Origin of the sequence: Mucilaginibacter oryzae (assembly GCF_003148845.1) — a bacterium.
In the GTDB taxonomy this organism is placed as follows: Bacteria; Bacteroidota; Bacteroidia; order Sphingobacteriales; family Sphingobacteriaceae; genus Mucilaginibacter; species Mucilaginibacter oryzae.
This window is the reverse complement of the sequence record NZ_QGHA01000004.1, coordinates 173,015-288,357: the sequence shown is the minus strand read 5'-3', so window position 1 is coordinate 288,357 and position 115,343 is coordinate 173,015. Positions and strand designations below refer to the sequence as shown.

Sequence of the window (115,343 nt, the reverse complement as noted above, 5' to 3'; positions counted from 1 at the left end):
TATTGAGCTTTCGGAAGATAATGTCAGGCGGGGAATGGGCGGTCCGTTTGGTGCCGTTATTGTGAAAGATGGTATGATTGTGGCCCGGAGCGCCAACCGGGTAGTACCCACTAACGACCCTACGGCCCATGCCGAGGTATCGGTAATCCGCCTGGCTTGCCAGGAATTAGGCACCTACAACCTGGCCGGCTGCGAAATTTATACCAGCTGCGAACCCTGCCCCATGTGCCTCGGCGCCATTTACTGGGCACGCATCGATAAAATTTATTACGCCAATACCAAGGCCGACGCTGCAGCCATAGGTTTTGACGACCATTTTATTTATGATGAACTGGAGCGCGATATGGAAAGCCGCAAACTGCCTTTCTCCCAATTACTGCGCGATGAGGCTATACAGGCTTTTAAACTTTGGGAAAGTACGGAGCATAAGGAGCATTATTGAGCCCCCCAGCCCCCTAAAGGGGGAGCTCAAACCCGAGTTGATTCTAAGTCTCCCCCTTTAGGGGGCTGGGGGGTTACTCCTCTTCCTCCGTTTCAAAAAAATTATCCTTCAAATCATCAATTTCGCGTCTGTCGGCTTTTGTTGGCCTGCCCGTTCCCCTGTCGCGTTTAAGTATGGGTGCATGAAACATGGATTTGAAGGCCTGGGTTTGTTCAACCGGGGTGATATCTTCGTAAAAACCAACGGCAGTTTTGGCATCAACCCGGTTTTCGAGCAGGCCCACAACCCTCACCACTTTGCGTTCAATCCCTTTGGCTACCTGGTACACATCGCCTAATTTAACCTCGTACGATGGTTTGATGTTTTTACCATCCAGCTTTACCCGCCCGGCCTTACAGGCATCGGCAGCCAACGTACGGGTTTTAAACAGGCGAATGGCCCACAGGTATTTATCTATTCTGAGTTTTTCTTTTTCGGGCATTTTTAATTGTTCCTTTCATACTTATTGGCCAACCTGTCGGCTAAAGCTTCAATATCCTTATTGCGGGCCAGCATCAGCTTCCAATGCTCTGGGATAGTCTCGTGGCTATAACACAAAGCAGCCAATCCGCCGGTTACCGCGCCGGTTGTATCAGTATCAAGCCCCAAATTTACGGCTTTTAATACAGCTTCTGCATAATTTGAGGTGTTGAGTAAACACCATATGCTGGCTTCAAGGGTATGCAGCACGTAGCCGCTGCTTTGTATTTCGGCTTCGGGCAATTCATAAATATTCTCCTTCAGCAAACGGTTAAATAACAAAATTTCGTCGGGGCTGATAGTTGTCGAATTTAAAAATGAACTTACTTCATTCTTTAACTCATGGTACGTAATAAAACGATCATTACCCGTTAGTAATTTACCTGCAAATTCGAGGTAATAAAAGCAGGCAATAACCGAACGTACATGAGCATGAGTTATTGAAGAAACAGCTTTAGTAATAGCAAAACGTTCGTTTATGGGCTTATCTTTGATATAAAACAGCAGCGGCAAAATCCGCATCAATGATCCGTTTCCGTTTGACGACACTTCAAAACCACCTGCCAAATCGGGGCGCACTTTTCGCAAAACCCGTTCGATGGCATTTCGGGTAGCAAATCCAACATCAAACACTTCACCATGTGCAGTCCACTGTTCGTCATATAACCAACCAACAAAGCTATCGGCAATTTTTTGCAGATCATAATTATCGGCTAAAACATCGGCAAGGCAAAAAGTCAGCGAGCTATCGTCAGACCATGTACCGGGCGGCTGATCATGCGTACCAAAGCCAGCCATATCATTAACCGGCATTTGAGCTATACTTTCGCGCGATTTAAATTCAACCGGAACACCAAGCGCATCGCCCACGGCTACGCCTAATAATACATCCTTATAAAAATTACGTTGCTTATCCATCACACTATATTTACAAAAAGCAGCCGGGAGGTAAAATTAGATAACTGCTTTTACATTTTAAACCGGCAAATTCCTTTTTGTAATCTCACAGCGCAGGCATATAACGGATTCCATATTAACGAAACCAGGCTTACATCGCATTCTCTTTAAAATCAACCATAATTCCCTAAAAATCCTTTAATTTGCCAAAAGTTTAATTTTACCAATGCAAGATCTCAAAAAACTGATTGAAGAGGCCTGGGAAGACAGGAACCTGCTTAATTTTAATGAATACACTAACGCTATTGAAACCGTTATTGAGCGGTTAGATAAAGGCGAAATCCGTGTAGCCGAACCACTTGGTTCGCGCTGGCATGTTAATGAGTGGGTTAAGAAAGCGGTTGTTTTGTATTTCCCTACCAGGCAGATGGAAGAAATTAAAACCGGTCCGTTTGTGTTTCATGATAAAATGAAGCTTAAAACTGATTATAAACAAACCGGTGTACGCGTAGTACCCCACGGCATTGCCCGTTATGGCGCATACCTGGCCAAAGGCGTTATCATGATGCCATCGTACGTAAACATTGGCGCTTATGTTGATGAAGGCACCATGGTTGATACCTGGGCTACCGTAGGTTCATGCGCACAAATTGGCAAACACGTTCACTTAAGCGGCGGTGTTGGCATCGGCGGCGTTTTGGAGCCATTACAGGCTGCACCGGTAATTATTGAAGATAACTGCTTTTTAGGCTCGCGCGCTATTGTGGTTGAAGGCGTACATGTTGAACACGAAGCCGTGTTAGGCGCTAACGTGGTTTTAACTGCATCAACCAAAATTATCGACGTAACCCACAGCACCCCGGTTGAATATAAAGGCCGTGTTCCTGCCCGTTCGGTAGTGATCCCCGGCTCATACACCAAAAAATTCGCGGCAGGTGAATACCAGGTGCCTTGCGCCCTGATTATCGGCACCCGCAAAGAATCGACAGATAAAAAAACATCCCTAAACGACGCCCTGCGTGAAAACAACGTAGCGGTATAATATAGTCTGAAGTCGTAAGTTTAAAGTCATAAGTGATGGCATGGATAATTTTCCGAGCCTTCGCTTATGGCTTTAAATTTTAAAAGCGACTTAGAACTTTAAACTTCCGACTCAAGACTTAAACATGAAGATAGGATACGATGCCAAACGCGCTTTTTACAATAACACCGGCCTGGGCAATTACAGTCGCTGGTTAATTAAAGGCTTCGCATCCGTCAATCCGGCCAATACGCTCTATCTTTACACGCCGAAAGCCAAAGCCAATCCGCGGCTCAGTTTCATTGGCAATTTTCCAAACATCCGTACTGTAACGCCCAAAAGCAAATGGTTTACCTCGTGGTGGCGGAGCAGAGGTATTGTTAAAGATTTGCTGCGAGATGACATTGATCTGTATCATGGACTGAGCCACGAATTGCCATCGGGCATCGAAAAAACAGGTATCAGATCGGTAGTTACCATACACGATCTGATTTTTATGCGGTACCCCAAACAGTTTGGTCCGGTTAATTACCGCATTTACCTGGCTAAGGTTAAACATGCCTGTAAATTTGCGGATAAGATCATCGCCATCAGCCAAAAAACAAAAGATGACCTGATTGAGTTGCTTGGCATCGGTTCCGGAAAAATCGAAGTGGTTTACCAGGGATGTGATCCTGTTTTCGCTCTTGAGCAAACCGTCGCGCAAAAGTCTGCAGTAAAAGATAAATACAACCTGCCCGAAACATTTATATTAAGTGTAGGCACTATCGAGGAGCGCAAAAACCTGCTGCTAACGGTTAAGGCTTTGCAAAATGTAAATAACGGCACACCACTGGTTGTTGTAGGTAAAGAAACTAAATATGCAGAAGAGGTTAAGAATTACCTTACTGCAAACAACTTAAGCAACAGGGTAATATTTTTAAAAGATGTTACCTTTACCGAGTTACCTGCCGTTTATCAGCTGGCAACCATATTTGTTTATCCGTCGAGGTATGAAGGGTTCGGCATACCGGTATTGGAAGCCCTGAATTCAGGCTTACCGGTAATTGCCGCCACAGGTTCATGCCTTGAGGAGGCAGGCGGACCGGACAGCCTGTACGTTAACCCGGATGATGATACAAACCTTGCTGCAAAAATAAACCAGGTACTTGAAGATAGCCGGTTAAGGCAAACCATGATAACCAAAGGCCGCGCTTATGCAGCCAATTTTACTGATGATAAACTGAGCCTGCAGCTAACGCGGCTTTACCAAAATATATTGAACCATGCTTAAAGACGAAGTAGCCAAAGCGCTGAAAGTTGTTCAGGAAGGCGGCATTATCCTTTACCCTACCGATACCATTTGGGGTATTGGCTGCGATGCCACCAACACCGAAGCCATCCAGAAGATCTACCGCCTGAAACAGCGCGACGAAGCCAAAAGCATGATCATTTTGCTGGATACCGAAAATAAACTGGAAAGCTATATCGCGGAAGTTAATCCGTTAGCCTACGACCTGATTGAATACGCCGAGAACCCTTTAACGCTGGTAATGCCCGGCGCTAAAAATATTTCGTCCGCTGTTATCGCTGCCGATGGAAGCGTAGGCATCAGGATAGTAAAAAATATGCCTTTTTGCCAGCAATTGATTCAGCGTTTGCGTAAACCATTGGTTTCTACATCCGCCAATATCAGCGGTAAAGCATCACCGCAATATTTTTCGCAGGTTGACCAGGAGATTATTGACGGGGTTGATTACGTGGTTGACCTGGAGCAGCATAGCAAGGAGATCAAAACGCCATCCACTATCATGAGATTGGCTCCGGATGGGAAGTTTGAGTTTTTGAGGCGATAGGAGATTAGAGACTGGAGATTAGAGGTTAGGCAAAAGTATTTCAATATAACATTCTTGCGCTCGTTTGCAACGAGCGCTTAATATGGGTTTGCAACGAGCGCTTAATATGGGTTTGCAACGAGCGCTTAATATGGGTTTGCGTTTAAAACGCAAACCGCGCGATGCAATCGCGAAACCACGTTAAGCGCTCGTTGCAAACGAGCGCAAGGACAATAAAACATTATCGTCTCCGCTATCCGAAGTTTTAAACTTCAAACACACTATATCTGTAGTTTGCAACTACAGGATGCACAATCCCTAATTAATCTTACCTTTGTACCCTTATTAGCGTTTTCAAGCATCAAACCATGCAGCAACACCTCAGGCATCCCGTATTTTCTGTTATTTCCCGGTTGGCGGGCCAGCAAAATGTACAGGCTTATGCTATAGGTGGTTTTGTGCGCGATATTTTTTTAAACCGCCCATCAAAGGATATCGATATCGTGGTAATTGGCAACGGCATCGACTTTGCCGAAGCGGTAGCCAAAACGCTGAAAGTTAAATTGGCGGTGTATAAAAACTTCGGCACGGCATCGCTCAAATACCAGGACCTGGAAATTGAGTTTGTAGGCGCCCGCAAAGAATCGTACCGCCGCGATTCGCGCAAACCCATTGTTGAAAACGGCACGCTGGAAGACGACCAGAAACGGCGCGATTTCACCATCAACGCGCTGGCCATTTCCCTGCACCCCGATACCTACGGCGAATTGCTCGATCCTTTCAATGGCATCCAGGACCTTCATGATAAACTGATCCGCACCCCACTCAATCCTAACGAGACATTTTCGGATGATCCGCTGCGTATGATGCGGGCCATCAGGTTTGCTACCCAGCTCAATTTTAAAATTGATGATATCGCGGTTGAGGCTATTAAAAACACTGCCGACAGGATCAGCATTATCTCGCAGGAGCGCATTACCGACGAGTTGAACAAGATCATCCTGTCGCCGGTACCATCAATCGGGTTTAATTACCTGTTTGACACTAAACTGCTGCACAAAATTTTTCCGCAGATGGTTGCCCTTTATGGGGTTGATTATATTGATGGCAAAGGCCATAAAGATAACTTTTACCATACCCTGCAGGTGTTGGATAACATTTGCGAAACCACGCCCGACCTTTGGCTACGCTGGGCCGCCATATTGCATGATATTGCCAAGCCTGCAACCAAGCGTTTTGAGCCGGGCCACGGCTGGACATTTCATGGCCACGAGGATAAAGGCGCGCGCATGGTGCCCAAAATATTCACCCAGTTAAAACTGCCGCTCAACGAAAAAATGAAACAGGTGCAAAAGCTGGTGCAGCTGCACCTGAGGCCTATTGTGCTGGCTCAGTCTATCGTTACCGATTCGGCGGTTAGACGTTTGCTTTTTGAGGCAGGCGATGATATTGAGGGATTGATGCTGTTGTGTAAAGCGGACATCACCACCAAAAACGAGTATAAGATCAAAAAGTATCGTAACAATTTTGAGCTTGTTCAACAAAAATTAAAAGATGTTGAAGAGCGCGACAGCATCCGTAACTGGCAGCCGCCGGTTACCGGTAACGATATCATGCAGTTATTTGGCTTAAAGGAAGGCCGCGAAGTTGGCATTATCAAAAACCAGATCCGCGAAGCTATCCTGGAAGGCGAAATACCTAACACCCGCGAAGCCGCTTTAAGCTTTACCATAGCCAAAGGTTTGGAAATTGGCTTAAAAGTTGTGGCTGACACAAATTAAATTAAAACATTATTTTTGTCCAAAATTCCACTATAAACAATGGCACTATACAGGTTCAGGGTTACTTTTGAAGACTATGATGACGTTACGAGAGAGATTGACGTTAAATCGAACCAAACTTTCGAAGATCTTCACCGCGCAATTCATCAGTCAACCGGTTATAATCCGGAATATTCTTCATCATTCTATATCAGTAATGATCAATGGACCAAAGGTGAGGAAATAACTTTTATGCCAAACCAAAGACGCATTGACCGTGGCGTGGCCTTAATGGGCAAAGTGAAATTATCAAGTTATATTGATGATCCGCACCAGAAATTTTATTACACCTTTAATTTTGATCGCCCTTTTGATTTTCATGTTGAACTACTGAAGATCATTTTAGATGAAAAACCAGGTACTACCTATCCTTTGGTTGTAAAATCAGTTGGCGAGGCGCCTAAACAATTCGGCAATGTATTTAACCCAACCGTGTTACCGCCAACAACAGAAGATTTTGACTTTTTGAACGAAATGGCCTTCAACCCTGAGGATGCCGAAGATTTTTCGGAAGTTACTGATACCGAAGAACTGCCGGAAGAAAAAGGAGTTTCCGGCCACGACGAGGAAGAAGAGGAAGACGAGTTCAGCAACGAGTTTAGCGACGATGAAAACTTTGATGACGACGACAGATCGCACCGTGGTGGCAGTAGTGATGACTATTAGTACCCCACCCACCCCTCCCCGGAAGGGAGGGCCTTTAAATGAATAGTTTAACTAAAACACCAAATCAATTATTAAAAGTTTCCCCTTCCATAGAAGATTTAGAGGGGGCTTCCCTTATTGTAGTTGCCGGCCCAACCGCTGTTGGTAAAACTGCGGTTGCCATTAAGTTGGCGCAGCATTTCAATACGGTTGTTGTATCTGCCGATTCAAGGCAGTTTTTCAGGGAGATGAGTATCGGCACAGCCAAGCCTGATACTGATGAGCTTGCCGCCGCCAAACACTATTTTATTGATTCGCATTCGATAACGGAAAATTTCTCAGTAGGTGATTTTGAGCGACAGGGCTTACCACTTTTGAATGAGCTTTTTAAAACGCATGATAAAGTAATCATGGCTGGTGGATCAGGACTATACATCAAAGCCATCTGCGAAGGCTTTGACGATTTGCCTACAGCCGATCCTGAAATACGCGACAAGTTAAATCTCGAATTACAGCAGAAAGGCATAAGTTACCTACAGCAACGCCTTAAAGAAGTTGACCCGGATTATTACGCCGAAGTTGATTTGAACAACCCGCAACGCATTATCAGGGCATTGGATGTTTTTGAAACCTCAGGCAAACCTTTTTCATCTTTCCGTAATGCCAATTTCAATAAACGACCTTTTAATATTGTGAAGCTTGCACTTGATATGCCGCGCGAAAAGCTCTACGGGCGCATCAACCTCCGGGTAGATTTAATGGTACAACAAGGACTGATTGAAGAAGTGCGATCGCTCCTGCCTTACCGGCATCTGAATGCTTTAAATACCGTAGGTTATTCGGAAGTGTTTGATTATTTTGACGGGAAGGCCACGCTTGATGAAGCCATCGCCCTCATCAAACAAAACACCAGGCGCTTTGCTAAAAGGCAGCTTACCTGGTTTAGGCGAGACCAGGACTTTACCTGGTTTGATGCCGGCGCCCCGGATGTTATTAACCAAATGATCAAAACAATCCAGACGCGGGCCTAACTGTTTTTGCCCGATGGCTTTGTACCTATTTGTTCTGCCGGCTTTGCTAAATTCCAATTACATAGCACTATAATTGTGCATAATTATGTATAATTGCAGTTCAATAGCTAAAATCTACTATTTAGGTGGAATTAGCAGGGTATTCATAGCTAACAATGCATAAATATTATCTTACTCATCTGCAGGAACTGGAGTCGGAAGCCATTTACGTGATCAGGGAAGTGGTTGCACAGTTTGATCGTCCTGCCATATTATTTTCCGGTGGTAAAGACTCGATAGTGGTTACTCACCTGGCCAAAAAAGCTTTCTGGCCTGCCAAAATACCAATGCCGCTTATCCATATCGATACCGGCCATAATTTTCCCGAAACTATGGATTTCAGGGACAAACTGGTTGAAAACCTGGGCGTACAATTAATTGTTGGTTCGGTGCAGGAATCGATAAACAAAGGCCGTGCGGTTGAAGAAAGCGGCATCAACGCCAGCCGTAACGAGTTGCAGATAGTTACCCTGCTTGATACCATCGAAAGCCATAAAATTGACGCGGCTATCGGCGGTGCCCGGCGCGACGAAGAAAAGGCGCGTGCTAAAGAACGTTTCTTCAGTCACCGCGACGAGTTTGGCCAGTGGGATCCCAAAAACCAACGCCCCGAGTTATGGAATATTTTTAACGGCCGCAAGCGTATGGGCGAACACTTCCGTGTATTCCCGATCAGTAACTGGACCGAAATGGATATCTGGAACTATATCCTCCAGGAAAATATTGCTATCCCTTCATTGTACTTCGCGCATCAGCGCAATGCTGTTTATCGCGATAATACCTGGTTACCGGCATCCGAGTTTTTACAGTTGCGCGAAGGCGAAACCATTGAAAACAAACTGATGCGTTTCCGTACCCTCGGAGATATCACAATTACCGGCGGTATCGAATCTGAAGCGGATACATTGGAAAAAATTGTTGCAGAGGTATCAGCAACCCGTAGTACCGAGCGCGGCAACCGCAGCGATGACAAACGCTCGGATACATCGATGGAAGACCGGAAAAAACAAGGTTATTTTTAAAATTTGATCAGTAAACCTTCGGTTAATTAACCGGAGTACAATATACCACCACATGGAATTATTACGTTTTACTACGGCAGGCAGTGTCGACGACGGGAAGAGTACCCTGATCGGGCGTTTGCTGTACGATTCAAAATCCATTTTTGAAGACCAAATAGAGGCCGTAAAGAAATCGAGCGAACGCAAAGGCCTGCAACACGTTGATCTTTCGTTGTTAACAGATGGCCTGCGCTCTGAGCGCGAACAGGGTATTACTATTGATGTAGCCTATCGTTACTTCGCTACGCCGAAACGAAAATTTATTATAGCCGATACGCCCGGTCACATCCAGTATACGCGTAACATGGTTACAGGCGCGTCGACCGCTAATGTTGCCTTGGTATTGATAGATGCCCGCAAAGGCGTAGTTGAACAAACCTGCCGCCACTCGTTCATCGCATCGCTATTGCGAATTCCGCACATTGTAGTTTGCGTAAACAAAATGGATTTGGTTGATTACAGCGAAAAAGCTTTTAATAAGGTTGTTGAGCAATACACCGATTTTGCGGGCAAGCTTGATGTAAAGGATATTCGCTTTATACCGATCAGTGCACTCGCGGGCGATAACGTGGTTAATGAATCCGCATCGATGCCCTGGTATACCGGTACCAGCCTTTTACATACCCTCGAAACCATCCACATCGCAGGCGATGAAAACCATGCCGATGCGCGGTTTCCGGTACAAACCGTGATACGCCCGCATGCTGAGGAATACCATGATTACCGTGGCTACGCCGGCCGCATAGCAGGCGGTATATTTAAACCCGGCGATAAAGTTACTGTACTGCCATCAGGTTTAACTTCGGTCATCAAATCCATAGATACCTATTCGGGGCCGGTTGAAGAAGCTTTTGCACCGATGTCGGTATCAATTACCCTGGAAGATGACATCGATGTAAGCCGCGGCGATATGATCGTAAAAAACGAAAGCGAACCGGAGGTAAGCCAGGATCTGGATGCTATGATTTGCTGGATGGCAACCCGCGCACCCCGCCCCGGCGCCAAATATTATTTGAAAACCACCACCCGCGAGGTGATGGCGATTATTAAAGAAGTTTATTATAAACTGGATATCAACACACTCGAAAAAAACGAGGAAAATGCCGATATCAAAATGAACGACATGGTAAAAATACGTTTGCGTACCACGCAACCTGTTGTTTTTGATGGATACCGGAAAAACCGAATCACAGGGTCAATGATATTGGTTGACGAATCGACCAATGAAACTGTAGCGGCAGGAACGTTCCTGTAACGCTCATGAGCACGGTGAACTAAAACTAAAAATCCTCAACTTCCCTGGAGGATATTGAGGATTTTTAGTTTTAAACAGATATTGTAATTGATTGCTTAACGTTGTGCTACCATTTCCCCTTTACTCAAAAAATCATTATAAGCAAGCGTAATACCTTGTTCAAGTGTGGTGTGGTATTTCCAGCCTGCTTCGTTTAGTTTAGTAACATCCATTAGCTTACGCGGTGTACCGTCAGGCTTAGAGGTATCAAAATTAATTTCGCCCTCGTAACCAATTATCTTTTTAATAAGCAATGCCAGATCCTTTATGGAGATATCTTGGCCTGTACCTACGTTTACCTGTCCAGGCTCGTTATAATTCTGCATCAGGTAATAACAAGCTTCCGCAAGGTCATCGGCAAATAAAAATTCGCGTTTGGGCGATCCCGTGCCCCAGATAGTAACAGATGGTACTTGATTCTCTTTAGCCTCGTGAAAGCGGCGGATCAACGCCGGCAAAACGTGCGAATTTTGAGGATGGTAGTTATCGTTGTAACCATACAAATTAGTTGGCATTGCCGAAATATAATTACAGCCGTATTGAGCACGATAAGCATCACACATTTTTATACCGGCTATTTTTGCAATAGCGTATGGTTCGTTTGTATCTTCGAGCGGGCCGGTTAACAGGTAGTCTTCCCTTAGCGGTTGTGGCGCCATTTTAGGATAGATGCAGCTTGAGCCAAGAAACATCAGCTTTTTTACGCCGTTTAAATACGAGTTATGAATGATATTATTCTGGATCTGCAGGTTATCATACAAAAATTCGGCCCGATAAGTATTATTAGCTATAATGCCGCCTACTTTAGCCGCTGCAAGAAAAACGTAATCGGGCTTTTCTGATGAAAAAAAATCAGCTACCTGCTGCTGGTTACGCAAATCAAGCGTTGCCGATGTACGTGTAATAAAGTTGGTGAAACCTTCATTTTCCAGCTTGCGCAAAATTGCCGAACCGACCATACCCCTATGACCGGCTATGTATATTTTTGCATCCTTTTCCATTAAAGTCTTATTCAAACTGTTGTTTAATGCTATAGCCCGAATCTTCAAGCAGCTTTTCACGCCTAAATAAGTCAACATCCGCGGCTACCATTTCCTTAACCAAACCCTGCAAATCATACTTTGGCTCCCAGCCTAATTTTGTTTTTGATTTCGTGGGATCACCGATCAGGAGATCTACCTCCGTAGGGCGAAAATATTTCTCATCAACAGCAACTATCTCCTTACCAATAGCCACCTGAAAATCGGAATTACTGCAGCTAACTACATATCCCTTTTCATCAGCACCTTCGCCTTTAAATTCAACCTCAATACCAAGTTCTTTAAAGGCAAGGCGTACAAACTCGCGTACACGGGTTGTTACTCCGGTAGCTATTACATAATCTTCTGCAACTTCCTGCTGCAATATCAAGTACATTGCTTCAACATAGTCTTTAGCGTGCCCCCAATCGCGCTGTGCGTCAAGATTACCCAGATATAATTTATCCTGCAGGCCCATGGCAATCTTAGCAACTGCACGCGTAATTTTACGGGTAACAAAGGTTTCGCCGCGCAGCGGACTTTCATGGTTAAACAAAATCCCGTTGCAGGCATAAATACCATACGCTTCGCGATAGTTCACAGTAATCCAGTAAGCATATAATTTGGCCACGGCATAGGGCGACCGAGGATAAAATGGCGTGGTTTCTGACTGTGGTACAGCTTGTACCAAACCATAAAGTTCGGAAGTTGAAGCCTGGTAAATCTTGGTTTTCTTTTCGAGACCCAGAATACGGATTGCTTCAAGTAAGCGTAACGTACCTATGCCATCGGCATTGGCAGTATACTCCGGGGTATCAAAACTTACTTTAACATGCGACATTGCCCCGAGATTATAAATTTCATCGGGCTGCACCTGCTGAATAATACGAATGAGATTAGTACTGTCGCTAAGATCTCCGTAATGCAATATCAGGTTTTTATTAGCATCATGCGGATCCTGGTATAAATGATCAATCCTATCGGTATTAAACAACGAACTCCGTCTTTTAATACCATGAACTATGTAATCTTTGCAAAGTAATAACTCGGTCAGATATGCGCCATCCTGGCCTGTAATACCTGTAATTAGCGCGATTTTTACCATTTAACCAAATTTATTATGACTTTAGTTTAGTATAACGTTAATGCAGTATGATATAGACAACTTTACTGCCGGACAATGCTTTGAATATACTTACCATATCCGCTTTTGATATATTTTACCGCTATGGCCTGAAGCTCATCATAACTGATATATCCCATGCGGTAGGCAACCTCTTCAATGCAACCTATTTTTGTAGCCTGGCGCTTTTCAATCACCCTAACAAATTCAGTAGCATCACTCAATGAATCAAATGTACCAGTATCAAGCCATGCCGTACCCCTATCCATTACACCTACAAAAAGCTGCTGTTTTTCGAGGTATACCTTGTTAACATCGGTAATTTCAAATTCGCCTCTTGGCGAAGCTGGAATATTTTTTGCTATTTCAACAACCTGGTTATCATAGAAATATAAACCCGGAACAGCATAGTTCGATTTTGGTTTTAAAGGCTTCTCTTCGATAGAAAGCGCCTTAAAATTTTTATCAAACTCAACAACGCCATAGCGTTCAGGATCGGCAACGGGGTAGGCAAAGATAGCTGCTCCGTTTACATCATTAAAGCTTTGAATAAGCGTGCTGAAACCAGATCCGTAAAAAATATTATCACCCAGCACTAAGGCTACTTTATCATTGCCAATAAAGTCGGCACCGATAACAAATGCCTGTGCAAGCCCATTCGGAACCTCCTGCACAGCAAACTCAAAGCGGCAACCGAGTTCGCTGCCATCGCCCAATAAACGTTTAAATCCGGGCTGATCGTCAGGTGTTGTGATAATTAGTATCTCATTGATCCCGGCCAGCATCAATACCGACAGGGGATAATAAATCATTGGCTTATCATAAATAGGCATTAGTTGTTTACTGATGGCCTTTGTTATAGGATAAAGACGGGTACCTGAGCCGCCTGCCAGGATAATTCCTTTCATATTTTAGATCTGATTATGTTATTGTGCCGATTTTAGCTCGTTGATACAAACAATAAGACTATCCCGCCAGTAGGGAATCTGTAAACCAAAAGTGTGCTTGATCTTAGCCTTATCCATCACTGAATAAGCTGGTCTTGTTGCCTTTGTAGGATACTCGCTGGTGCGGATAGGATACACTTTTACTTTGGTGCATGATATGTCAAAAATACCTTTTGCAAAATCATACCACGAGGTTAGTCCCTCATTACTATAATGATAAATGCCATAGCTTTCTGATCCTGAAGTTATGATATCCAATACAGCACCGGCAAGGTCAATAGCGTAAGTAGGCGTTCCAACCTGATCGGCAATGATCTTCAACTCATCTCTTTCGGAACCAAGCTTTAACATTGTTTTGACAAAATTATTGGCAAATTCAGAATACAGCCAACTGGTGCGGATAATAAAATGCGCGGGCAAAATATCCCCTACCTCCTGTTCGCCTTCAAGTTTGGTAAGCCCATAAACACTTATTGGGCTTGCAATATCATCCTCCACAAGCGGATTAGGACTGTTACCTTCAAAAACAAAATCTGTCGAAATTTGTACCAATACTGCTCCGCATGCTTTACATTGAGTAGCGAGGTTAGCAGCACCTGTTTTGTTAATTCTACGGGCAAGTTCAACCTCATCTTCAGCTTTATCAACCGCTGTGTATGCAGCGCAATTGATAACATAGGCCGGTTTATATTGTTCAAATACCTGACTAAGCAAATCGGTATTCAAAATATTGCCTTCTGATTGGGGAAGAAAAAAAATTTCGGTTATACCTTTAATTGTTGCAATTTTTCTTAAGCATTGACCAAGTTGCCCGGAAGCCCCGAATACTAAAATGTTTTTCATGTTAAGATTTACAGGTATTTTTCAAAAGGTAAAATTAAACTTTAAAAGCCAAAATCACCCGCATCTTTCAAAAATGGTAGCTGCAGATCTTTTTCTGACACCAGGATTTCGGTCGCCGGTCTACCCCAATTAATATTCAGATCAGGATCTGCAAAGTGTAATCCTCCTTCAGCAGCTTTGTTATAATAATTATCGCATTTATATTGAAAAATGGCTAAGTCACTTAACACCATAAAGCCGTGAGCAAAGCCACGCGGAATGAAAAACTGTTGGTGATTTTCTTCAGATAATAATACGGCGTGATATTGTCCATAAGTAGCCGACTTTTGTCTTAAATCAACGGCAACGTCCAAAACTTCGCCTTTTGTTACCCTTACAAGTTTTGCCTGTGAGTATTCACCTTTTTGAAGATGAAGCCCCCTGAATACACCTTTTGTTGAGAATGACTGATTATCCTGAACAAAGTTAACTTCGTATCCAACAGCATTATTAAAAGATTGCGTGTTGTATGATTCAAAAAAGTATCCACGATCATCGTTAAAAATACGTGGTGTAATAACGATACATCCTTCAAGAGGTGTGGTTGTAACGGTCATAAAATCTATACCAATTTTTTATTAATTTTTTGCATATTGATTATCGTAGTAATGGGCGTAGGCACCACTGGTTACGTTATCCAGCCATGCTTTATTTGCTAAAAACCAATCAATAGTTTCTGAAAGCCCTTGTTCAAAAGTTACCGATGGTTTCCAGCCAAGCTCTTTGTTAATTTTGCCTGCATCAATAGCGTAGCGGCGATCATGGCCAGGGCGGTCTTTCACAAAAGTAATCAACTTCTTACTGGTACCTTCTTCGCGCCCAAGCTTTTCGTCCATCTGCGCGCAAAGTAAATGCACAAGATCAATATTTTTCCATTCGTTAAATCCACCGATATTGTAGGTACCTCCTATTGTTCCTTCGTGAAATATCAGATCGATAGCAATAGCGTGATCCTTAACAAACAACCAGTCGCGGGTGTATTTTCCATCGCCATAAACCGGCAATGGCTTGTTGTTAATGATGTTGTTTATCATCAACGGTATCAGTTTTTCAGGGAAGTGGTACGGTCCGTAATTGTTAGAGCAATTGGAAACTACAACCTTAACACCGTATGTATCGTGATATGCACGCACAAAGTGGTCAGATGACGCTTTGCTTGCGCTATATGGCGAGTGCGGGTCATATCTGGTTTCCTCGGTAAACAGACCTTCGTTGCCTAAGGCCCCATACACCTCGTCGGTTGATACATGGTAAAACAGGTGTGCACTATAGTCATCCTTCCACTTGTTTTTCGCCACTTCTAATAAATTTACCGTGCCAATAACATTGGTATAAACAAAATCCATCGGACTCAAAATTGACCTGTCAACGTGCGATTCGGCAGCAAGGTGGATGACGTCGGTAACCTGGTATTTATCAAATATGTTACTAATGGTTTCCCTGTCGGTAATATCGGCCTTCTCAAATTTATAATTTGCGGCATGCTGAATATCTTCAAGATTTTCAAGATTACCAGCATAGGTTAACGCATCAAGGTTAACAATGGTATATTGAGGGTATTTGGTGACAAAACGACGAACTACGTGCGAACCGATAAAACCGGCTCCACCGGTGATAAGAATTGTTTTCATGATTTAATAAACTGATATCTGCAGTAAGGTAATTGTGTAGGTGCAACAAAACCATCAATGCTTAATTTTAAAACTGATGAGTTTAGACATTTTTTTATTTAAAAATATCCTCGTTACCAACTATAGGCCTTCGCCCCCATCCATTTTCCTTGTGATTTTAAAACTTTCTCAATTACATCTCGCACACAACCTTTGCCGCCTGCCAAAGGCGATATGTAATTACAACAATCTTTTATTTCCTCTGCGGCATCACTGGGGCATGCCGGTAAACCTACCAATTGTATAACCTCCAGATCGGGAATATCATCACCCATGTAAAGCATCTGCTCAAAGTTCAAACCTTTCTCAGTAGCATAAGTATTTAGCACATCTGTTTTAGATTCCACTCCTATAAAAACGTCAAAAACCCCAAGTGAATTTAGCCGGTACTGAGCAATTTTAGATTTTGCACCGGTAATGATTGCTATATTATAACCACACTTTACAGCTAATTGTATGGCATAACCATCCTTGATATTAAAGCCTCTCAATTGCTCACCCGATTCGCCTACATAAACTGTACCATCTGTCAATACACCGTCAACATCCAATATAAATGTATTGATCGAATTAAATTTATCGGACATGTTTAAGAATAAAAGTGTTTGTTGTTTTCTAATTATGTTTAAGCAGAATATTATAAGGTAGACAACCGCTATTCTAACTATTTATAAGGCTTTAAAAGTCACCATGCCTTTCCCTTAGGGTTAAAACGTCTACCCCATTGGCAACTTCTGCTACAATTTTGCGTTCCTTTTTAATTACTTCCTTGCTTAGTTCCAATATCTGAGCTTCGTATTTTTGAGGTATAACAATAACGCCCTCCCCGTCTCCAAATATCAGGTCCTGGTGATCAATTGTTACATTTTCAATCTGTACCTGTTTATTATAATGGGCTACGGTTCCTTTATGTTTTATATCCTGGCAGTTATAACCTTTTGAAAATACCGGAAACTGCAGCGCGTTTACTTCAGAGTGATCGCGTGTCATGCCGCCGATAATTGCGCCCGACGCCCCGGCTCTCAATGCTAAGTTGGCATTTAACTCACCAAAATAAGCATACTGAGGTAATTCATTTTCCACAACGATTATATCATTTGGCACTATAGTTTTATAAGTGAGCAAAGCGTCGTAAATCGAATTAGTGTCGGTTGGAGTACGTTCTTTAATCTTCAATGTTTTAGCCCGCCCAAGTACCTTTTTACCATCGATATTAAGTTTCATTCCTTTGATAACTTTATTTTCGATGCCTAAGTCATCCATAATATCAGAAAGCATTGGTGATGTAAGCAACTGCGCAAGATTACGGAGTAGTTTTCTTTCATCTTCGCGTTTACCTGCAGCAATGTACGATGCAAGTTCAAAATCATCGGGATAGTTAACATCTATTGCTTCAAGACTACTGGCATCAAGCATATAGGGTTTATCACCGATGCGTCGTTGGGTACTGTAAGCTGTATCCTTCCTCACGATATACAAACCCATGGTTTCAATTATTGTATCGGGAAGAGTGAAACTGTTCGGAATATTATTAAGATCATAGTTAGTAAGCAATGTATCAGGATTCCAGGTATATTGTTTTTCCCTTTTTACCAAAACCACCGAATCATACTCAGATGAATTGGTCAGTACATCGATGCCTTTTTGTATAGTTTCGGGCTTGATAAACGGACTTGTACCTAATATCTGGATGTAAATATCAGCATCAACCTGTTTAACCTCATTAAAAAACAGTTGATGACCGTCTGTTTTGTTAGTTGCAAGTTTAGGGTCTCTCATCAGCACTTTGCACTTAACCTCACTCGCCAGGTCAACAATTATTTCAGATTCTGTATCCAGATATACTTCATCAATAAAGCTACACTGCACCAGTTTTTCGAGGGTGTGTAAAAAAAGAGGTTTACCGTCAAGGATGCGGGTGTTTTTATTTTCGATTCTTTCGCTGGTTCCTTTTACCGGCAAAAATGCTACAACTTTCATCTTTGATATATTAATTATTTGATTTATTTAGGTCAATAAATTTATGCGTATCACGTATAATTTTTTCAAAGTCAGCCAGATAAACAGAATTTGGCCCATCAGATAAAGCTTCTTCGGGATTAGGGTGGGTTTCAAAAAAGAAGCCTTTAACACCAATAGCCGCGGCAGCATGGGCTAAGAATGGCACATAATCACGATTACCGCCGGTTTTTCCTTCAAGTGATCCTGGCCTTTGAACAGAATGCGTAGCATCTAAAACTACAGGAACCCCAAACTTCATCATATCTATGATACCTGTAAAATCAACAACAATGCGCTCAAAACCATACATGCTTCCTCTTTCGGTTAACATAACTTGTTTATTGCCTGTTGAGATAACCTTGTTGATAGGGTACTTCATTTGCGCGGCCGATAAAAACTGAGCTTTTTTAATATTTACAATTTTACCTGTTTCTCCAGCCGCCAAAAGCAGATCTGTTTGACGACACAAAAAAGCCGGGATCTGAAGTATATCTACAACTTCGGCGGCCATAGCTGCATGGGCCGGTTCATGAATATCTGTAGTTACCGGTAAATCAAATTCTTTTTTTACCCTTTCAAGAGCCTTTAAACCTTCCTGAATACCGGTTCCTCTGAATGAGCTCAGCGAAGTACGGTTTGCTTTATCAAAAGAAGCCTTGAAAATGTAAGTAAAATTTTCCTTTTCGGCTATTTTCTTAACTGTTTCAGCTATTTTAAATAAAATGCTTTCAGATTCAATTACGCAAGGACCGGCAATAACAAAGTTATTGCTCACTATTTGTTCATAAAGTGCCATATTTTAGTTTTCTTTGATAAAGTATACCTACAAGTTTATTATTATCTTCTACAATCAATGAATTGATTTTATTTTCATTCATCATACTTTCCGCTTCGGCTATAAGTGCGCCAGGCCGGATCCGTTTTGGGTTTTTTGACATGATATCACTCGCTGTCAAATTAAAAAAGCCGTTGTCGTATTCAAATTTACTCATGGCCCTCCTCAAATCTCCGTCGGTTATGATGCCTATTATCGAATCGGCCTCATCAATAACCACGGTAACGCCAAGCTGTCCTGAGCCAATTGACATGATGACTTCCTTTATTTTGTCGTCGGGACGTATTACCGGCAAAGGATCAATTACCATTTCGTCTGATACTTTGCACAACAATTGACGGCCTAAACTTCCTCCCGGATGAAATTGAGCAAAATCATGCTCCTTAAAATTTTTAAGTTTCATCAACGCGACCGCCAAAGCATCGCCTATAACCAAAGTTGCGGTAGTTGAGGAGGTAGGCGCTAATTGTAATGCGCATGCTTCACGGGCAACGTGAACATTTAAAGAGCAATCTGAGTTTTTTGCAAGCGTTGAATTAGGATTACCGGTTATTGAAATATGTGGAATGCCCAGTTTTTTGATAATTGGTACGAGTTTCAACACCTCATCTGTTTCACCTGAATAAGATATGGTAATGATGGCATCGTTACTCATAATCATTCCTAAGTCTCCGTGGATTGCTTCGGCCGGATGAAGAAAAAAACTTGGGGTACCTGTGCTGGCAAGTGTTGCAGAAATCTTTTTTCCGATAAGCCCGGATTTGCCAAGCCCACAAATAATAACTCTGCCGCTTGCGTTGATCAGGTAACCGATTGCTGTGCAAAAGCTATCATTATTGAGACTTTTAAGATTTAATATTGCTGACGCTTCAATATCGATTACCTCATTTGCAATAGCGTTAATTCCTTCTACATCAAAATGATAATTACGAGGCGCAGATGAATTGGATCCGAACATAAAATTCACAATAAATTCAACAAAAGGTAGAAATAATTAACATAATTCAAATAAAAAATTTATTTTTTTACATAAATCATGTTTTTTGACTGTCAAAGATAATAATTTTAATAATGAACCCAAGAGTTTATTTTTATACTCCAGGCAACAAACACATATCAGGTTCACGTTAGCTGTACAACAAGGAAAAACTCCGATTCTGGAGTCGCTTTTTAAGTTGATTTATATCGTTATTCTTATTATGGAGTTTACTAATTATCTAACCGTAGGTAGCGTATCAAATTTTCATTAACCTATTTTTAACAATCGGTTTACATATCCAATTAAAAGGCTGAAATAACTGTTAAGTTTCTATTTTCTTTCGATATCCATTATAACGAGCGGAATAAAAATGCAATATTTGTTGAGATAAATGTTCGACAATCATGTACCACACAATTCATTAGTTAAAAATTAAATTTATTACTATTATGCCCCTATTAAACTTGATCCAGAATAAAAATTTACAATCCCCCCCTTTTTAGAGCTTTTTAATTGTACAAGTTTTGTTAAAAACACATCTTGAAAATGCGGCATCCGCATAGTACAATTTCACGAACTGATTTATTTGTTTTTCAACACAAAATAAAGCATTTCAAAAAAGCCACACTAAAAATATTGCTATTGCCATTAGTTTGAATTTAGATGACAAAGCATCAGTTCATTGACGTAACAATATTGAATTTTAAAATCTTTAGTAAATTATCAACAATGAAAAAAGAAAATACCCCTATTTTATTCTTTGTCATATTTATTACTTTAACTGCCTCTTCCTGCAAAAAAAATACTGTTAACTCAGCAATTATCGATCCACCGCCCGTTACACACGGAGTATCACCAGACAGTTTCTCTTCGCTCACATCAGATTCATCAACCAACACCTATTTCCTTTACAATGTGCCGGTAACCAACAAATATATTGCCGAACGTGGGTGGGAAGGTGTTTCAACTATCGGAATTAAAGATAGCGTATTGTATGCCGCCTGGTATTGCGGCAAAAAAGGTGAAGAGATTGGAAATTATATAACTATTTCCAAGAGTATGGATTGGGGGAAAACATGGATTAACAATGATGTGATAATAGCTTCACAAAACGATTTTGACCGACAAATTGACCCATCACTCTGGAACGACAAATTTGGCAACCTGCACATTTCCTGGACATCCATTAGCGGTGGCTGGGATGGCGGTAAAAGAGGAATGTGGAACATGATGATTAAACAGGAGAACAATCATACAGTGATGACTAAACCAGTACGGATGTTTAGCGGCGAAATGAGTGTTAAACCTACTCCTATCGGCCCCGATAGTTCAACCATGATATTCCCTGCCTTTGGACCGAGCCTGCTTACCAATACATGGAACGGCTATCCCGCTACGCCAACGCCGAGAGATTTAGACGGCCCTATATTATACCGATCAACTTATTTAGGTGACAAATCTGCCGTTTATAGTTTCTACTCAAAAATACCTGTTGATTTAACAAAACGAGATTATGACGAAGAAATGGTGGTAGCAAATAATGATACAGCATATACCGCATTGTCACGCGAAAAAGACGGTATTTATATTTCATATAGTCAAGATAAAGGACTTACCTGGACATCTCCTGTTAGCTTTACAGGTGTGAAACCTATGCCGGCAAGCAGGTTTTATTTTGGGAAACTTAAATCAGGAAACATTTTATTAGTAGGCGATCATAGCACATGGAGAAACAACCTTACAGCCTTTATATCTAAAGACAATGGAAAAACATGGCCATACAAGCTGGTATTAGATACCGATACACAATATGGTGCCGCTTACCCGGATGTAACGCAGGATAAAAACGGGAAAATTTATATAATATATGAACAAGGCAGGATTAAAGTAGGCAGAATCATTTTAGCCAAGTTTTCTGAGAATGACGTTTTAACAAAAAATCAGTCCGCCATTGAAAAGAATATGATATATCATTTTTAATTAAAGCATAGTGAACCCCTTTTAACGAAAATTACCTGAAATAATAACACTTCACTCATTTACCCGACAAAACAGGTCACTTTGCACACACTATTCTTTTAAAAGAGCTCACGCCGCCTAAACATTGGTTGAATCGGCCAGATAGCCGATCAACCAATGTTTAAGATAAGAATAAAGCGTAAGGCTGGAATTAATAAACGTTTCAAAGTTTATAAGAAAGCAATACACAACTAAATTAGTCAAGCGAGGCGATACTTCCACACCCCTTCCAAACTACAAGTTAATAAAAAGGTTTTATTGCGCTATCGCCATCAGATTTTCAAAAAGGAGGTATGGATTATGCATATGACATTACAAGCATTTCTGACCTCTTTTGCTTTTAACTAAATTACAAATAATTCATTCTCTAAGACACATTTCTTCAATTATCAACAAAAATTGAAGAAATATTTAGTTTTTTTTTACGATTTATGGCATTTCTTTTATACTTTCGTATTCAGTTAATCGAGAAAAACATTGTTTTTAATTAACAAATACATTCATACCTAAAACAACTCTTTAAAATGGTTATCAGATCTAAAGCTCCGCTGAGATTAGGGCTTGCAGGTGGCGGAAGCGACGTGTCTCCATACAGTGATATTTATGGTGGTTTTATATTAAACGCTACCATCGACCTGTACGCCTATTGCACAATTAATGTCAATGAAACAAAAAAGATAGAAATTGTAGCAGCTGATTTAAATCAAAAACTAAGCTATGATGTTCTGGAGGCATTGCCGATAGATGGAAACCTTGATATTATTAAGGGTGTTTATAACAGGCTTGTGAAGGATTATCACATAAATAATTTAACAGGTTTCCGTATTACAACTCATTCAGATGCGCCTCCGGGAAGCGGTTTGGGTTCATCCTCTACAATGGTTGTTGCAATTGTAAAAGCTTTTACAGAATGGTGGAACTTACCTTTAGGTGAGTATGACATAGCTCACCTGGCTTATGAAATTGAACGCATTGATTTGGCCCTTACCGGTGGCAAACAGGACCAATATGCTGCAACTTTTGGAGGGTTCAATTTTATGGAGTTTTTGAAAGAAGACAAAGTTATTGTAAATCCGCTGCGCATCAAACGTTGGATTATAGATGAACTTGAATCATCAATGGTGCTTTTTTTTACAGGCGCATCCCGTTCATCAGCGAAAATCATAGAAGAACAACAAAAAAACACTTCTCAAGGAAATGTTACTGCTATTGAGGCTATGCATAACATCAAACAGAGTGCAATAGATATGAAAGAGGCCTTATTAAAAGGCGATATTAGCAGTTATGCTAAAATATTAGGTAGCGCCTGGGTTGACAAAAAGAAAATGGCTACCTCAATAAGCAATGAATCTATCGATATAATATATGATACTGCTATAGCGGCCGGCGCATTGTCAGGCAAAGTATCAGGAGCAGGAGGCGGCGGTTTTATGATGTTTGTAGTGGACCCTGAAAAAAGAATAAATGTAATCAACGCATTAAAAACCTTTGACGGACGAGTAATGCCGTTTCATTTTAGTGAAGGCGGATGCCACGGCTGGAAGATTTATAATTAAAAAATACACATATGTTATCTATCGTTGAATCTCAAATAAAATCATCGATTGCGGTTAAAACCGCTTTTTTAGAAAGTCCGGAATTGTTAGCACAAGTTGCCGAAGTATCAGCAATTGTGACCAACGCATACAAACAAAATAAAAAAACACTACTTGCCGGAAATGGCGGGAGCGCTGCCGATGCGCAGCACATCGCCGGCGAATTTGTTAGCCGCTTTTATTTTGACAGGCCCGGATTACCTTCAATTGCCTTAACAACTGATACATCTGTATTAACAGCAATTGGCAACGATTATGGTTACGAAAAACTATTTGGACGCCAGGTGCAGGCTTTGGGTAACGAAGGAGATATATTTATCGGGATATCAACTTCAGGAAATTCACCCAATATCATAAAAGCACTTGAGGTTTGTAAAGAAAAAAATATCATCTCCATCGGGCTTACCGGCATGAGCGGCGGAAAAATGGCCGAGTTGTGCGATTATTGCATAAAAGTGCCGTCAAATGAAACTCCCAGAATTCAGGAGGTTCACATTTTAATAGGTCACATCATTTGCTGCATTGTTGAGGCGGAAATATTTTCTGATTATAAACCCGCAAAATAATGGAAGCTGTAGTGTTGGCTGGCGGACTTGGCACCCGGCTAAGGTCTGTAATTTCGGAGGTGCCTAAACCGATGGCGCCAGTAGCGAACAGACCTTTTTTGGATTACATTTTACATTATTTAAAAAAGCAGGGCATAACAAGGGTCATCCTGGCTGTAGGTTATAAGTGGGAGATTATTCGTGATCATTATAATGGCGTTGATGCGTCTTTCGGAATAGACATTGATTACAGTATTGAGGATGAGCCGTTAGGAACTGGAGGTGCTATCTTTAAGGCTGCCGACAAAATCATTGCCAATGATTTTTTTATTATTAACGGGGATACCTCATTTGATATCCCTTTAAATGAACTTAAAACATTTGCAACAGAAAAATCGGCAGAGATAACGATAGCCTTAAAAAAAATATCAAACTCCGACAGATACGGGTCAGTTGAATGTTCGCCCGATGGCCGGGTAATATCGTTTAAAGAAAAAAGCCCTGGCAACATCGTAACGCAGGCTGAAATTAATGGCGGAATTTATTTTATGCAAAAACATTTGATAAATAAATTTAATTTCCCGGGAAAATTTTCGTTTGAAACAGACTTTCTACAAGAAAATCTGCCTGGAATAGCTGCTTTCGCAAAAGCTTTTGATTCAACATTCATAGATATAGGTATACCTGAAGATTATTACCGGGCGCAAAAAATTTTTGAAAATGTTATCCCAATATAATAAAAAAGACACATTATTTCTTGACCGCGACGGTGTTATAAATAAAAAAATAGATCATAGTTACGTTTTGGAACTTGATCAGATTGAGATTATTCCGGGTATAAAAGATCTTTTGCTATTATCAAAAAAACATTTCCAACATATAGTCGTGGTAACTAACCAAAGATGTGTTGGAAGAGGTTTACTTTCAATGCAAAAGCTGGAAATAATTAACAATCAGATTAACCTTCTAACAGGCTCAATGATTGATCATTTTTTTGTTTGCCCACATCTTGATGAAGATAATTGTGATTGCCGTAAGCCCAAAAATGGCTTGTTTCTGCAGGCAAAAAATAATTATAACATAGATTTCGAAAACTCGTGGATGATTGGTGATTCGGAAACAGATATAATACCGGCTAAGAACTTAGGGATCAAAACGTTTTACTTTTCAAAGCAGAAGAGCCTTTTAGCAGATAAAAACATCAGCGATTACAATGAAGTTATAAGTCTTTTGGAATAAACTATCTTCCAAAACCTTTTTTATCAAGGGTAAAAAACAAACATTACCAAAATAAAATAAGCCAATTGAAAGTAATTCCAATTGGCTTATTTTATTTGCCAGACCTGTAATTTAAATCTATTTTACAAAGTACTTCAGGTTTAGTAAATCTAAATTTTATTAGGCGACCGAAGTTTAAAAAATAAAAATTTAATAAAAAATCTGGGGTATTGAATAAAATATCTCCTAAAAAGTTTAGGTTCATCAATTATCCTGTATATCCACCTTATATTCAATTTATCAAAAATGGCTGGGTAATAATTCTCCTTTCGTGCTATTTGATGCAAATAACCTCCGCAGGTAAAAGCATAACCGCTCCATCCAATTTTTTTTAGATCAATCAGGAAAAGCTCCTGGAGCGGAGTTCCCATACCGCAAATAAATATGTCTATTTGGCTGTCAATAATCTGCTTTAAACAATCCGCCCTATCCTGATCGGTGCTGAAATAGCCATCTCGATAGTAGCTTATTTTAATGTTATACTTAGATTCTATAACCTTAACGGCGCTTGTTAGATACTCGTGTTTAGTTCCAACAATACCAACTTTTAACTTATTCTCTAAAGCATAATTAAACACCACAGGAGCAACCGATGTATCATCAAAACTAAAACGACCAAACTTGGCCCCTTTATACCTATTAATTTCATTAACCAGGGAAATACCATCAATTTGCCAGTAATCTATGCCATTTGCGATATCTGGAAAATCTTTTAAAACCAACATTGAATATGGATTAACAAATGATGTTAACCCTTTCCTTATCGAAAAGTTATCTACTTTCTGAATAATTGCTTTCCAGGCTTCGTTTTTCAAGATAGTTTTGTTTTATTGATAAATTCGTACATAATCAATTTGATACTGTTGAGGGAAAATTGTGTCATCAACCATGCCCCCAAAAGCCCCCCCCAAAGACATGTTAAGTAATAAATAAAATGGCTTATTATACGGATTGGTTTCGGCTGGGCCGGCTTCACTCACCATAAAAGTATAATACAGTTTATCATCACAAAAAAAACTTATTGTTTTGCTGTTCCACTCAACAGCATAAACATGCCACTGACTACCCGATAACGGCAACTTATAAGCGCTTCCGTAATGTACATGCCTATTTGTTGCAGGATCCTTGTAATGCACATGCCCGTATATCTGACCAGGTACCCGCCCTACAAATTCCATGATATCAATTTCCCCGCATTGTGGCCACGGAGTTTCTTTTGAGAAAGAGGTTCCGAGCATCCATGCAGCCGGGACAACTCCCTTCCCTCTCGGAAGTTTAGCCCTTATCTCCACCCTTCCATACTTCCAGCTTGCTTTGCCCCTGGTTACTAAAGATGCAGACGTATAATGAGCTAATGAATCATATCTATTCCGAACCCAGGCCGGTATGCTATCGGCTGCTTTACCCCGGAATTGTTTTGGGTATTTAATTAACTCTGAAAAATACCTTTCCTTTGACATTAAGCCTTTGTAGTAAGCATAATTATAATTAACAAATTCTTCCTTTCTGGCTGTAATAGTTAAAAGGCCATTTCCAACTTTGGCATTTTCTACCCTATTCTTCGTATAGAATTCCTTTTCACCGTCCCTTATGAAGCCATCCTCGTAGGTCCACTTATTGCTATCAGGTAGTCCGTTATAATCAAACTCATCGTGCCAAACCAATTTCATACCTCGCTTTGTTTGGGCACTGGCAATGTTTAACCACGGCAAAAAAACAACAATAAAGATGAGTTTAGCTAAAACAAATACTCGATTTTTCATAATTTAAAGTTATTATATTATCAATCATATTATCATTCCCATTTAGGGTTACAATGATTTATAAAAGTCAATATAATTACTCAACATGATGTTTTTATGAAATTGCCTAAAGTAACTACTGTCAACAAAGGCTACGGCATTTTCTTTGTATTGAGGATAGTTTTGTATCATTAGTTTTATAGCATCGCTGATACCATCAGAACTATGTGGATCAACCAATATACCATTCTCCCTTACAATTGATTTCGATGATCCCACATCTGTGGAGATGATTGGCAAACCTACCGAAGCTGCTTCTATAAATACGTTGGGAAAGCCTTCAAAAATTGAAGTTTGCACCAATACATCGGCTATATTAACCAAATTTTCAACATCTGTACGGTGCCCTAAAAATATAACTTTTTCAACGAGACCGTTTTCAAGAACCAACTGTTCAAGCTCACTTCTCAAAGGGCCGCTGCCGGCAATCAGGCAAATAAAATTGGTGTCTTTTAACGCGGTTAATGAATAAATTAATTTTTTATGATTCTTTTGCTCGGATAACCGTCCTAAGCTTAGAATAACAAACTTATTATCATCTATTCCCAACTCATTTCTCAACGCCAAAATCTTCTCCTTATCAAACCGCTGATAAAAATCTCCCCCTATATTAATTGTTTTGTTTTTAAATCCTTTATATAATGACTTATAGTAATCTTCAACAATGCTTGAAAGATATATGATATAGCTGGGGGAGAGCAACTTACAAGCATAGTTAAACTTGAGATAAATGTTGTCAAAATTAAAAACGCTCGTAACTTTCAATACCTTCTCAGCGAGCAGCAGATAAGGCATCGTAAATCTTTTGTGCCCCTGAAGAATCGTCACCTGGTTATCTTTAATAATTTTAAGAATTTTAGGTAAATTCTTAATACTCTTAACATCAATTTTTACATGCTCTACCCTATTATCCAATAAAGCAGAACTTGTACCATCCGGTGCAAAAAGTATCACCTTTTCAAAATACCTGACATAGTTATTCGCAAAAAAAACAGCACGTTTTTCTTCACCACCGGCATCAAAATCAGGTATAATGATAGCTATTTTTGTTAAATTCATAAGGGTACTACAAATGTATTTTAAGCTTTATTCTTAACCTTTTTTATCAAATGCTTATAAAGAATATGCCCGCTTTGGTATGGATCACCTATTTTGATGCTCTTTTTAAATGCCTCTATAAATACCCCTGATTTAGTGTTATAATCATCTCTGGTAAAAAATATTTTTTTTTCAAAATCCAACTGATCAAAAGCCTTAATATCATTTTCGGTACATAAATCAAGCTGGGTGCCCAACACAATCAAATTATTCAGGTTAACCCGTTCAAGTCGTCTCTTCCACTTTTCCAGAGCTTCCTCCCTGCTGCTATAATGCAAAAAATGAATTTCCATAGAATTGTTCAGAAGCCCAATGGGATATTTATGCTTTGCTTTCTTAATTCTTTCATTTCCAAGCTCATATTTGGAAACATCGGTAAATGTTAAATCGGCATATAAGTTAGTACGCAGATCGGACAAAAATTCGATATAATCAGGAAAGAAAAAGTACATCCCTATGGTTGGACTGGTATAAGGAGTTCCGGTATCCTGATAAACAAAACCAGCAAGACAATTATTCGAAATTATAGTTGGATTATCAGAAAAATACGCCTTTAAATCTTCACTATACTTGCTTCGGAGAGACTTTAAATACCTTCCTTTATATCTTGATAAAAACTTCCTTATATTCATATCTGTATTAGTTATGGGTTACCTGGTTCAGTACATTGTTAAACATATTTACGAACTTTGAAGAGATCACCTCATCACTATATTTAGCTGCTACATAGTTCTTCTGTTCTATTTTCAGCTGTTGATAAGCCGTATCATGATTGTTCAATATCTTTAGTAACACGCTTTCGAGACTCTCTACATTACCTACTTTAAAAAGATAGCCATTAACATTATCAACTACATCTTCCGAAAAACTGTCGATATCGGATGCGATAATCGGAAGATTATAATTAAACGCAATTTTTAATGGTCCGCTTTGAGTTGCATCTTTGTATGGCAATATAAGGTAGTCAGCATTGGTAAACAGTGTTGCTATTTTCTCATTATCAATGAAGCCAATCATCCGTTCAATCTTTATATTATTTTTGATCAACGGCTCATACTCGGTATCCCAATCATTACACCGGCCTGCCAAAATTAGCTTGATATTACGCTCCTCCTTTTCATTAATATTGGAAAGTGCCTGCAACAACAAACCTAATCCTTTATAAGGTAAAATGTTACCAAAAAAAAGAAGCCTAATATTCCCGTCCGTTGGTAATACACGATCTGCAGTACCGAAATTTTTCAGTGGTGAAGGAATTAACGTAACTTTTTTACCGGGCGAAAGTTTCTTAAACAATCTAAATTGTGAATCAGAAAACACTTGAAAATTAACAAAATGCATTAATGTTATTTTTCGTGCTATTATTAGTATCTTTTTAAATTCAGCGTTGCTATGAAATTCGACATCGTGCAAAGCTATAACTGTCTTCCGCGGATCAAGCAGTAAACTTAATGCACTAAAAAAAACGTGGTCAAATGTTGGTATATATATAACATCTGATTTAGCTGCCTTAATTTTTTTTATAATTTTAAAAAATGTCAGGAATGTACGCGGATCCTTTTGCTGATATTTAAACCTGAAAGGCTCAAAATTTATATTACGCTCTTTACAAAATTTGCTTACTTCACTTTCGGTAAAATTGGCGTTTGTTTTTTGCAGCACAAGCCCGTAAGTAACATTATATACTTTTGATAGATACTCCAAAACCCCAAGGTCAGTATCTGTAAAGGAAGTAACTGATAGATAATATATATTCATTTAATAAATTTTAATCAAAAAACTTATCTCTTCACATTTACTTTAATCTTATTACCGCCGTAATAATTTTTTGATTCCTTTTACAGCTCTCGCCGTTATAACACGGAAATAACTGTAGCTGATTATCTTTAAATTTTTCGAATAATTTTTGCCAAGCCCCTTCAATAAAACAGGAACAAGTTTTAGTCTTACAGCAAGTTTAAATACAGACGCATTGTCTATACTTCCGAGGGCAAATCTGACCATCTTAGTTTGACTAACATTTACCGCAATATTATTCTTCTCGAAAAAGGCGGTTGCCCAATTGATGTAGCTTATTGTGGCATTAAGTTTCCTAGTGATGATTGAGATATCACTGGTTAATGATGAAACATTTGAACCGCTGTAACGCCATTTAACCAGGGGGCCGTTTATTGTATGAATTCCGTTAACTTTTGCAAACTTTATCCAAGTGGCATCATCAGCACCCCAGGCAAGATCAAAGTTTTGAAGTTTTCCTTCCCTGAAATACACATCCCTGGTAAATATATATTCAACCACAAAACTACTAAGTTTATAGTCTATCCGCTTTTCAAAAAAATCAGCTGCGGTCATTACATCCGGGAAAGGCGGGCAATAGGCTAAATGCTCGCTCTTATTATCAATCATTTCTATATTAAAATGAAGCAACTCTGCTGACCTATTATCGTTTATATAACGATAAAAAGAAGATACACACTCTGGCGACGCTATATCATCATCCGAGAAAAGCCACAACCATTTTTCATCCTGAGTCATGTCGAAACAACGCTCCCAATGAGCAACCAGGTCTTTACCCCCTAAATTATGCTCAAATCGTTTATAAAAAATGGTCAAGCGATCTTCGTAATGTTTTACTATTTCATACAAATTATCAGGGCTTGCGTCGTCACCTATGTAAAGGTTGAAGTTTAAGTTTGACTGATGCGCCAAAGAATCAAGAGCTTCTTTTAAATAAAGAGATTTATATGCGGGTATTATTATAGCTAACTCTTTAATCATGATAAATATTCTTAAGCAAAAAACCAATACTCAACACCTTCATATGTTTTTAAAAATCAGCTTACATTAACCATATCATCTTTAATTACGGCTTTTTTATAGGTAAGCATCTTTTGCTGGATAGATATTGAAACGCCAATCATAATAAAAAAGAATGGCATTGAGTTTAAAGTACCTGTTGTTAGTATAAACGCAAGATATCCCAAGATGGTCAACAGATTAACAAAAACAAATCGTCTGTCCAAACCACTAACCCTGAAAATGTTCCGAACATGGTATATTATCAAGCCAATAAATAAAATTAAATTGCCAATTATTCCTATTGTACCCTGTTCGATTAAAAGTACAAAGAAGTAACTTTCAAAGCCAAAAGCATCTGCGTCACTCTCGCGCTTTGATATATCGGCATTGAAACCCAGGTTTTCAATGATGTAATCAAATCCATTTCCAAATATAGGGCTATCATTAAAATACTTTGCCGAAATCAAAAGCTGTTGCTGTCTCATATCAACATTACTACCTTCGGTTGTATTTCCACCGTTAAAAACCACGTCGGTTAGCTGATCGATGGTTTTACTCACCTTAGGGATTTGAAAGGCTACCAAAAGTACAATTGGAAATATTAAAAGGTAAATAAGAAACCTGTCTGCAGTGATGGAAAACAGAGAATATAAACCATAAGCCAAAATAAAAATCAATAATATGGATCGTGAATTTGACAAAAAGATATTAACAACAAACAACGCTAAAAGCGCCAAAGCGATATTTTTAGGAATCTTTAAAAGCCCGCGTGGATGTTGATAATAATATATAAAAAAAAGCGTGGCTATTGTTAAAATGATCCCATATAAATATGGGTGAAAACTAAATGAATTAACCCTCGTTCTGCCGTCGGCATTTAAAAGATACGTTTTCATATAGTCCTGGATGTTATAAGCTTCAGCAAGTGCAGTAGCATAAGGATTTGCTTTGGTTACAAAACACACTACTCCATATACTGTGAAAACTCCAAGAATCAAAAAAATCTTACGATATAAATTAGAATAACTGTATGTTTTGTTTAATGCTATATAAGTAAATAAACAAAATAAAATATTTGATGTTAAAAATGATACCGCTTTCGCTATCTTCTGTACCGATGTCAACGTTCCCCTATGATCAAACAGTGCTATAGTTATCATGCAAATTGCAAATAATATAAACGTTCGTTTCAGTGGGAATGATCTTAGTGCTTCTAACCAGTCTTTGTTAAAAACAATACCCGCCAGTAAGATTAAGATCAAAAACTGGTTATAAGGAATAAAGAATAAAATAACAATATTGGGTGGAACAAATAAAATAAAAAGCAACACCCAATATACCTGATCAATACCGGTATTTACGCTCACCTTCCAAAGCAAAATCAAACAAAATACTGATACTAAAATGCTAATCATATGGTATCGTCAATAAATGACTGTTAATATTCTTTTACTTTTGCTTAATTTTAAGCAACTGCTTTATAAAAATTCTGTCACCTTCATCCATTACCAGGAAAAATATCACCGGTAGTAAAATAAACATATATATAGCCCCGCTTAAAAACACTTTATTGTAACCATGGTTGTGAAAAACATGCGGATATACATAAAATACCAAGCATGCTATAGCTGCCACAAAAACCGAAGGGATAAAAAATGATTTTATAAATATCTTAAGCGAATTTAATTGCATAACTCGTGGGTAATAGTAAATGTAATAAAAACCCATCTGGAAAATATTATAAAATAAATAACCGAATACTACTCCACCAACACGGTAAGAGGGTGTTAAAAACCAGGCTATTGTTAGCGAAGAAATTGATGAGAAAGACGACATTATAACTATCGGGCGCAAATTTGTTTCAGACAACACCAAACTTGATATCGCAGACGTATGAGCGGCTAATAACGTAATAATCCAAACTACTAACCAAACCCACAAATAATCGTAAGTATTACCAACGTATAAATTAAGTACATCCCTTGACACTAAAACAAACCCGAAAACGATTATTGACAAAAAAACACTCACATACTTGGTACCGTTGTAAGCGATTTTATCCATTTTAACTCTGTCATTCATTGCTTTAGCTTTTGAAGCTGAGGGTAAAATTACCGTTGTAAAACTCGATCCCAATAAAAGAACCATATTTGCAAAACCTTCCAATATCCGGTACTCGGCCACCGCGCCAACGTTTGACCGCATACTTAAAATAATAGGCCGCAGATATATTGCAGAAAACTGGAAAATGCCAAATGAAAATAAACTCAAACAATAGGGCAGTATTTTCTTAAATATCTCAGAGTGATATTTGGGGAAATAGGTGATTTTAAATTTTAATGTATTAATTTTCCAAACGCTGAATGGAATAATTATTAACGACGAAAAGGTAGTCAACGCAAAAAACAATTTCACGCTGAAATCAAACTTAACGGTCAGATATAACGCTAACACCTGAAGTAATCTGGAGAAGATCATTAATCGTTGTTCCCAGCCTATAATTTCGTTAGCCCTTAAAAATTGATCAAGTAACGCTGATAACCATCCAAAAAAGGCACTAATCATTAACACATAGAACATACTATGTAAAATATCGGCATCAGAATCTGATAATGAAAATATGGATTTGGCATAAAAAGACACCACACTTAAAATTATAGCATTTACAATACCAATTGTTCCATAAAAGGCCAAACTGGATTGAAACAGCTTATTTAAATTCACATATTCTTTCTTGACGATCCACTCAGAAAAGAACTTCACATTACCGGATGAAAACCCCATATCCATTAACTTCAGATAAACGTTTACAGACAAGGCCAACCCAATTAAGCCGTAATGTTGTTTCCCGAAATGAAATAAAAGTATCGGAACTGAAAAAAAGCTGTATAAAGCGCTTATAACATTGCCAAGAGAACTCCAAATAACTCCCGAAAGTATTCGCTTCGAACTACTCATCGTTTAAAATCATTTTATAATTATCAATACCCATTCCTAAAACAGTCACTAACAAATTGTCTATTTTGACATTTAAATCTTCATTTTCCATGTTTTTAAACTTATTGATCTGTTTCATTAAAGATTCTTCATCTCTAAATTTATCCTCAATGCCTTCGTAATCTTCATTCTCATCCTGGTCATATCTCAAGCAAACCAAACTATAATACATAGCCTCATAATATACCGTTGTGTTATAAGCAATGGCAAAATCATAACTACCTGTTTTGAGTATATCATTGATGGTATATTTTGTATCAACAACATCTATATCATAGTTCTTTGCCACAAGTCTTATTCTGTTTAAATCCGACCTGGGGTGAGGTTTTATTACAAATTTTATCTGCCACAATTTTGAAACTTCACCTACTATTTCAACTATCCTGACATTTTGATCATCATAAATATTCCTCCCTAAAAAAACAATCCCGGTTTTGAAGCTCTGCTTAACGTTTATCTTCCTTTTCGGGTATTTAGGATTCCCGGCAACTAAAATCTTCTCCGGGAAAATACTGTAGTTGTTGATTAAATCTCTTTTACTTGATTCGCCCCAAACCAATATGTTATCTGCAGTAATATTTTCGCCGTTGACCCTATCAAGCGGCATAGTCTTTTTATATTTTATATAGCTTACGCCGTGGGAAAGATGATAGGTAGTAACACCCTTACTTTTAAAAAAAAGGGTAATCAGGGTTTCTATATCATAAGCGCTATTAAACGCAACATACTTTTTTCCCTGCAAATTTATGCCGGCGAAACTATTTTCAAGATCATCCAATATACGCCTGTAATAAACTATAGCACCGGCAATGCAAAGTTTCTCTTTAAAACTATTGATACAACGTCTTTTCTTAAAAAAAACGTAATTAACAGCACTGAAAAAGCTTTTCAGGCTCAACTTTACCGTATATTCATTAGGTAAGCCAGTTAACGAATAATATGAGTAATCACTTAGGTCTTTTGTGAAGCCTTCTATAAGTTCTGTATAATCATTTCTGTCAATACCGTTAGTAACCAAAATATTCTTCGAAAACACATCTCTTAGTTTTCCCAGTTTTCTTACTTTAAAAAACAAAGAAATAATCTGGTAATATCTTAGCTTTTCAAATTCCGAACTTCGAAAAGTAATGAGTAAAAATTCATGTGCAAGAATCCTATTGAAATCAATGCCTTTATACTTTAAATCATATTCACTTTTCAGCAAAGAATATTCATTGAACAGGGCAGAATCCATTAAGACGTTGAATTATGATAAAAAATTTATATCTATTTACGAGACAAGAGTCTTCTGAAAAAGGAAGGCTTCGATTTATTATCAATATAACCGCCATAGTTTCCATAGCCATAACCATAGCCATAACCGTAGCCGTAGCCGTAGCCATAACCGTAGCCACCCCGACGCGATTTTATATCATTAACAACCAAGTAACAACGCTTAAACTTACCCGTTTTAACAAGGTCATTAATGATCATTAACTGCGACTTAAATGTATATTCCTGTCTTACTATATATAGATTGATGTCAACATATTTTTCAATTAATTGCGCGTCAGATACCAAACCAATAGGTGCGCTATCAATAATTATAAAATCAAATTTTTCTTTGAGTTGCTCAATCATAGTACCAACCTTTTCATTTAGCAAAAGCTCAGAAGGGTTTGGAGGAACAGGCCCCGCGGATATGATGAAAAGGTTTTCAGAAATAAATGTAGGTTTTATTATTGAGTCAAGATCCATATTGTTAGAAACAATATAATTTGTAAACCCAAAATCACTTTCCATACCCAAATTAAGAGACAATTTAGGCTTTCTTAAGTCCAACTCTAACAACAATACTTTTTTGCCACTCAACTGCAAAACGCTCCCAAGATTCATTGAGATGAATGATTTACCTTCACCACTCATACTGGATGTAACCATAATAACGTTTGATTTATTTTTTGAGTTTAAAACAAACTGTAGATTGGTTCGCAGGGCTCTAAATTGTTCTGATAAAATTGTTCTTGAATTTGGAGAAACGACAACCGATACATTTTCTTCATTGTTACCTATTTCTCCAACAACCGATACTTTGGTATGAGATTCAATATCTTCACGGTTAAGGATTCGCGAATTAAGCATTTCCTTTATATAGAAAAAAGCCCAGGGTATAATGCAACCCAAAAACAACCCTATTATATAAACAAGTGGCTTATTAGGCTTAAATGGTAAATAATCACTTTTAGCCGGATCAATAATTCGTGCTGTTGATAATGTAGAAGTTCTGGATATTGCAGTTTCTTCTTTTTTCTGCAACAAATACAAATATAATTGCTGTTTTAAGTCTTGCTGGCGGGAATAGTCGAGATAAATCCGCTCCTTCCTGGGTACACTTTTAACGGCGGACGTCAATGAAGCATTTTGCGCCTTTAAATTATTTATAACTATTACAAGATTCCTTTTATATGTTTCAAAACTTTTTACCAGGCTTAGCCTCACGTTAGCAAGTTGCTGATCAATATTTTGAACTACAGGATTATCTTCTTTATAAGATAAAATCAGGTTATCTCTATTAATTAATAACATGTTGTATTTCCCGATGGCTTCAGCAAAAACGGGATCCTGAACGGCAAGGGTGTTTGGAATTATTCTCTTGTTAGATGGGTCATTTATATATTTCTCAACATCTTTAACCACAGACAATTGAGTTTCTTGTTCGTTCAACTTAACATAATAATCTGATACGTTACCAGCTAAAGCCTTTCCTTGTGCTGTTACGTCGGCTATACCATTTTCCTGTTTAAATTGTTCAAACTTGGTTTCAACTCCTGATAGCTCCCTACTTACTATGTTTAATCTTCCTTCAATAAAATTCAAGGTACTATCGGCCACTTCTATTTTACTTTGCCGATTAGTTTGGAGATACAGAGCCATTAATTTTTGTAGAATAGCTTCTCCCTTTTTTGAATTGGAATAATTCAATGTCAATTGTAGAGTGGTACTTTTCTTATCCGTCAACTCAACCGCCAGATTATTAGCAAATGCCTCAACCTGGTCATCAATTGAATGGACTACTACCTTATACCCGTTACTTTCAATAGGATGTCCAGGAACACTTTTGAAAATCAGATTAAATTGCGGTAAACTAATAACTTGTCCGTACTTAAAAGTCCCGTCAATGTTGTCTTTTCCGTTGGAAATATGGAAATTATTATTGTTAACCTCAACGTCGTAAACCCGCGCCTTAATAGAATCGACTTTTGATATTACCTGAACACTAAACGGAGACTCATCAAATAACTCTACGCTATTTAACCTGCCTTTTCTATAAACAACTACATCAAGACCTAAATCTTTAACAACGTTAACCATCAAAAGCCTTGACTTTAAAATACTGATTTCGTTGTAAACGTTATTCGAAATATCTAAAAGGTCAGAAAAATCCATCATAGATCCATTACCACCTTTACCGCCAAGTAGCCCCCCAGATGCATCGTCCTGGATGATTAATTCGCTTGTAATTTTATATTGTGGTGTGCCATACCGTGCATAAGCAAACGCGCCTGCCAAACAAACAACAATACTTATTGCAAAAAGATACCAGTAATTAAGAACCCTCCCTATAAACTTTTTAATATCAAAAGATTCTCCCTTATTTAAGATTTGATCAACTTCCTGATCGCGAAATTCCATATACTTGATTATTTTCGTGTAATATAAATAGCAATAATAGATAAGATAGAGCCTATTATCGTATAGTTACGTGCCTGCGCAGCATCGGTTGCGGCTGCTTTTGCCCTGTTCGGTTCAACATAAATCATATCATTTTGCCTTAAGTAATAGTAAGGCTCGGACATGATATTACTGTTCTTCAAATTGATCCTGTATGGGGTCTTTGTCCCATCTGGATTTCCTCTTATTAACAAAACATTATTTCTGGTTCCGAAAATTGTCAAATCTCCAGCCATTGACAAAGCATCTAAAACGCTGACTTTCTCGTTTGGCATAATATATACTCCAGGCTTAGCTACTTCGCCCAAAATACTAACCTTAAAATTGGCAAAACGTACTATAACGGTTGGGTTATTATAGTATTTGGCAGCAAGATCACGTATAATTGCCGTCAGCTCAGTTGTTGAATATCCTAATACATTTATTTTACCAAGTACCGGAACATCAATAGTGCCCTGCTTATTAACCAGGTAACCACTTGTAATTTGAGATTGATTACCTGATCCCATCAATTGGTTTAATGTCGAATTACCATTACCCGAAGGCACCGCCCCCGAAATAGGCACATTACCGGCATTGATCATTTGAGAAGCCGAAGGGTCAATAGTTTGCACTATTACCGATATAATATCATCAACTTGAACCTTGGGCTCAATATATTCAGCAGCGGCAATCTTTTTCAGCATCCCCGAATCCGGAATATCCTGAAAATATTTAGTCTTCTTAGTTGATGAACAGGAAAACAGCCCTCCGGAAATGAATAAAATGAAAAGAATTAAATATGCATTTAGGATGTAGGATTTTCTCATAAAATTAGGACTCCCATGTCTTTGTAGGTATAAGTTTTAAATCGTTGCAATATATACACTTTTTTCTCAAAAACAACAATCAATTATTAAATTTTTCATAAAGAGGACTTTAACATAACTTTTTATTAAACAAAAGTGCGTTTTAATATAATATTGAAAATTAAGCCTGACCCATTGTGCCGCCAAAATTCATCGGAAAGCCCGGATGTTCCGGTTGAACTTTAATGCGACCGTTATTGGCCTCAAATTTATCAATGTTATCTTCCAGGGCTGTGAGCAGGCGTTTGGCATGTTCCGGCGTTAATATAATCCTCGACTTTACCCTGGCCTTGGGCGTGCCGGGCATCACTCGGATAAAATCCAATACAAATTCTGAACTTGAGTGGGTAATAATAGCGAGGTTTGAATAGGTGCCTTCTGCAATTTCTTCTGAAAGCTCGATAGCGAGCTGAGTTTCGTTTTGTTCTTCCATGCCACTAAAATAACAAAAAGACGTTCCTATTTAAGGAGCCTTTTTTAAAGGGATCGCTTGGCTTGCACAACTTTTAAGAATAGCAGAACAATCTGTACTCCACTGCGCAAGGTCTCGGGTATAACAAAGGTACAATTATATTGTTTTAGGTTTTTGTAAAAAACTTAAAACATAAAAAAAGCCTCCCGTTACCCGGGAGGCTTCATATTATCAGGAATGTTATATCATGCTTCCTGCTCTTCTGCTTTCGAAGCCATCAGTCGGTCAAATTCTTCCTGTGAGCCTACGCGGATATTTTCGTATTCGCGCAAACCGGTACCTGAAGGGATTAAGTGACCTACGATCACATTTTCTTTCAGACCAAGCATGTTGTCCTTTTTACCTGCTATAGCTGCTTCGTTCAGTACTTTGGTAGTTTCCTGGAACGATGCTGCCGAGATAAATGATTTGGTGCCCAACGATGCCCTGGTGATCCCTTGCAGTATCGGGCTTGAAGTAGCCGGGATAGCGTCACGCACTTCAACCAGTTTAAGGTCGCGGCGCTTCAATATCGAGTTTTCATCGCGTAAACGACGTAAAGATACGATCTGACCTGCTTTCAGCGTAGTTGAATCACCCGGATCAACCACTACTTTTTTGTCATAGATCTCGTCGTTCTCGTTCATGAAATCCCATCCGTCTACAGCTTCGCGCTCTAAGAAACGGGTATCGCCCGCGTCTTCAATCTGCACTTTCTGCATCATCTGGTGAACGATAACCTCAAAGTGCTTATCGTTAATTTTCACACCCTGTAAGCGGTAAACTTCCTGGATACCGTTAACAAGATACTCCTGTACAGCGGCAGGGCCTTTAATAGCGAGGATATCCGACGGTGATATCGAACCATCCGACAGTGGCATACCGGCTTTGATAAAGTCGTTATCCTGTACAAGGATGTGTTTTGAAAGCGGTACGAGGTATTTTTTAACCTGTCCGTCTTTCGATTCGATAGTGATCTCGCGGTTACCACGTTTCACGCCACCTAAAGTTACCACACCGTCAATCTCGGTTACTACCGCAGGGTTTGATGGGTTACGCGCTTCAAATAACTCGGTTACACGTGGTAAACCACCTGTAATATCCCGCGTTTTACCGGTTGAACGAGGGATTTTAGCGATAACCTGTCCTGTTTGTAGTTTGTCGCCTTCATCAACAGCGATGTGGGCGCCTACCGGAATGTTATATCCTTTAATTACGTTGCCTTTGTTATCGGTGATCTGGATAGACGGGTTTTTAGATTTGTCCCTGGTATCGATGATCACTTTTTCGCGGTGACCGGTTTGCTCGTCTGACTCTTCGCGGAAGGTTACGCCTTCAACTACAGCATCGAACTGGGCAATACCTGCAAACTCAGATATAATTACCGCGTTGTACGGATCCCATGAACAGATGCGATCGCCTTTGGTGATAGTAGCGCCATCTTTTACATACAGGTATGAACCGTATGGGATGTTGTTTGTAACAATCACTTTGTTGCTGCCCGGCTCAATGATGCGGAACTCGCCCGAACGGCCTAACACTACGTCAACAGCGCCATCTTCAGGGGTTTCGTAAGTTACGGTACGTACGTTTTCAAACTCGATGATACCATCAAACTTAGCGTTGATCTGCGATTCAGCCGCGATGTTTGATGCGGTACCACCCACGTGGAATGTACGAAGTGTTAACTGTGTACCCGGCTCACCGATTGACTGTGCCGCGATTACACCCACAGCCTCGCCTTTTTGCACGCGTTTACCGCTTGCAAGGTTACGGCCATAGCAAAGGGCACAAACGCCGCGTTTGCTCTCGCAGGTTAATACCGAGCGGATCTCGATACCTTCCAGCGGTGAGTTCTCGATCTTTTTAGCTACCTCTTCGGTAATATCCTGACCCGCAGAAGCTAAAAGTTCATTAGTTATAGGATCATGAACATCGTGCAGCGCTGTACGACCTAAAATACGATCATATAATGGCTCAACAATATCTTCATTATCTTTCAGCGCAGTTGTATAAATACCGCGTAAGGTACCGCAATCAACTTCACCAACAATCATATCTTGGGCAACGTCATGCAGCCTACGGGTTAAGTAACCGGCATCGGCCGTTTTTAACGCCGTATCCGCCAAACCTTTACGGGCACCGTGTGTAGAGATGAAGTACTCTAATACCGACAAACCTTCTTTAAAGTTTGAAAGGATCGGGTTTTCGATGATCTCACCGCCTGAACCTGATTTTTGAGGTTTCGCCATCAAACCACGCATACCTGCAAGCTGACGGATCTGCTCCTTAGAACCACGGGCACCTGAGTCAAGCATCATGTAAACAGAGTTAAAGCCCTGGTTATCGTTGCTCAGGATGTCCATAACGTTTGCTGTAAGGCGGTTGTTGATACGTGTCCAGATATCGATGATCTGGTTGTAACGCTCGTTGTTGGTAATGAAACCCATGTTATAGTTATTCATTACCTCGTCAACCTGCTTAGAAGCGGTTTCGATCAGGTTTACCTTCTCTGCAGGGATATTGATATCCTTCAGGTTAAACGATAAGCCACCACGGAACGCCATCTGGAAACCTAATTCCTTAATATCATCAAGGAACTGGGCTGCACGGGCCATACCGGTAATCTTAACAACCTCACCAATGATATCACGTAGTGATTTTTTGGTAAGCAATTCGTTAATGTAACCTACTTCGGCCGGTACGTGCTGGTTAAACAACACCCTGCCTACGGTAGTATCGATAATTTTATTAACGATTTTGCCATCGCGCTCTTTAACCCTGGTTTTAACCTTGATAAAGGCATGCAGGTCGAGTTTCTTCTCGTTATAAGCGATGATAACTTCTTCTGCAGAGTAGAAGGTTAAACCTTCACCTTTTACTACCCGGGTTTCATCCGTTTTACGGCCTTTGGTGATGTAGTACAAACCAAGCACCATGTCCTGCGAAGGTACAGTGATTGGCGTACCGTTGGCAGGGTTAAGGATGTTGTGCGAAGCAAGCATCAAGATCTGGGCTTCCAAAATTGCCGCGTTACCAAGTGGTACGTGAACGGCCATCTGGTCACCGTCAAAGTCGGCGTTGAACGCGGTACAGGTTAATGGGTGCAATTGGATCGCTTTACCTTCAACCAGTTTTGGCTGGAACGACTGGATACCCAACCTGTGCAGCGTAGGCGCACGGTTTAGTAACACAGGGTGACCTTTCAGTACGTTTTCCAGGATATCCCAAACTAAGGGGTCTTTACGGTCGACAATTTTTTTGGCAGATTTTACTGTTTTAACCACACCACGCTCAATCATTTTGCGGATGATAAACGGTTTAAACAACTCGGCAGCCATATCTTTTGGTAAACCGCACTCGTGTAATTTGAGGTTAGGGCCTACAACAATTACCGAACGGGCAGAGTAATCCACACGTTTACCTAATAAGTTTTGACGGAAACGGCCTTGTTTACCTTTCAGGATATCTGAAAGCGATTTCAATGCACGGTTACCTTCAGTTTTTACCGCGTTAACTTTACGTGAGTTATCGAACAACGAATCCACAGCTTCCTGTAACATACGTTTTTCGTTACGTAAAATTACCTCAGGCGCTTTAATCTCGATCAAACGTTTTAAACGGTTATTACGGATAATTACACGGCGGTAAAGATCATTCAAATCTGAAGTTGCGAAACGGCCGCCTTCCAGTGGCACTAACGGGCGCAGCTCAGGCGGGATCACCGGAACAATCTTAACGATCATCCACTCGGGGTTATTCTCAATCCTGGTTTTTGCATCGCGGAAAGCTTCAACAACCTGTAAGCGTTTTAAGGCTTCGTTTTTACGTTGCTGAGAAGTTTCGTTAGCGGCCTGGTGACGCAGGCTGAATGATAATTCATCCAGGTCAAGGCGTTTCAATAATTCTTCCAAAGCCTCAGCACCCATTTTGGCAACAAATTTCTGAGGATCTTTGTCGTCAAGGTACTGGTTCTCTTTTGGAAGGGTATCTAACACATCAAGGTATTCTTCTTCAGTCAGGAAATCCATTTTATTGATTCCGTCTGCTTCTTTGATACCCGGCTGTATAACTACATAACGCTCATAGTATATAATAAGGTCAAGCCTTTTTGTAGGCAGGCCTAATAAATAACCAATTTTGTTTGGCAATGAGCGGAAGTACCAGATATGCGCAACAGGCACCACCAGGTTGATGTGGCCCATACGCTCACGGCGTACTTTCTTTTCGGTTACTTCAACACCGCAACGGTCGCACACGATCCCTTTGTAACGGATGCGTTTGTATTTACCGCAATGGCACTCGTAATCCTTTACCGGACCAAAAATACGCTCGCAAAACAAACCATCACGCTCAGGTTTGTAAGTACGGTAGTTAATGGTTTCCGGCTTTAAAACTTCACCGCTCGAACGCTCGAGGATAGACTCAGGAGAGGCTAAACTGATGGTAATGGTGGTAAAGTTACTTTTGATTTTATTATCCTTTTTGTAAGACATAGCTCTTTTTTAGTAGGTTAAAGGTGAAAGGTGAAGGGCGAAAGGTTTTCCTTTTTGCCGATTCCTTCTCCTGTTATTTAATCACTTTTAAAGGGTGAAAGGTAAGGGACTTGACCTTTTACCTTTCACCTTTATCCTTTTACCTTATTCTAAGGTGATATCCAAACCTAAGCCGCGTAACTCATGAACCAATACGTTGAATGATTCAGGAACTGACGGCGTTGGCAGGTTTTCACCTTTAACAATAGCCTCATATGTTTTGGCACGGCCGATAACATCATCCGATTTAACGGTGAGGATCTCCTGCAGAATGTTTGATGCACCAAATGCTTCCAGTGCCCAAACCTCCATCTCACCAAAACGCTGACCACCGAACTGTGCTTTACCACCCAATGGCTGTTGTGTAATAAGCGAGTACGGTCCGATTGAACGGGCGTGCATCTTATCATCAACCATGTGACCTAATTTCAGCATGTAGATAATACCTACGGTAGTTTGCTGATCAAAACGATCACCTGTTAAACCATTGTACAGGTAAGTACGGCCTGATTCAGGCAGATTGGCTTTTTTGATCCATTCTTCCACCTCTTCGTGGCTTGCACCATCAAAGATAGGGGTAGCGAATTTCACACCAAGCTCTTTACCGGCCCAGCCTAATACAGTTTCGTAAATCTGGCCAAGGTTCATACGTGAAGGTACACCCAGCGGGTTCAACACGATATCAACCGGTGTTCCGTCTTCAAGGAAAGGCATGTCTTCGTCACGTACAATACGTGCCACAATACCTTTGTTACCGTGACGGCCCGCCATTTTATCACCCACTTTAAGCTTACGCTTTTTAGCGATGTAAACTTTAGCCATCTGCACTATACCTGACGGAAGCTCGTCGCCCACGCTGATAGCGAACTTATCTCTGCGGTAAGCACCTAACTCCTCATTGAACTTGATGTTATAGTTGTGAAGAAGGATCTTGATCTGATCATTCTTATCATCATCAGTAGTCCATTTAGTTGGGTTGATGTTATCGTAGTTAAGCTCAACCAAAATCTTCTGGGTGAATTTAACGCCTTTTGGTACCTGCAGCTCTTTATAAATATTATAAACGCCTTGCGAAGTTTTGCCGTTAACAATCTCAAATAACTTTTCAATCAAAGTGTTTTTCAGATCTTTTACAGCTTTTTCATGCCTTACGTCCAATTTCTCCAATTGTGCCTTTTCTTCAGCTTTTGAAGTCTTTTTAGCACGGGAGAATAATTTGGTATCGATAACCACACCGGCAATAGACGGCGGAGTTTTCAATGAAGCATCTTTAACGTCGCCGGCTTTATCACCGAAGATAGCACGTAACAGTTTTTCTTCCGGTGAAGGATCTGACTCGCCTTTAGGGGTGATCTTACCAATCAGGATGTCGCCTTCTTTAACCTCGGCGCCTACACGGATGATACCGTCTTCGTCGAGGTCTTTAGTAGCTTCTTCCGATACGTTAGGGATATCCGGTGTAAGTTCTTCCTCGCCACGTTTAGTGTCACGAACTTCAAGCTCGAACTCTTCTACGTGGATTGAAGTGAATATATCCTGTGATACCACACGCTCAGAAATCACGATCGCATCCTCAAAGTTATATCCCTGCCAAGGCATGAACGCAACTTTAAGGTTACGGCCTAATGCAAGCTCGCCGTTTTGGGTAGCGTAACCTTCGCAAAGTACCTCTCCTTTTTCAACCCGCTGGCCTTTTTTAACAATCGGCTTCAGGTTCATGGTGGTGCTTTGGTTGGTTTTCTTGAACTTGGTTAAGCGATAGCTCTTGATATCACCTTCAAACGAGATCAAACGATCCAGTTCGCTGCGGTCATATTTAATGCGGATCTCATTAGCGTCTACATATTCCACCACACCATCGCCTTCGGCGTTGATAAGTGTACGCGAGTCTTTGGCTACACGGCCTTCCAAACCTGTACCTACAATTGGCGCTTCAGGGCGCAATAATGGTACAGCCTGGCGTTGCATGTTCGAACCCATCAAGGCACGGTTAGCGTCATCATGCTCTAAGAACGGAATCAGCGAAGCCGCAATTGAAGTGATCTGGTTTGGCGCAATATCCATCAAATCCAAACGCTCCGGCTCGATAACCGGGAAGTCGCCCTCGAAACGTGCTTTTACACGCGGCAATTCAAACTCACCTTTGTCATTGTAAACGGCGTTGGCCTGGCCGATAGTTTTACCATCCTCATCTTCGGCAGATAAGTAGATAACCGGCTCATCAACCATTACTTTACCTTCAACTACGCGTTTGTACGGAGTTTCGATAAAGCCTAAGTTGTTGATTTTGGCGTGTACGCAAAGTGATGAAATCAAACCAATGTTCGGACCTTCGGGAGTTTCGATAGTACACAACCTACCGTAGTGGGTGTAGTGAACGTCACGAACCTCGAAACCTGCACGCTCACGCGACAGACCGCCGGGGCCTAAGGCCGACAGACGACGCTTGTGCGTGATCTCTGCCAGTGGATTGGTTTGGTCCATGAACTGTGATAACTGGTTTGTTCCGAAGAACGAGTTGATCACAGATGATAACGTACGCGCGTTGATCAGATCGGTTGGTGTGAACACCTCGTTGTCACGAATGTTCATTCGCTCGCGGATGGTACGGGCCATACGCGCTAAACCTACACCGAACTGGGCATATAACTGCTCGCCTACGGTACGTACACGACGGTTTGACAAGTGATCGATATCATCCACCTCGGCTTTCGAGTTGATCAGTTTGATCAGATATTTAACGATGGCGATGATATCCTGCTTGGTTAATACTTTAGTATCTTCTGAAGTGCTTAACTTAAGCTTGCGGTTGATGCGGTAGCGGCCCACATCACCGAGGTCATATCTTTTATCCGAGAAGAACAAACGATCGATGATACCACGCGCTGTTTCTTCATCAGGTGGTTCAGCGTTACGTAATTGACGGTAGATGTGCTCAACCGCTTCCTTCTCAGAGTTGGAAGTATCTTTTTGTAAAGTATTATATATAATAGTATAATCACCGCTGGTTGAAGCATCTTCCTTGTTCAGGATGATGGTTTTCACACCGGCATCGATGATCATGTCAATATGGTCGTCTTCCAGTATGGTTTCACGCTCAAGGATGATCTCGTTACGGGGGATAGAAACTACCTCACCGGTATCTTCATCCACAAAGTCTTCGATCCAGGTTTTCAATACCCTTGCGGCAAGCTTACGGCCGATATATTTTTTCAGACCTGATTTGCTTACCTTAACCTCGTCGGCCAGTTCAAACAACTCCAGAATGTCTTTATCCGAGTCGTAACCGATGGCGCGAAGCAACGTAGTAACCGGGAATTTCTTTTTACGGTCAATGTAAGCGTACATCACGTTGTTAACGTCTGTAGCAAACTCAATCCATGAACCTTTAAAAGGGATAACACGGGCCGAGTACAATTTGGTACCGTTGGTATGGCGGCTCTGACCAAAGAACACGCCCGGCGAACGGTGTAACTGTGATACAATTACACGCTCGGCGCCATTAATCACAAATGTACCTTTAGGGGTCATGTACGGGATGGTACCCAGGTACACGTCCTGTACAATTGTTTCAAAGTCTTCGTGCTCCTCGTCATTACATGACAGGCGAAGCTTGGCTTTTAGTGGTACGCTGTAAGTTAATCCGCGCTCAATACACTCTTGTATATCGTAACGTGGCGGATCAATAAAGTAATCAAGAAACTCCAGGACAAAGATGTTTCTTGAATCTGAGATAGGAAAGTTTTCGGCAAACACTTTGAACAGCCCTTCTTTATAACGGTTGTCAGAAGTAGTTTCCAATTGAAAAAATTCCTGGAAAGATTGTAACTGAACATCCAGAAAGTCAGGGTAATCAATAACCTTTCTGCTGGTTGCAAAGTTTACTCTTTGATTATTATTGTTTGCCAAGGTATTTAAATTTTAGTTTATTAATTTTTTAGACATGAGAGAAGAGATGTGAGATTTGAGACGTGAGACATGAGATTTAAAATGTTGACTTGAAAACTCACTTATCTCAAATCTCATATCCCATATCTAACATCTGTTGCTATCTCACATATAATTCAAAACCTTATAAACAGCAATAGACCCCGACCGTTTATGGTCGGAGTCTTTAGCTATATTTCCGAGGGTTAACTTATTTAACCTCAACTACCGCGCCAGCTTCTTCTAATTGTTTTTTCAAAGATTCAGCTTCTTCTTTAGTAACACCGGTTTTAAGTTCTTTTGGTGCACCGTCAACAAGATCTTTAGCTTCTTTCAAGCCAAGGCCGGTTAAGTCTTTTACTAATTTAACAACTGCTAATTTAGCGCCACCAGCTTCTTTCAGGATAACGTCAAATGCAGTTTGCTCAGCAGCAGCAGGAGCAGCGTCACCGCCGTCAGCAGCAGGAGCAGCAACAGCAACAGCTGCAGCAGCAGGCTCAATACCATACTCGTCTTTCAAGATTTGAGCTAATTCGTTTACTTCTTTTACTGTTAAGTTTACCAACTGTTCAGCAAACGCTTTTAAATCCGCCATTTTATTTAAATTTTTACTTTTAATGCTTTTTGTTTGTTATTGTCGAACTTTAACGAGGTGTCCGATTAACCTCTTTCCTGTAATGTTTTTACGAGGCCTGCAATAGTAGTTCCGCCTGATTGTAGTGCAGAAAGTACATTTTTTGCAGGTGATTGAAGTAAGCCAACTATCTCGCCGATCAGTTGTTCTTTCGATTTCAGCTTGGTTAAGGTATCTAACTGGTTATCACCAATAAATACTGCAGAATCAATATAAGCTGCTTTTAAAATTGGTTTTTCACCTGTTTTCCTCAATTGTTTGATCAACTTTGCCGGGGCAGTTGCTGATTTTGAGAAAAGGATTGATGATGAACCTTTCAATACATCATATATCGGGCTGAAATCGCCGCCTGCAGCTTCCATAGCCTTTTTAATCAAGCTATTTTTGGTTACCTGCATCGTAATGTCGTTTTCAAAACATTTACGGCGGATGTTATTGATTTTGGCTACAGTCAGGTCAGAAGTATCGGTGATGTAAAAATTACCGTACTCTTTGATCTGCTCAGTAAGGGCTACAACAAGGTCGAATTTTTCTTCTTTATTCATGATTAGATCCCCGCTACTGATTTAGTTTCAACTGTAATACCAGGCGACATAGTTGAAGAGATGTGAATGCTCTTGAAATATGTTCCTTTTGCTGCAGAAGGCTTTAATTTAGAGATTGTTTGCAATACTTCTAATGCGTTCTCATAAATTTTATCTGCAGAGAAAGATGCTTTTCCTATCGAAGTGTGGATGATACCGGTTTTATCAACCTTGAAATCGATTTTACCACCTTTTACCTCAGTTACAGCTTTACCAACTTCTGGAGTTACTGTACCTGATTTAGGGTTAGGCATCAGGTTACGAGGGCCTAAAATACGACCCAAACGACCAACCTTCGCCATCACGCTTGGCATAGTGATGATAATATCAACATCAGTCCATCCGCCTTCAATCTTGGCGATATAATCATCCAAACCTACGTAATCCGCACCTGCATCTTTAGCTTCTTGCTCCTTGTCAGGAGTACAAAGTACCAATACACGCACAGTTTTACCGGTTCCATGAGGTAATGTTGCAATACCACGCACCATTTGATTGGCTTTACGCGGGTCAACACCTAAACGAACATCTATATCAACTGATGAATCAAATTTGGTTAAGGTTAATTCCTTTACCAATGCAGATGCATCCTGTAATGTGTACGATTTGTTTGCCTCAATTTTGGATAGTGCCGCTTTTTGATTTTTTGTTAATCTTGCCACTGTCTTTAAACTGATTTGTATAAATTAATAATTTCTCAATTTCGAATTTCGGAATTTCGATTTCGGAATTAAATCCGAACTCCCAAATCCAATGTCCGAAATCAATTAGTTCCAGGGAGCTGTACCAGATACAGTGATTCCCATGCTGCGGGCAGTGCCTGCTACCATTTTCATGGCCGATTCAACTGTGAACGCGTTCAAGTCAACCATTTTATCTTTGGCAATGGCCTCAACCTGTTCCCAGTTTACACTGGCAACCTTTTTACGGTTAGGCTCGGCCGAACCACTCTTTAAACCGGTAGCTTCCAATAACTGGATAGCAACGGGAGGGGTTTTGATGATAAATTCGAATGATTTGTCAACATAAACAGTAATCAAAACAGGCAATATTTTCCCAGGTTTGTCTTGGGTACGTGCATTAAATTGTTTGCAAAACTCCATGATGTTCACACCTTTCGCACCCAATGCAGGGCCAATTGGTGGTGATGGGTTTGCAGCGCCGCCTTTAACTTGCAGCTTAACCATTGCACCGATCTCTTTTGCCATTTTAATTTACTTTAATTATAAACTCAATGTTAGTACGTGGAAGCTTAGTAACATTTAAGATTGTTTGATATCGGATTTGGGGATTTCGATTACGGATTTCCCCCGTTCTTCTATCTTATATTTTTAATTTACTAATTCCGAAATCGAAATTCCGAAATACGAAATAGTTAAATCTATTCTTTCTCTACCTGCATGTAATTCAATTCGAGCGGCGTACGACGACCGAATATCTTTACCATTACCTTCAACTTCTTCTTCTCTTCGTTTACCTCTTCGATAACGCCGCTGAAGCCGTTGAAAGGGCCATCCATAACTTTAACGTTTTCGCCTACATAGTAAGGAACGTTCATCGTTTCGGCCTGGCTTGTCATCTCATCAACCTTACCTAAAATACGGTTAACCTCCGATTGGCGAAGCGGGATAGCGTTTCCGGCTTTATCGCCCAGGAAACCTATAACGCTATTTATGTTTTTAATGATGTGCTCAGTTTCGCCATCCAGTACGGCTTCCATTAACACATAGCCAGGAAAGTAATTACGCTCCTTAGCGATCTTCTTTCCATCGCGCATCTGGTAATATTTCTCGGTAGGTATTAATACCTGAGGCACCAAATGACTGATGCCCAAACGGCTAATTTCGGCATCAATATACTGTTTAACTTTTTTTTCCTTACCGCTAATGGCCCTAACTACATACCATTTCAATTGATCACTCATTCTTATCTCCCTGATATTAAGTTAGCGATGTATAAAACAATTTAAGCAAATAGTTAATGATCTGGTCCATACCTAAAATAACCAAAGCAATAATGATAGCGGCAACCAACACCAAAACAGCGCTGCTTTGCAGCTCGCGCCATGTAGGCCAGGTAACCTTTTCGGTTAACTCGATGTATGACTCTTTAATATATTCAGCTACGCCTGCCATTTTTATATTGTGCTTAAAGCACGGGAACAAGGATTCGAACCCTGATCAAAGGTTTTGGAGACCTCTATTCTACCGTTGAACTATTCCCGTGTGTTATTTTTATAATAAGAAAACATAAGTTTGCCGTTGAAGGCTAAACTTATGTTTTCAAATTAACCTTTTATTGAAATGTTATTACTTAACGATTTCAGTTACCTGACCGGCACCTACTGTTCTGCCACCTTCACGGATAGCGAAACGTAAGCCTTTTTCCATCGCGATAGCGTTGATCAATTTTACGTTGATAGTAACGTTATCACCTGGCATAACCATTTCTACACCTGGCTCCAGTGAAATCTCACCGGTTACGTCAGTGGTACGGAAATAGAACTGCGGACGGTATTTGTTGAAGAATGGAGTGTGACGGCCACCTTCTGCTTTTGATAATACGTAAACTTCTGCTTTGAAATCGGTGTGAGGAGTTACTGAACCTGGTTTGCAGATAACCATACCACGACGGATATCAGTTTTCTCAATACCACGTAACAATAAACCTACGTTGTCACCAGCTTCACCACGGTCAAGGATTTTGCGGAACATCTCAACACCTGTTACGGTTGATTTCAAGTTCTCAGCACCCATACCTAAAATATCTACAGGCTCGCCAGAGTTGATTACACCACGCTCGATACGACCGGTTGCTACAGTACCACGACCAGTGATCGAGAATACGTCTTCAACAGGCATCAGGAATGGAAGATCTGTCAAACGTGGAGGAATTGGGATGTAGCTATCTACAGCATCCATCAATTCCATGATTTTTTCAACCCATTTTGGATCAGCGTTCAAGCCACCCAAAGCAGAACCCTGGATAACCGGGATATCATCACCTGGGAATTCGTAGAATGATAATAATTCACGAACTTCCATTTCTACCAACTCCAATAATTCAGGATCATCAACCATGTCAACTTTGTTCATGAAAACAACAAGTGCAGGTACACCTACCTGACGAGCTAACAGGATGTGCTCACGGGTTTGAGGCATTGGGCCGTCAGTAGCAGCAACTACGATGATAGCACCGTCCATCTGAGCAGCACCTGTAACCATGTTTTTCACATAATCCGCGTGACCTGGACAGTCAACGTGTGCGTAGTGACGGTTAGCAGTTGAATATTCAACGTGGGCAGTGTTGATAGTGATACCACGCTCTTTTTCTTCAGGAGCAGAGTCAATTGAATCAAATGAACGAGCTTCTGATAAACCTTTATCAGCCAAAACTTTAGTAATAGCTGCGGTAAGGGTTGTTTTACCGTGGTCAACGTGACCGATTGTACCGATGTTTAAGTGCGGCTTACTGCGGTCAAACTTTTCTTTTGCCATGATCTATAAATTATTTTTGTAGGTTAATTTAACTTTAATGTATGTTTTAATAACACTGAGCCAACAACGGGATTTGAACCCGTGACCTCTTCCTTACCAAGGAAGTGCTCTACCACTGAGCTACGTCGGCTTATATTTTGATTTAGGATTTCAGAAGTTCGATTTGGGATTTTATTTCCTTTCTCTACTTACCTCATCCGGCATCGGGCTTGCTGGTTCAAATTCGAACTTAAAAATCCGAAATCACCGAGCGGAAGACGAGGTTCGAACTCGCGACCTATAGCTTGGAAGGCTATCGCTCTACCAACTGAGCTACTTCCGCTTGTTAATTAATGAATGAGTGATTTAGTGAATAAGTAGTTTAGCATTTACTAAACCACTAACTCATCAAATCACTCATTCAAATAAGTGGGGAGAGAAGGATTCGAACCTTCGTAGCCGAAGCAACGGATTTACAGTCCGTCCCATTTGACCGCTCTGGTATCTCCCCGGTAGTTTATCCCGGTTTGTGATGTCCAAAATTGAAGCTAAACACCTCAATCCGAAAAAAACTGAGCCTCCTATCGGGATCGAACCAATGACCTACTGATTACAAGTCAGTTGCTCTACCAGCTGAGCTAAGGAGGCTTCTATATTTATCTTGCCTTTTGTTATTTTCAAGACTTGTGTGCCTTTCGATAACGGAGCGCAAAACTAACAAGCTTTTTGATATTTTAAAGAACTATTTTAACTTTTTTTTGAGGTGTTAAAACTTGCCAAATTGCGGCGCTGTACCTCCCCCGAAACGGGACTGCAAATCTACAAAAAATAAAACCCCTTCAAAATTTTTTATCAAAAAAAATCGACAGGCTTTAAACCTGTCGATTTTTGAGCTAAAAAAGCCCTTTTTATAATTAAAAACCGTCTTCAGCACCGGTTAATATGGCTTGTTTGGCTGATGCATCGGCTATTGCTTTCTTTTGCTTATGCTTTTCTATCTGTTTACGAAGGCTTTCAACCGCCAAATCGGTCGCCTCTTCAAAAGTTTTGCACTGCTCTTTGGCAAACAATTGGTTACCCGGTAACTGTAACTTTATTTCCGTTATCTTATTGGCTTCATCTTCCACATTCTCAAGCTTTAAGTAAACTTCACCGCTGATGATATGGTCATAAAACGTATCAAGCTTATCAGCTTTTTTCTGAATAAAATCTAATAATTTTTTGTCTGCGGTGAAATGGATTGACTGCACTGTAATTTTCATGGTTCCTCCTTTTTAAGCCTTTGGATGGGCGAGTTTATAAATAGATTTTAGTCTTTCAACTGAATTGTGCGTATAAATCTGGGTTGCGCTGAGGTTAGCATGGCCCAAAAGTTCTTTGATCGAATTTAAGTCGGCCCCTTTGTTTAACAACGTGGTAGCAAAGGTATGCCGCAGCACGTGCGGGCTGCGTTTACTTTGGGTTGATATGTTGGCCAGGTACTTTTGCACTATTAAATAGATCATGGCCGGATAAGCTCCGGCTCCTTTATTTGTAACGATTAATGTGAAGGAATTGTTATCAAAATTTTGATTTTTCTTTAAGTTGATGTACTCCTGAAGCAGGTTCTTCAACTCGGTGTTGATTGGGATTATCCGCTCTTTATTCCTTTTACCCAGTACCCTTACAACGCCTTCGTGCAGGTTAACATCCTGTTCTTTAACGCCTAACAGTTCGGCCAGCCTCATGCCGGTGCCAAACAGCATTTCTATCACCAGCTTGTCCCTGCGGCCCTCAAAATCAGCTGGAAAAATTTCGTCACTATCCAGCATTTGCGCCAGACGGTCGGCCTCCACCACAACGGGCAGGGTTTTAGGTATTTTTTGAGATTGGATGCGCGAGGCAGGGTTGGTTTCGATAATGCCTTCCTGCAATAAAAATTTAAAGTACTTGCGCAGCGTGGCCATTTTGCGGTTAACTGAACGGGCCAGCATTTTTTGATCAATAAGCTCAACCATCCAGTTACGGATGTCCTGATAGCTTATTTGGGATGGATGGGTTACAACGGGTTCGGGTGCAGGATCAGCACCGGACGGATTGTTTAAAAAGCGCATAAACTGATCCAGATCTGCCTCGTAAGCGGTTACAGTATGGGGCGAGTACCGCTTCTCGTACCTGATGTATTGGATAAAACGCGCTAAAAACATAAAAAACTATTTATACATCCTGAATGATGAATGTACAAATAGTTTTAATATAGTGTCAAGAAATTAATAAATTCTTTTCAACAAAAAGAACTTAAACTGTTTCCTGGTTTAAACCTTGTTTGTAGATGGCATGCTTAACAACATGGCGACGGGTTACAGATTTTTTTTCGAAAGCCTGACGACTGCGTAGTTCTCTTAAAACACCTGTTTTTTCGAATTTCTTTTTAAAGCGTTTCAATGCTTTGTCTAATGATTCGCCGTCTTTTACGTTAATAATGATCATAATTCCTAAAATACCTCCTTTCAAGGGAGGGCAAAGATAATCACAATGTTTTGAATATCAAACAGGGAATGAGGAATTTATTTTATTTTTGGATTGCACCGATTATACAATTGGCAACGCCGATATAGAAACTTTAAGGAACCTTGTATCTTTACACCTATTATTTTATAATAACCTCATTGCTCCAGATAATTAGCGGTATGTGCAAGGGAGTAAATATCAACTGGCAGTTGCCTCCCCTCTTTGTATTTAAACAGGCTCATTCCTATCTTAATTGTTTTAAACGTGAAAGGTTTATTATCGCCGGTATCTGTCAAATAAAAAACGGGTATATCAAAAATCACTTGCCTGTAAGGAGGCACCATATAAACTGTCGGGCTATTTTTCCAGCATTCCATCATCAACGCTGTGGGCAAAAACCGTATACATTCTTTATCAGCCCTAAATGCATCCAACCATGAGCATGACATATTTATGTACTTAAGGGTATCAGCAGACCTGTTATTTAACTGAACCTGCATAAACGTGTAGATACACCTATGAAGTTTACCATCATCATAACAAACAGTATCTTTTGCCTGTTTAATGGCATCCTGATTGATAATTATTATAAAATTCCGGCGATCAGAATCCGAGAGTTCTTCAAACCCCGCAGGATTAGCACTGGCAAGATCATGACGGTAAAAATCGCTATTAAATATTCCATCGCTCCAACCGGTACGAATTAGTTGTGCGCTTTCGAAATTTGGAGCCGAGCTTATACTCTTTAACAATGATAGCGGTAACGGGATATCCTTTTTTGCGGATACAGGAACTATTTTTCCCGTATCCAATTTTGTAGATAAACGTTCACCATAGCAATTTAAAACTACAAGAAAACACAGAATAATAAGGTACAGATTTTTCATTTATCAACAATTAGGGTATTGCCACCTCATTACTCCAGATCAGATTATTCCCAGTCGATAATTCATCCCATACCGACGAACTCCACAACTGACTCCATGACCTGTATAATACTATATTCATTCCTACCCTAAACTTTTCACCACGCACGTCTGTCGATTTCGCAATTTTTAACGGAAAGTTTATTTTACTTATTTGATGTGGGGAGATTAACAACTACAGGAACATTTTTGTCGCAACCAGACGAAAAATTACCTATACTGCTATTACTGATACGATAGATATCCCACCATGAACAGGACATATTTATATACTTCAGCGTATCATTTGTATTATTAGTGAAATTTAAAACAAACCTGACTAAGGGAATCTTCTCTCCAGATACCAAGGTATCTTTAGTCCTCGTTACGGTAAATTGGTTTATATGTAAAACATATTTGCCCTTGGATAACTCATGCACAGGTTTATTTTTGACCTGAAACAAATGGGGAACCCAACCACAATCAGGATTAAGCAATAAGATTACATACATGAGTGCGAACAGGTAAGGTTTATTCATTCATAAATATACCTTACAGTCACAAAACGCCAAAAGCGAAAACGTTAAATATTGTTAAAATCAACCCCTCACCTATCCCTTCAACACCTCCCGGCTAATCACAATCTTCTGGATCTCGCTTGTCCCCTCTCCTATAGTGCATAGTTTAGCGTCGCGATAAAACTTCTCCACCGGAAAATCCTTAGTATAGCCATACCCACCAAAGATCTGCACAGCCTCGGTAGCCGTACGCACGGCTGTTTCCGAAGCATAATATTTAGCCATGGCCGATTGCTTGCTTACCGGCAGGTGCCGGTTTTTCAAATCAGCGGCCTGCATAATTAATAGTTCAGAAGCTTCGATTTCTGTAGCCATATCGGCCAGTTTAAAGGCTATCCCCTGGAAATTGCTGATAGGCTGACCAAACTGGTGACGTTCTTTGGCATAAGCAACCGCGGCATCAAAAGCGCCTTTGGCTATCCCTAACGAGAGCGCCGCTATCGAGATGCGACCGCCGTCAAGCACCTGCATGGCTTGTTTAAAGCCTTCGCCTTCAACACCTAATAAATTTTCTTTGGGTACACGGCAGTTATCAAAAATCAATTCGGTAGTTTCAGATGCCCGCATCCCCAGTTTATTTTCCTTTTTACCATGCGTAAAGCCGGGCGTACCCTTCTCAATTACCAAAGCCGAAATACCGTGCGAATCGCCTTTTTCACCGGTACGTACCATAACCACGGCTACATTGCCTGATTTACCGTGGGTGATCCAGTTTTTTGAGCCGTTAACTATATAATAATCGCCATCCAAAACGGCAGTGGTATTCATATGCAACGCGTCTGACCCGGTGTTGGCTTCCGTGAGTCCCCAGGCGCCAAGCCACTCGGCTGTAGCCAGCTTAGGCAACCATTTATGTTTTTGCTCTTCGTTTCCAAAAGCGAGGATGTGGCCGGTGCAGAGCGAGTTATGGGCCGCCACCGATAAGCCTATCGCCCCACAAACTTTGGCAATCTCGCTGATCACTGTTACATACTCATAATAGCCGAAACCCGAGCCGCCGTACTGTTCGGGCACAAAAACCCCCATCATACCCAATTCTCCAAGCTTTTTAAATAAATCTACAGGGAAGTGCTGGGCCTCGTCCCATTCCATTACATGGGGTTTGATATAACGTTCGGCGAAATCGCGGGCCATTTGGCCAACCATCTGCTTATTTTCGTTCATGGCGAAATCATACCCGCCGTAATTTGGGGTATCGGTTAACATAGCATCCATACGTTTATAATTGGTTATTGTTGGTTACTAACAAAATAACGTATAAAATATGGTATTGGTTTGTTGCCCTAAGTCGCTAAATAATGAACAAATTGGTATCTGGTATAAATTATAGGTTTAGCTTGGATAGGGTGGTTTTGAGTAGGAAAAATTAGTAGAAAATATTTTTTGGAAAGATATGCCATTCGGGCACACCGATATCTTCCTGTTCAATACCCTTAAATTTGCTTTTAAACTCATTCCAATCATTAATCGGAATAAAAACCCCTGTAGTTTGGACTGTACTATCCGAAATAAATTGTAAACCCATAATATCTCTGATTTAATTTCCGCTTTATCTCATTATCATTTATGGCGTTACCAGCGGCCCGGGCTATCCGTTCCAAGTCCTCGCCTCTCCTACGTCCGGTCCCGCCACGCTCCGGGCTTTTATTTATGTGGTATGAACGCGGCTGACTTTCAGGCAAAAGTCATATTAGCAAAGAAACGATTGTACTACAATCGAAAAAAGACCATGTCAAGGCGCGATGCTCAGGCATTTAATAGCATTAATAAACAAAATCAAGTTTAGATACCGCCGGGAGCACCTATAAAATTATATATATTTTCATATATTGCCTTACATTTAATCTGACTGTTATAGCTATAATTCTACATCTTAATAATTAATGAACTTTTTTACCAGGAGCTTTTTTATTGTGTTCTTGACTGGATTGTATTGTGCCGCGCTTGCGCAAACCAAGGCTCCGGCGATACGGGGGAAAATTTTTACCGATAATAACCAACCCGCCGAGGCGGCAACAGTAATACTGTTTAAAATTAATACCCCCGATACTTCGATACTACGATCGGAATTTGTAAACCAGGCAGGTTTGTTTGAGTTTACTGATCTTAAACCCGGTAAATACCTGGTGCAAGCCAGCAGCATAGGTTACAGCAAAATTTATTCGGGGCCGTATCAACTGGCGCCAGACCAAAAAATAACCACGCCCGATATTATTTTAACGCAGCAAAACCACCAATTACAGGAAGTAAAGGTAGTTGCACGAAAATCGTACATCGAGGTGAAGCCAGGCAAAATAACCTTAAACATACAAAACAGCGTACTTGCCGAAGGTAATTCGGCTTTTGATATCCTGCGGCAATCGCCGGGCGTACGGGTAAACAGCAACGAAACGCTCAGCGTAACCGGGCGCCAGGCGGCGATGATCGCCATCGACGGCAGGCCCACCAACCTGAGCGGCGATGAACTTAACTCCCTGTTGCGCAGCATGCAAAGCAGCACTATTGATCAGATAGAAGTGATCAGCAGTCCGTCGGCAAAATTCGATGCATCTGGTGGTGGTGTCATCAACATCATCTTAAAAAAAGGCAAAAACATGGGTACCAACGGCAGCTTTACCGCCATGGCGGGCTATGGTAAATATTATAAAAGCACAGCCGGTATTGTTTTAAACCATCGCACCAAAAAGCTCAACATATTTGGCAACTATACTTTTGATGCCAACAAAAGCGCGCGCACCATTGCCACCCGTCGCAGTATTTTGTTTGATGATGTTTTAAGCAATTACAACGTTGATTACAACAACATCCAGACTACCCGCAACCATAACTTCAAGTTAGGGGCCGATTATTCCATCACCCCAAAACAAACCATCGGCTTACTGATATTCGGCGTGGTACGGGATGATGATTTTACCAAACACAACAACTTAGCCATTAGCAACCAGGGCAAGCTGGATTCGATGGTTAATGCCCGCTCCAATCTTGACAGGGGCAGCAGTTATTTAAATTATAATGTAAACTATAACGCGGTATTAGATAGTATGGGCCAAACCATAGCGGTAGATGCCAATTACTCAAGTAACCACCGTCATTCGAACGAGTATATCACCAACAGCTTTCTTGATGCCGCAGGCAACAGCTACAGCGACGATCTGGATCTCGAAAACCTTTCTCCCGCAAAAATTCATATCTGGACTTCCAAAATTGATTATGTTAACCCTTTCAGCAAAAAGGCAAAATTAGAGGCGGGCGTTAAGTACAGTCATGTAAACAGCGATAACAACCTGATTTTCGGCCCCAGAATAGGTGACACCTACCAGCCCGACGAGCGTTTCAGCAACCGTTTTTTATACCAGGAAACGATAACCGCCGGGTACCTCAACTACGTAAATAAAATTGGCGCCTGGGATATTACGGCCGGCATCAGGGCCGAAAATACACATACCAAAGGCAGCTCATGGGCTATAAACCAGGCAATGCCCGCGGTAAACATCAACAGCTATTTTAACCTGTTTCCGCAGGTGCAGGTTAATTATGAAGCCGACAAAAAAAACACCATCGGCATTGGTTATAACCGCGGCATTCACCGCCCCCTTTATGAGGATATTAATCCTTTTTTATACTATACCGATTTGTATGATTACCGTGCGGGCAACCCTAACCTTAAACCGGAGTTTACCAATACCATACAGCTATCGCATACCTATAATCAAACCATATCAACGCAACTGTACTTCAGCGTAACCAACAACGCTTATGACTTTCCGGTATATATGCAAAATGATACCACTAAAGTTAATATCACTATACGCCGAAATTTTGGGCAGATTTTTACCTATGGCGCTTCGTTTTATGCCCCCGTGCAGATTACCCAATGGTGGAATGCAGATTTTAACGCGGATGCCATGTATGTACGCTACAAAGCCTACGCCAGCGTTAGTAACTTTAACCGCGCAAAACAGGATATTATTTTAAGCAGTACCCAAACATTTCATATCAACAGCACCACTACCGCCGAAATATTTGGCAGGTACGAAACGCCTACCCTATATGGGGTAAACAATTTAAAATCCAGTTATTCGGTTAACGCGGGCATCGGCAGGCAAATTTTGAATAAGCGGGGCAACCTCAAACTAACCCTGATGGATATTTTTAATACCGACAGGGTACGTAACTATGCCATCTACCAAAACATTAACCTGAGCGAAAACAGCAAACGCGATACGCGCATTGTAAGGCTTAACTTTAGCTATCGTTTTGGAAAAAGCACGGTAAAATCGGCCAATAAGCGTAATACAGGTAATGATGATGAACGCCGCCGCACGGGCAATTAGTGAAAATGGGCGTAAAGCATTTTAAGCTCGGGATACTTGCCTTTAATGCGTGTTGAAAAGAAATGCCCTAATGATTGCGCGCCTATAAACCGCCTGTAGGTTCCTGGCAAAACGCCAAAGTATTGCCATACATCGCCGCTTTCCCTGAACTCCAGTTCGAGTATGCGCGATTCAGGATCGTAGCCAACGCTGCTTAAAGCCGATGATTGCACCCTTTGCCTCTGCATATATTTATAATACATGAAAGCGTAAAAGGTTTTTAAAAATATTAACCCGCGTGCCCGCTCAGCATACTTGAAAAAATAATGAGCAGAACCACCAAAGTGATGGCGGTGTAGAGATAATCTTTTTCAATAATAAAACCAATGGCCGAAAATATAACCCGGATAACCGGTGTGGCTATCAGCAAAATGATACCGGCCTGTATGATGGCCCGGCCGCGAAGCGTAAAAATTCCGCGTATAATGCCGCCGGGGCTGCTCACAAAATCGGGTACGCCAACAAACGTGGTGTAATCAACATGGGCATGGCCATGACGGTACAAATAAATAACCCCGCCAATAAAAACAATGCTCATTGATACCAGCACCCCGGCGCGAAGTATCCAGCCTATTACGGCCTGCATATCGGTATCTTTAAACTTTTTGGTCATTTCTTATCAGTCATTAGGTCATTATATCATTGCATCATTGAGCCATTTTTTGATTAGCAAACCGGCCAACCGTGTACGCCATGCAACAATGACTTAATGACGCAATGATATAATGACCAATTAAATTGTCCCGGTAATTCCTTTATATATCATTTGCGATGCTAAAATTGTAACCACTACGGCAAAAACCCAGCGCAGCCACCCCGACGAAGAGGTATGCACCAGTATTTTTGATCCGCTTAGCGCGCCTAATAAAACGCCTATGGCTACCGGCATGGCAATGCCGGGATCAATGTATCCCCTTTGCAGGTAAACCACCGCGCTGGCCGCCGCAGTTACCCCAATCATAAAATTACTGGTAGTGGTTGATACTTTAAATGGGATTCGCATAATGCCGTCCATAGCCAAAACCTTGAGCGCACCCGAGCCTATGCCCAGTAAACCGGAGATCACCCCGGCAAAAAGCATCATAAAAAAACCTCCGCCCACATTGCGCACCGTATAACTTACTTCGCCTGCAGGCGTGGGGAATGTGCCGTTTAATTTTAGTTTCTCCGCCAGTTCGCTTTTTTGCTGATGGATCTGTTCGGCTTTTTTTCGTAACGACATTACCGCGGAGAGAATGAGAATCACTCCGAATAACACAGCTATGAAATTAGTGGGGATATAAACGGCTATTAACGCGCCAACCATAGCGCCCGCGGTGGTGGCTATTTCCAAAAACATCCCCAGCCTGATATTGGTAATACCTTCTTTAACATAAGCCGCCGCCGAGCCTGACGAAGTAGCTATAACAGAAATGAGCGAAGCCCCGATAGCATAATGGATATTAATACCAAGCGATATGGTTAGCAACGGGATAATAACCACCCCGCCGCCCAGGCCGGTTAACGAACCCAGTAAACCCGCCAGGTACGAACCAATAAGTATAATAAGCGTTAGTACAGTTACCGACATAACAGTAATTAATATCCGGCAGCTAAAGTAAGGTTTTTTATTTTTTAGGATTGCACCGATTTTTAGATGATTTTACCGGTTAGTTATCTAAATAGTAATTGATAGTTTTTGTAACTTTTATTGCGGAATTGAAGACTGTCGGGATTTTTTTCGGGCCGATAAAATCCATTGTCGTTAAAATGTCATCAATCTTCTTTCGTACAAATAATCGGTGTAATCAAATCAATCGGTGTAATCCCCGAAAACAAAAAACCTTAATTTCGCCTCATGGGTTACTCAAGTTTACAAGCCTGCATTACCGATCTGGAAAAACACGGCCACCTTGTGCGCATTAAGGAAGAAGTTGATCCTTACCTGCAAATGGCGGCCATACATTTACGCGTTTTTGAAAACGATGGACCTGCCATATTATTCGAAAATGTAAAAGGCAGTAAGTTCCCGGCTGTATCAAACCTGTTTGGCACCCTCAACAGGTCGAAGTTTATTTTTCGTGATACGCTCGAAAAGATCAAGGTATTGGTGGATATTAAGAACGACCCGATCAAGGCTGTCAAAAACCCATTTAAATACGCGGGCGTAGGCTTAACCGCGTTATCCGCCCTTCCGATGAAGAGCGGCCTGGGCGCTCCGGTTAAATTTGGCAAATGTAATATCAGCGATATCCCCCAAATTGTAAACTGGCCCATGGATGGCGGCCCATTTGTGACCATGCCGCAGGTTTACACCGAAGATATTGACAAACCCGGCATTATGAATGCCAACCTGGGCATGTACCGCATCCAGCTGGCAGGTAACGATTATATTTTAAATAAAGAAATAGGCCTGCATTATCAAATCCACCGCGGTATTGGTGTACACCAAACCAAGGCCAACGCCAAAGGGCAACCGCTAAAAGTAAGCATCTTTGTAGGAGGCCCCCCGTCGCACCCGGTTGCCGCCGTAATGCCCCTGCCCGAAGGTTTATCTGAAATGACATTTGCCGGAGCTTTGGGTAACCGCCGCTTCCGTTATTTTTACGATCACGAGGGCTTTTGCATCTCGGCCGATGCTGATTTCGTAATCACGGGTACGGTAATGCCGCACGAAAACAAACCCGAAGGCCCATTTGGCGACCACCTGGGTTACTACAGCCTGGTGCACCCCTTCCCGCTGATGAAGGTACATAATGTGTATCACCGTAAAAATCCGTTATGGTCGTTTACCGTGGTTGGCCGCCCGCCGCAGGAAGATACCAGCTTCGGGGCGCTCATTCATGAAATTACCGGTTCGGCCATCCCTAAAGAGATTCCGGGCCTGCATGCCGTAAACGCTGTAGATGCGGCAGGTGTGCACCCGCTGCTATTTGCCATTGGCAGCGAGCGCTATACCCCCTACCTTAAAGAACGCAAACCCCAGGAAATTGTAACCATTGCCAGCCATATTTTAGGTAAAGGGCAATTGAGCCTGGCCAAATACCTGTTCATCGCCGCGCAGGAAGACGACCCTAAATTGAATGTAAATGATATCGGTGGTTTTGTGAAACATATCCTGCAGCGGATAGACCTGACACGCGATCTGCATTTTCAAACCAATACCACTATAGATACTTTAGACTATAGCGGCGAAGGCCTTAATTCGGGCAGTAAAGTTGCCGTTACCGTGGCAGGCGATATTAAACGCGAACTCTGGAACGAGTTGCCCGACTGGTTCAACATCCCACGCCCTGTTACCGGGTACAAAATGGCAATGCCCGGCGTATTAATGGTTGAGGTGCCTAAGCATGTTAACTACAAGGACATCCATAATGTGATCAGCGTTATTGAGTACGCCCTGCAGGATGAAGACCTGAACGGCTTGCCACTAATTGTACTGTGCGATGATGCCGGTTTCGCCGCCCAAAGCATCAATAACTTTGTTTGGGTAACCTTTACCCGCAGCAACCCATCGCATGATATTTATGGTGTTGGCAGCTTTACCGAGCATAAACACTGGGGCTGTACCGGTCCGCTGATTATTGACGCCAGGATTAAGCCGCACCATGCACCTGTATTGGAGCGGGTGCCTGAGGTGGAAAGAACGGTGGATAAGCTGGGGGAAAAGGGAGGGTCATTATTCGGGATGATTTGAGGGAGGTGAAAGATTAAAGGCGAAAGGAAAAGCCTATGGTCGGTGTTTTCACCGCACCACTTTCGGAGTACGATGTTTTCGTTTTAATTAGTGTAACTTCTTTAGATTATGTGGTACGGTGAAAAACACCGACCACAAGCTGAAACACCGACCACAAGCTAAATTAGTGTAACTTATTTAGATTATGTGTTACGGTGAAAACACCGACCACAAGCTAAATTGTTTGGGATGATTTGAGGGGAAAGGATAAAGGTAGCTTCGATGAATACCTTAAAGGGATAACTCATTTTTGCTTGTGGTCAGTGTTTCTGCCGCACTAAGTTCCATGATGGAATGTTATCGTTTAAATTAGTGCATTCTTCGTTAGATCGTGTGGTACGGTGAAAAACACAGACTACCGGCTGAAAAATTATCGAATCAAAAGAATTACCCGAATGCCAGGCAAATTCTATAAATCACTCCATTCGATAAATTCGAGTTCAGACAGCTCCACAATTCCACTTCATACAAATATTCTGCTCATTATCCAATTCAGAAAATTCTGATTCTGACATTAAATCCGGGATTTTCTCCCACTTTACAACACTTTCCATACTTATCGCGACCAATCCCCATAAACCACTGTTTACTAATAACTTTTAAGATAGCTTAACCTTTAAAAAATCTTCGAAAACGCAAAACCAGGCGCACCAAAAATTGTTGAAAACTTTTAGTGGAGCAAAGTGGTAAGAAGTGGTAAAAGTATTTACTTTTACAGTTAAAAAATTGCCCAAGTCATACAATGTCGTTTTTAACCGGTGAATTTGAGTGTAAGCTTGATCCTAAATTCAGGATGATGATACCGGCTGGCCTAAAGAAAAAGCTCCCTGAGCTTGAAACCGAGGGCCTGGTGATTAATCGCGGGTTTGAAAAATACCTTGTTATATACACTAAAAAAGAATGGGATAAACGACTTGAGGAACTGAGCAAACTTAACGAATACGAAGAGGATAATATAGCCTTTATACGATATTTTACCCGTGGTGCAACCGAGCTTTTGCCCGATGCTGCCGGCAGGGTACTGCTACCCAAATTTTTATTGGAGTACGCGGGTATAAAAAGCGAAGTAGTGCTGGCTTGCCAGTTGAATAAAATTGAGGTTTGGGATGCCGAAACGCACCGCAAGCTGATGGATGACGAACCGGCAAGTTTTGGCGCGCTGGCAAAAAGGGTAATGGGCAATAAAAGCAAGGAGCAGGAATGAGTGAGTACCATGTACCGGTAATGCTGGCAGAGTGCATTGAAGGGTTGAATATTGATCCTGATGGCACTTATGTAGATGTGACTTTTGGGGGTGGCGGCCACTCGCGCGAGATCATGAAGCATTTGGGGCCCAACGGCAGGCTGATAGCTTTTGACCAGGATGCGGACGCGCAGCGGAACTTGATTGATGACGAACGTTTTGTTTTTGTTGATCAGAATTTCAGGTACCTCAAAAACTTTTGCCGCCTGCACGATGCCATGCCGGTAAACGGGATCCTGGCCGATCTGGGCGTATCATCGCACCAGTTTGATGAGGCCGAACGGGGCTTTTCCATCCGGTTTGACGCCGAGCTGGATATGCGCATGAACCAGTTAAGCGATTTAACTGCAAAACAGGTAGTGAATACTTATGCGGTGGCTGATCTGCACCGGATCTTCGGCATTTACGGCGAGATCCAGAACGCGAAATCGCTGGCCGAAACTATTGCTACCGCGAGGCTCAACGCGCCGATAACAACCATCGCCGATCTTAAAAATATGATCAGCAACCGCATCCCGAAGGGGAAGGAAAATAAATACCTGGCGCAGGTTTTCCAGGCGCTGAGGATAGAGGTTAACCAGGAGCTGGAAGCATTGAAGGATTTTTTGATGCAATCGGCAGAAGTGCTGGCTCCGGGCGGCAGGCTGGTGGTAATGTCATACCACTCGCTGGAAGACAGGCTGGTTAAAAACTTCATCGCTAAGGGCAAATTTAGCGGCGAGGTGGAGAAGGATCTTTATGGCAATGATAATAAACCGCTTGATGCTGTAAGCCGCGGGGCAATAACGGCATCGGCAGAAGAGATAGTTAACAATAACAGGGCACGGAGCGCTAAACTAAGAATAGCTGTAAAAAAATGAGCAACCGTTTACGTACAGAAATTCAGGAAGAGGAAGAAATTGAGGAGATTGTTGATGAGCGGCCTGTAAGGGAGCTGCCCGACAATCTGTTTACGCAAATCCTAAAAAAAGGCTTTCTCACTACCGAGAGGGCTACCAATGCTTTGCCTTTTGTGCTGTACCTGGCCTTTTTGGGCATGGTATATATTGGCAACATGCACCTGGCCGAAAAATCGGTGCGGGAAATTGACGCGCTTAATAAAGAAGTAAAGGAGCTGGGCTGGGACTATAAATCATCTAAAGCCGACCTGGCATTCAAGAGCACGCTAACCGAAGTAGGAAAGCGGGCCGATACGCTGGGACTAAGCCAATCGGTAGACCCACCCGTGAAAATAACAGTAAAGGAGGTGGCTAATGGGAATTAGGACTAACATACTGCTCAGGGTTTATATAGCCTTCGGGCTTATTTTGTTTTTTGCGGTGGCCGTAGTTATACAACTATGCCGGGTACAATTTATACAGGGCGACAAGTGGAAAGCTATGGCTGCCGACCTCTCGGCCCAATACCAGACTGTTGAGGCCGCAAGGGGTAATATTTTTTCGGTAGATGGAAACCTGCTGGCTACCTCGGTTCCTGAATACGAACTGCATATGGATATGCTGGTCGGCGGCATCGCTTCGGATACGGCCTTCAATAACCATATCGACGAACTGGCGGCCAGGCTTTCGGGCATGTTTAAAGATCGGTCGGCAAGGGAGTATGCCCGTATTTTGCGCGACGCCCGTGCTGATAGCTCACGTTACCAGTTGATCAGGCGCAAGGTATCCTACCAGGACCTGAAAAAAATCCGCCAGTTCCCTATTTTCAATATGGGTAAATACAAAGGCGGCCTGATCGTGATCCAGAAAAACAGGAGGATACTGCCGTTCCAGTCGCTGGCTGCCCGTACTATCGGCTATAAAAACGAGAATGTAAAAAACCCGGTGGGTTTGGAAGGCGCTTATTCGACATACATTAATGGCGAAAGCGGCAGGCGGTTAATGCAACGCATCCCGGGTGGTACCTGGATGCCGGTTGATGATGACGACGAGATTGCAGCCAAAGATGGCGCGGATATCATCTCTACCATTAACGTAAACTTCCAGGATGTGGCGCAGGATGCCCTGAAAAAGCAATTGGTAAAAAGTGCTGCCGATCATGGTTGTGTGGTATTGATGGAAGTGGCTACCGGCGAAATCCGGGCTATTGCCAACTATACCCGTACCAAAGACGGCGATTACAAAGAGCTGATGAACTATGCCATCAGCAACGCTATTGATCCGGGTTCAACCTTTAAACTGGCATCGTACATGACCCTGTTGGATCAACATAAAATTGATACCAGTACCATTATCAATGCCGAGGGCGGTAAATATAAATTCCCGAAAGGGCCAACCATTACCGATACTGAGCACGACAATTATGAAATGTCGGTTAAGCGCGCTTTTGAAGAATCATCAAACGTAGCCGCGGCCAAACTGGTTGATAAGTTTTATCATAACAACCCATGGCAGTACATCAATAAACTGTACAGCTATCACCTGAATGAGAAACTGGGCCTGCAGATTAAAGGCGAAGGCCAGCCGGTAATTAAAAACCCGTCAAACCGCAGCTGGAACAAAAACTACAGTTTGCCCGAGATGGCCTACGGTTACGAAATGAACATTACGCCGCTGCAGATGCTGGCTTACTATAACGCGGTTGCCAATAACGGTAAAATGATAGCGCCGCTGCTGGTTCGTGAAATTCGCCGTTTAGGTAACCCTATCGAACAGTTTAAGGCCCGTGTAATTAATGAGCAGATCTGTTCGGAGCAAACTTTAGGTAAAGTACGCGGCATGCTGGAAGGTGTGGTGCTTAACGGTACCGGCAAAAACGTAATTAAAAACAAACTGTACAGCGTGGCCGGCAAAACCGGCACCGCGCAGGTGGCCAACGGAACAAAAGGTTATAAGGATAAAAAATACCAGGCTTCGTTTTGCGGTTATTTCCCGGCCGATAAGCCTAAATATTCAATGATTGTGGTGATCAACAACCCCACACAGGGCGATTATTTAGCAGCCAAAGTTGCCGGCCCGGTTTTCAGGGAAGTGGCCGACAGGGTTTATGCCAATGATCTGGATATTAACCAGACACCGCAAACCCGCTTTGTTGGTAACACTACCATGCCGCAGATAAAACAGGGTAACCTGAAGGCCCTCAAAAAAGTGTACAGTAAATTGGGTGTGAAGCCTTTGTACGCCTCGGCCAACAGCAGTGTTGATACGAGCGATGGTATACCGTACGAAGGTGTAAAATATAAAAGCGGCACAGTGCCATCAGTAACAGGTATGGGTTTGAGCGACGCGCTGTATGCAATGGGCAATGCCGGTTATAAAGTATCGGTACGCGGAAGCGGCATTGTGATCACGCAATCGGTTACCGGCGGAAGTGTAATACCAAAAGGATCAAAAATATTAATAGAACTGCAATGAGGTATTTAAGCGATATAATTGACGGACTGGCCTTCACTGAATTACAGGGAAGTGCGGATGTGGAGATTACGGCGATAGCGTTCGATTCAAGGAAGGTTATTCCGGGTTCGATGTTCGTTGCCGTTAAAGGTACAGTTGTTGACGGGCACGATTATATCGACCAGGCCATCAAAAACGGTGCTATCGCCGTTATCTGCGAAGACCTGCCGGCCCGTACCACAGGCGAGGTTGATTTTTTGATGGTGGCCGATTCGGCAGTGGCTTTAGGTATCGTAGCTGCCAATTTTTACGATAATCCATCGCAAAAGCTAAAACTGGTTGGCGTTACCGGCACTAATGGCAAAACTACAATCGCTACGCTGCTTTACCAGTTGTTCAGGGATTTGGGTTACAAATGCGGATTGCTCTCAACCGTCGAAAACCAGATTAACGGCAAAGTGATCCCGTCAACCCACACCACGCCCGATCCTATTGAGATCAATAAGCTGCTGGCCGAAATGGTGGATAGCGGTTGCGATTATGGCTTCATGGAAGTGAGTTCGCATGCCATATCGCAAAAACGCATTGAACACCTGGTGTTTGCAGGTGGTGTGTTCACCAACTTAACCCACGATCACCTTGATTATCACAAAACGTTTTTAAGGTATCTGAATGCCAAAAAAGCGTTTTTTGATGGCTTGCCGAAAGATGCTTTCGCGCTTACCAACAGCGATGATAAAAACGGCAACGTGATGCTGCAAAACACGGCGGCCCATAAAAAAAGTTACGGTTTAAAAACCATGGCCGATTATAAAGCCCGCATCCTCGAAAACCAGTTCAGCGGTTTGCTGCTGCAGATTGATGGCGAAGAAGTGTGGTTTAAAATGGTGGGCACGTTCAATGCCTATAATTTATTAGGGGTTTACGCTACCGCGATGTTGCTGGAGCAGGATAAAGCCAAAGTACTTACCAGCTTAAGCAAGCTAACCGGTGCCGAAGGCCGCTTTGAATATATCACGGCGCCAAATAAAGTGGTTGGCATTGTTGATTATGCCCACACACCCGATGCGGTACAGAACGTGTTAAGCACCATTCACGATATCCGTAAAGGAAACGAAAAGGTAATTACCGTTATTGGCTGCGGTGGCGACAGGGATAAAACCAAACGCCCGATCATGGCTAAAACCGCCTGCGAGTGGAGCGACAAAGTGATCCTGACATCAGATAACCCGCGAACAGAAGATCCGGCGCAGATCATCAAAGAAATGGAAGAAGGCGTCGATCCGGCATTTAAACGCCATACGGTGAGCATTATCGACAGGCACGAGGCTATTAAAACAGCCTGCATGCTGGCTAACCCGGGTGATATTATCTTGGTTGCCGGCAAAGGTCATGAAAACTACCAGGAAATAAACGGAGTGAAAAACCACTTCGATGATATGGAAGAGCTGGAAGCGCAGTTTAAGGATTTGATATAAAAAGTAAGGCTTTTTGCCTTACAATCGGTGAAACCAATAAAATCAGTGTAATCAGTAAAAGATGTTATACTATTTATTTAACTATTTAAGCAAAAATTACAGTATCCCGGGCATTGGTGTATTTCAGTACATCACTTTCCGCACGGCTATGGCTGTAATTACATCGTTGCTGATCACCACGGTTTATGGCCGCCGGTTAATTGATTACCTGCGTTTTAAACAGGTTGGCGAAACTGTAAGGAATTTAGGCCTGGAAGGCCAGATGCAAAAATCAGGTACGCCTACCATGGGCGGGATCATCATTTTGCTCGGTATCCTGATCCCGACTTTATTGTTTGCCAAACTGGAAAACATTTATGTGATCCTGATGCTTATCACAACCATTTGGTTAGGGGCCATAGGTTTTCTGGATGATTATATTAAAGTATTTAAAAAGAATAAAGAGGGCTTAGCCGGTAAATTTAAAATTATCGGACAGGTAGGCCTGTCGTTGATTGTAGGCTGGACGATGTATTTTAACAGTAATATCATCATCCGCCAGGAAGTGGTTTTACCCGTTAAGGCCGATGCTCCGGTTGAGTACCATATCAAGGCCGGAAAGCCGATCTATACACAGGATGTGCACTCTACCAAAACCACCATGCCTTTTTATAAAAACAACGAGTTTGATTATGCCAAGGTATTAAAGTTTTTAGGCGGAGGTTATGAGCAGTACGCGCTGGTGGTGTTCCTGTTTTTTGTGATCATCATTATCACGTTCATCTCCAACGGGGCAAACATAACAGACGGTATAGACGGCCTGGCAACGGGTACATCGGCCATCATCGGTATTACGCTGGCTATACTGGCCTACGTATCAGGCAACACGGTAATTGCCGATTACCTGAACATCATGTACATCCCCAACTCGGGCGAACTGGTAATTTTTGCCGGTGCCTTTGTGGGTGCCTGCGTGGGCTTTTTGTGGTATAACTCATACCCCGCACAGGTATTTATGGGCGATACCGGCAGTTTGGCCATAGGCGGGATCATCGCGGTATTCGCTATCATGATCCGCAAGGAGTTGATGCTGCCTTTACTGTGCGGCGTATTCCTGATCGAGAATTTCTCGGTGATCATCCAGGTATCATGGTTCAAGTACACCAAAAAGAAATTTGGAGAAGGCCGCAGGGTATTTTTGATGGCCCCCCTGCACCACCATTACCAGAAAAAAGGGTTCCACGAAGCAAAAATCGTTACACGCTTCTGGATCATTTGTATCATGCTGGCGATAGTGACGGTGATAACGTTGAAGTTAAGATAAGCCCCCCGGCCCCCTGAAGGGGGAGCAAAAGAGAGAATAATAAAATAAAAGATAAACAATAAAAAGGAAGAATCCGGTGAATACGCAAAGTGAACAAGCAAATCAAAAGCACCCCCTTCAGGGGGCGGGGGGGGCGCGGATCGTCATCCTCGGTGCAGGCGAGAGTGGTGCCGGGGCAGCATACCTTGGCAAACAGCAGGGCTTTGATGTTTTTGTGTCGGATTTTGGGGCTATTGCCGATAACTATAAAAAACAGCTTGAAGAATGGGGAATCCCGTTTGAAGAGAAACAACACACTGAAGAACTGATACTCAACGCGGTTGAAGTGATCAAAAGTCCCGGTATACCTGATAAGGCGCCGATCATTAAAAAGCTGAAGGAAAAAGGTATTCCTGTTATATCTGAAATTGAGTTTGCGGGCAGGTATACTGACGCTAAGATCATCGGTATAACAGGATCGAACGGTAAAACTACTACCAGCAGTCTCACATACCACATTTTGCATGAGGCAGGCGTGAACGTTGGTTTGGCGGGCAACATAGGTAAAAGTTTCGCCTACCAGGTAGCTACCGAAAAATTTGAGTGGTATGTGCTGGAGCTAAGCAGCTTTATGCTTGACGATATGTTCAATTTTAAGGTTGATATAGCCGTGTTATTGAACATAACGCCCGACCACCTGGACAGGTACGATTATAGAATGGAAAATTACGTGGCATCCAAATTCAGGATCACGCAGAACCAAACGGCGGGCGATTATTTCATCTACTGTGCCGACGACCCGGAAACAGCGGCAGGGATAAAGGAACGAACGTTCGGGGCGCAGCTGCTACCGTTTTCCATACAGCAAAAATTTGAACCGGGAGCATACCTGGACGAGAATAAAAATATTGTTATAAACACCAAACAAGCACATTTTACAATGTCAATTCAAGATCTGGCCCTGCAAGGCAAACACAACATTTACAACTCCATGGCATCAGGTATTGTAGCAAAAGTGTTGGAGTTGCGCAACGAAACGATGAGGGAGAGCATGGGCAATTTCAAAGCCATTGAGCACCGCCTGGAGTTTGTTGCCAACATTTCAGGCATCCGCTTTATTAACGATTCCAAAGCTACCAACGTTAACTCAACCTGGTACGCCTTAGAAAGTATGACCAGCGAAGTGGTGCTGATTTTAGGAGGCGTTGACAAAGGAAACGATTACAGCATGCTGAATGATTTGGTTAAACAAAAGGTGAAAGCCATAGTTTGCTTAGGTAAAGATAACCGCCGCATCCACGAAGCTTTTGACGACCTGGTAGAACTGATCGTAAACACCTCATCGGCCCAGGAGGCGGCACAGGTAGCTTATCACCTGGCCACCAAAGGCGATACGGTATTACTGTCGCCGGCCTGTGCCAGTTTCGACCTGTTTAAAAACTACGAAGACCGCGGCAGGCAGTTTAAAGCGGCGGTGAGGGAATTGTAAACCCCACCCAAACCCTCCCCGGAAGGGAGGGTTTAAGAAGGAGCAGAGCAGCCCGACCCAAACCCATCCCGGAAGGGAGGGCCTTAAGAAGGCTGTAGGATGAATAAGAGTGGAATAATGAACATAAAATAAAAAGTCTCCCCTACCAGGGGAGATTTAGAGGGGGCTTATGCATAGAATACTAAACAACACCAAAGGAGATCGCTGGATATGGCTGATAGTCATACTGCTTTCTGTTATATCCTTGTTGGCGGTTTATAGTTCGGTGGCAACGCTGGCCTTTAAACAAGGCAAGGGGGTGGAAATTCTGCTCATGAAACATGTATTCATGATACTCGGCGGCATCGCTTTGATGTATATATCGCACAAACTGGATTACCGTTATTATGCAGGTATTTCAAAAGTGATGATGATCATTACTATTCCGTTGCTGTTGTATACCCTGGTGTTCGGTAACCACATTAATAGCGCAAGCAGGTGGATAGCAATTCCCGGAACCGGTTTAAGTTTTCAAACTTCGGATTTGGCTAAGCTGGCCCTGATCACTTACCTGGCCCGTACCCTTTCGCGTAAGCAGGAAAATATAAAGGATGTAAAAGAATCCTTCCTGCCAATTATGGGCGCAGTGTGTTTGGTTTTCATCCTGATAGCATTAGCCAACCTTTCAACGGCGCTGATGTTGTTTGGTGTCAGCATATTGCTGCTGATCATCGGCCGTATCAGTATCAGACAAATTGCTATTACCTGCGGTGCAGGCCTGATTTTACTTTTAGGAGTAATATTCCTGGGCCCAAGGCGCCATACCTATGTATCGCGCGTTAACGTGTTTTTACACCCGGAACTGGCCAGGGCCGATAAATCCTTCCAGAGCGATCACGCCAAAATAGCTATTGCTACCGGCGGCATTTTTGGCAAAGGGCCGGGCAACAGTACCGAAAGGAATTACCTGCCCGAGTCGTATTCGGATGAGATCTACGCTATCATCATTGAAGAGTACGGCTTAATAGGCGGTTTAGCGGTAGTAGGAATTTATTTGTTCCTGCTGTACCGCTGTATAAAAATTGTAACCAAAGCACCAAAGGCATTCGGCGCGTTGCTGGCCTGCGGGTTAAGTTTCAGTTTAACTATCCAGGCTTTTGCCAATATGGCTGTAGCGGTTGGTTTAGGCCCGGTAACCGGTGTACCGCTGCCGCTGGTAAGTATGGGTGGTACATCAATATTGTTTACCAGCATAGCGTTTGGCATCATCCTATCGGTAAGCAAGGATATTGAGGAAGGTAAAAAAGAAAAAAGCGAACCGAAAAGAGATAATACCGGGCCGAATAAAATTATAGTAGGCGAGATCAGGACAGCGTAGGCTTGGCCCGCCTAACCCCCCGAAGGGGGAACAATGGTGGTGATTGAATAAAGAGTAATTAACAAATGGAAGATAAAAGCAATATGAAAGACGCAACTCAAAAGCCCCCCCTTCAGGGGGCTGGGGGGCCTCGCATCATTATAAGTGGCGGCGGAACAGGAGGACACATCTTCCCGGCTATCTCTATTGCCAATGCTTTGAAGACCATCAACCCAAATACCGAGATCCTTTTTGTGGGTGCCAATGGCCGTATGGAAATGGAAAAAGTACCGGCAGCTGGTTATAAAATTATCGGTTTGGATATTCAGGGTATACAGCGTGGTTCTGTAGTAAAAAACCTGATGTTCCCGGTTAAGCTGGTTAAAAGCGTTCTTGCAGCTATCAGGATTATTAAAGATTTTAAACCCGATGCAGCTGTGGGTGTTGGTGGTTATGCTTCCGGTCCGCTGTTGTATGCCGCTTCGTTAAAAAACATACCCTACCTCATACAGGAACAAAACTCGTATGCGGGTATTACCAATAAATGGCTGGGCAAGCATGCCCAAAAAATTTGTGTGGCCTTTGATGGCATGGAGAAGTTTTTCCCGGCTGCAAAGATCATCAAAACCGGCAACCCTATCCGCAAGGATGCGGTAAATATTGCAGGTAAGCACAACGAGGCCTTAGAGTTGTATAGCCTGTCGGCCTTTAAAAAAACCATACTGATAACCGGCGGGAGCCTTGGCGCACGCACGCTGAACAACAGTATTATGAATGGCTTGGATAAGCTATTGGCTGCCGATGTACAGGTGATCTGGCAAACCGGTAAGTTTTATTATAAAGGCATTATTGAAAAGCTGGGCGAAAATTACCACCCCAACTTACAGGTGAGGGAGTTTTTAACCCGCATGGATTTAGCTTATGCCGCTGCCGATATGATTATATCGCGCGCCGGTGCCGGAACCATTGCCGAGTTGTGCATGGTCAAAAAACCGGTGATCCTGGTGCCTTCGCCAAATGTGGCTGAAGATCATCAAACCAAAAACGCTTTGGCGCTGGTACACGAAAACGCAGCCGTGTTTGTGGCCGACAGCGATGCCGAAGCTAAACTGGTTGACAGGGCGCTGGAACTGCTGGAAGACCGCGACCTGCAAAAAAAATTGAGCAATAACATCGCGCAGATGGCTATGCCAAATGCCGATGAAACTATAGCAAAGGAACTTATCCAAATTATAAGTAACAATTAAAATGATGGTGCTCCTCCTGTAAGGGAGGAACACCTTTTTAAACCAAAGGAAAATGGAACTGCACGATATAAAAAGGGTTTACCTCATTGGCATAGGCGGCATCGGCATGAGCGGCCTGGCACGCTATTTCCATCATTTGGGTTGTATTGTTTGCGGATACGATAAAACAGAAACCGAATTAACCAGCCAGCTGCACAACGAGGGGATCCGGATAGTTTTTGAAGATCAGGCAGAATACATTCCCATGAGTTTCCAGGAGCCTTGTAATGATACACTGATTATTTATACGCCGGCAGTACCAAAAGATTCAAATATTGTTAACTACTTTAAAAACCACGGGTTCGAGTTGTACAAGCGTTCGCAGGTTTTAGGGTTGATCAGCAAAAGTTCTTATACCATCGCGGTAGCGGGTACGCATGGCAAAACCACCACATCAACCATGGTGGCACATTTGCTGAAGGCTTCGGGAAATGATTGCTCCGCGTTTTTAGGTGGCATTTCATCAAACTATCAAACCAATGTACTGTATGGCAGCAACAATGTAATGGTGGTTGAGGCCGATGAGTACGACCGTTCATTTTTAACGCTGTACCCTGACGTAGCCATCATCACCTCGATGGATGCCGATCATTTGGATATCTACGGCGATCATGCGCATTTAACTGAGTCGTTCAGATTATTTGCTTCGCAGATCAAACCCGGCGGAACGCTGGTACATAAAAACGGTTTGCCTTTGGATGCCGGTTATACCTACGCTTTTGAAGATGAAAAAGCCGACGCGTATGCATCAAATGTAAGGATTATTGACGGCGACTTTTATTTTGATTACAACAGTGCCGCGGTAAACATTACCGATATCAGGATGGGCATTGCCGGTACCCATAATATTGAAAACGCGGTAGCGGCTATTGAAGCGGTATTGAAACTGAAGGTATCTCCGGATAATATCAAGGCCGCGCTGGCATCATTCAGAGGGGTTAAACGCAGGTTTGAATACATTGTTAAAACGCCAAAGCATATTTACATAGATGATTATGCTCATCACCCCGAAGAGTTGAGGGCCTGCATTTCATCCATAAAAAGGTTATATCCGGCTAAAAAGTTAACAGCTATTTTTCAGCCGCACCTGTACACCCGCACCCGCGATTTTGCCGATGGCTTTGCCGAAGTGCTGGATATGGTTGACGAGCTGATATTGCTGGAAATTTACCCGGCGCGCGAGCTGCCCATTGAAGGCGTTAACTCGCAAATGCTGCTTAACCGTATGCATTTAACCAACAAAAAAATATTAAGCAAAGAGGCCGCCGTAGCCGCAATAGCTGCCGAAAAGCCCGAACTGTTGTTAACCGTAGGTGCCGGTGATATTGATACGCTGGTAAACCCGCTAAAACAAGTATTAAGCAATGAATAAAAAACTCATTTGGAAGCGCCTGCTGATTGGTTGTGCCTGGGTAATATGCCTGGGTGGCCTTGTGGTGCTGATGGGTTTTATTGAAACAAAAAAAGCGGATGTGGTTTGTAAGGCCGTAAATGTGAGCATCCCGGGCGGTCAGTATTTTATCGACAAGCAGGAGGTTGATCACATTATTGAGGCCGAAGGCAGATCGTTGATAGGCAGGAAGATTAAAAACATCGATATCCAGGCGTTGGAAGACAGGTTAAAGGCGAACCCGTTCATTGAGTTTGCCAAGGTTTATGCCGAAATGGATGGTGTGCTGCAAGTGGAGGTTAGCCAGCGCCAGCCTATACTGCGCATCATGAACCATTACGATATGGATTTTTATGTAGATCAGCATGGTTTAAAAATCCCCCTGTCGCAAAACTTTACCGCAAGGGTATTGGTGGCCAATGGCTTTATTGAAGAGTTGTTTACCAACCGGGTTGACTCATTGCATACAAGGCTGGCGAAGGATTTGTTTAAAACGGCAGATTATATCCGCAAGGATTCGCTTTGGGATGCGCAGATCGCGCAGATGTACGTGAACGCCAACCGCGAGATCGAACTGATTCCCCGGGTGGGCAACCAGAGGATCCTGATAGGGAATGCAGATTCGCTGGGTAAGAAATTGAATAACCTGCAGGCATTTTACAAACAAGTACTGCCGCGCGTAGGCTGGGATACCTACAGGATCATCAATGTAAAATACACCAACCAGGTAATTGGTATAAAAAATGAAAATATAAAAGCCGATTCGGCCAAAACGGCGGGCGCCGCCACAACCGGTTCGGATAAAATGAAGAAGGATACATCTCAAATTAAATTGTAATATGGACAAAAGCTCAACTCAGGAAAAAAGTTCGCCAATTGTAGTAGGATTGGATATCGGAACTACTAAGATATGCGCTATTGTAGGGCGAAGGAGCAGGAACGGAAAAATTGAGGTATTAGGTATTGGTAAAGCCGAATCTGCGGGTGTAACACGCGGCGTGGTTTCAAATATAGATAAAACAGTACAGGGTATCCTGCAATCGGTAGATATTGCCGGTTCACAATCAAACGTAGAGATCAGGGTGGTTAACGTGGGTATTGCCGGTCAGCACATTAAAAGCCTGCAGCACCGCGGTTTAATAACCCGCCGCGATCTGCAGACAGAGATCGGTCGCAAGGACATTGATAAACTGATTGAGGATATGTACAACCTGGTAATGCCTCCGGGCGAAGAGATCATCCATGTATTGCCGCAGGAGTTTACGGTGGATAACGAACCGGGTATTAAAGATCCTATCGGTATGGCCGGTGTGAGGCTGGAAGCTAACTTCCACATCATCTCAGGCCAGGTAACGGCTATTAAAAACATTGTAAAATGTGTTAACAAAGCCGGCCTGGAAAGCCAGGAACTGATCCTGGAGCCATTGGCTTCTTCCGAATCGGTGTTGAGCGAGGAAGAAAAAGAAGCAGGTGTGGTACTGGTGGATATCGGTGGCGGTACCACCGATGTGGCCATTTTTCACGAAGGGATCATCCGTCATACAGCAGTTATCCCTTTTGGCGGTAACAGCGTAACCGAAGATATCCGCGAAGGCTGTTCGGTAATGCGCAACATTGCCGAGCAACTGAAAGTAAGGTTCGGATCGGCCTTGGCTGATGAAAATAAAGAGAACGAGATTGTTTGTGTTCCCGGCTTACGCGGCCGCGAACCGAAAGAGATCTCGGTTAAAAATCTGGCTTACGTGATCCAGGCCCGTATGGAAGAAATTGTAGAGCATGTTTACTACGAAATCAAATCATCGGGCTATGAGAAAAAGCTGATTGCCGGCATTGTGATAACAGGCGGTGGCGCACAATTAAAACACCTGCGCCAGCTGGTAGAATTTGTTACCGGTTTAGATTGCCGCGTAGGCTACCCTACCGAGCACCTGGCCAAAAACGAAGTATTGCCAAAAGGCACTTACGAAGAATTGCAAAGCCCGACTTTTGCTACCGGTATTGGTTTGCTGATAAAAGGTATCCAGAAAATGGAATACATGAATGAAGCAATGCCTGCCGAAGTAAAAACGGTTAAGCCAAAATACGATGCTAAAAATAAAGAAGGCGGCTTGTTAGACAGGCTGCTGAAAAAAAGCATCACATTTATTAAGGATGACATTAAGGATGAGGACTTTTTGAAGTAATAAATTATTCACAACGGTTAAACTTTTACACATTGCTCACAAATGTGGAAAAACCTTGTTGAAAAAGTATTATTATTACAATGGTAAAATCTAATGTTGGTTGATTTACATATAGCTGAAAACGAAGATTATGCATTTTGAAATGTTAAAAGAAAAATCGTCTATCATCAAAGTAATTGGTGTTGGCGGTGGTGGTGGCAACGCGGTAAACCATATGTACAGGCAAGGAATTACCGGTGTTGATTTTATAATTTGCAACACGGATGCCCAGGCATTGGAGCTTAGCCCTATACCTAACAAGGTGCAATTGGGAGCCAGCTTAACAGAGGGCATGGGGGCAGGCTCAATACCCGAAGTTGGTAAAAATTCGGCTATTGAAAATATTGATGATATTAAACAAATGCTGGGCGCCAATACCAAAATGCTGTTCATTACAGCAGGTATGGGCGGCGGTACGGGTACAGGCGCAAGCCCTATCATTGCCAAAGCAGCCCGCGAAATGGATATATTAACGGTGGGCATTGTTACAACGCCTTTCTCATTTGAGGGCAAGCGCCGTAAAATGCAGGCCGATGCCGGGCTGGAAGAGCTGCGTAAATACGTTGATTCATTCCTGGTAATCTCGAACGACAGGCTCCGCCAGATTTTTGGCAACCTTACCATGAGTTCGGCATTTGCACAGGCCGATAATATTTTGACCACAGCTGCCAAAGGCATAGCCGAGATCATTACCTTGCCGGGCTACATCAACGTTGACTTTAAAGATGTGCGCACCGTAATGAAAGACAGCGGCGTATCCATCATGGGCAGCTTCAGCGCTGATGGTGAAAACCGTGCCCTGAAAGCGGTGGAAGGCGCACTGGCATCACCATTGTTGAAAGATAACGAAATTGAAGGCGCACGTTACATCTTACTCAATATCAGCTCAGGCCTTAAAGAGGTAACTATGGATGAGATCAGCATCATTACTGATTACATCCAGGAAGAGGCCGGCCTGGCTGCCGACCTGATCTGGGGTAACTGTATGGACGAAAACTTGGGCGACCAGCTATCCGTTACCATCATAGCTACCGGCTTCCAAACCAGGGACGAGCGCGAAAAGGAAAACAGCAACAAAAAGATCGTTTCGATGCTGGTGCCCGAAGAGCCGCAGCAGGCCAAGCCGGTTAACGAGTTTATTAAACCCGTTAAAGCCAACGCCCCTGCCGAGCCTTACATGAAACAGCAACAAGCTAAGGAAGATGCAAGGCAGGCCGGTTTGTTTGATATGTTTGCAGGAAGCCGCCAGGAAGAACCCGCCGTAGTAAGGCACAACCTGATGCAGGAAGAAGAACCTGAGCAGGACAATGAACCGGATGCCGTAGGTTTCACCTTTAAAATGAGCGAGCCCGTTAACTACGAACAGCCGCCTGTAAGGGAACAACCGCGTATGCCCGAGCCGGAGCCAGTTCCAACTCCCGCACCTGCCCCGCAACCGGCTGTTGGCGCTGATGATAACAAAACCAACGAATCGATAGAGGAGCAGTTGAAAAAATCGCGTGAGCGCATTATGAGGTTGAAAGACCTGAGCATGAAGCTCCGTACCGGCAATATCCAGGAACTGGAAAACGTACCGGCCTATAAACGCAAAGAAATAGCGTTGCAGGATACCCCGGCATCCGACGAAAGCCAGATTTCACGCTTTTCATTGATCCAGGATAGCGAAGGTAACGTAGAGATCAGGAATAATAATTCGTATCTGCACGGAAACGCGGATTGATTATAGAATCAGGACTATAAGAGTCAGGAGACAAGATTTGTAAAAGAATCAGGACATCAAGATTCAAAAAGCAAGAGAAAATTATAATAATTGAATAGGAGATCAACGAAAGTTGGTCTCTTTTTTATTTTCTTAATTCCTGAATCTCGATGCCTTGACTCTTTCCTCTTGATTTCCTGATTCTAAACCCTTTAAGTTATAACCTATTCTAAAAAGTTATAGCTATTGTTTGAACTTGTATTTACGGCTATATTTGCATTTAACTTTATAAAAACAATTCGTTTTGGATTTATTTGATAAAATAACAAAAAGCCTGGGTGGACCGATAGGTCAGCATCAGAAGTGGTCGCATGGTTATTTTTCTTTCCCTAAACTGGAGGGCGAAATTGGTCCGCACATGCAGTTTAAAGGTAAAGAACATCTGGTTTGGAGCCTTAACAACTACCTTGGCCTGGCTAACCATCCCGAAGTGCGGGAGGCCGACGCCAAAGCCGCTGCCGATTATGGTATGGCATACCCGATGGGTGCAAGGATGATGTCGGGCAATTCGATCCATCACGAAGAACTGGAAGACGGTTTAGCCAAATTTGTAGGCAAGCAATCGGCCTTCCTGCTTAACTACGGCTACCAGGGCATGGTATCGATCATCGACGCACTGGTTGACAGGAACGACGTGATTGTATACGATGCCGAATCGCATGCCTGTATTATTGATGGCGTACGTTTACACATGGGTAAACGCTTTGTTTACCAGCATAATGATATCGAAAGCTGCGAAAAACAGCTGGAACGCGCAACCCGCTTAACCGAGCAAACCGGCGGCGGCATCCTGTTAATTACCGAAGGTGTTTTCGGCATGTCGGGCGCGCAGGGCAAACTGAAAGAAGTTGCCGCACTTAAAAAGAAATTCAATTTCCGCTTACTGGTTGATGATGCCCACGGTTTTGGCACCATGGGTAAAACCGGTGCCGGCACCCACGAGGAGCAGGACTGCATGGATGAGGTTGACGTTTACTTTGCCACCTTTGCCAAATCAATGGCCGGTATAGGCGCTTTCGTAGCAGCAGACCAGGACATAATCCACTATCTGCGCTACAACATGCGTTCACAAACTTTTGCCAAGGCATTACCTATGCCTATGGTACTGGGCCTGAAAAAGCGCTTCGAGATGCTTAAAAACCAACCGGAGCTTCGCGAAAAACTATGGTTAATAGCTAACGCCTTACAATCAGGTTTAAAGGAGCGTGGCTTTGACCTTGGCGCTTCAAACACCATGGTTACCCCGGTGTTTTTAAAAGGCGATTTGTTTGAAGCTACAGCCCTAACCCGCGATCTTCGTGAAAACTATGGCATATTTTGTTCGATAGTAGTTTATCCGGTGATCCCTAAAGGCCTGATCGTATTAAGGTTGATCCCAACAGCATCGCACAGCCTGGAAGATGTGCAGCGCACGCTTGACGCTTACAGCGCGATAGGCGAAAAACTGAAAGCCGGTTATTATAAAGAAAATAAATTGGAGATTGCTTAATTGCAAACAACGATATATTGAAAGCCTCAAAGAAATTTGGGGCTTTTTGATTTTTACACGAATGCTTTGCATGGTGGCAATACAATTTAATCGAATTACACGAATTTTAAACAAGCACATAAATTCTGACCCATCATGTAAATTTCCGGCCTGGCTTGTTTTAGAGTTGTTGGTGACAACACAACACCGGCAGGGAATAAATTGGAGATTGCCTAATTGCAAACAACGATATAATGAAAGCCTCGAAGAAATTTGGGGCTTTTTGATTTTCACACGGATGCTTTGCATGGCAATACAATTGAATCGAATTACACGAATTTTAAACAAGCATATAAATTCGTAACCCTTCGTGTAAATTTAACGCCTGGCTTTTTTTAGCGTTGTTGGTGACAACACCAACAACGGCAGGGTAAGTGAAAACCCGCATTAACAATATCCACCAAAACCCCGATTAAACTATTCCTAAATTATTTTAGCAAGCTTGTTTGTATAACTAAAACGCTTTTCTATTTTTACAGCTACCATTACAAAACCCATGAAATTAAGCAGACGAAATTTTATAAAAATGAACAGCGTAGCCGCAGCCGGCATTGGTTTAGGCATCACTCCTGCATTTGCTTCTTTAGCTGCACCGGCCTTTGAAAGCCAGCGCCCAAAACCGGCCGATCGTAAATTTACCAGTAAAGCGGTTGAGGCGATGATCAAAAAAGTTAAGGCCGATATCAAGGATCCTGAACTGGCATGGCTTTTTGAAAACTGCTACCCCAACACTTTAGATACCACCGTAAACTATTCTGAAAAGGATGGTAAGCCCGATACCTTCGTCATCACCGGGGATATCAACGCCATGTGGATGCGCGATTCGTCAGCACAGGTTTGGCCTTACCTGCCGCTTATTAAAAATGATCCGGCCTTAAAAAAACTGATCCAGGGCGTACTGAGCCGCCAGGCCAAATGCGTAATCATCGATCCGTACGCCAACGCCTTTAATGAAGGCCCAACCGGCAGCGAGTGGGATAGCGACCGCACCGATATGAAAGCCGAACTGCACGAACGTAAATGGGAAATCGATTCGCTTTGCTACCCGGTAAGGTTGGCTTACAATTATTGGAAAATAAGCGGCGATACCGGTTTCTTTGATGAAAACTGGCAGAAAGCAGGAAAGATCATCCTCGCTACTTTTAAAGAACAACAACGTAAAGAAGGCAAAGGACCATACTTTTTCCAACGTAAAACAGAAACCGCCAGCGATACCGCGCCTAACCGAGGCTATGGTAACCCGGTAAAACCGGTCGGTCTGATCTGTTCCATCTTCCGCCCGTCAGACGATGCCACTATTTATCCGTTCCTCATCCCGTCAAACTATTTCGCGGTAGCAAGCTTAAACCAAATGGCCGAAATGTACAGCACCATTGGTCATGATAATGCTACTGCAGATGCCTGTAAAGCTTTGGCTTCAGAAGTACAGGCGGCACTTAAACAATACGCTATAGGTAACCACCCCAAATTTGGCCAGGTGATTCCTTTTGAGGTAGACGGCTATGGTAACCAGTTGTTTATGGACGACTCGAATGTGCCCAGTTTGTTAGCCCTACCTTATCTCGATTCGGTTAAAGTTGATGATCCCTTATATCAAAGCACCCGTAAATTTGTATTAAGCGACAGCAACCCTTATTATTTTAAGGGCACCGCCGCCGAAGGTATAGGCGGTCCGCACGTAGGCATAGGCTATATCTGGCCGATGGCTATTATCATGCGCGGTATTACCTCTACCGATAAAGCCGAAATTGTTCAGTGTTTAAAATGGCTTAAAAGCACCCATGCCGGTACCGGCTTCATGCACGAATCGTTTAATAAAGACGATGCCAAAGATTTTACCCGCAAATGGTTTGCCTGGGCCAATACTTTATTCGGCGAATTGATATTAAAGGTGCATCAGCACTACCCGGACATACTGCAACAAACGCTGTAACCGCTTTATTTATAAAAATATCAGCAGATATTTAAAATAACACCTTTTTTATTCGTAAATCCATATAAATATTATTTATATGGATTTATTTCGTTTATAGAAATACATAAACAAACACACATAGCAAGTTATAATTCAGGTATTAACTTTTTAATAAAAAATAAGTAGCAGGAAATAATGCTCAAACCTCAAAAATGTGGAAAAAAACCACCGTAAAGGCCGTATTTTTAGCATTTAAAAATTTTTAATTAGCAAAAAACATTTTAGCTTAGCTTCATTAAAACAATAAACCTCAAAATTTAAAAGGAGTAATTAAATGAAAAAATTTACTGAAGTAAAAGAGCTTGTAGCATCTTTAGAGGCCGACGCCGACAAATTCTACAATAAAGGAAACAGTGCTGCCGGTACACGTGTACGTAAAGGCATGCAGGATCTTAAAAACCTTGCCCAGGCTATCCGTCTTGAGGTTCAGGAAGCAAAGAACAAAGAAGCTTAGTAAGATTTTTATCATCTTATTCCAATAAAAAACCCGGACCAAGGCCCGGGTTTTTTATTTTGTCGAAGGAAGTGTTATTTGTGTAGAGACACATAATTGTGTCTCCCGCTATACAGAGCCATTGTAGATACTCTGCATTCGACGTTTTTATGCTTAAACGGTTGCCGGAACTAATTTCTTCAGTTCGCCTGCAATGGCACCGGCGGTTTTTTCGCTAACCTGAACCAATGGCAACCTAACCGTATCACCGCAAATACCTAATTGCTTCAACGCGGTTTTCACACCTGCAGGGCTACCCTCGGTAAACATTAAACGGGTAAATTCAATCAGGTCGAAATGAGCTTTTTGAGCGCCTCTGTAATCGTTATTCAACAATAACCTGACCATATCAGATAATTGCCGCGGCAAGGCGTTACCAATAACCGAAATCACACCAACACCACCTAAAGCCATCATTGGCAAAGTAACCGGGTCATCGCCGGATATAAAGAGGAAATCCTCAGGTTTATCGCGCATCAGCTGGTTAAACAGGTCGAAATTGCCTGATGCCTCTTTAATACCAATAATGTTTTTAAACTCTTTGGCCAGGCGCACCGTAGTCTCGGCACTTACAGTACTGCCCGTGCGGCTTGGTACGTTATACAAAATAACAGGCAGCTTAGCATTTTGTGCTATTGCCTTATAATGCTGATAAATACCTTCTTGTGTAGGCTTGTTGTAGTGAGGGCTTGCCGAAAGGATGGCATCATAACCTTCAATATTAAAGGCTTTTACCTGTTCAACAACTTCATGAGTATTATTACCGCCGATGCCGGCTACCAGGCCAACCCGCTTATTAACCACCTGGGCAGTAAAAGCCCAAACCTGCTTTCGCTCAGCCTCGCTCAATGTGGCACTTTCGCCGGTTGTACCTAATGATACCAGGTATTCAACCCCGCCATCAATTAAATGTTCAATCAGGTTGCGCAACCCATCGTAGTCAACCTGACCATCCTCCTGAAAAGGGGTTACCATGGCTACCCCTGTTCCGTAAAATATATTCATGAGTAAAATTAAAAGGATGCTAATATAGTGATTACAGATTAGAGATTGGAGGTTAGATGATGGTTTATTTTTGCAAAAAGTGCCTCTATTGAGTTTAAAGTTGGTTTTTGAATGTGCGGAACAGTATTTAAAGGTTTTGTGAATTGGCAAAATGATTTTGCGGCACAGCTTTAAATTAAATTGCTTAAGCCGGAACAACCTCCATTTTGCCGCGAACGCGCTTTATCTTCTTATTTTTACCAACACCAATCCGGTTTAACCACATCATTACCCCGGTTACAGGAAAAATAAGCGAAACCATACAAATTATAAAAGCTAATATTTTGGTAGGCCAGCCATAAATGGAACCGGTATGGATAGGTTTAATAACACCCCTGATGCGCTGCCCGAGGCTTTTATCGGCATAAATTACCGAGCCTGCTATCTTGCCACTATATTGATCTACATAATAAACATCGGTAGCCGCTTCCGCGGAACCTTTTTTTAGTATACTGAAACTATAGGTAGCAGCAGTATCTCTTGGAATTTTCAATGAGTAAGATTCGGCGTTGGCGATGTTATCGCTCAATGAAGCCAGGGCCAGTTCGGGCGATAATGCTTTAACGCCCGGCTGATAAACCGACAAAGGCGCTTTAAAATCTTCTTTACCAACTACCTTTGAACCGGTGAGGAAGAAGAGCGTATTGTTAGCCCATTTAAATGTCATCACCAAACCCGAAGCCGCGATGATGATCAGAAATATGGAGGTATAAAAACCGGTTACAATATGCAGATCATGCGTGAGCCGTTTACCGCTGCCGCCCCATTTAATTTTAAGCCTTTGCTTCATGATGGCCTTGGTTTTGGGCCACCATAGTATCACCCCTGTTATTAATATCACCAGGAAAAACAAGGTGGAAATACTGATCACCCAATCGCCAACACTATCCCTTTTCCCCAGCAAAAAGCGGTGAAACATCTCTACCGAATACAAAAAAGTTTCGCGGCGGTTAAATTGTTCAATGATCTGCCCGGTGTAGGGATTTATCATTACGGTTAAGTTTGCCCTGTCTCCCTCTTTGGGTTTATCGGCTTTACCGCCTTTTCTTTCTCCCGTACTATTCCCCGGCGCAGGCCTGCCTTCCTTCTTTCCCTTTTTGTCCGGTAAAAAAACACTTGCTTCTATCGAGCGCTCAGGATCATTGTATACGGTAAGCCCCAGCAGCTTTGCTTTAGGCAGCTGTGTTTTTATAGTGGCTTTAATAGTTGATAAAGGCTGCCGCGTTTGCCCGGGCTTTACAAAATAACGGTTGTGATGCATGGCCTGCTGAATATCTTTTTCAAAAACCAGCATAGTACCGGTTAAGCATGAGCAAAAAATAACAAGCCCGGCTGCGAGGCTTAAATAAAGGTGAATGGTACGGAAAAATACTTTCATACGGCTATAAACTATAAAACCGGGTATGTAGCTATACCCGGTTAATGCTGTTTTATTTAAAACTTATAGGTTAACGTGGTTAAAAACTGTCGCGGCGGTATCGGGTTAATACTGTAGTTTTCATGCACATTGTAGTTAAGCACGTTACCAATGTTTGAGATTTTACCGATGATAGACAGCTTTTTATAGCTGTACCCTACCGATGCATCAACCGTGGTAAAGCCGGGCACGTAAACTAACTTAGAAGTTGGAGGCGTTTGGCCAACCAAATTGGCATTACCTGCAACGCGGTTACCTAAGTAATACATAGATGCACCTACTTTAAAGCCTTTTAAATCGCCATTATAAAAGGTGTAAAACACACTTGTATTTGCTGTATGCTTAGGAACGTTCAGCAAAGGCTGACCTACAAAATTGCTACCCGGGGCAGTACCCGCTTTGGTGTATTTGGCATTGGTATAACTATAACCCGCCAATATATCCAAACCCTTAACCGGATGACCGGCGATATCCAGTTCGACACCATCACTTTTAGTAGCCCCGCCTATTACTTTAATATTAGCATTGGTATTCGGTGTAACGCCATCTAAGGCGAAGGGTGCCGGCTGTGCCAGGTTATTGTTTTTAATACGGTACGCAGTTAAATTTACCGACAGGTTACCGTTAAGGAAATCATTCTTAACCCCAACTTCGTACTGGTCAACCAATGATGGATCGATAGGTTTGCCGTTTACATCAGTACCTGTGTTTGTGATAAAAGAATTAGAATAACTGGCAAACAAGGCTGTATTAGCTATAGGCTTATAAACAACACCTACTCTTGGAGAAAACGCCTTATCTTCTTTACCTTTAGCCCGCGCCACTGTGGCTTCCGTTGAGTAGCTCGTTACATTTGTTGGTGATATGTATTGATATGACCAGCGAATACCCGCCAAGACTTTAAATTTATCGGATAGGCTAATCAGGTCGTTAAAATAAGCTCCAAAACGGTTTGTAGGTGTAAGGATGCTGTAAAACGGGTTCATCTGCGGCTTATCTGTACGAAGCATGTATTTATTTGGATTGAAGATATTTATAGTATCGTAAGTCGCCTTCTGCGCAGTCCCATTCTGGTCAAGATAGCTCGACACTTTAAGACTTTTTGATACTGTTACATAAGTATAAGCATTGTTGCGGTACCAATCGGCATCAACACCGGCTAAAATGTTGTGCTTAATTGCGCCGGTATTGAACTGGCCGGTGATATTAAACTGGCCGGTGTAGTAATCTTCCAGTGTACGGGCACGGTTAAGGGTACGGCCCCAGTCGCCGATGGCATCAGGCAATACGCGCTCGGTGGTTTGGTACTGGCGGTTAAAGTGCTGGTACGAAAAGCCGCCGCTTAATTGCCAAAGGCTGTTAAGCTGGTGGTTAATAGTAGCGGTAGCAGTAGTTTGCCTGGTATTACCGGTAGACCATGAAGCGCCCAAATACCTGTTACGCGGCACTTTGGCAATAACGTTGTTGATCTGGCCGGTACCAAAATCAGGGGTAAAATCGTAGTTCAGGTAGTCGCCTTCAAGAATCAAAGTTGTTTTATCGCTTATTTTATATAAAAACGACGGGTTAATGTACTCTCTTTCCGATTTTACGTTATCGCGATAGCTTTTAGCGTTTTCATAAGTACCATTTACGCGGTAGGCCAGTTTAGATGAAACAGGACCGTAAACATCAAACGACGGACGGTACAGATCATAACTGCCATAAGTCATGGATACCTGGCCGCCTTGCTCAAACTTTGGCTTTTTTGTTACCATGTTCAGGATACCGCCCGGGGCCACGTTACCATACAACAACGCGGCGCTCCCTTTAAGCACCTCAATTCGCTCTAATGAACTAATCTCGGGCACAACGCCGGAGTTAACCCGGAAGCCGTTTTTAAACATATTGGTGCTGCCAAAACTATAGCCTCGGGCGCCAAATGTTTCCTGGGTATTACCGCGGGCACTATATAGGTACACTCCGTTCACGTTTTTAATCACATCACTTAAACGTAACGACTGCTGCTGCTCAAGCACATCTTTACCTATTACGGTAACGCTTTGCGGCAGATCCATCGGCGCTACGTTCATTTTGCCGATATTCAGTTTTTTACGGTTGATGGTTTTGGTTGATGAGATCACAACCTCATCTAACTGCGCCGAACTTTCGTTAAGCTGAAAAGCGGCGGTTGAGGTTTTATTGGCATAAACGGTAACCTCCTGCTCTTCTGTTTTGGCGCCAACATAGGATGCAACGAGTGTATAAGTGCCGGGTTTAACGTTGTAGAAGGCAAAGGTTCCGTTATCGGTAGTGGTTGTACTTTTATTCAGGCCTTTAATGGCAACGTTTACAAACGCGGCCGGTTTGTTATCGCTGGTTTTAACAGTGCCGGTAATTTTGCCGTTATTGCCTTCGTCTTCGGCCTTTACTATCGTTATTGAGCAAAACAGGAATAAAACTAATAAGGTAAACTTGTGCAGGTGTGGTAATTTTCTTTGCATCTTTATTTAGATTAAGTCTAATCAGGCGCAAAAATAAATAAACAACTTTTAACTGCAAGCTTTATTTATAATTAGTTTAAATAACGATAAGGTTTTTTATCCATCCTATCAGTATGATGCCGCGGTGTTATTGAAGTACAATCTTTTCCGGTCCGGATATTTTAGCGACATGGCAGTTGCAACCGCCGGAAATTTTAAAAGATGTGGTTTGGATATGATTGGTTATGGCGTTGGTAGCTGTAAGTTCCACATCGTCACCATCGGTAGCAAATTCGTTTTTGTTATTATCTGTAGCAATAGTAAAAAAGTTAGGACCAAGACCCGGAATGGCAGGCCCGTTGCTTGTAGCAATTATCTGCCTGCCCGTACGCTTATTAATCACTCTTACATCTTTTGCGGGCACGAGTTTCCCATCCTTGTCGACAAAGTTTACCGAAATCGAAACAAATTCATAGGTGCAGGCTTTAGCAGCGCAACCATTTTCCTGGTTGTGTTTTTTACAGGCCGATGCAACGGCTATCAACAACAAAAGGCACAAATATTTATACATGGCTATTGGTTTATCTGTTATGATTTACGCATGCCACCATAAAAACGCGACAGCCCCATGAAAATTCATGAGGCTGTTACATATAACTTATTCTGTAACCCTTACTTTCAAATAACTCGGGCTGGCTTTGGAGGTATAAACCCGGTGCGTAGCCTTTTTAAAATCAGTATCCTTAGCCTTCATAATATCCTGAAATTGCTGTGTGTTTCTGTCAATAAGCGGAAACCAGGTGCTTTGAACCTGTACCATAATGCGGTGCCCTTTTTTAAAGGTATGCAGCACATCCTGCAGCTCGAAATTAACCGGGGTTACTTTGCCGGGCACAAAAGGTTCGGGTTTATCAAAACCATTGCGGAATTTACCGCGCATGGCTTCGCTGCGTACCATTTGCTGGTAACCGCTCAGGTAAACATCCTTGCCGACCCATTTGGTATTTTTGGTGGAGTCGGGGTAAACGTCAATCACTTTTACCACCCAATCGGCATCAGTGCCCGTGGTTGATACTTTCAGGTTAGCCCGGATATTACCAGCCAGGGTCACATCATTATCCAATATATCGGTTTGATAGGTTAATACATCCGGACGTTGCGAAGCAAAACGCTGATCGGCTGTCATGTATTCACGCTTCATGTCCATGTCAATACTGTTGATGAATGGTACAGGTTTATTAGGATCGGATATGAACTCATCAAACGTGTTGGCAACCGCGGCCGGAGCAGTGAACGATAGTTTGCCGCCCGGTAAAAAGTATAGATTTTTCTCGGTTGATTCTTTTGGCGGCCAGGTGTTGTAGTTTTTCCACTGGTTAACGCCGGTTTGGAATGTTGATACAGGTTGCAGATCCAGGTCGGTTCCTTTTAAATAATGGCTGAAGAAATTGAACTCGATTTTTTCGCGGTAAAACGGACCGGTAGGGCCGCCGAAACCTACATCACCTAAATGGTCGCCTTCACCCCTCGCCCAGCCGCCATGCACCCAGGGCCCCATGGCAAAGTAAACCGGCGTTTTAGGATTTTCTTTTACCAGGGTTTTATAGGTATTGATGGCGCCGTATAAATCTTCGGCATCATACCAGCCGCCGGTTACCAGTACCGCTGTTTTAATATCGTGCAGGTGATACAATACGTTCCTGTCTTTCCAGTGCTGATCATAATTAGGGTGATCAAGCATTTCGTTCCATAAACGGATGGTATCTTTATAGTATTTTGTATTGGAGTTTTTTACCGAACCCATTTTCAGGAAAAAATCATAACCATCCTCCGTACCCGGATCAAAGCCTTTACCGCGGCGCTGGGTTGGTTTATCATCCTGCCGGTTGGTAAAACCCGGGTAAAAGCCAAAGTTGGCCACCAGCATAAAAGCGCCGTTATGAAAAGCGTCATCGCGGTACAAATCAGCAATAGGCGCCTGTGGTGAAGCCGCTACCAACGCGGGGTGACGGCTCAGCAAGGCAGTTGTAGTATAAAAGCCCGGATACGAAATGCCCCATACCCCTACCTTACCGTTATTGTTGGGGATGTTTTTAAGCAGCCAATCAATAGTATCATAAGTGTCGGTGCCTTCGTCAACATCCTTATTTGTTTTATGATCTTCCTTTTCGGGGGTCATTTCTTCATAAATGCCCTCGCTCATCCAGCGGCCCCGCACATCCTGGTAAACAAAAATATAACCGTCGTGCGCAAATAACGATGATGGGCCAAGGCTGCCTTTATACAATTCGATACCATAAGGCGCCACGCTGTAAGGCGTGCGGTCCATCATAAAAGGATATTTTTTGCTCTGATCCTTCGGCACATAAACCGATGTGAACAGCTTTTTACCATCCCGCATCGGGATCTGGTACTCATATTTTTGATAATTGGCCTTAATGTACTCCGCATCGGGAGATTTGGGCTGAGCGAATGCGCCTAAGGCTGAAAGCAAAAGGCAGAAAGCGAAAAGTAAATTTTTCTTCATAAAATTTTATCAGTCGATCAAATGTAGCTGAATAAAGTATAAAGGGCAAAAAGCAATTGGATATTCGATATATGGTAACAAAGAATTTTTATACGATATTTTCAGGGAGGTTACAGTTATCCGAATTATACACGCGTTTGGCGCAAGTCTTGTGGGCTGGAAGAGGCTGGGTTGACTTGTGCCTTTACAAACTAACTATTTATTTTAATAAACAGCCTGTTATTATGCTGAAGTGTGGACCAACATATATCTTTAATAGCATGATAAACTTCAGCATCTTCAGAGTTATAATCATTTTCAATCATCACTAATTGATCATAAAATTCCTGGAGTCTCGTAACTTGTGAAAAATCAGCTCCCCATTTCAAATCGAGATTTAAGATTCGTACCAGGTTTTCAGAATGTGAGGTTTCATTATAAGGGATCCAATCGACAATGCTGTTAAAATCAGCTTGAAATAATTTTAACTCGTAAATTATTTGATCAGACCAATTCATTTCAACTAAAACAGCCTCCAGTTCTCCTATGTAATTCTCCGTATATAAATCAACTAAAATCATTGTTTTTTAAAATAGCCTCCTTAAAAAATCATCTATACTCCATCAAATAATAATCCCCCAAATCATCACTCCCCTCTCCAATAACCTGCCAACCCTTTGATTGGTAAAAGCTAAAAGCCAATTCATTTTTAACAAGGCATTTCAACTTAAGCGGTGCGGGATACTTTTCAGCCACCATTGCCAATAACGCTTTCCCCATCCCTCCTGCCCTATAAGCAGCATCAACATACAAATGGTGAATAAATGAATCGGGAGGCCACACAGCTACAAAACCAACAACATCGCAGCCTGATATAGCAACGAAGATATCTTCATCTTCGGTATGATTATCAAAATCATCAAATCGAAATTGTTCGCTATCGCACCAATAAAAGGTTTGAACCCGGCAAAGCAAATAAATTTCTTTAAGCCTTTTCCGGTCGGCTTCGATAAACGAGCGGATGCTGAGGCTGGTTTTGAGAGAGGCAGATGGCATATGCTTTTAACGCAAAAGAGGCCCGGCTGTTTACAACCGGACCTCTTTTAATATTCTGATTAAAAAATTAGTCGTTAATTGCTTTTACGCCCGGCAACTCCTTGCCTTCCATATATTCGAGCAAAGCGCCGCCACCGGTTGATACGTAGCTCACTTCATCGGTCATGCCGAATTTAGCAACAGCCGCAGCCGAGTCGCCGCCGCCAATCAATGAGAAGGCGCCGTTTTCGGTAGCTTTAGCCACAGCCTGTGCAATTGCTTTGGTGCCGCCTAAAAACTTATCCATTTCAAATACACCCATCGGGCCGTTCCATAAAATAGTTTTTGATTCTTCCACTACCTTACTGAAAAGTTCAACAGTTTCGGGACCGATATCAAGGCCCATCCAGTCTTCCTTGATCTGGCCGGTTTTTGCGATATCTGTATTGGCCGTTGGCGAAAACGCGTCGGCAATGATATTATCTAAAGGTAATAACAGGTTAACGCCTTTTTCTTTTGCTTTTTGCCTTAAGCTAAGCGCAAGGTCAAGTTTATCCATCTCAACCAATGAGGTACCAATGTTACCGCCATCAGCTTTGGCAAAAGTATAAGCCATACCACCGCCGATGATCAGGTTATCAACTTTATCCAATAAACGCTCAATCAGTTCAATTTTATCAGATACTTTTGAGCCACCCATAATAGCTGTAAATGGCTTAGGGGCGTTGTTCAGGATCTTCTCGGCATTGTTCAGCTCGGCAGCCATCAGGTAACCAAAATATTTTGCATCAGGGAAAAACTGCGCGATGATAGCTGTAGACGCGTGAGCGCGGTGAGCAGTACCAAAAGCGTCGTTTACGTAAACATCGCCTAACTTGGCCAGTTTTTCGGCAAAGGCAACATCGCCCTTTTCTTCTTCTTTATAAAAACGAAGGTTCTCTAACAATAAAACCTCGCCGTTACCCAAGGCTTTCGCTTTTTCAACAGCTTGTTCGCCAATGCAATCATCGGCAAATTCAACCTGCTGACCTAACAGATCAGATAAATGAGGTACCAGGTGCTTTAATGAATATTTATCGGTCGGACCATCCTTCGGTCTGCCAAGGTGCGACATCAGGATTACTTTACCGCCATCTTTTAATATTTTTTTGATGGTTGGCAAAGCAGCCGTCATACGGTTATCGTCGGTTATATTGTAATTTTCATCAAGAGGCACGTTAAAATCAACCCTGATCAGGGCTTTTTTACCGGCAAAACTAATTTGATCTACTGTTTTCATACTATTTAAAGGGTCATTGTATTGGACGGGCGCAAATTCAGCATTTTAATTCTAAATTCTTAACGAAAAAGTAAAAAAGCTGATTAAAACCGCCAAAATTCATTTTATTTTAACATACATCACGTAGTGCGGCCCTATGCCGGGTACCTCGAATACGGGCGAGATAACCTCCATGCCCAAGCCCTCGTAAAACCTTACCGCTTTTTCGCGCGCGTTACACCACAGGTAACCGGCCTGCAGCTGGCCTAAATAATTTAAAGCAAAGGTTACCAGCTGGGAGCCAAGGCCCTGCCCTCGGTATTTTTCGATAGTGGCCATGCCGCGCAACTGGTAACTGGCGCCGGTAAAATCGCCATAAGCCTGGGGGTGGAATGAGGCTACGCAGGCCAGTTCATCATTGACAAAATACCCCAAATGAAAGTTACCCGCTAAGCCATCTGAGGGAAAACGGCATTCATCAGGCGTAAGCAGCCCATTACGCAACACCAGGTTGCGCACCGGCAACAATTCATCAACTTTTATAAAGTTTATCATGCCGTAAAAGTTAGAAAAATATACGGGTTGCTAATTGTTATCCTGCCAAATACCATTTTTATCACATCGTTAACATTCGCTGCAGACCAAGGCAATCCATTACCGCTCAGGTCATCCTCCTTAAATCCTTGCGCGGCAGGCACTTTAAGCAGGCTGCTTTTTGAGTTCGGCTATTTTTAATACCAGATCGGCCAGGCGGCTGCTATAACCCATTTCGTTATCGTACCAGCCAACCACTTTTACCAGGCCACCCACTATCGAGGTTAACTGCGAATCAAAAATGCAGCTATGCGGGTTATCCAGGATATCAGTTGATACAATAGGATCTTCGGTGTATTCCAGCACGTTCATCATTGGCCCCTCAGCCGCTTTTTTAAAGGCTTCGTTAATCTGCGCTATGGTGGGTTGTTTTTTCAGGCTGCAGGTAAAATCGGTTAATGAGCCGTTTAATACAGGGACACGGATCCCGGCTCCGCCAAGGCGTCCTTCCAGGTGAGGAAATATCGCTGTTATCGCTTTAGCAGCCCCGGTGGTAGTTGGGATAATAGATGCCGAGGCGGCCCTTGCCCGGCGCAGATCCTTATGCGGCGCATCGTGCAGGTTCTGATCGCCCGTCATGGAATGTACGGTGGTAATATAACCATCAACAATGCCCCAGTTTTCATCAAGAATTTTCACCATGGCAGCCACGTTATTGGTTGTACATGACGCGTTTGACAGTATGGGCGATTGCAGATCGACCAGGCCGTCATTAACAGCCAGTACAACCGTGGGCACACTTTTATCAGGCGATGGCGCAGAAATAATCACCTGCTTTGCACCGGCTGTTAAATGCATCCCGGCCCCGGCCTTTGATGTAAATTTACCGGTCGATTCGATTACCAGATCGATGTCAAGCGCACTCCAGGGTAATTTAAGGGGATCCCGTTCGGCCAGTACCGGTATGGCTTTTCCGTTGATGATGAGGTTGCTGTCATCAAAATCAACCCTGCCTTTAAATCCGCGGTGAACAGAATCATACTTAAATAAATGGGCCAGGGTTTGCGTATCGGTCAGATCATTGATGGCCGCAACGTTGATATCCGGTTGTGCCAAAATATTTCTTAAAAAAATGCGCCCTATCCGCCCAAATCCGTTGATGGCTATATTCATGGTATACTTTTAAAGTGGCAAAGTTAGTTAACCTGCTTGTACCGGTGGGCTATTTAACAGAATAATACATACCGGTTACACATCACTATCCGGAAACAGGGCTTACACATATCTGCACGTGTACATTACGGGTAACTGTCTTTTCCCTGCCCGCTAAAAAAGGATTTAAACGTATCATTTTCACCTGCAGGCCGTATATTTGGTACTTTATAAAACAAGCACAAAAGCAGCAATGGGGCAAACCGACCTGTCAGCCTATAATAATTTTCCTTACCACCCGGGCGGCAGCGCTTTGAAACGTATGATCTGGTATTACCTAAACGCGTTGTTTTTTAAAACGAGCATTATCCCCTCCAGCAGGTTTAAGGTTGCTTTACTAAGAATATTTGGCGCACGGATTGGCAAAAACGTTACCATTAAGCCCTGTGTAAACATCAAATATCCCTGGAATTTAACCATCGGCGATGAAACATGGATAGGCGAAAACGTTTGGATTGATAGCCTGGTTGCCATTAACATCGGCGCACATGTGTGCCTCTCGCAGGGTGCGGTATTATTAACCGGCAGTCACGATTATAAAAAATCGTCCTTTGATTTAATAACTAAAGGCATAATTTTGGAAAATGGCGTTTGGGTTTGCGCTGGGGCTATGGTTACACCCGGGGTTACAGCGGCTTCGCACGCGGTACTTACCAGCGGCTCGGTTGCTACCAAACCTCTTGATGCCTATGGCGTTTACCAGGGTAACCCGGCGGTAAAAACCCGTGAGCGCCAAATTACTGCCGTTTAAAATACATCTGCTTAAAAACATCCTATGCTGAAACAGAAACTGCAAAGCCACCAAATTATTTTACTGGTAATAAGTGGCATAGTTTTAATAATGGGCATTATGCTGCTTATTGCCCCGGCTGCCGCGTATCCCGACCCAAGCTGGGGTTTTCAGGTGATGCGATCAATGGAGCTGGGACACGGTTTCAATATCAACTTTAAACCCGACCAAAACGATATCAACAAAAATATATCAGACTTTTTAGCGTGGTGGTCGCCGGGGCAATACCTTGTGCCTTACTTTTTTAAAACAGTATTGGGTATCAATACAGGCCAGGCTGCCGCAATTGTTACCACCTTATTTTCACTCTCGGGCATATGGGGCTTTTTCTTTTTCTTTAAAAAAGCGGGCTTTTCGCCACTTATAGCTGCACTGGGCGTGCTGTTTATCGTAATCCAGCAGGCGTTCTTCACTCCCTACATTTTTTACAATGGCGGCGAGCTGTTGCTGTTTGGCTACATAGGCTGGTTTCTTTACGGCTGCTTAGCATTGAAACAACCCGATTGGAAACTGGCCCTGTTTTTATTTATAGCGGGTATTTTAGGCTTTATCTGTAAATCATCATTTTTATGGATGTTTGCCGCCGGCTGTTGCTTTATATGGATCAGGCTTTCGTACGGTACTGCCGGGATTATCAACTGGGTTAAAAACGGCCTCTGGATTGGCATACCCGCCATCATGGCTTTATTTGTGATCATCCATTTTTACCTGTCAAAAGGCGGCAATCCATCATCAGCAGGCGAGGGCATTAAACTGCTTTGGGAAACCTTCGCGTTCCCCCTGGCCTCTCCAATCCTTACCGCTTTCTCGGTAGACGATCTTTCAAGCGGGCTCCTGTTTCATGATGATGCCCCCATGTTCAATTACTTTTGGTCGGTTGTTATTGTACTTATTTGCGCCATATTGAGTATTTTACTAATCCGCCTTATTGTGAAGCGGGTACCTAATAAAAACTATGTGCTTTTGCTGGTTATTTTTTACGCGGTATCAGTTTTGTTTTTTGGCCAGTCGTTTTTGCGGCAGGCTTCTATTTCGTACGAGGCGCGGCATTTCAGGGTGATCGGTTTGATCATCGCCCCCGGCATTATTTATTTGGTAAGCAGCTTAAAAGCGGTTTACCGCTACCCTTTTTACCTGGTTTGCCTGGTGATTGCCTACTCAAGCTATAAGTTTTTTGTGCCGAGTTATTTTCAAAACAAAAATGTAAGTGCCCACGGCTATTCCGGACTGGCGCAAATGTTTATCGATCAGCCTTCGTTAAATTACATCCGCAGGTTGGATGCTCAAAACCGAAACGCGATTTTTGTTTTTACCAGCCCGGATCTTTGTTTAGAAATTGAATACAACCGCACCATTACATTGGAAGCTATCGGCCCTGAAGTAGCCATTAATTATGAAGAGTACGCATACAAAGGCCATGCCGGGCCTTTGTATATTGTTTTGCCATCCACATACCTCGGGCCTAAATCAACTATTATGCGAAAATGTTTTCCCGGCTATAAAGGCTTTAAAATGACGATGCTGAGCAATGATTACATTTTGTGGGAGGCAAAATAGCGACAGAATAAAAGATGTTCAGTGCCGTTGTTGTTACTCTGCCGTTGTTGGTGTTGTCACCAACAACAAATTTTCTACCTTCGTTTTGTTTTGGAGAGCGAAATGCCGCTCGGAGAATATGGCTTAGAGTTGTTGGTGACAACACCAACAACGGCGAAAGACAACACCAACAACGGCATACAAGATTTTTTTTTTGCTGCCTACGCCTTTACGCCCCTGATCTATCGAAAAGAAGTTTTTGTTTAGTATAAACTAAAGAATATTAGCGTTAATCTCCTTCCAGAGCAGATCCTTCAACTGGTCAATATTTCTCTGCGCTACCGAAGAGATAAATACAGATGGGATCCCATCAGGGAGTTCCTTTTTCATTTCGGCCTGCAGCTCATCATCCAGCATATCGGTTTTGGTAACAGCCAGCACGCGGGGTTTGTGCATCAGTTCGGGGTTGTACTCCTCCAGCTCGTTCAAAAGGATGGCGTATTCTTCTTTAATGGTGCGCGAGGTATCCGCAGGCACCATAAACAACAATACCGAGTTACGCTCGATATGCCTCAAAAAACGCAGTCCTAAACCTTTGCCTTGCGATGCCCCTTCAATAATCCCCGGGATATCGGCCATTACAAACGACCGCCCACCGCGGTATGACACGATGCCCAGGTTGGGCACCAATGTAGTAAAAGCATAATCGGCAATTTCGGGTTTAGCGGCAGATACTACCGAAAGCAGGGTTGATTTGCCCGCATTGGGGAAACCTACCAAACCAACATCGGCCAATACTTTCAGCTCAAGGATATTCCAGTCTTCACGGCCGTCTTCGCCGGGCTGGGCAAAGCGTGGTGTTTGCAGGGTTGATGTTTTAAAATGCCAGTTACCTAAGCCTCCGCGCCCACCGGGTGTCAGGATTTTGGTTTCGCCATCCTCGGTTATTTCAAACAGCACTTCGCCTGTTTCGGCGTTCTTTACGGTTGTGCCAAGCGGCACCTCTAATATCTCATCGCGACCGGTTTTTCCTGTGCGTAATGAACTGCCTCCTGCTTCCCCGTCGCCGGCTATTACGTGCTTGCGGTATTTAAGGTGCAGCATAGTCCAGAGCTGGGCGTTACCTTTTACAATAACATGGCCTCCCCTGCCGCCGTCGCCGCCGTCGGGCCCCCCTTTAGATGTTAATATATCACGATGCAAATGCGCCGAACCGGCACCTCCGTGGCCCGAACGGCAACAGATTTTCACATAATCAACAAAATTGGAACCCTGCGACATAGTATTTTGATTTGGGAATTCGGATGTTGGATTTCGGAATTAGCCCGCCGCGTTGAGAAGTTGACATCCGAAATCGAATATACGATTTTTTGATTTGGCAATTTCGGATGTTCGATTTCGGATTTACTCGCTTCGTTTAGTGAGTTAAAATCCGAAATTTTGATTTAAAATGCGAATGTTCGATTTTGGATCGCCTCGCCAAACAGACAAGCCCAAATCCGAAATCGAACATCCGAAATCCGAAATTAATTAATATGTTTCGATAACTTTAACTATAGCGGCAAAGATCTCATCAACCGAGCCAACGCCATTAATGCTTGTAAACTTATTTTGGCTTTTGTAGAAACCCGCTACCGGGGCGGTTTTATCATTGTACTCCTGGATGCGTTTGCGGATCACTTCCGGATTGGCGTCATCTGGTCTGCCGGATTCTTTACCACGCTCCAGCAAGCGGCGTTCCAGTTCATCATCACCAACCTCCAGGGCTATCATACCCGAAATTGCCGATTGTTTTGATACCAATAATTGATCTAAAGCTTCGGCCTGTGCAACTGTACGAGGGAAACCGTCGAAAATAAAACCTTTGGCTTCTTTATTGGCATCAAGCTTATTACTGATCATGCCAATTACTACGGCATCCGGAACAAGTTTTCCATCGTCCATTAATTTTTTGGCTTCCAAACCCAATGCTGTGCCCTGCGCAATTTCGCCGCGAAGTAAATCACCTGTTGAAAGGTGGATTAAATCGTATTTATCAATAAGTTTTTTCGACTGAGTACCTTTCCCGGCTCCGGGAGGGCCAAACAAAACCAGATTTAGCATGCTTTTTACAAATTAAAAGCCTTTCGGTAATACAACAGAAAGGCTTATACAGTTAGTTTTGTGCACCGCGGGCAGAAAAGATCCCGGTAATGTAGTGCTTTAGTGCACTCGAAGGGAGTCGAACCCCTAACCTTCTGATCCGTAGTCAGATGCTCTATCCAATTGAGCTACGAGTGCCTGTTCCGAAATGGAATGCAAAGATAGGATTTATATAACCAGTTGCAAATTTTATTTAAATTATTTTACAATTTCTGCAATCGCCTCAAAGTTTGGTAACTGCCCGGCATCTTCAAGTACCTCAGCATAAATAATTTGCTGTTCTTCATCAATCACAAAGGCAGCACGCTTGGAAACGCCTTTTAATCCCATAACAAACTGTTCATAAATGGCACCGTAGGCGGTTGACACTTCTTTATTGAAATCGGACAGTAAATCGAACTGGTAATTATTCTCGGCTTTGAACTTAGCCAAGGTAAATGGAGAATCAACAGAAATACCCAAAATAGTGGCATTTAAACCATCGTAGTAACCAAAGCTATCGCGCATGGTACAAAGCTGTGTGGTACAAACACCGGTAAAAGCTAAAGGAAAAAAGTGGATCACCACTTTGCGACCTTTAAAATCGGCCAGTGAAACACTTTTTAAATCGGACGAGATCAGGATAAATTGAGGGGCCGCCTGGCCGGGTTGTAGTGCCATATGTTATACTGTTTTTTATAAGCAAATGAATAAAAATAAATTGATTAAAGCTAAAAACGTGTTAAGATTAATTTGTCATACTATAGAAGTCTTCATAATTGTCACGTTCACTATACAAAAAAACATATTTCATAAAATACCACAAGAGGGGTAGAGCAACAGAGACTAATCAACATCTATACTCAAAAGCAAATTTTACAACATATTTTTTATCTATTTACAAGTAAAGCAAAATAAAATTTGATATTAAAAAACTAATAGTTAAATATGTAATAAGAACCTATTTTGTTCTAACTAAGAACCTTATTACATAAAAGCCTATGAAAAGAAACAACATTGCCGTTGTAATATCGAAATTTGCCAAAGGTTTAAACATCAATATTGATCATAATAAAGTTTATGATGAATTATTGACCCACCCCGATTTTCCCGGTTTACCTTCAGTTAGCGATATACTGTTAAATTTTGAGATTCCGAATGGTGTATACCAGGTAACTCTGGATGATTTGAAGGATATTCCCTGTCCATTTATAGCTTATACCAGTTCTGAACAGGTCGATCTGTTGATTGTGCATGAGGTTACCGATCAAAACATTATCGTATCCAACGAAAAACTGAACAGGCATAAGATGACCCTGAACGAGTTTGGTGACAAATTTACGGGGGTAGTTTTAACACCCGATTTGGAGGACATAAGCACAGTGAGGCGGGCCAATCCGGTCGGCATTATAAAACCGGCTCTTATTACCTTATTGATATTAGCGGCAATTTTTGCTATTGGCACTAACCCAACTTTTATCAATAACTTTAAATGGCAAACCGGGTTATTAATATCAATTAAAATAGCGGGCTTATTTGTATCAATATTACTGCTCATACAATCTATAGATAGTAACAATTCGCTGGTGCAGAAAATTTGCAAGGCAGGAAACAGCACAGGCGGTTGTAACGACATACTTTCCTCTAAAGCAGCCAAAGTATTTGATGGATTAACCTGGAGCGAAGTTGGCTTTGTCTATTTTTCGTCCACTTTTCTGTTTCTTGTTTTTGGCGGTGCATCGTTTAATACCTTACAAATACTTGCCATATTAAATATTGTTAGTTTGCCTTATACGGTTTATTCCATTTATTTCCAGGCGCGTAACAGGCAGTGGTGCATTTTATGTTGTACTGTTCAAACACTTTTATGGCTCGAATTTGCGTCGATGATTTCATTGTTCCGGTTTTCGGCATTAAACGCCGGGCTTGCTGATTTGGGTATCCTGCTGATATCAATTATGCTTCCTGTTGTGGCCTGGACATTATTAAAACCTGTTTTAATAAAAGCTCAGCAAATTCATTCATTTAAAATTCAGCTTCAGAAACTAAAGTTCAATAACGAACTTTTTGAAAAAACACTTACTGCACAGCCCCAATATGTTGAGCCCGAGAAAGACTGGAGCATAGTACTGGGAAATACCGAAAGCAGCAATGTGATCACGATGATCAGCAATCCTTACTGTACCCCCTGCGCTAAAACCCATAAAGCCCTGCACAACCTGCTTAATTTACGGCCCGACCTGCAGGCCCGCATTGTATTCGCGACATCGGGCCATGAGCAGGATCCCCGCACTTTAGTAAGCCGCCATATACTTAATCTGAACGGCCTTGCCGATAAAAGCATTGCAAAAGAAGCGCTTAGCGCCTGGTATGGGCAAAAACAAAGGAGTTATAAAAACTGGGCCGAAACTTATCCGGTAAACTCCAACATACCTCACAACGACCAATTAGACCGACAGATAGCGTGGTGTAACATGGTAGATATTACCAGCACTCCAACCCTGCTGCTTAACGGCTACCTCCTGCCGCCGTGGTACCAGGTAACCGATTTGAAATACATGCTGCAATAGCATTAAAAATACTTTGGCCAAAGAGAAGGAGCATGCACTTTAAACTACATGTCGCTCAACATGCCGGAGCGTGTTATCGGCTTAAACCTTAAATTACATTTTGTTATGAAAAATTTTGCAAGACTCAGTCGCACCGAAATGAAAAACATTTTGGGTGGTTATGTACAACAAGGACAGGCTTATTGCTCTTATTCGGGAAACTGCAGCAGTTGGGGCCCTACCGGACCGTATGATCCGGAGGAAAGCCAACCAACTGGGACCATCGTTGCCAACGAATTCCAACGTAAGGCTGATAGTTGGTGCTGGAATCACCCATGTTGCACAAATGCGGATTGCCCGGGTGCCACTGCATAAAATGGGGGGTGGGTAATTAAACCCACCCTTTTCACAACACTCATCTAAACAATCCATTTAAACCTCAACGACTATTAATCATGCGGGAAATAAAATTGTTCGCGTTACTGATGTTAATGCTTTTTAAATGCTATGGTCAAAACATCGTTATTAAATATGAAATAAAAAGAGACTCATCCTTCCATACAAAAGACAAAAGCATTGGACGCATATTCTTAGGAATAAGAAGAAACAAATGGGATGGATTTGATCCAGCCAGCTTACAAAACACAGTTGTTTCCCGAATTTCCTACTTAAAAGCCCCTACCCTTGAAAATGATATTGTTACCTACAATATAAAAGAGCGGGGGGTTTATTTTATTGATGATATTTCGGGGCATCAGATATTATTAGATCCCTCACTGATCAAAGACACTATCCGTCTGCAGCTGAGTCAAAATCATTTTTATAAAACCGATCCGTCCGGCGATAGAGGTTTATATCTCAATGATTCAATCATGGCTCCAGGAATATTCAAAATCACTTATCCTCCCCAATATAAATACGTCGGCTTTTTTGACAGTTTAGCTTATTTGCATGAGGAACTCCATGGTATGCAAGTGGGGCATAGCTTTAAAGAATTAAAGAATAATCTTGTTCCATATTTAAAAGGCATTACAAAAATTTACAAAGACAGGGTAAACTTCTTAAAAACCTTTACAACCCAATACGGCATACCTCAATCACTAAAACTATATGCACAAAAGGAAATTGAATATAGCTATTACGATAACTTGCTTATTCCTCTTGTACAGTGGGATACTGAGCTCTTTCAAAGCTACCCCCGTGATTTACAGGACACGATCAACAACTTTGCAAAAGACGTTAATAATATCAATCTGTTTAAAAACACATCGTTCCATCGATTGATACTTACGCAATACATTGCTTTGATAAACAGTAAACAAAATAAAGGCCCTGTAAATTTTAATAAGGATTTTTTAGACAATGTTGTGTATTATTTAAAAAAGCTACCTGATAACGAGCCGAAGGCCTATGTAATATCATGGCTGATGCAGGTTTACAGTGGCAAAGCTGATGAATCAGCAGTAGAAACACTTTATGAGCAATACACACCAGACCATTCACGCCAAGCCACTAATAGCTTGATAGATTCGGTTTACCAGGCAGTAAAACATCCGGGGTTCTCGCTGCAGCAAATGCTGAACCTCAGTTTTGAAAATACCTCGCACGTAAATAAAACTTTTAAAGAACTGGCCTCAAAAAAAATCATCTTGGTTGATTGCTGGGCTACCTGGTGTATCCCATGCCTTAAACAACTCCCTTTTTTAGATCTGGTTATCAAAAAATATAGCGATAGGGTTCAATTCATCTCGCTCTCGGCCGATCAAAACTTAAATAAATGGGATAGCTGGATAGCTAAAAACAGCGGTAACAGGAAGGATATATTGCAAATACATGCCCCTGGTGGTTTCCAAAACATTTTCTTTAAAAAATTACTGATCAACAGTATCCCAAGATACCTGCTCATATCAAGTACCGGCGAGATGCTAAACGCGGCAATGCCGCTGCCAAGTGATACTCAAGAGTTTGAAAAGGAACTAAATAAACATCTTTAATTTTTAAATAGTAGCATAACAGCGCTGCAATTTCATGTTAGCCTAAAACTATAATCAGCCAAAATGCCTTTCCCCTATTTTAAACAGCCTGATAAAATGGATTGCGGGCCAACCTGCTTAAGGATGGTAGCCAAACATTATGGCCGTAATTTCAACATTCAAACCCTGCGTCAGCTTTGCAGCATAAACCGCGAGGGCGCTTCCCTGCTGGCCATTAGTGAAGCTGCCGAAAAGATAGGTTTCCGATCGTTAGGGGCAAAACTGGATAGTGATAACCTACTTGAGGCCGAGTTACCCTGTATGCTGCACTGGCGGCAAAATCATTTTGTGGTTTTATATAAAATAAAAAAAGGTTTTTTTTTCATTGCCGATCCGGCATCAGGATTGGTTAAACTAACTAAGGAGGAATTTAATAATAGCTGGCTCGGCGATAAACAGACTAACGAAGGCATTGCATTACTACTAAGCCCTACCCCCTATTTTTATGAGCAGGAAAACGAAAAAGGATCGGAAGTAAGGTGGTCGTTTTTGCTGCATTACCTGGTAACTTACAGAAAGTTAGTAACGCAGCTGGTACTGGGCCTGGCAATAGGCAGTATCCTGCAGCTAATAACCCCTTTTTTAACCCAATCAATAGTTGATATTGGGATAAACACCCGCAACCTTGGTTTTATTTACGTTATCCTGATAGCCCAGGTAGCCTTGATTATCGGGCAAACGAGTATCGATTTTATCCGCTCATGGATCCTGCTTCATATAAGCACCCGGATAAACATATCTATCCTTACAGATTTCCTGATTAAACTTATGAAATTACCGATCAGTTATTTTGATACCAAAATGACCGGTGATATCATGCAGCGTATGAGCGATCAGCGTAATATCCAAAACTTTTTAACCAGCAATACGCTAACAACCATATTTTCGGTATTTAACCTCGTTATATTTTCATTTGTGCTGGCATTTTACAACCTGATTATTTTTTTTGTATTCGCAGCAAGCAGCGTACTTTATATCAGCTGGATAATGATTTTTTTAGGCAGGCGAAGAGTGTTAAACTACCGGAGTTTCGACGTGTCGGCCCGAAATCAAAGTTCGGTAGTACAGCTCATCAGCGGGATGCAGGAAATTAAAATGAACAACTGCGAGCAGCAAAAACGCTGGGAATGGGAACACTTTCAGGCCCGGTTATTTCGGTTCAATATTAAAACCCTTGCCCTTAACCAATACCAGCAGGGCGGCGCAACCTTAATTAACCAGGGCAAAACCATTGTGATAACCTTTTTAAGTGCCCAGGCTGTTATGAACGGCAATTTAACCCTCGGCGCCATGGTGGCGGTTCAATACATTGTTGGGCAATTATCAAACCCTGTAGAGCAGTTGCTTGGCTTTGTGCAATCGTTTCAGGATGCAAGGATCAGCCTTGAACGTTTAAATGAGATCCATCAAATGGCTGATGAAGAACCGGTCGACCAGGAATGGAACCAGGAATTACCTTATCAAAAAAGCTTAAGTATTCAAAACCTCTCATTCAGCTATCCCGGGATAGGTAACGAGCCTGTATTGAGAAACATTAACCTGGTAATACCGCAGGGCAAAACAACCGCTATTGTTGGGATGAGCGGCAGCGGCAAAACAACTATTCTGAAACTACTCCTACGCTTTTACGAATCGCAAACCGGGGTGATAAAAATTGGAGATCAATCTATCAGCAATTTCAGTTTTAAAACCTGGCGCAACGCATGCGGGGTGGTTATGCAGGATGGCTTTATATTTTCTGACACCATTGAACGCAATATTGCCGTGGGTGCCGATTTTCCGGATAAAACCCGCCTGGAACATGCTATTAAAACAGCCAATATCCAGGAGTTTATCAACTCGCTGCCCCTCGGACTAAAAACAAAAATAGGTGCCGAGGGAAATGGTATAAGCCAGGGACAACGGCAAAGGATACTGATAGCCCGAGCCGTTTACAAAGACCCCGAATTTATACTTTTTGATGAAGCCACCAATGCCTTAGACGCTAACAACGAACTTGTAATTATGAATAACCTTGCCGACTTTTTTGTGGGCCGTACTGTAGTTGTTGTTGCCCACCGCCTAAGTACCGTAAGCAATGCCGATAATATTATTGTTTTGGATGGAGGCGTAATTATAGAGCAGGGAACGCATGCTGAACTCACAACACTTAAAGGTAGCTATTACAAACTGGTAAAAAATCAACTCGAATTAGGGTCATAAAATCATGCCTGAAACAATAATTGACGATCAAGACCAGGGTCTTCACTCTGATGATATGAAGGATATCGTAACAGCCGTTCCGCATTGGCTGCTACGGTGGGGAATAAGCGTATTTTTTTTTATCGTGATGCTGGGAATAGCACTTTCGGCCTTTATCCGTTATCCTGACATACTCAAAGCACGGCTAACAATAAGCTCGCCCGATGTGGCAAAACCAGTGGTATCAAAAGTTTCGGGAAAGTTGGTTGCGCTGTTTGTAACAGATAAGCAAAAAGTAAAAGCAGGGCAAACTTTGGCATATCTTGAAAGTACAGCCGATCATGACAGGGTGTTGCAATTATTGAAAAATCTGGAGCAAATGCAACAGGATGCTATTCAAAACAAACCACTTACAACCTATTTGCCCACTGGCGAAAACAATATGCAACTGGGCGAATTACAAAGCGCTTATCAAACCTTCTTTATTGAGTACCTCAATTATCTCTCATCGGTAAACAGCGGTTTTTTTATTAAAAAAAGAAAATACCTCGAAGGAAATCTTGCGTCAATTACACAGCAGCAGCAACAACTTCTGGTTAAAAAGAAAATTGAACAGCGCGACTCGGCCCTGGCTCAGCAAAATTACGATGCAGCCCGGAAGCTGTTTAACGAAAAGGTAGAAACCAAAGCCGAGTTCAGGCAGGCAGAAAGCCAATATCTTTCAAAAAAATCACCACTGATTCAAACAGAAACTTCGCTCATCAACGGAAAAGACAGCTATGCCTCCAAGCAAAAAGAATTATTGGAATTAGATAATGATATTCAGCAGGGCCGGTCGAAGTTTCTGGAAGCACTTAACAGCCTGATCAGCAGCGCAATGGGCTGGAAAACCAAATACGTATTATCGGCTCCCGAAAATGGAAGGGTAACCTTTGTTCGTGTAGTTCAACCTAATAGCGTATTACAGATTGGCCAGGAGGTTTTGTATGTAAACCCGGGCAATGAGCAGTTCTTTGGCGATATGGCTATACCTCAAACCAATATAGGTAAAGTTAAAGTGGGCCAGCAGGTGCTGATCAAATTAAAGGGATATCCTTACCAGGAGTTTGGTATGCTTCGGGGCACCATCAAAAACATTGCAGATATCCCTTACCAGGATAGTGTTTTTGCATCAAATGTTGCTATCAGCGTTGGGCATTCATCTGATTTGAAAAAGCCAATTCATTTGAAACAAGGAATGACAGCAGATGCGGAGATTGTTACGGAAAACGCCACCGTTTTACAAAGAATTGGCTGGAGTTTGTTTAGATTTAATCGTTAACAAAGGTAACAGAGAAGCCTTACAGATGGTTATCCTATTGCTTTATTTCAACCTAAAACATTTTCATCTTAACTTAGCTTTCAACATAAAACCCATGAAAGCAACAGCCATCACCCGACACGGCGACCCGGAAGTATTACAGCTAACAGAACGGCCTACCCCACAATGCCAACACAACTAAGTGCTGATCAAAGTATTCGCAGCAGGGATCAAGTAATACAAGAAAGTCTTCGATACTTAAAGCTTCTTATTGCCAAAAGTATTGATAATGGGCTTGACGGGTAATAACAAGTAACCGCCGTAGTCTTACAAGGCTGATCTTCGTATACATGCCCTTCATCTAATAGATCACTTGGTATCCGACTTTTTTGGATGGGAATATCAAGATCACATTCCGCGATCTCGATCATGCGCTTATATAGCTCACTGCGAAGCTGTTCGTCTTCCGGCGAGCGTTCGAGTGTTCCTTAATGCGTGGTTGTTCTTGCGACAAGGCACCAAAAGGCTGATCCTTGTTTATTTTCTTTACAGGAAAGGATAAGGGATACGACGGGCAAATATCCATCTTTTACCGGAACTTCTGTATTCCTAACTGTCGCATCCAGCGTATGATCCCGCTATTGATCCTGATATCGTACTTCCGTAACAATGCCTGATGGCCCGGCTCGCCTGATAAATAACCTCTAATAACTGCGTACTTAAACTCCAGTGGGTAATGACGACGACCGTCAATAATGATCTTTTCCATTGAGTTTACTTTGTGTAAACTCATTTCAAGACAAGACACTCAGATCCTGCCGAAAATTGCATTACAAAACATGGCATTTTAAAAAGTGCCGATCCACTTAAGGTTCATTTTTTGAAGTTAAATACTTCCCTGTTTAAGCAAAAATACAAACAACTGATAAACAAAGCACTACAATTCGCTTATTATTTGTAATTAATCTAAATAAGAATAATTTTGCACTACAAAAAACCCGGTGATCGGTCGGCAAACTTAGCACCGGGTTGATTGACAAAATCTGTTTCACGATCTCATCAACAACAAAGCTATGGATTCTAATCTACGCATTAGTAAAGCAACGCGCAACGCGTTGACAAATTTTTTTTCGCTGCTATCCCTGTTAATGGCAGTATTTATGATCGCCCCGGCTTCAGCCCAGCAAACGGGCACTATCAGGGGTACGGTAAAAACATCCGATGGTAAACCCGCCGAGGCCGTAAGCATTAGCCTGAAAGGAACAGCTAAAGGTGCCATGGTAAACGAAAAAGGCAATTATCAAATCAACCATGTTACTCCCGGCACTTATACATTAACAGCCCAGTTGATAGGCCTGATGCCTCAAAGCCAAACGGTTGAGGTAAAAGCAAACGTAACAGCAATTGTTGATTTTACCTTATCAGAAAACAACCAGAAACTGCAGGAGGTTATTGTTAGCGGCAACAAACCCAACAAGTTTGGCAATAAAGAAAGCGCTTATGTAGCCCGTATGCCACTCAAAAACCTCGAAAACCCGCAGGTTTACAGCGTAATATCAAGCGAGCTGATCAAAGAGCAGGTGATAACCAGCTTTAACGATGCCTTGAAAAATGCTCCTGGTATTGATAAGCTATGGACCTCGACCGGTCGCGGTGGTGATGGCGCGGGCTATTTTTCATTGAGGGGATTTGCCGTACAGCCAACTATGGTTAACGGTTTACCCGGTCTTACCAATGGCGGCCTTGATGTTGCCAACATTGAACGTATTGAGGTTTTAAAAGGCCCGTCGGGAACTTTGTTCGGCAGCAGCCTGATTTCGTACGGCGGGGTGATCAACGTGGTAACCAAAAAACCCTTCGATACCTTTAAAGGCGAGGTAAACTATACCGCGGGCAGCTTTGGTTTAAACAGGATCACAGCCGATGTAAATGCCCCTTTAGATGAAGATAAAAAATTACTGTTGCGCGTTAACGCCGCTTATCATGATGAAAACAGCTTCCAGGACGCGGGCTTTAAAAAAGTAAGGTTTTTCGCCCCGTCTTTATCGTACAAGGTTGATGACAAGCTATCATTTTTGGTAAACGCCGAATTTTTAAGCTCAGAAGGCACCAATCCTGCCATGCTGTTTTTTGACCGCGGAACAGCCCTGCGCGTAACTACCTTAAGCGAATTAGGTTACGATCCTAAAAAATCGTACACCAGCAATGCCCTTACCATCAAAAACCCTACAACTACCTTACAGGCCCAGATGAACTACAGGTTTAACGATCAATGGACTTCGCAAACCGTATTATCGCGCAGCACAGCAAAATCATTAGGGTACTATTCCTATTTATATGAGGTTTCGCGGTACCTGCCGGGCTACCCCAATGTGTCGTCAACCTTTGGGCGTTACATCAGCGACCAAAACGCTACCACCAACACAACAGATATCCAGCAAAATTTCAACGGCGACATCAAAACAGGCAGCATCCGTCATCGTATTTTGGTTGGGTTAGATTACTTTAGCCGGGTAGCTATTGATAACGGAACCGGCTACGCGGCAGTTGGCAGGGTTAATATGGCCGGCGAAGATACCGGCAACTTATCGCGCCAGTACGTTGATTCGGTTTTAACAAGCGCCAAGGGAAGCCCAAGCAATACACAACAGCAGGTATACAGTGCTTATGCATCCGACGTAGTTAACTTTACCTCAACCCTTTCGGCTATGTTGAGCCTGCGTGTGGATCATTTTAAAAACGGCGGCCTTTCGGCAGCGGCATCCGATAAATATTCGCAAACCGCCTTATCGCCAAAATTTGGCTTAGTTTACCAGCCTGTTGCCGATAAACTTTCGGTATTTGCCAACTACATGAACGGCTTCAGCAACGTAGCCCCGGTAAGGACGCAGGAAGGACAAACCATTGTTTTTAAACCGGAACATGCCAATCAGTTGGAGGCCGGCGCCAAAATGAATTTATGGGATAGCAAACTTACCGCTACCGTAAGTTATTACGACATTAAGGTATCAGATAAGGTAAGGCAGTTAGGCCCGAACCAATACCTTCAGGATGGCGAAAACTCAAGCAAGGGCTTTGAGGCAGACATTGCAGCCAACCCGGTACCGGGCCTGAACATTATCGCGGGCTACAGCCATAACACCAGTAAAGTGATCAAAACCGCCGATCCCGATTACCTTGGCAGAAGGCCGGAAGAAGCAGGCCCGCAGGATATGGTGAACGCCTGGATCAGTTACCGCTTTGAGCAGGGAGCTATAAAAGGTTTCGGACTTGGTTTTGGCGGCAACTACGCGAGTGAAAACAAGATCCTGAACAGGCAAACTACCGGCGTTTTTGCGCTGCCGGCTTATACCGTGCTTAACGCTTCGGTGTTTTATAATGTAAAATCATGGGCCTTATCCCTGAAGATGGATAACCTCACCAACAAGGAATATTATAAAGGCTGGTCGACACTGGAGGCCCAACGCCCGAGAGCTTTTTTAGCGAGTTTAGCGCTTAAGTTTTAAAGGTAAATAATACCAACAAGGCTGCCTCCTGTCAGGGGCAGCCTTTTGTGTTTTTACGGGTCATCAAAAAGCCCACCGACAAACAGCGCGGCAGGCTTTATAAAAAATCAGCCGGATCGCTCTAAAAACCCGGCCGGTTTCATTTTTATGCGTTATTTCACCTTCAAATCCTTGCCCGCAATATCCTCCCAGCGGTAATAGTGAAAAGTTTTATCAGTGCTCATTACTACAAACAAGCCATGCTTAAAGGTATCATTCAATGGCACGTTTACCACATCCGATCCATCGCTTTCGCGGGCAGCTACATTAGCCACCTTCAGCAACTTGTGCTGAAACGGGTTTTGTTTGGTACCCCCCCGGCTGAAGATCTGGAAGCGGTTTGCCCCCTGATCTGACACGAGGATATACCCTGTGCTATCTGTCAGCTTATAAATAGAGATCCCTTCATGATCTGCCGCGAAACCACTTGTTCCGAACATGGATAATTGCTTATCCCCTTTTTCAGGGTCGGCGTAATACTGGCGCACACCTGTTTGCTCGTCCGAATAGTAGATGTAACCCAGCTCATTATCAACCGCGATAGATTCGATCTCTTTTTTGCCGCTGTATTCACCAAATTTACGCACAAGCGTTGCCTTCACATTGCCGGTACCATCGTCGCTTAATAAATACTGCCAGATGTATCCGCCTGTTTTAGGGCCGTTTTTACGACCTACAATGGCATACATTTTACCATCTTTAGCCGTATAGATCGAAATCCCCATCAAATCGCGGTATTCCGGACCAGTTTCGCCAACAAACATATCAATGCCGCCTTTATCAACCGGCTTCATATCCGGCAGTGAATAAATGCGCAGTTTATGGGTGATCCGCTCGGTGGTGATAGCGATATCGGTTGGTTTGCCGTTCAGCATTAAACCGTAAGCCAGATCAACATTGTTTGGGCGTTTCAAGCCTCTCACTACCTTATCTTCAATAATCTTACCCTGCAAATCAAACACATATAAAGCGCCGTCGGCATCTTTATCTGTACCTATCACCAAACTCTTTGCCGGATCGGCTTTGTTAACCCAGATAGCAGGGTCATCGGTATCATATTTAACCGGCTGTGTAATCACCACCGGCTTAATATCGGTGGTATCAACCGCGGGCTTGCACGATGTTAACGACAATAAGGCGAGTGGCGCTAAACTGAAAATATTATTCCTCCGCATCTGTTACAATTTAGTTCCGTAAGCGCCAATGTAGGTTGCAGGCTCGGGCGAGATATAAGTTAAGCCATTGCTCATGGTTAAACCGGCTTTGTGGTGGCGGGTAAAAGTGGTTACACCTTTTCCTAATGCCGGTGAATTACCCTGCAAATGAAAATCCCAGGCAGTATTGTAATCGGGGCTGCTAACCGGGTTATCTAACGGGTAGTTTACAAACTTAGGATCGTTTTCGCCGGCTTTAGTACCTCTTACATCATGAGCGCCGCCTGCTACAACATCATTAGTGCCCACCTGAAACTGGTTAACTGTAGTTTGGTCATAACCGTAGTACCAGTTATAGTCATTTAAAGATCGCGAATCTTCCTTTTTCTTCGGATCGCGTTTGATGCCGAAACGGGTATTGGCAAAAAGGTTGTTATACAAATCGGCATGTACGGTAGCCTCTAACCAAACCGAACCACCTTTTGCTGTCGGCCTGCGCCAGCCGGTATTAACCATGGTATTGTTATAAGCGATGATATAAGCCTGCGGGTTACGGTCGCCGCTGTTTGATAGCTTAAGCGCATTAGTGTTGCAACTGTAAACAAAGTTGTAAGCAACGTCAGCCAAACAACCCGATTTAAAGTTCATGGCTTCACCGCCGGTTACACCGGTAGTATAGAATACATTGTTTGAAAAAATGATCTTGCCTCCCTCTATATAAGTACAGTCTTCCTGGAAGTTACGTATAATGCTGTTGGTTACAACCAGCTTACCGTTTACGTTCGAAAACCAAAGCGCAGGCAGGTTCTCGCCGGCAACCGCCTTATATAAACCCATTTTTACCGATGTTGAGGCATCAGAGGTAGTGTTGCCGCCGTACTCTAAAATAGTGTGATCAAGCAGCACCTCTGTACTTGTTGGCGCGGCAAGGATCCCGCCCCAAAGTTTTCCAAATTTATTGTCGGCAGTGCGGTAAGCATCACTCACGGTAAATTTAACCGGGTTTTCGGCAGTTCCTAATGAGTACAGGTTGCCTTTAACAATTACTTCCGGTTTTGCAGTGGCGTCCATCAAAACGGTTACACCTTCTTCAATAGTAAGGGTTTTACCTTCGGGGATGATGATATCACCCTTAATTTCGTGCACGCTGCCCTTAGCCCACACGCCTGATACCTCACCTGTTGCCGATCCGTTTTGCGGCGTGGTATCAACATCTTTATTCGCTTTTTCGCAGCTTGTGAAAGCCAGCGATGCTGCCGTTAACACGGCTATAATCTGTTTAAATTTCATCTCAGAATTACTTTAATATTTAACTGATTAATTGAGTTTATATCGCACGCCTATCAGGTAGCTTTGACCGTAATAATCAGCGCGGATAAGAGTCTGGCCATCCTGAACAAGCTTTTCAGCAATCTTGTTATTTTCGGAGTTGGTGCCTTTAATGAATAACTTAG

99 protein-coding genes and 6 tRNA genes (2 of these 105 running past the window's edge) are annotated in these 115,343 nt (G+C 42.3%); 40 read left to right on the top strand and 65 right to left on the bottom strand.

Features of this window, described 5'->3' with window-relative positions; genetic code table 11:
* Positions 1–442: the 3' portion of a nucleoside deaminase gene (locus tag LX99_RS13075; protein WP_109608280.1), read on the top strand. Its footprint begins 38 nt before the window's first position; the window shows 442 of its 480 coding nt (coding positions 39–480); its start codon lies off the left edge, out of view; its stop codon occupies positions 440–442.
* A gap of 73 nt (positions 443–515) precedes the next feature.
* On the opposite strand, the gene LX99_RS13070 is transcribed toward LX99_RS13075, so the two are convergent.
* Positions 516–923, bottom strand: coding sequence for an RNA-binding S4 domain-containing protein (locus LX99_RS13070; protein ID WP_109608279.1), 408 nt, complete (start codon positions 921–923; stop codon positions 516–518).
* A 2-nt stretch (positions 924–925) separates the two neighbouring features.
* Complete coding sequence (locus LX99_RS13065) at positions 926–1,879, bottom strand: ADP-ribosylglycohydrolase family protein (protein WP_109608278.1); 954 nt, start codon at positions 1,877–1,879, stop codon at positions 926–928.
* A 205-nt stretch (positions 1,880–2,084) separates the two neighbouring features.
* Between LX99_RS13065 and LX99_RS13060 the strand changes: the two genes are divergently transcribed.
* From LX99_RS13060 to cysN, 8 genes are all read left to right on the top strand, one after another.
* Positions 2,085–2,900: a 2,3,4,5-tetrahydropyridine-2,6-dicarboxylate N-succinyltransferase gene (locus LX99_RS13060; RefSeq protein ID WP_022832351.1), complete on the top strand. Its 816-nt coding sequence runs from the start codon at positions 2,085–2,087 to the stop codon at positions 2,898–2,900.
* A gap of 124 nt (positions 2,901–3,024) precedes the next feature.
* On the top strand, positions 3,025–4,152 hold the full coding sequence (locus LX99_RS13055) for a glycosyltransferase family 4 protein (RefSeq protein WP_109608277.1): 1,128 nt from the start codon (positions 3,025–3,027) through the stop codon (positions 4,150–4,152).
* On the top strand, positions 4,145–4,714 hold the full coding sequence (locus LX99_RS13050) for an L-threonylcarbamoyladenylate synthase (RefSeq protein ID WP_109608276.1): 570 nt from the start codon (positions 4,145–4,147) through the stop codon (positions 4,712–4,714). Before LX99_RS13055 ends, LX99_RS13050 begins: the two co-directional genes overlap by 8 nt.
* 347 nt (positions 4,715–5,061) lie before the next feature.
* Positions 5,062–6,474, top strand: a complete 1,413-nt coding sequence (locus LX99_RS13045; protein WP_109608275.1) for a CCA tRNA nucleotidyltransferase — start codon at positions 5,062–5,064, stop codon at positions 6,472–6,474.
* A gap of 39 nt (positions 6,475–6,513) precedes the next feature.
* Positions 6,514–7,179, top strand: a complete 666-nt coding sequence (locus tag LX99_RS13040; RefSeq protein ID WP_022832354.1) for an IS1096 element passenger TnpR family protein — start codon at positions 6,514–6,516, stop codon at positions 7,177–7,179.
* A gap of 38 nt (positions 7,180–7,217) precedes the next feature.
* On the top strand, positions 7,218–8,189 hold the full coding sequence (gene miaA, locus LX99_RS13035) for a tRNA (adenosine(37)-N6)-dimethylallyltransferase MiaA (protein ID WP_109608274.1): 972 nt from the start codon (positions 7,218–7,220) through the stop codon (positions 8,187–8,189).
* A 155-nt stretch (positions 8,190–8,344) separates the two neighbouring features.
* The gene (gene cysD, locus LX99_RS13030) at positions 8,345–9,250 is read left to right on the top strand and encodes a sulfate adenylyltransferase subunit CysD (RefSeq protein WP_109608273.1); all 906 of its coding nucleotides are present in this window, start codon (positions 8,345–8,347) and stop codon (positions 9,248–9,250) included.
* 52 nt (positions 9,251–9,302) lie between these two features.
* Positions 9,303–10,544 carry a sulfate adenylyltransferase subunit CysN gene (gene cysN / locus LX99_RS13025; protein ID WP_109608272.1) on the top strand — a complete coding sequence of 414 codons (1,242 nt, stop codon included), beginning with the start codon at positions 9,303–9,305 and terminating at the stop codon, positions 10,542–10,544.
* A 95-nt stretch (positions 10,545–10,639) separates the two neighbouring features.
* On the opposite strand, the gene fcl is transcribed toward cysN, so the two are convergent.
* The 10 genes from fcl to LX99_RS12975 all read right to left on the bottom strand — a co-directional run bounded on the left by fcl (position 10,640) and on the right by LX99_RS12975 (position 20,018).
* Positions 10,640–11,584 carry a GDP-L-fucose synthase gene (gene fcl / locus LX99_RS13020; protein WP_109608271.1) on the bottom strand — a complete coding sequence of 315 codons (945 nt, stop codon included), beginning with the start codon at positions 11,582–11,584 and terminating at the stop codon, positions 10,640–10,642.
* A gap of 7 nt (positions 11,585–11,591) precedes the next feature.
* On the bottom strand, positions 11,592–12,707 hold the full coding sequence (gene gmd, locus LX99_RS13015) for a GDP-mannose 4,6-dehydratase (RefSeq protein WP_109608270.1): 1,116 nt from the start codon (positions 12,705–12,707) through the stop codon (positions 11,592–11,594).
* Positions 12,708–12,769: 62 nt separating this feature from the next.
* Positions 12,770–13,633 carry a glucose-1-phosphate thymidylyltransferase RfbA gene (gene rfbA, locus LX99_RS13010; RefSeq protein WP_109608269.1) on the bottom strand — a complete coding sequence of 288 codons (864 nt, stop codon included), beginning with the start codon at positions 13,631–13,633 and terminating at the stop codon, positions 12,770–12,772.
* Between the two features lie 18 nt (positions 13,634–13,651).
* Positions 13,652–14,515 (bottom strand): dTDP-4-dehydrorhamnose reductase, encoded by an 864-nt coding sequence (gene rfbD, locus LX99_RS13005; RefSeq protein ID WP_109608268.1) that lies wholly within the window; start codon positions 14,513–14,515, stop codon positions 13,652–13,654.
* 41 nt (positions 14,516–14,556) lie between these two features.
* Positions 14,557–15,111 (bottom strand): dTDP-4-dehydrorhamnose 3,5-epimerase, encoded by a 555-nt coding sequence (rfbC, locus tag LX99_RS13000; RefSeq protein WP_109608267.1) that lies wholly within the window; start codon positions 15,109–15,111, stop codon positions 14,557–14,559.
* Positions 15,112–15,132: 21 nt separating this feature from the next.
* Positions 15,133–16,185 (bottom strand): dTDP-glucose 4,6-dehydratase, encoded by a 1,053-nt coding sequence (rfbB, locus tag LX99_RS12995; RefSeq protein WP_109608266.1) that lies wholly within the window; start codon positions 16,183–16,185, stop codon positions 15,133–15,135.
* 113 nt (positions 16,186–16,298) lie between these two features.
* Positions 16,299–16,811 (bottom strand): KdsC family phosphatase, encoded by a 513-nt coding sequence (locus LX99_RS12990; protein ID WP_109608265.1) that lies wholly within the window; start codon positions 16,809–16,811, stop codon positions 16,299–16,301.
* Between the two features lie 91 nt (positions 16,812–16,902).
* On the bottom strand, positions 16,903–18,204 hold the full coding sequence (locus LX99_RS12985) for an RraA family protein (RefSeq protein WP_109608264.1): 1,302 nt from the start codon (positions 18,202–18,204) through the stop codon (positions 16,903–16,905).
* Positions 18,205–18,214: 10 nt separating this feature from the next.
* Positions 18,215–19,021: a 3-deoxy-8-phosphooctulonate synthase gene (gene kdsA, locus LX99_RS12980; RefSeq protein ID WP_109608263.1), complete on the bottom strand. Its 807-nt coding sequence runs from the start codon at positions 19,019–19,021 to the stop codon at positions 18,215–18,217.
* The gene (locus tag LX99_RS12975) at positions 19,008–20,018 is read right to left on the bottom strand and encodes a KpsF/GutQ family sugar-phosphate isomerase (protein WP_109608262.1); all 1,011 of its coding nucleotides are present in this window, start codon (positions 20,016–20,018) and stop codon (positions 19,008–19,010) included. Before LX99_RS12975 ends, kdsA begins: the two co-directional genes overlap by 14 nt.
* A 750-nt stretch (positions 20,019–20,768) precedes the next feature.
* Between LX99_RS12975 and LX99_RS12970 the strand changes: the two genes are divergently transcribed.
* From LX99_RS12970 to LX99_RS12950, 5 genes are all read left to right on the top strand, one after another.
* Positions 20,769–22,019: a sialidase family protein gene (locus LX99_RS12970; RefSeq protein ID WP_170122694.1), complete on the top strand. Its 1,251-nt coding sequence runs from the start codon at positions 20,769–20,771 to the stop codon at positions 22,017–22,019.
* 563 nt (positions 22,020–22,582) lie between these two features.
* On the top strand, positions 22,583–23,614 hold the full coding sequence (locus LX99_RS12965; RefSeq protein ID WP_109608260.1) for a GHMP family kinase ATP-binding protein: 1,032 nt from the start codon (positions 22,583–22,585) through the stop codon (positions 23,612–23,614).
* An 11-nt stretch (positions 23,615–23,625) separates the two neighbouring features.
* Positions 23,626–24,219: a D-sedoheptulose 7-phosphate isomerase gene (gene gmhA2 / locus LX99_RS12960; protein WP_109608259.1), complete on the top strand. Its 594-nt coding sequence runs from the start codon at positions 23,626–23,628 to the stop codon at positions 24,217–24,219.
* Complete coding sequence (locus tag LX99_RS12955) at positions 24,219–24,935, top strand: nucleotidyltransferase family protein (protein WP_109608258.1); 717 nt, start codon at positions 24,219–24,221, stop codon at positions 24,933–24,935. The genes gmhA2 and LX99_RS12955 overlap by 1 nt, the downstream gene beginning before the upstream one ends.
* Positions 24,919–25,437, top strand: coding sequence for a D-glycero-alpha-D-manno-heptose-1,7-bisphosphate 7-phosphatase (locus tag LX99_RS12950; RefSeq protein ID WP_109608257.1), 519 nt, complete (start codon positions 24,919–24,921; stop codon positions 25,435–25,437). Before LX99_RS12955 ends, LX99_RS12950 begins: the two co-directional genes overlap by 17 nt.
* 149 nt (positions 25,438–25,586) lie before the next feature.
* Here the strand turns inward: LX99_RS12950 and LX99_RS12945 are convergent, their stop codons facing one another.
* The 32 genes from LX99_RS12945 to LX99_RS25655 form a co-directional block, all read right to left on the bottom strand.
* A complete protein-coding gene (locus LX99_RS12945) occupies positions 25,587–26,291 on the bottom strand; it encodes a WecB/TagA/CpsF family glycosyltransferase (protein ID WP_109608256.1) in 705 nt (234 codons plus the stop codon).
* 12 nt (positions 26,292–26,303) lie between these two features.
* Positions 26,304–27,239: a glycoside hydrolase family 16 protein gene (locus tag LX99_RS12940; RefSeq protein WP_109608255.1), complete on the bottom strand. Its 936-nt coding sequence runs from the start codon at positions 27,237–27,239 to the stop codon at positions 26,304–26,306.
* Between the two features lie 48 nt (positions 27,240–27,287).
* On the bottom strand, positions 27,288–28,337 hold the full coding sequence (locus LX99_RS12935; RefSeq protein ID WP_109608254.1) for a glycosyltransferase: 1,050 nt from the start codon (positions 28,335–28,337) through the stop codon (positions 27,288–27,290).
* Positions 28,338–28,357: 20 nt separating this feature from the next.
* Positions 28,358–29,008 (bottom strand): DUF1919 domain-containing protein, encoded by a 651-nt coding sequence (locus LX99_RS12930; protein ID WP_109608253.1) that lies wholly within the window; start codon positions 29,006–29,008, stop codon positions 28,358–28,360.
* A gap of 7 nt (positions 29,009–29,015) precedes the next feature.
* Complete coding sequence (locus tag LX99_RS12925) at positions 29,016–30,134, bottom strand: glycosyltransferase family 4 protein (protein ID WP_109608252.1); 1,119 nt, start codon at positions 30,132–30,134, stop codon at positions 29,016–29,018.
* 51 nt (positions 30,135–30,185) lie between these two features.
* Positions 30,186–31,154: a glycosyltransferase family 2 protein gene (locus tag LX99_RS12920; protein WP_109608251.1), complete on the bottom strand. Its 969-nt coding sequence runs from the start codon at positions 31,152–31,154 to the stop codon at positions 30,186–30,188.
* Between the two features lie 56 nt (positions 31,155–31,210).
* Positions 31,211–32,590, bottom strand: a complete 1,380-nt coding sequence (locus tag LX99_RS12915) for an O-antigen ligase family protein (protein ID WP_109608250.1) — start codon at positions 32,588–32,590, stop codon at positions 31,211–31,213.
* 34 nt (positions 32,591–32,624) lie between these two features.
* On the bottom strand, positions 32,625–34,133 hold the full coding sequence (locus LX99_RS12910; RefSeq protein WP_146203117.1) for a lipopolysaccharide biosynthesis protein: 1,509 nt from the start codon (positions 34,131–34,133) through the stop codon (positions 32,625–32,627).
* Positions 34,126–35,406 carry a hypothetical protein gene (locus tag LX99_RS12905; RefSeq protein WP_109608248.1) on the bottom strand — a complete coding sequence of 427 codons (1,281 nt, stop codon included), beginning with the start codon at positions 35,404–35,406 and terminating at the stop codon, positions 34,126–34,128. The genes LX99_RS12910 and LX99_RS12905 overlap by 8 nt, the downstream gene beginning before the upstream one ends.
* 32 nt (positions 35,407–35,438) lie before the next feature.
* Positions 35,439–37,844, bottom strand: coding sequence for a GumC family protein (locus LX99_RS12900; RefSeq protein ID WP_109608247.1), 2,406 nt, complete (start codon positions 37,842–37,844; stop codon positions 35,439–35,441).
* A gap of 8 nt (positions 37,845–37,852) precedes the next feature.
* A complete protein-coding gene (locus tag LX99_RS12895) occupies positions 37,853–38,692 on the bottom strand; it encodes a polysaccharide biosynthesis/export family protein (protein ID WP_109608246.1) in 840 nt (279 codons plus the stop codon).
* 160 nt (positions 38,693–38,852) lie between these two features.
* Positions 38,853–39,164: a DUF3467 domain-containing protein gene (locus tag LX99_RS12890; RefSeq protein ID WP_109608245.1), complete on the bottom strand. Its 312-nt coding sequence runs from the start codon at positions 39,162–39,164 to the stop codon at positions 38,853–38,855.
* 224 nt (positions 39,165–39,388) lie between these two features.
* A complete protein-coding gene (gene rpoC, locus LX99_RS12885; protein WP_109608244.1) occupies positions 39,389–43,678 on the bottom strand; it encodes a DNA-directed RNA polymerase subunit beta' in 4,290 nt (1,429 codons plus the stop codon).
* A 144-nt stretch (positions 43,679–43,822) separates the two neighbouring features.
* Positions 43,823–47,626 (bottom strand): DNA-directed RNA polymerase subunit beta, encoded by a 3,804-nt coding sequence (gene rpoB, locus LX99_RS12880; protein ID WP_109608243.1) that lies wholly within the window; start codon positions 47,624–47,626, stop codon positions 43,823–43,825.
* A 229-nt stretch (positions 47,627–47,855) separates the two neighbouring features.
* A complete protein-coding gene (rplL, locus tag LX99_RS12875; protein WP_022833154.1) occupies positions 47,856–48,239 on the bottom strand; it encodes a 50S ribosomal protein L7/L12 in 384 nt (127 codons plus the stop codon).
* A gap of 65 nt (positions 48,240–48,304) precedes the next feature.
* Positions 48,305–48,823: a 50S ribosomal protein L10 gene (gene rplJ, locus LX99_RS12870; RefSeq protein ID WP_022833153.1), complete on the bottom strand. Its 519-nt coding sequence runs from the start codon at positions 48,821–48,823 to the stop codon at positions 48,305–48,307.
* Positions 48,824–48,825: 2 nt separating this feature from the next.
* Positions 48,826–49,524 (bottom strand): 50S ribosomal protein L1, encoded by a 699-nt coding sequence (rplA, locus tag LX99_RS12865; RefSeq protein WP_022833152.1) that lies wholly within the window; start codon positions 49,522–49,524, stop codon positions 48,826–48,828.
* Positions 49,525–49,629: 105 nt separating this feature from the next.
* Positions 49,630–50,070, bottom strand: coding sequence for a 50S ribosomal protein L11 (gene rplK / locus LX99_RS12860; protein ID WP_109608242.1), 441 nt, complete (start codon positions 50,068–50,070; stop codon positions 49,630–49,632).
* A 173-nt stretch (positions 50,071–50,243) separates the two neighbouring features.
* Positions 50,244–50,786 (bottom strand): transcription termination/antitermination protein NusG, encoded by a 543-nt coding sequence (gene nusG, locus LX99_RS12855; protein WP_109608241.1) that lies wholly within the window; start codon positions 50,784–50,786, stop codon positions 50,244–50,246.
* A gap of 16 nt (positions 50,787–50,802) precedes the next feature.
* Positions 50,803–50,997, bottom strand: coding sequence for a preprotein translocase subunit SecE (secE, locus tag LX99_RS12850; protein ID WP_090529653.1), 195 nt, complete (start codon positions 50,995–50,997; stop codon positions 50,803–50,805).
* A gap of 19 nt (positions 50,998–51,016) precedes the next feature.
* Positions 51,017–51,087, bottom strand: a tRNA-Trp gene (locus LX99_RS12845).
* A gap of 84 nt (positions 51,088–51,171) precedes the next feature.
* Positions 51,172–52,359, bottom strand: a complete 1,188-nt coding sequence (gene tuf / locus LX99_RS12840) for an elongation factor Tu (protein ID WP_022833148.1) — start codon at positions 52,357–52,359, stop codon at positions 51,172–51,174.
* A gap of 58 nt (positions 52,360–52,417) precedes the next feature.
* A tRNA-Thr gene (locus LX99_RS12835) sits at positions 52,418–52,489 on the bottom strand.
* A gap of 119 nt (positions 52,490–52,608) precedes the next feature.
* Positions 52,609–52,681, bottom strand: a tRNA-Gly gene (locus tag LX99_RS12830).
* An 87-nt stretch (positions 52,682–52,768) separates the two neighbouring features.
* Positions 52,769–52,849 (bottom strand) — tRNA-Tyr (locus LX99_RS12825).
* A gap of 64 nt (positions 52,850–52,913) precedes the next feature.
* A tRNA-Thr gene (locus LX99_RS12820) sits at positions 52,914–52,986 on the bottom strand.
* 266 nt (positions 52,987–53,252) lie between these two features.
* Positions 53,253–53,600 (bottom strand): ribosome hibernation-promoting factor, HPF/YfiA family, encoded by a 348-nt coding sequence (gene hpf / locus LX99_RS12815; RefSeq protein ID WP_109608240.1) that lies wholly within the window; start codon positions 53,598–53,600, stop codon positions 53,253–53,255.
* A gap of 12 nt (positions 53,601–53,612) precedes the next feature.
* A complete protein-coding gene (locus LX99_RS12810; protein ID WP_109608239.1) occupies positions 53,613–54,524 on the bottom strand; it encodes a tyrosine-type recombinase/integrase in 912 nt (303 codons plus the stop codon).
* A gap of 91 nt (positions 54,525–54,615) precedes the next feature.
* Entirely contained in the window at positions 54,616–54,807 is a 192-nt protein-coding gene (rpsU, locus tag LX99_RS12805) for a 30S ribosomal protein S21 (RefSeq protein ID WP_022833144.1), read from the bottom strand.
* A gap of 176 nt (positions 54,808–54,983) precedes the next feature.
* Complete coding sequence (locus LX99_RS12800; RefSeq protein ID WP_146203116.1) at positions 54,984–55,715, bottom strand: hypothetical protein; 732 nt, start codon at positions 55,713–55,715, stop codon at positions 54,984–54,986.
* 629 nt (positions 55,716–56,344) lie between these two features.
* A complete protein-coding gene (locus tag LX99_RS12790) occupies positions 56,345–57,526 on the bottom strand; it encodes an acyl-CoA dehydrogenase (RefSeq protein ID WP_407937405.1) in 1,182 nt (393 codons plus the stop codon).
* Positions 57,527–57,677: 151 nt separating this feature from the next.
* Positions 57,678–57,836 carry a hypothetical protein gene (locus LX99_RS25655; RefSeq protein ID WP_170122693.1) on the bottom strand — a complete coding sequence of 53 codons (159 nt, stop codon included), beginning with the start codon at positions 57,834–57,836 and terminating at the stop codon, positions 57,678–57,680.
* Positions 57,837–58,194: 358 nt separating this feature from the next.
* Between LX99_RS25655 and LX99_RS12785 the strand changes: the two genes are divergently transcribed.
* Positions 58,195–60,645: an outer membrane beta-barrel protein gene (locus LX99_RS12785; protein ID WP_109608236.1), complete on the top strand. Its 2,451-nt coding sequence runs from the start codon at positions 58,195–58,197 to the stop codon at positions 60,643–60,645.
* Here LX99_RS12785 and LX99_RS12780 read toward each other — a convergent pair.
* From LX99_RS12780 to LX99_RS12770, 3 genes are all read right to left on the bottom strand, one after another.
* Positions 60,642–60,872 (bottom strand): KTSC domain-containing protein, encoded by a 231-nt coding sequence (locus LX99_RS12780; protein ID WP_109608463.1) that lies wholly within the window; start codon positions 60,870–60,872, stop codon positions 60,642–60,644. The two genes, LX99_RS12785 and LX99_RS12780, sit on opposite strands and share 4 nt — an antisense overlap.
* 41 nt (positions 60,873–60,913) lie before the next feature.
* Positions 60,914–61,297 (bottom strand): DUF1634 domain-containing protein, encoded by a 384-nt coding sequence (locus tag LX99_RS12775; RefSeq protein WP_109608235.1) that lies wholly within the window; start codon positions 61,295–61,297, stop codon positions 60,914–60,916.
* A 120-nt stretch (positions 61,298–61,417) separates the two neighbouring features.
* Entirely contained in the window at positions 61,418–62,254 is an 837-nt protein-coding gene (locus LX99_RS12770) for a sulfite exporter TauE/SafE family protein (RefSeq protein ID WP_022829515.1), read from the bottom strand.
* Between the two features lie 267 nt (positions 62,255–62,521).
* On the opposite strand from LX99_RS12770, the gene LX99_RS12765 reads away from it, so the two are divergent.
* From LX99_RS12765 to LX99_RS12685, 17 genes are all read left to right on the top strand, one after another.
* Positions 62,522–64,360, top strand: a complete 1,839-nt coding sequence (locus LX99_RS12765; RefSeq protein ID WP_109608234.1) for a UbiD family decarboxylase — start codon at positions 62,522–62,524, stop codon at positions 64,358–64,360.
* 781 nt (positions 64,361–65,141) lie between these two features.
* Positions 65,142–65,603, top strand: coding sequence for a division/cell wall cluster transcriptional repressor MraZ (locus LX99_RS12760; RefSeq protein WP_022829518.1), 462 nt, complete (start codon positions 65,142–65,144; stop codon positions 65,601–65,603).
* On the top strand, positions 65,600–66,502 hold the full coding sequence (gene rsmH, locus LX99_RS12755; protein ID WP_109608233.1) for a 16S rRNA (cytosine(1402)-N(4))-methyltransferase RsmH: 903 nt from the start codon (positions 65,600–65,602) through the stop codon (positions 66,500–66,502). Before LX99_RS12760 ends, rsmH begins: the two co-directional genes overlap by 4 nt.
* Positions 66,499–66,906, top strand: a complete 408-nt coding sequence (locus LX99_RS12750) for an FtsL-like putative cell division protein (RefSeq protein WP_022829520.1) — start codon at positions 66,499–66,501, stop codon at positions 66,904–66,906. Before rsmH ends, LX99_RS12750 begins: the two co-directional genes overlap by 4 nt.
* Positions 66,896–68,995 carry a penicillin-binding protein gene (locus LX99_RS12745; RefSeq protein WP_109608232.1) on the top strand — a complete coding sequence of 700 codons (2,100 nt, stop codon included), beginning with the start codon at positions 66,896–66,898 and terminating at the stop codon, positions 68,993–68,995. The genes LX99_RS12750 and LX99_RS12745 overlap by 11 nt, the downstream gene beginning before the upstream one ends.
* Positions 68,992–70,452, top strand: coding sequence for a UDP-N-acetylmuramoyl-L-alanyl-D-glutamate--2,6-diaminopimelate ligase (locus LX99_RS12740; RefSeq protein WP_109608231.1), 1,461 nt, complete (start codon positions 68,992–68,994; stop codon positions 70,450–70,452). Before LX99_RS12745 ends, LX99_RS12740 begins: the two co-directional genes overlap by 4 nt.
* A 61-nt stretch (positions 70,453–70,513) precedes the next feature.
* Entirely contained in the window at positions 70,514–71,755 is a 1,242-nt protein-coding gene (gene mraY, locus LX99_RS12735) for a phospho-N-acetylmuramoyl-pentapeptide-transferase (RefSeq protein ID WP_109608230.1), read from the top strand.
* 76 nt (positions 71,756–71,831) lie between these two features.
* Positions 71,832–73,223 carry a UDP-N-acetylmuramoyl-L-alanine--D-glutamate ligase gene (murD, locus tag LX99_RS12730; RefSeq protein ID WP_109608229.1) on the top strand — a complete coding sequence of 464 codons (1,392 nt, stop codon included), beginning with the start codon at positions 71,832–71,834 and terminating at the stop codon, positions 73,221–73,223.
* Between the two features lie 169 nt (positions 73,224–73,392).
* Positions 73,393–74,580, top strand: a complete 1,188-nt coding sequence (locus LX99_RS12725) for an FtsW/RodA/SpoVE family cell cycle protein (RefSeq protein WP_109608228.1) — start codon at positions 73,393–73,395, stop codon at positions 74,578–74,580.
* Positions 74,581–74,663: 83 nt separating this feature from the next.
* On the top strand, positions 74,664–75,806 hold the full coding sequence (gene murG / locus LX99_RS12720) for an undecaprenyldiphospho-muramoylpentapeptide beta-N-acetylglucosaminyltransferase (RefSeq protein WP_109608462.1): 1,143 nt from the start codon (positions 74,664–74,666) through the stop codon (positions 75,804–75,806).
* Positions 75,807–75,858: 52 nt separating this feature from the next.
* Positions 75,859–77,217 (top strand): UDP-N-acetylmuramate--L-alanine ligase, encoded by a 1,359-nt coding sequence (gene murC / locus LX99_RS12715; RefSeq protein ID WP_109608227.1) that lies wholly within the window; start codon positions 75,859–75,861, stop codon positions 77,215–77,217.
* Complete coding sequence (locus tag LX99_RS12710) at positions 77,210–78,073, top strand: cell division protein FtsQ/DivIB (RefSeq protein WP_109608226.1); 864 nt, start codon at positions 77,210–77,212, stop codon at positions 78,071–78,073. The genes murC and LX99_RS12710 overlap by 8 nt, the downstream gene beginning before the upstream one ends.
* Before the next feature lies 1 nt (position 78,074).
* Entirely contained in the window at positions 78,075–79,418 is a 1,344-nt protein-coding gene (ftsA, locus tag LX99_RS12705; protein ID WP_109608225.1) for a cell division protein FtsA, read from the top strand.
* A gap of 130 nt (positions 79,419–79,548) precedes the next feature.
* Positions 79,549–81,177: a cell division protein FtsZ gene (ftsZ, locus tag LX99_RS12700; protein WP_109608224.1), complete on the top strand. Its 1,629-nt coding sequence runs from the start codon at positions 79,549–79,551 to the stop codon at positions 81,175–81,177.
* Positions 81,178–81,460: 283 nt separating this feature from the next.
* Entirely contained in the window at positions 81,461–82,705 is a 1,245-nt protein-coding gene (locus LX99_RS12695; protein ID WP_109608223.1) for an aminotransferase class I/II-fold pyridoxal phosphate-dependent enzyme, read from the top strand.
* 535 nt (positions 82,706–83,240) lie between these two features.
* The gene (locus LX99_RS12690) at positions 83,241–84,677 is read left to right on the top strand and encodes a glycoside hydrolase family 125 protein (RefSeq protein ID WP_109608222.1); all 1,437 of its coding nucleotides are present in this window, start codon (positions 83,241–83,243) and stop codon (positions 84,675–84,677) included.
* A gap of 316 nt (positions 84,678–84,993) precedes the next feature.
* A complete protein-coding gene (locus LX99_RS12685) occupies positions 84,994–85,173 on the top strand; it encodes a histone H1-like protein (protein WP_022830046.1) in 180 nt (59 codons plus the stop codon).
* A gap of 153 nt (positions 85,174–85,326) precedes the next feature.
* On the opposite strand, the gene dapA is transcribed toward LX99_RS12685, so the two are convergent.
* From dapA to gap, 10 genes are all read right to left on the bottom strand, one after another.
* Positions 85,327–86,217, bottom strand: coding sequence for a 4-hydroxy-tetrahydrodipicolinate synthase (gene dapA / locus LX99_RS12680; protein WP_109608221.1), 891 nt, complete (start codon positions 86,215–86,217; stop codon positions 85,327–85,329).
* A 184-nt stretch (positions 86,218–86,401) separates the two neighbouring features.
* Entirely contained in the window at positions 86,402–87,634 is a 1,233-nt protein-coding gene (locus LX99_RS12675; protein WP_109608220.1) for a PepSY-associated TM helix domain-containing protein, read from the bottom strand.
* Positions 87,635–87,690: 56 nt separating this feature from the next.
* On the bottom strand, positions 87,691–90,156 hold the full coding sequence (locus LX99_RS12670) for a TonB-dependent receptor (RefSeq protein ID WP_109608219.1): 2,466 nt from the start codon (positions 90,154–90,156) through the stop codon (positions 87,691–87,693).
* 127 nt (positions 90,157–90,283) lie between these two features.
* Complete coding sequence (locus tag LX99_RS12665; protein ID WP_146203115.1) at positions 90,284–90,706, bottom strand: hypothetical protein; 423 nt, start codon at positions 90,704–90,706, stop codon at positions 90,284–90,286.
* A gap of 87 nt (positions 90,707–90,793) precedes the next feature.
* Positions 90,794–92,662 (bottom strand): CocE/NonD family hydrolase, encoded by a 1,869-nt coding sequence (locus tag LX99_RS12660; RefSeq protein ID WP_109608217.1) that lies wholly within the window; start codon positions 92,660–92,662, stop codon positions 90,794–90,796.
* Positions 92,663–92,853: 191 nt separating this feature from the next.
* Complete coding sequence (locus tag LX99_RS12655; RefSeq protein WP_109608216.1) at positions 92,854–93,222, bottom strand: hypothetical protein; 369 nt, start codon at positions 93,220–93,222, stop codon at positions 92,854–92,856.
* 28 nt (positions 93,223–93,250) lie between these two features.
* Positions 93,251–93,697, bottom strand: coding sequence for a GNAT family N-acetyltransferase (locus LX99_RS12650; protein ID WP_109608215.1), 447 nt, complete (start codon positions 93,695–93,697; stop codon positions 93,251–93,253).
* Positions 93,698–93,764: 67 nt separating this feature from the next.
* Positions 93,765–94,955 (bottom strand): phosphoglycerate kinase, encoded by a 1,191-nt coding sequence (locus tag LX99_RS12645; protein ID WP_109608214.1) that lies wholly within the window; start codon positions 94,953–94,955, stop codon positions 93,765–93,767.
* A gap of 99 nt (positions 94,956–95,054) precedes the next feature.
* Positions 95,055–95,489 carry a GNAT family N-acetyltransferase gene (locus tag LX99_RS12640; RefSeq protein ID WP_109608213.1) on the bottom strand — a complete coding sequence of 145 codons (435 nt, stop codon included), beginning with the start codon at positions 95,487–95,489 and terminating at the stop codon, positions 95,055–95,057.
* Between the two features lie 144 nt (positions 95,490–95,633).
* Positions 95,634–96,641 (bottom strand): type I glyceraldehyde-3-phosphate dehydrogenase, encoded by a 1,008-nt coding sequence (gap, locus tag LX99_RS12635; protein ID WP_109608212.1) that lies wholly within the window; start codon positions 96,639–96,641, stop codon positions 95,634–95,636.
* Positions 96,642–96,873: 232 nt separating this feature from the next.
* On the opposite strand from gap, the gene LX99_RS12630 reads away from it, so the two are divergent.
* From LX99_RS12630 to LX99_RS25650, 3 genes are all read left to right on the top strand, one after another.
* The gene (locus LX99_RS12630; protein ID WP_109608211.1) at positions 96,874–97,431 is read left to right on the top strand and encodes a putative colanic acid biosynthesis acetyltransferase; all 558 of its coding nucleotides are present in this window, start codon (positions 96,874–96,876) and stop codon (positions 97,429–97,431) included.
* Between the two features lie 24 nt (positions 97,432–97,455).
* A complete protein-coding gene (locus LX99_RS12625) occupies positions 97,456–99,027 on the top strand; it encodes a hypothetical protein (RefSeq protein ID WP_109608210.1) in 1,572 nt (523 codons plus the stop codon).
* Positions 99,028–99,117: 90 nt separating this feature from the next.
* Positions 99,118–99,273, top strand: coding sequence for a hypothetical protein (locus LX99_RS25650; RefSeq protein ID WP_170122691.1), 156 nt, complete (start codon positions 99,118–99,120; stop codon positions 99,271–99,273).
* 6 nt (positions 99,274–99,279) lie between these two features.
* Here the strand turns inward: LX99_RS25650 and obgE are convergent, their stop codons facing one another.
* The 4 genes from obgE to LX99_RS12605 form a co-directional block, all read right to left on the bottom strand.
* Positions 99,280–100,287, bottom strand: coding sequence for a GTPase ObgE (gene obgE / locus LX99_RS12620; RefSeq protein WP_109608209.1), 1,008 nt, complete (start codon positions 100,285–100,287; stop codon positions 99,280–99,282).
* A gap of 249 nt (positions 100,288–100,536) precedes the next feature.
* The gene (locus tag LX99_RS12615; RefSeq protein WP_109608208.1) at positions 100,537–101,109 is read right to left on the bottom strand and encodes an adenylate kinase; all 573 of its coding nucleotides are present in this window, start codon (positions 101,107–101,109) and stop codon (positions 100,537–100,539) included.
* A gap of 103 nt (positions 101,110–101,212) precedes the next feature.
* Positions 101,213–101,286: transfer RNA gene (locus tag LX99_RS12610), tRNA-Arg, on the bottom strand.
* A gap of 60 nt (positions 101,287–101,346) precedes the next feature.
* Complete coding sequence (locus tag LX99_RS12605; RefSeq protein ID WP_109608207.1) at positions 101,347–101,808, bottom strand: redoxin domain-containing protein; 462 nt, start codon at positions 101,806–101,808, stop codon at positions 101,347–101,349.
* 320 nt (positions 101,809–102,128) lie between these two features.
* Between LX99_RS12605 and LX99_RS12600 the strand changes: the two genes are divergently transcribed.
* From LX99_RS12600 to LX99_RS12580, 4 genes are all read left to right on the top strand, one after another.
* The gene (locus tag LX99_RS12600; RefSeq protein WP_109608206.1) at positions 102,129–103,697 is read left to right on the top strand and encodes a vitamin K epoxide reductase family protein; all 1,569 of its coding nucleotides are present in this window, start codon (positions 102,129–102,131) and stop codon (positions 103,695–103,697) included.
* A gap of 851 nt (positions 103,698–104,548) precedes the next feature.
* Complete coding sequence (locus LX99_RS12590; RefSeq protein WP_170122690.1) at positions 104,549–105,670, top strand: TlpA family protein disulfide reductase; 1,122 nt, start codon at positions 104,549–104,551, stop codon at positions 105,668–105,670.
* 63 nt (positions 105,671–105,733) lie between these two features.
* Positions 105,734–107,911, top strand: a complete 2,178-nt coding sequence (locus LX99_RS12585) for a peptidase domain-containing ABC transporter (protein WP_109608203.1) — start codon at positions 105,734–105,736, stop codon at positions 107,909–107,911.
* Between the two features lie 4 nt (positions 107,912–107,915).
* Positions 107,916–109,211: an HlyD family secretion protein gene (locus LX99_RS12580; RefSeq protein WP_109608202.1), complete on the top strand. Its 1,296-nt coding sequence runs from the start codon at positions 107,916–107,918 to the stop codon at positions 109,209–109,211.
* Between the two features lie 568 nt (positions 109,212–109,779).
* Here LX99_RS12580 and LX99_RS12575 read toward each other — a convergent pair.
* Positions 109,780–109,983: a transposase gene (locus tag LX99_RS12575; protein ID WP_146203114.1), complete on the bottom strand. Its 204-nt coding sequence runs from the start codon at positions 109,981–109,983 to the stop codon at positions 109,780–109,782.
* A 280-nt stretch (positions 109,984–110,263) separates the two neighbouring features.
* Here LX99_RS12575 and LX99_RS12570 point away from each other — a divergent pair, with 280 nt between their 5' ends.
* Positions 110,264–112,696: a TonB-dependent receptor gene (locus LX99_RS12570; RefSeq protein WP_245927904.1), complete on the top strand. Its 2,433-nt coding sequence runs from the start codon at positions 110,264–110,266 to the stop codon at positions 112,694–112,696.
* A gap of 152 nt (positions 112,697–112,848) precedes the next feature.
* Here the strand turns inward: LX99_RS12570 and LX99_RS12565 are convergent, their stop codons facing one another.
* The 3 genes in view from LX99_RS12565 to LX99_RS12555 are tightly spaced (at most 27 nt apart) and all read right to left on the bottom strand, a layout consistent with a single transcriptional unit that may run on beyond the window.
* Positions 112,849–113,910, bottom strand: coding sequence for a phytase (locus tag LX99_RS12565; RefSeq protein ID WP_109608199.1), 1,062 nt, complete (start codon positions 113,908–113,910; stop codon positions 112,849–112,851).
* A gap of 3 nt (positions 113,911–113,913) precedes the next feature.
* The gene (locus LX99_RS12560; protein WP_109608198.1) at positions 113,914–115,179 is read right to left on the bottom strand and encodes a right-handed parallel beta-helix repeat-containing protein; all 1,266 of its coding nucleotides are present in this window, start codon (positions 115,177–115,179) and stop codon (positions 113,914–113,916) included.
* Between the two features lie 27 nt (positions 115,180–115,206).
* Positions 115,207–115,343, bottom strand: partial view of a TonB-dependent receptor gene (locus LX99_RS12555; RefSeq protein WP_109608197.1) — the end only. The gene runs 2,641 nt beyond the window's last position; only the last 137 of its 2,778 coding nucleotides appear in the window; its start codon lies beyond the right edge, outside the window — the gene reads right to left on this strand; the stop codon is at positions 115,207–115,209.

Excerpts from the sequence above, each read along its gene's own strand:
- dapA (WP_109608221.1), bottom strand. The coding sequence starts at position 86,217 with ATGAATATATTTTACGGAACAGGGGTAGCCATGGTAACCCCTTTTCAG.
- LX99_RS12630 (WP_109608211.1), top strand. The coding sequence starts at position 96,874 with ATGGGGCAAACCGACCTGTCAGCCTATAATAATTTTCCTTACCACCCG.
- LX99_RS12950 (WP_109608257.1), top strand. The coding sequence starts at position 24,919 with ATGTTATCCCAATATAATAAAAAAGACACATTATTTCTTGACCGCGAC.
- LX99_RS12625 (WP_109608210.1), top strand. The coding sequence starts at position 97,456 with ATGCTGAAACAGAAACTGCAAAGCCACCAAATTATTTTACTGGTAATA.
- obgE (WP_109608209.1), bottom strand. The coding sequence starts at position 100,287 with ATGTCGCAGGGTTCCAATTTTGTTGATTATGTGAAAATCTGTTGCCGT.
- LX99_RS12640 (WP_109608213.1), bottom strand. The coding sequence starts at position 95,489 with ATGATAAACTTTATAAAAGTTGATGAATTGTTGCCGGTGCGCAACCTG.
- LX99_RS12665 (WP_146203115.1), bottom strand. The coding sequence starts at position 90,706 with ATGTATAAATATTTGTGCCTTTTGTTGTTGATAGCCGTTGCATCGGCC.
- LX99_RS12570 (WP_245927904.1), top strand. The coding sequence starts at position 110,264 with ATGGATTCTAATCTACGCATTAGTAAAGCAACGCGCAACGCGTTGACA.
- LX99_RS12940 (WP_109608255.1), bottom strand. The coding sequence starts at position 27,239 with ATGAAAAATCGAGTATTTGTTTTAGCTAAACTCATCTTTATTGTTGTT.
- nusG (WP_109608241.1), bottom strand. The coding sequence starts at position 50,786 with ATGAGTGATCAATTGAAATGGTATGTAGTTAGGGCCATTAGCGGTAAG.
- miaA (WP_109608274.1), top strand. The coding sequence starts at position 7,218 with ATGAATAGTTTAACTAAAACACCAAATCAATTATTAAAAGTTTCCCCT.
- LX99_RS12575 (WP_146203114.1), bottom strand. The coding sequence starts at position 109,983 with ATGAGTTTACACAAAGTAAACTCAATGGAAAAGATCATTATTGACGGT.
- LX99_RS12605 (WP_109608207.1), bottom strand. The coding sequence starts at position 101,808 with ATGGCACTACAACCCGGCCAGGCGGCCCCTCAATTTATCCTGATCTCG.
- LX99_RS13050 (WP_109608276.1), top strand. The coding sequence starts at position 4,145 with ATGCTTAAAGACGAAGTAGCCAAAGCGCTGAAAGTTGTTCAGGAAGGC.
- LX99_RS12800 (WP_146203116.1), bottom strand. The coding sequence starts at position 55,715 with ATGAAAAATCTGTACCTTATTATTCTGTGTTTTCTTGTAGTTTTAAAT.
- LX99_RS12790 (WP_407937405.1), bottom strand. The coding sequence starts at position 57,526 with ATGGATGCTATGTTAACCGATACCCCAAATTACGGCGGGTATGATTTC.
- LX99_RS12740 (WP_109608231.1), top strand. The coding sequence starts at position 68,992 with ATGAGGTATTTAAGCGATATAATTGACGGACTGGCCTTCACTGAATTA.
- kdsA (WP_109608263.1), bottom strand. The coding sequence starts at position 19,021 with ATGGCACTTTATGAACAAATAGTGAGCAATAACTTTGTTATTGCCGGT.
- LX99_RS12895 (WP_109608246.1), bottom strand. The coding sequence starts at position 38,692 with ATGAGAAAATCCTACATCCTAAATGCATATTTAATTCTTTTCATTTTA.
- LX99_RS12955 (WP_109608258.1), top strand. The coding sequence starts at position 24,219 with ATGGAAGCTGTAGTGTTGGCTGGCGGACTTGGCACCCGGCTAAGGTCT.
- LX99_RS12920 (WP_109608251.1), bottom strand. The coding sequence starts at position 31,154 with ATGATTAAAGAGTTAGCTATAATAATACCCGCATATAAATCTCTTTAT.
- rfbA (WP_109608269.1), bottom strand. The coding sequence starts at position 13,633 with ATGAAAGGAATTATCCTGGCAGGCGGCTCAGGTACCCGTCTTTATCCT.
- LX99_RS12765 (WP_109608234.1), top strand. The coding sequence starts at position 62,522 with ATGGGTTACTCAAGTTTACAAGCCTGCATTACCGATCTGGAAAAACAC.
- LX99_RS13045 (WP_109608275.1), top strand. The coding sequence starts at position 5,062 with ATGCAGCAACACCTCAGGCATCCCGTATTTTCTGTTATTTCCCGGTTG.
- fcl (WP_109608271.1), bottom strand. The coding sequence starts at position 11,584 with ATGGAAAAGGATGCAAAAATATACATAGCCGGTCATAGGGGTATGGTC.
- cysD (WP_109608273.1), top strand. The coding sequence starts at position 8,345 with ATGCATAAATATTATCTTACTCATCTGCAGGAACTGGAGTCGGAAGCC.
- LX99_RS12775 (WP_109608235.1), bottom strand. The coding sequence starts at position 61,297 with ATGACCAAAAAGTTTAAAGATACCGATATGCAGGCCGTAATAGGCTGG.
- LX99_RS12890 (WP_109608245.1), bottom strand. The coding sequence starts at position 39,164 with ATGGAAGAACAAAACGAAACTCAGCTCGCTATCGAGCTTTCAGAAGAA.
- LX99_RS12565 (WP_109608199.1), bottom strand. The coding sequence starts at position 113,910 with ATGCGGAGGAATAATATTTTCAGTTTAGCGCCACTCGCCTTATTGTCG.
- LX99_RS12990 (WP_109608265.1), bottom strand. The coding sequence starts at position 16,811 with ATGTCCGATAAATTTAATTCGATCAATACATTTATATTGGATGTTGAC.
- LX99_RS12930 (WP_109608253.1), bottom strand. The coding sequence starts at position 29,008 with ATGAATATAAGGAAGTTTTTATCAAGATATAAAGGAAGGTATTTAAAG.
- LX99_RS12745 (WP_109608232.1), top strand. The coding sequence starts at position 66,896 with ATGGGAATTAGGACTAACATACTGCTCAGGGTTTATATAGCCTTCGGG.
- LX99_RS12690 (WP_109608222.1), top strand. The coding sequence starts at position 83,241 with ATGAAATTAAGCAGACGAAATTTTATAAAAATGAACAGCGTAGCCGCA.
- LX99_RS12585 (WP_109608203.1), top strand. The coding sequence starts at position 105,734 with ATGCCTTTCCCCTATTTTAAACAGCCTGATAAAATGGATTGCGGGCCA.
- ftsA (WP_109608225.1), top strand. The coding sequence starts at position 78,075 with ATGGACAAAAGCTCAACTCAGGAAAAAAGTTCGCCAATTGTAGTAGGA.
- murG (WP_109608462.1), top strand. The coding sequence starts at position 74,664 with ATGAAAGACGCAACTCAAAAGCCCCCCCTTCAGGGGGCTGGGGGGCCT.
- LX99_RS13055 (WP_109608277.1), top strand. The coding sequence starts at position 3,025 with ATGAAGATAGGATACGATGCCAAACGCGCTTTTTACAATAACACCGGC.
- LX99_RS12785 (WP_109608236.1), top strand. The coding sequence starts at position 58,195 with ATGAACTTTTTTACCAGGAGCTTTTTTATTGTGTTCTTGACTGGATTG.
- LX99_RS12750 (WP_022829520.1), top strand. The coding sequence starts at position 66,499 with ATGAGCAACCGTTTACGTACAGAAATTCAGGAAGAGGAAGAAATTGAG.
- LX99_RS12965 (WP_109608260.1), top strand. The coding sequence starts at position 22,583 with ATGGTTATCAGATCTAAAGCTCCGCTGAGATTAGGGCTTGCAGGTGGC.
- LX99_RS12925 (WP_109608252.1), bottom strand. The coding sequence starts at position 30,134 with ATGAATATATATTATCTATCAGTTACTTCCTTTACAGATACTGACCTT.
- LX99_RS12560 (WP_109608198.1), bottom strand. The coding sequence starts at position 115,179 with ATGAAATTTAAACAGATTATAGCCGTGTTAACGGCAGCATCGCTGGCT.
- gap (WP_109608212.1), bottom strand. The coding sequence starts at position 96,641 with ATGAATATAGCCATCAACGGATTTGGGCGGATAGGGCGCATTTTTTTA.
- LX99_RS12970 (WP_170122694.1), top strand. The coding sequence starts at position 20,769 with ATGAAAAAAGAAAATACCCCTATTTTATTCTTTGTCATATTTATTACT.
- LX99_RS12660 (WP_109608217.1), bottom strand. The coding sequence starts at position 92,662 with ATGAAGAAAAATTTACTTTTCGCTTTCTGCCTTTTGCTTTCAGCCTTA.
- rplK (WP_109608242.1), bottom strand. The coding sequence starts at position 50,070 with ATGGCAAAAGAGATCGGTGCAATGGTTAAGCTGCAAGTTAAAGGCGGC.
- LX99_RS12935 (WP_109608254.1), bottom strand. The coding sequence starts at position 28,337 with ATGAATTTAACAAAAATAGCTATCATTATACCTGATTTTGATGCCGGT.
- LX99_RS12905 (WP_109608248.1), bottom strand. The coding sequence starts at position 35,406 with ATGGATTCTGCCCTGTTCAATGAATATTCTTTGCTGAAAAGTGAATAT.
- gmhA2 (WP_109608259.1), top strand. The coding sequence starts at position 23,626 with ATGTTATCTATCGTTGAATCTCAAATAAAATCATCGATTGCGGTTAAA.
- LX99_RS12650 (WP_109608215.1), bottom strand. The coding sequence starts at position 93,697 with ATGCCATCTGCCTCTCTCAAAACCAGCCTCAGCATCCGCTCGTTTATC.
- LX99_RS13060 (WP_022832351.1), top strand. The coding sequence starts at position 2,085 with ATGCAAGATCTCAAAAAACTGATTGAAGAGGCCTGGGAAGACAGGAAC.
- rplL (WP_022833154.1), bottom strand. The coding sequence starts at position 48,239 with ATGGCGGATTTAAAAGCGTTTGCTGAACAGTTGGTAAACTTAACAGTA.
- LX99_RS12710 (WP_109608226.1), top strand. The coding sequence starts at position 77,210 with ATGAATAAAAAACTCATTTGGAAGCGCCTGCTGATTGGTTGTGCCTGG.
- LX99_RS12915 (WP_109608250.1), bottom strand. The coding sequence starts at position 32,590 with ATGATTAGCATTTTAGTATCAGTATTTTGTTTGATTTTGCTTTGGAAG.
- rfbC (WP_109608267.1), bottom strand. The coding sequence starts at position 15,111 with ATGACCGTTACAACCACACCTCTTGAAGGATGTATCGTTATTACACCA.
- hpf (WP_109608240.1), bottom strand. The coding sequence starts at position 53,600 with ATGAAAATTACAGTGCAGTCAATCCATTTCACCGCAGACAAAAAATTA.
- LX99_RS12975 (WP_109608262.1), bottom strand. The coding sequence starts at position 20,018 with ATGTTCGGATCCAATTCATCTGCGCCTCGTAATTATCATTTTGATGTA.
- secE (WP_090529653.1), bottom strand. The coding sequence starts at position 50,997 with ATGGCAGGCGTAGCTGAATATATTAAAGAGTCATACATCGAGTTAACC.
- murC (WP_109608227.1), top strand. The coding sequence starts at position 75,859 with ATGGAACTGCACGATATAAAAAGGGTTTACCTCATTGGCATAGGCGGC.
- rpsU (WP_022833144.1), bottom strand. The coding sequence starts at position 54,807 with ATGATCATTATTAACGTAAAAGACGGCGAATCATTAGACAAAGCATTG.
- LX99_RS13040 (WP_022832354.1), top strand. The coding sequence starts at position 6,514 with ATGGCACTATACAGGTTCAGGGTTACTTTTGAAGACTATGATGACGTT.
- LX99_RS12910 (WP_146203117.1), bottom strand. The coding sequence starts at position 34,133 with ATGAGTAGTTCGAAGCGAATACTTTCGGGAGTTATTTGGAGTTCTCTT.
- LX99_RS25655 (WP_170122693.1), bottom strand. The coding sequence starts at position 57,836 with ATGGGTTTACAATTTATTTCGGATAGTACAGTCCAAACTACAGGGGTT.
- tuf (WP_022833148.1), bottom strand. The coding sequence starts at position 52,359 with ATGGCAAAAGAAAAGTTTGACCGCAGTAAGCCGCACTTAAACATCGGT.
- LX99_RS12615 (WP_109608208.1), bottom strand. The coding sequence starts at position 101,109 with ATGCTAAATCTGGTTTTGTTTGGCCCTCCCGGAGCCGGGAAAGGTACT.
- LX99_RS12675 (WP_109608220.1), bottom strand. The coding sequence starts at position 87,634 with ATGAAAGTATTTTTCCGTACCATTCACCTTTATTTAAGCCTCGCAGCC.
- ftsZ (WP_109608224.1), top strand. The coding sequence starts at position 79,549 with ATGCATTTTGAAATGTTAAAAGAAAAATCGTCTATCATCAAAGTAATT.
- gmd (WP_109608270.1), bottom strand. The coding sequence starts at position 12,707 with ATGGTAAAAATCGCGCTAATTACAGGTATTACAGGCCAGGATGGCGCA.
- LX99_RS12780 (WP_109608463.1), bottom strand. The coding sequence starts at position 60,872 with ATGCAGAGGCAAAGGGTGCAATCATCGGCTTTAAGCAGCGTTGGCTAC.
- rsmH (WP_109608233.1), top strand. The coding sequence starts at position 65,600 with ATGAGTGAGTACCATGTACCGGTAATGCTGGCAGAGTGCATTGAAGGG.
- LX99_RS13065 (WP_109608278.1), bottom strand. The coding sequence starts at position 1,879 with ATGGATAAGCAACGTAATTTTTATAAGGATGTATTATTAGGCGTAGCC.
- LX99_RS12670 (WP_109608219.1), bottom strand. The coding sequence starts at position 90,156 with ATGCAAAGAAAATTACCACACCTGCACAAGTTTACCTTATTAGTTTTA.
- LX99_RS12985 (WP_109608264.1), bottom strand. The coding sequence starts at position 18,204 with ATGAAAGTTGTAGCATTTTTGCCGGTAAAAGGAACCAGCGAAAGAATC.
- LX99_RS12725 (WP_109608228.1), top strand. The coding sequence starts at position 73,393 with ATGCATAGAATACTAAACAACACCAAAGGAGATCGCTGGATATGGCTG.
- cysN (WP_109608272.1), top strand. The coding sequence starts at position 9,303 with ATGGAATTATTACGTTTTACTACGGCAGGCAGTGTCGACGACGGGAAG.
- LX99_RS12900 (WP_109608247.1), bottom strand. The coding sequence starts at position 37,844 with ATGGAATTTCGCGATCAGGAAGTTGATCAAATCTTAAATAAGGGAGAA.
- LX99_RS12600 (WP_109608206.1), top strand. The coding sequence starts at position 102,129 with ATGAAAAGAAACAACATTGCCGTTGTAATATCGAAATTTGCCAAAGGT.
- LX99_RS12760 (WP_022829518.1), top strand. The coding sequence starts at position 65,142 with ATGTCGTTTTTAACCGGTGAATTTGAGTGTAAGCTTGATCCTAAATTC.
- LX99_RS12645 (WP_109608214.1), bottom strand. The coding sequence starts at position 94,955 with ATGAAAACAGTAGATCAAATTAGTTTTGCCGGTAAAAAAGCCCTGATC.
- rplJ (WP_022833153.1), bottom strand. The coding sequence starts at position 48,823 with ATGAATAAAGAAGAAAAATTCGACCTTGTTGTAGCCCTTACTGAGCAG.
- rfbD (WP_109608268.1), bottom strand. The coding sequence starts at position 14,515 with ATGAAAAACATTTTAGTATTCGGGGCTTCCGGGCAACTTGGTCAATGC.
- mraY (WP_109608230.1), top strand. The coding sequence starts at position 70,514 with ATGTTATACTATTTATTTAACTATTTAAGCAAAAATTACAGTATCCCG.
- LX99_RS12685 (WP_022830046.1), top strand. The coding sequence starts at position 84,994 with ATGAAAAAATTTACTGAAGTAAAAGAGCTTGTAGCATCTTTAGAGGCC.
- LX99_RS12810 (WP_109608239.1), bottom strand. The coding sequence starts at position 54,524 with ATGTTTTTAGCGCGTTTTATCCAATACATCAGGTACGAGAAGCGGTAC.
- LX99_RS12655 (WP_109608216.1), bottom strand. The coding sequence starts at position 93,222 with ATGATTTTAGTTGATTTATATACGGAGAATTACATAGGAGAACTGGAG.
- rfbB (WP_109608266.1), bottom strand. The coding sequence starts at position 16,185 with ATGAAAACAATTCTTATCACCGGTGGAGCCGGTTTTATCGGTTCGCAC.
- rpoC (WP_109608244.1), bottom strand. The coding sequence starts at position 43,678 with ATGTCTTACAAAAAGGATAATAAAATCAAAAGTAACTTTACCACCATT.
- LX99_RS12770 (WP_022829515.1), bottom strand. The coding sequence starts at position 62,254 with ATGTCGGTAACTGTACTAACGCTTATTATACTTATTGGTTCGTACCTG.
- LX99_RS13070 (WP_109608279.1), bottom strand. The coding sequence starts at position 923 with ATGCCCGAAAAAGAAAAACTCAGAATAGATAAATACCTGTGGGCCATT.
- LX99_RS12580 (WP_109608202.1), top strand. The coding sequence starts at position 107,916 with ATGCCTGAAACAATAATTGACGATCAAGACCAGGGTCTTCACTCTGAT.
- LX99_RS12590 (WP_170122690.1), top strand. The coding sequence starts at position 104,549 with ATGGCTCCAGGAATATTCAAAATCACTTATCCTCCCCAATATAAATAC.